Raw genomic sequence first — 112,618 nt, 5'->3', positions numbered from 1 at the left:
GCGTGTTGGCGGCTTGCGTTTCAATGGCGATGGGGCTCGCGCGCAGATCGTCGAGCAGACGGTTGAGCCGTTGCGCGCGCAACTCGCCGTTATTGGCCGCTTCGTCGCGCAGACGCTGACGCATCAGTTGACGCATGCCGAAGCGGATCACGCTGTCCGGCAGCCAGCCGCGTTCGCAGCCTTGAATGAGCCAGCCATCACTGGGCGCGGCAGGCGATGGCGGCAGCGTGTGGTCGGTAGTGGATACGTTCATGAGGCTGACTCCCTGTCGTTATTCTGGACTTTTTGAATGCGCGCGTGCGCCGTGCTCGCCTGTTCAACGCCGCGGCGGCCACGGAATCAGTGCGCTGGTGGTGCGCATGTAAGCGGCGTAACCAGGGCGCCGTTTTGCCATGCTTTCTTCAAGCAATGGAATACCGGAGAGCTTCAGCAACAGAAACGCCATCAGCACCGGCGGCAGCAGCGTGAACCAGACCCACGGCGTGCCGATCGACAACGCGATATAAGCGCCCCAATGCACGCATTCGAAGAAGTAATTCGGATGCCTCGAGTAACGCCACAAGCCGGCGCGGCACACCGCGTCGCGATTGGCCGGATCGGCCTTGAAGCTTTGCAACTGGCGGTCGGCCATGGCTTCACCAGCCACGGAAACGATCCACACCACGACGGCCAGCACGACCCATCCAATAGCCGGCGCCGTGCCGCGGTACGACGGCACCAGAAACGCGATCGAGAGCAGCATCGAAATCACAACTTGCAACTGGAAAAACCGGAACATCCTGCTCGCCGCCTTATCGCCCCATTCTTCGCGGAAGCGGTGATAGCGCGCGTCTTCGGGCTTGCCGGCGTTGCGTTTCCACAGATGCGTGCCGAGCCGCACGCCCCAGATCAAACCGCCGAGCGCGGTCAACGCGCGCGCGCCGGGGTCGCCGGTGCCGAGCACCGCGTAGAGCACCGCGACGAGGCCGAGCGAATACGCCCAGACGGGATCGACCATGCCGGCGTTTTCGCTTTTCAACTGCCATGCCCAGACCGCGCTGAAAATCGCGACGAGTCCGATCAGGGCAATTACGGCGGTGGCAAGGGGCGGCATGGTTTCCTCGTTCGATGGCGGTGCGGTTATACGCTGCGGCGGTCGTATCAGATGCGCGCGGCGGCCCCGCTAGTCCTCGTCGCCCGGTGAAGCGAAACCCGGCTTGCCCAACTGATCCGGCCGCTGCGGAACGCGCCTGAAACGCGACGTGTCGTAGCCCATCGCATCGAGCCGCGCAAGCAAGGCCCGGTACGTGTCGTCGCTCATGTCCGGCTCACGCGAAAAGATCCAGCCGAGGTTTTTGCCCGGATAACCGAGAATCGTGTAGCGATAGTCAGGGTCGACGTAAAGCGTCAGTTGCGTCACGTGAATGGGCCAGAACAACCGCACGCGCCACTCGCCGCCATCTTTGCCGGGCACGGGCGTGTCGAGAAACTGGTAGTGCTTTTCCTCGGCGTCGAAGCGCTTCTTGCGGGCGTAGTACGAATCGTCGATCTTGCCATCCTGGCGCAGTGTCCATTCAGCGCGGCTCGCCACCATGTCGCGCTCGGCGAAATACGGGATGTTCGCGATGATGTACCAGCGGCCCATGTAACGCGGCAAGTCGACGGGCACGGTGGAGAGCGGTTCGCCCGCACGCGGGTTGGGATTGGGCGGATCGTTGGAGCAAGCCGCGAGCGATAACAGCAGCACCGACGCAACAGCAGTTGCGGCAGCAGTGACAATGGCATAGACAACTCGGCGCATAGCGGCGGCCTCGAACGTGTGGCGGCAATAAACGTATTACGTTCGACAGGGCTGTCTGGATGCGCGCGGCGCCTGTGAATCGACACGGCTGATTCGCGTCAGGACACACGGCCACCCCGCAAAGCGTGCTCGACCACCACCTGGCGCACGCGCGACCTTTGCGCTGCTCTGGCCGTCCAGGCGACCACATTCGCCTAAACTGGACACTTTCATAGCTGCACTTGCCGACTTGCTGCGCAGCAACGCTTTACGCCGAGCTTACAAGCGGCGCGATCCGGTTCGCGTTATCGTGTCCGCAACGCCTGCCCCCACTCGAATTTCCGCATGTCGATCCGCTTCAGCGCCCCATTCACCGCCTTGCTTGCCGCCGCCCTGTTCGGCGCGACGACGCCGCTCGCCAAAGCGTTGCTCGGCTCGCTCTCGCCGTTCCTGCTCGCCGGACTGTTCTACCTCGGCAGCGGCTGCGGCCTTGCCGCGGTGATACTGGCACGCCGGCTAAAAGGCGGCGGCGGCCAGCCGGCCGGCCACAGCCGTTTCCCGTTACGCGAAATCCCTTGGCTGGCCGGCGCGATCGCGGCCGGCGGCGTCGCAGGGCCCGCTTTATTGATGCTAGGTCTGCAAACGACGCCGGCCGCCACCGGTTCGCTGCTGCTGAATCTGGAAGGCGCATTCACCGCATTGATCGCGTGGATCGTGTTCCGCGAGAACGTCGACGTACAGGTGTTCCTCGGCATGGCCGCGATCGTCGCGGGCGGCGTGGCGCTGGCCTGGCAACCGGGCGCGGCGGGACTGCCGCCGGGCACGCTGCTGCTGGCCGGCGCCTGCGCGTGCTGGGCCGTGGACAACAATCTCACGCGCAAGGTGTCGGCGCACGACGCGATGTTCATTGCCTGCGTAAAAGGACTCGTGGCCGGTTCGGTGAACGTGGCGCTCGCGCTCACCCTCGGCACCGCATGGCCGACGCTCTCGACCGTCGCGCTCACCATGCTCACCGGCTTTGCGGGCTACGGCGTGAGTCTGGTGCTGTTCGTGGTCGCGCTGCGCAATCTCGGCACCGCGCGAACCGGCGCTTATTTCTCGGTTGCGCCGCTATTCGGCGTGACCCTCTCATGGCTGCTATGGCCGGAACTGCCGCCGCCGCTCTTCTGGGTCGCCGCCGCGCTGATGACGCTGGGCGTGTGGCTGCACATTCGCGAACGTCATGAACACCCGCACACGCACCATCCGCTCGAGCACTCGCATCGTCACCGGCACGACGCGCATCACCAGCACGAGCATGACTTCGCGTGGGACGGCGACGAGCCGCACACCCATCCGCACCGCCATGCACCCATGACTCACGCGCATACGCATTTCCCGGACATCCATCACCGGCACACGCATTGATTTTTCGCTCGGCCACGCTGCGCGGGCACTTGCCGCGTCGCAAGACAAAAATCTCTGTGAAAAGAAATCAGGCGATAGACCGATTCAATTGGCATCGGCGCGCATCGCATCCTGTAATGAAACTCCTGTTATCCGCGTGTCACCTGTCCAACCCGCCTGCACCTTTGGAGAGATCTATGTCGCAACCCCAGCCTAACGTAGACGAATTAGTGAAAAGCATCGCCGAGGAAACCGACACGCCGGCGGAAACGGTCTCGAAGATGTACGCAGATACCTTGGCCAGCTATCGGCACGACGCGCGTGTATTCGACTACGTGCCGCTCTTCGCCGCGAAAAAAGTACGCAACCAGCTTCGCGACATTTCAAATCGCAAACATTGACACGGCGGCGCGCGGAGACCACCGCCCGTTGAATCACCTATTCGCCTCGACCGACTCGCGCGAAAATTCACGTAACGCGCACTGATTTTTTTCCCGCTGATAGACTCTGGCCCAGAACCATCCAGTCGGGGGAGTTGGCATGCGGGTAACAATCGTAGGCGCGGGCATCGCCGGTTTGAGCACGGCGTGGTCGCTCTCGAAACAGGGACATGACATCACACTAATCGAGCAGGGCTCGATTCCAAATCCACTCGCCGCATCGGGCGACCGGCATCGCATGATTCGCCGCGCATACGGCGATGCTGATGGTTATGCGCGGAACGTCGAAGAGGCGTTCGATAGCTGGGACCTGCTATGGAACGATCTCGGCGTGTCCCATTACGCAAATTGCGGCGTGCTCGGCATTTCCCAATTCGCAGGCGATGGCGCCGAACACTTCCGCTCCGGCCTCGACCGCATGGGATTCGAGTACGAACGGCTAGAACCGCTCGACGCAGCGGCGCGCTACCCGTTTCTCGATCCAGCCACGTTTCGTTACGCATACCTCGATCACGACGGCGGCGCACTTTTCAGCGAACGCATTGCACGCGATATGAAGGCGTGGCTCAAGATGCGCGGCGCCGACATTCGCATGCACACCAAGGTGCACGCGGTCGATCCGAAGACCGCTTCCGTGCAAATCGAAAACGACGAGATCGTGCGCGCCGACCGGCTCGTGGTCACTGCGGGCGCATGGACGGCGCAACTGTTTCCCGCGCTTGCCGAGAACCTGATGACATATCGCAACACCGTCGCCTATCTGGAGCCGCCTGTGGATCTGGAAGACGCGTGGTCGAAGGCGCCCGCGATCGTCGATATCGGCGGCGCGAGCGATGGCTATGTGCTGCCGCCGCTCGACGGCATTGGTCTGAAGTTTGGCGCCGGCATCAACAAAGCGCGCACGCCGGACCCCGAGGCGAATCGCATTGCGACGCCTGGCGAAGGTGACCGTTTGCGGCGGCTGTTTTCACCGCCGTTCAGCCGGATCGACGAATATACGGTATCCGAAGTAAAGACGTGCGCGTACACCTTCACCGCGGATAACCGCTTCTTTTCGAAGCGCATCGGCAACACGCTGGTGGTGTCGGCTTGCTCCGGACACGGCTACAAATTCGGCGCAGCGGTGGGACGGCGAATCGCGGAGACGCTGGAGACAAACGACGACGTTACCCTCGCGCGCTGGCTCAGAGCCGAGACGGTCTGAACAATCGCTTTTTCCCGTACGTAACGATGGCTGACGCCGACGCATTGTTCATCCCGCAGCAGGACGGCATCGACGAAACCGCGATGACGCTTGCCGCGCTCGCCTGCATCGACGGCTTTACCGCCTGCTTCAACGCGCGCGATCTCGACGGCATGGACGCGCATCTGCACTTTCCGCACGTCATTCTTTCGGGCGAACAACTGGTGATCTGGGAACGGCCGGGGCAATTGCCCGCCGGCTTCTTCGACGATCTGACGCGCGCTACCGGGTGGCATCACACTGCTTATCAGGAAAAGCACGTGGTGCTGGTGAGCCCGCGCAAAGTGCACCTGCGTGTGGTTTATTCGCGCAATCGCGCGGACGGTTCGATCATCACCCAGCATCGCAATGTCTGGATCGTGACGTGGCAGGACGGGCGCTGGGGTATCAAGCAGCGTTCGTACTGAGTGCGGTTTGCTATCCATTGGCATAGGCGCTGCTGCAGCACCGCGCTCCACATTCGACATCGACGGCCCATCGTCCATTCGTGGCTCCAAATTTCGGCCGTGTCGTGGAGCTAACAATGCTGCGTCGAATTTCTTATGCTGACGGATTGGCAGTCTTCACTCAACAAGGAACCGCACATGTCCGATTCGTTTCAGATCCGTCCCGTCGTCCCCGGCGACTTCGACGCATGGCTGCCGCTCTGGGACGCCTACAACGCGTTCTACGGCCGCTCGGGCGAAACCGCGTTGCCGCGCGAGATCACGCAGATCACGTGGGAACGTTTCTTCGATGGCTACGAGCCGATGCACGCGATGGTCGCCGAACGCAACGGCCGCCTGCTCGGCCTCGTGCATTTCCTGTATCACCGTCACACGACGATGAAAGGACCAATCTGCTATCTGCAAGACCTGTACACGCTCGACAGCGAGCGCGGCAAAGGCGTCGGCCGCGCGTTGATCGAAGGGGTATATGAGCGCGCCACAGCCGATGGTTCGCAGCGCGTTTACTGGCAGACGCACGAAACGAATCAGACGGCGATGAAGCTCTACGGCAAGGTCGCGGACCGCTCAGGCTTCGTGGTGTATCGCAAGGCGTTGTGATGGCGCGCGGCACGCTCGCATAGCACGCTGCCAGTTCGTCTCGCCGTGCCGCGCGCCCCACGCCGCACGTCGCACGTCGCCTATTTATGTTCGACCGATCGCGCGGCCACCATGCGCCGCGCATTGTCCAGTCCGATTCTCCCCACCTTCCAGGCCCGTGCCGCTCAAGTTTGCGTGCGGTCTGCCGTTATCGCCATTGGACGGAGCTACACCCGGCACCACGCGGTTCATCGGCGAAACCTTGGGCGATCTCCTCATGGAGGGGCGCAAACGAATCGGAAACTGTACATGCCTTCGATCATCGGCATCGATCTTGGAACCACGCATAGTCTCGCCGCAATCTGGCGCGACGACCGCGCCGTGCTCATCCCGAACGCGTTAGGCGAAACGCTCACACCTTCGTGCGTTTCCATCGACGGCGATGGCTCGATCCTTGTCGGCCGGCCCGCTCACGACCGCTTGCATACGCATCCCGAGCGCACCGCCGCCAACTTTAAACGCTACATGGGCACCAGCCGCGCCGTGTCGCTCGGCACGCAAACGCTGCGTCCCGAAGAGTTGTCCTCGCTGGTGCTCAAGTCGTTGAAGGCCGATGCCGAAGCCTTTCTCGGCGCAACGGTCAGCGACGCCGTAATCGCCGTACCCGCCTATTTCAGCGACGCTCAACGCAAAGCCACGCGCATCGCCGGCGAACTTGCCGGCCTGAATGTACTGCGCCTCGTCAACGAACCGACCGCGGCCTCGCTTGCGTATGGCGTGCACCAACGCGACAGCGAGCGCAAGTTTCTGATCTTCGATCTGGGCGGCGGCACTTTCGACGTCTCCGTGCTCGACTTCTTCGAAGGCGTAATGGAAGTGCGCGCCAGCACCGGCGATAATTTTCTGGGCGGTGAAGACTTCACCGACGCATTGGTCGAGTTGTTCTGCCAGCGCAACGGTCTGAAGCTCCAATCGCTTACGCCGGTTGCCGCGCAACGGCTGCATCAGCAGGCTGAACGCGCGAAACGTCAACTCACGCAGAACGGCGTCGACAGCGTCACGCTCGAACTCACGATCGGCGACAACCAGCACGCGCTCGAACTCGATGCAGCCGCCGCGGAGCGCGCCTGCGAGCATTTGCTGCAACGGCTGCGCAAACCGGTGGAACGCGCATTGCGCGATTCGAAGATCGCCGTCGCCGCGCTCGACGAGATCATCCTGGTGGGCGGTGCGTCACGCATGCCCATGGTCCGCAAGCTGGTCTCGAAGATGTTCGGCCGCCTGCCCGCCGGTCATCTGAATCCGGACGAAGTGGTCGCACTTGGCGCGGCGGTACAGGCCGGTCTCGTCGGACGCGATGCCGGACTCGACGAAATGGTGTTGACCGATGTCGCACCCTATAGCCTCGGCATCGACACGGCCATGCAGGTCGGCCCAGCGCAGTTCGTGCCCGGTCACTTCTTGCCGATCATCGAACGCAACACGATCGTTCCGGTGAGCCGCATGCAGCGCATTTTCACGGTGCGCGATCGTCAGCAGATGCTTAGCATCAAGGTGTTTCAGGGCGAAGCGCGTTTGACCGCGGATAACGTTGCGCTCGGAGAATTCACGCTCGAAGTGCCGCTCAAGGCAGCGGGCGAAGCTGGCGCGGATGTGCGTTTCACCTACGACATCAACGGCGTGCTGGAAGTCGAAGCCACGGCGTTTCCGGGCGGCGTAAAGCGCGCGATGGTGATCGAAGAAAACCCCGGCGTGATGACGCCCGAAGAAATCCGCCAGCGTCTCGCGGCGTTGAGCGCGTTGAAGATTCACCCACGCGATCAACTCGAGAACCGGACGCTGTTGACGCGCGCCGACCGTGTCTACGAAGAAACGCTCGGTGACCATCGGCAATATCTGGCGGCGCATATCGCTCGCTTCCAGGCACTGATCGAGCGTCAAGACGCCGACGAAATCGCGCAGGCGCGCGGCGAACTGGGCGCACTGCTGGACCGTTTCGACGTGCATGTAACTTACTGAGCGGCCATGGATACGATCTCCAACAATCATTGGCCATGGGATGTGCTCGGCATCGAATCGGATGCCGACGAGCGCGCGGTGCGTCGCGCTTATGCGCGGCTGTTAAAACAACAACGTCCGGATGAAGATGCCGAGGCATTTCAGCGTCTGCGGTACGCGTATGAATCCGCGTTGCAGATGGCGAGCGGCGCGGTCGCGAAGGCGGCAGCCGAGCAGCCGACCGCGAACCTTTCTGGCGCTCAACCTGCGGTTTTGATTGCAACCACGGCGGAATCTGCAACCGGGCCGGAGACGTCCCGCGTCTCGGTCAACACTTCGGAAGTCGAGGCCGCCACTCGCGAACCCGACGCCTTTGAAACCGCCGTCCAGCTCTGGCACAACTTCATCGCGCAAGCGGACGACCTCGAGTCGCGCCGCTCGCTGCAGGATCTATTCGCCGCCGTCGTCAACCTTGCGACGCGCGACGAACTCGAATGGCAGGCACTGTGTCATTGTCTGAACGAGGACACGCCCGCTACGCTGCGCATGAACCTGAGCGCGGTCCTCGGCTGGCGGGACAACTCCACGCATCTGCGGCGTCGCAACGCAGCCATCGCCACACTCGCCTTGAACCGCGTGTTCGCCGATGAAGACTACGACGCGCTGCGTCTGCGCTTCACGAACGCTATGGCATTGCTCGAAGGTCCGCTGCCGCAAATGACGGCCGGCGCGCGTGCATTGCTTCGTGCCGGCGTACGTGCCGAGATGGAGCAGTTGTTGACTGCTCTTGGCCGCTACCATCCGAATGTCGTACGGCTGCGGCTCGATGCCGAGAAGGTCGATTTCTGGGGACGTTGCCTCAAATTCCGCGTCGGTGTGGGCCGTCTGTTTGGTCCGGCGCTCGCATTGAACGCGTGGTGCGGTTTGCTGTTCGCCGACGCTTCGCTGAACCCCAACAGCAACAGATGGTTCGATCAGTGGTCGCCCGCTCAGTTGGGCATTTTTCTGTCGACGCTGATGCTCGCGTTGACGACGGTCGCCGCAACGACCGTGCTGTTGTCCGAGCCGCAGCAACAGCGGCTGCGGGCGTTGCGCTTGATCGGCTGGCTGCGTTATGGCTGGATTCCCGTGTGGCTTGGCGCGACCGCCTTTGCACTGTGCGATGACGGCAGCGGCCGTTCGACATCGATCGCGATGGCTACACTGGGCGTCTGTACGATCTGGGCCGCGTTGATTCACGGCTGGCCGCCCATCAAGGAGCTCGCGATACTGGCCGCATTCAGCGCGACGGCGTTGGGTTTTGCGGGCCACTGGATCGCCACGGATTCGCATGCGTGGCTGATGCCTTATGCGCACGGTGTGCTGTTCGCATTCTTCTTTTCGTTTTCGCAGGCGGAATGGCGCGGATGGATCGCGCGTCGGCCGCGGTTGTTTTGGGCTTGCGTGCCTTTTTGGTGGGCCGGGTTCGTAGCGTTGATCGTGTTGCTGTTGCAACAGGAAGTGCGTACGACGCAGTTCGCGTGGGCGTTGTTTGCGGTGATGTCGGCCGCGGGCGGCGTGCTGGCGACGACGCGTTGGAATGATCTGCGTAACGCGATACCGGCGTTTTTCCGCGGGTATGCGAACCTCGTGTGGATGGCGCTGGCGATTTATAAGCCGGATATCATCGCTTGTGTGAGTGCGGGGTTGATGAGTATCTGGGTTATTGAGGGGATCAAGCGGCGGCGGGAAACGCGACAGGCAACGCGGTAGACCGCGACCCCAAAAACGAAGGGGCACACCACCCAGTGCGCCCCTCGTCTCCCAGCTAATTGCGGTACTACAACATCAACCGCCCACCAAACTCGAACCGCGCGAAACGCTCAAGCCTCCAGTTGCTCCAGCACCTTCCCCTTGGTCTCAATCCCAAGAAAGTGCACCGCCACCGCCGCAAGAAACGGTACAGCCGCGAGAATATAAAACGCAACCTGCAAATTCCCGCCGATCATCGTCTTCGACACGATAGCCGGCGCGAAGATCGCCGCGACCTTCAGCCAAGCGCCGCCGACGCCGCAACCCATCGCGCGGATACTCGTCGGATACAGCTCCGGCGTGTACACGTAAGCCGTGATGAACCCGCACGCCAGGAAGCCCAGCGAAAACGCGCAGCACGTCGCCACCACATACACCGACGAATCGTGGAACACGCCCGCCAGCAGCAGCGAAATCGCACAGGCCACGAACGACAGGTTGATGATCGGCTTACGCCCCACCTTATCCACCAGCAACGCGCAAGTCAGCGAACCCACCACGCCGAGCACCGAAGCGGCCACCGCCAGATTCAACGCGAGTTGCAGCGGCGCGTGATAGATCGTGCGATAGATCGTCGGTAGCCACGTCGAGAGACCGTATTGAATGAAGCCGCACGTGATCCACAACATGGCCACAGCCAGCGTGCGCTTCAGATACGCCGGGCCAAACAGGTCGCCCATGCGACGCTTCGGATGACGATTCGCCATCACTTCAAATTCAGCCGAGTGCGTGACCGCCGGAAGCGGACCTTTGACCGCACGTTCGAACACATGCACCGCCGCATCCGCGTCAGCCATCTGTTCACGTTCAGCAAGCCAGCGCGGCGATTCCGGCACGAGTTTGCGCAGCACGAAGAACAGAATCAACGGCATACCGCCGATAAAGTACATGGCTTGCCAGCCGAAACGCGGCACGATCCACGCACCCAACGCATTCGACGCAAGCAGGCCGACCGGGAAAACGATTTCATATAGCAGCACGAAACGGCCACGGCCATGCGCGCGGCTGATCTCGTTGATGTAAGTCGCGGCCACCGGCAATTCGCCACCGAGCCCAAGCCCTTGAACCACACGCAAGACGACAAATGCCGCGAACGTCGGCGCAAAACCGCACGCAATGCTGGTGATGCCGATGATCCCCGAACTCAGCGCGATCGCCTTCACGCGGCCCTTGCGTTCCGCGTACCACGGGAAAACGAACGCGCCGATCAACTGGCCGACCGAACCGGAGCCGATCAGGAAGCCGATTTCCCACGGCGTCAAATGCCACTTCGCGATCAGGATCGGCAACGTCGCCGCGATGGCGATCACGTCGAAGCCGTCGAAGAACGTCGCGAGACCGATCAAGATACGCGCGCGCACCTGCATCGCGTTCTTGGGCAAACGCTCCAGACGCGCGATGATCGAGCCCCGCGTTACAGGGCCTGAGACACCGGCGCTGCTGCGGTCCCCCATGGTGTTGTCGATGGTTCTCATGCCGTTGTGCCGTCCGTAGGTGTGGTTAGGCAAGTGCCGTTGAGGCGTCGGTCAGGGTGGCAAGGTCGATGGTCCGGCCTTGGTTCATCCATTTGCGCGACAGTTTCAGTTCGCGCGGCGTATTGATGGCGATCACGCCGCGAATCGCGCTGTCTTCCAGATGGAACAGCGTGGCGCGTTTGCCCGGCAAATCGCCGCGCACAGCCAGTTGTGCATCGCCTGGAATGTCGCCGAGAATCTGCAGATTCACGTCGTACTGATCGGACCAGAACCACGGAATATCCGCATACGGTTCGAAGGTGCCGAGCAATGCTTTCGCGGCGGCAATCGCCTGATTCTGTGCATTGGCCCACGATTCGAGCCGCACGCGGCGCTTGAGCCACGCGCTCGGATGGTTAGCGACGTCGCCGCACGCGAAAATGCGCGGGTCGTCGGTGGCGCCGAAATGATCGACCACAATGCCGTCTTCCACTTTCACGCCCGCGGCTTCCGCCAGCGCCGTGTGCGGCGTAAGACCGATGCCGGCCACCGCGAAATCGGCGTCGAGCGTCGAGCCGTTTGCGAAGGTGGCGCGAATGCGATTGGCGTCGTTCGGATGATCCGCGAGCGACGCGAGCGAGGCGTTCAAACGCACGTCCACGCCGTTCGCGCGATGCAGGTCGAGCAGGAAGCCGGACACCATCGGCGGCAGCGAACGCGCGCACAAACGCGGGGCGCCTTCCACCACCGTGGCCTCGACGCCGAGCTTGCGCGCGGTTGCCGCGACTTCGAGCCCGATCCAGCCGCCGCCCACCACCAGCACGCGCTTGCTGGCGCGCAGCCGTTCACCCAAAGCGACGGCTTCGTCGAGCGTACGCAGGTAAGCAATGTGCGAGGTCTTCACGAGCGACTCCGGCAGCTTGCGCGCCGCGCCGCCGGTGGCGATCACCAGTCGGTCGTATTGCACTTCGCGGCCCGATTGCGTGCGCACGATGCGCTGTTCGCGATCGATCGACGTCGCGCGATCCGGCTGCCACGCTTCGACGTTCAGCGCTTCGAAGTCGTCGGGCTTCACGAGCCGCACGGTGTCGATATCCGCTTCGCCTGCCAGCACCGCTTTCGAAAGCGGCGGGCGTTCGTATGGCAGATGCACTTCGTCGGCGATCATCACGAGGCGGCCGTCGAAGCCTTCCTTGCGCAAGGTTTTCACGACCCACCCAGCCGCCTGGCCGCCGCCGATCACGACGATCGTGCGCGGTGCTTCCAGTCCGGCATGGGCGGCTTGCGCCTTTGCAGCAGCAGCGTCAGTCATTTTTCCGCTCCGTCATGAACTTGCCTTCCGGCGCCTTCGCGTTTTTCTGGCGCCGCGTATTGCCGTCGATGCCGCCGTCGATCGCCCATTCGGCGAACACGGTCGGACCCGGCTCGAAATCGCGCGGCTGCCAGTCGGGCGTGAGTTGGTCTTCGTCGGCGTAATACTCGATCAGGCCGCCCGCCGGATTCTGGAAGTACCAGAAGTAAGCCGACGACACCGGATGACGCCCCGGCCCAAGTTGCGTATCCCAACCGCAGCGGCTGATATGCATGCCGCCGCCGAACACTTCGTGGATATCGCGCACGGTGAACGCGACGTGATTCAGGCCGCGCTTACCGTTGGGCAAGGCCAGCAGGAAAATGTCGTGATGGCCGCCGTGCGGTGCGCAGCGCATGAACGCGCCACGGCCCGGATAACGGTCGGACATTTCAAAGCCGAGCAGTTCCTGATAGAACTTTTCCTGCTCGGCGAGTTTGCTCGTGAAGAACACCACGTGGCCCACTTCGACCGGTTCCGCACGCTCGTAAATCGGCGAAGGCTGATCGACCCGCAGCGTTTGGCCCCACACGTTCGACGGCGAACCGTGAATGTCGAGCGCGCGCTTCCGGGTCACTTCGACGCGAATCGCCATGCCGTTCGGGTCGATGCAGCCGACGGCGTCGTCGGTTTCGAAATGGCCCGGCTGACCGGCGAAGCGGCCGCGCAGTTCGTCGAGCTCGGCTTTCGTGGCCACGCCCCACGTCACTTCGCGCAGCGTCGGGCCTTCTTCAAATGCGGGCGGCAACGAGGGATCGTCCGAATTCACAACGAGAATCGTGCAACCGTTCAGCGTTTCGAAACGCGCCTGGGTTTCGTCGTGCGCGACTTCCTTCAAGCCCCAGTCCGCGAAAAAGCGGCGACAGGTGGCCAGATCCGTCACGCCGTAAATAATCTGTTCAATGCCGAGAATCGTCATAACGTGCCTCTTGCGTATCTTGCGTATTAATTCGCCCACGCCAGCGGCGCGTCGTTCAAGCCCCAGTAGAGGCTCTTCTGTTGCATGTATTCGCGGATGCCGAGCCGGCCTTTCTCGCGCCCCATGCCGCTCTCTTTCCAGCCGCTGAACGGTGTCGAGATGGAGAACAGCTTGTAGGTGTTGATCCAGATGGTGCCGGCTTCGAGTGCGCGGGCAATCCGGTACGCGCGCTTGTAGTCGCGCGTCCAGATGCCGGCGGCGAGGCCGAACACGCTGTCGTTCGCTTCTTTCAGCAGCGAGGCTTCCCCGTCGAACGGCATGGCCACCAGCACCGGGCCGAAGATTTCTTCCTGGCAGATGCGGGCGTTGTTCGTGAGGCCTTCGAGAATCGTCGGCTGGAAGTACGTGCCGGCTTCGCGGCCATCGCCGACCGGACGCTCGCCGCCGCATAGCAGGCGGCCGCCTTCTTCGAGGCCAAGCGCAACATAACGCTCGACGGTTTCGCGATGCGCCGCTGTAATCAGCGGACCCATTTGCGTTTCAGCACGCGTCGGATCGCCCACGCGCAACTTGCGCGCGCCTTCCGCGAGACGCTTCATGAACGCGTCGTAAATCGGGCGCTGTACGAACAGGCGCGAACCCGCAATGCACGCTTCGCCCGACGAACTGAAGATGCCGTACAGCACACCATTGACCGCGTGATCGAGATCAGCGTCGTCGAAGACAATGGTCGGCGATTTGCCGCCCAGTTCGAGTGAGACCGGCATCAGCTTGTCCGCCGCAATGCGCGCGATGCCGCGGCCCACTTCGGTGCCGCCCGTAAACGACACCTTCTTCACCAGCGGATGACGCACAAGCACGTCGCCGATCACTGAACCCTTGCCCGGCACCACGCTGATTACGCCCTTAGGCACACCGGCTTCCTCGCAGATGCGCGCCAATGCCAACGAGACCAAAGGCGTCACTTCAGCCGGCTTCAACACGACCGCGTTGCCACCCGCGAGTGCCGGAGCAAGTTTTTGCGCGTCGGAAGCAATCGGCGAATTCCACGGCGTAATCGCGGCGATCACGCCGATCGGCTCGTAGATGCTCATCGTCAGATAATCGCCGCGCGAGGGCGTGACTTCTTCGTCGAGCGTTTCGAGGCAGGCTGCGAAATAACGGAACGTGTTCGCCGCGCTCGCCACCAGTACGCGCGTTTCGCCGATCGGCTTGCCGTTGTCGCGGCGTTGCAATTGCGCGAGCGCTTCGTGACGCGCCATGATCAGATCGGCAATGCGGTACAGAATCAGCGCCCGTTGATGCGGCTTCAAACCCGACCAGTCCGCGCGGCGCCATGCGAGATCCGCGGCTTCCACGGCGTCGCGGGCGTCGTCGGCATTGGCCGTCGAGATTTCCATGTTGACCGACTGATCCGCCGGATACAGGCTTGTGTACGGGTTGCCACGCCCTTGCCGCCATTCGCCGCCGATGAAAATATCGCCGGTGGGCACGAGGCTGGTATCGAAGTGAGTCATGTCGGTCATTCCAGTTTGCTTCAGCTAATCAACTGATGGCTTAAATCACGCAGCGCGCCGCGCGATTGCGTAGCGCACGCATCGCGCTATACGCGGTTAGCGCGGACGTCTTGGGGTTATCCGGCAACGGCTTGCCGCACATTTCGAGCGACATCTCGCCGAAAGCGCCACGCGCCACGATGCGATGTACGTTGCGCGTCACGTTCGGATCGGCGATCAGCCTAACCGTGGTGTGGTCCAGACCGAGGCCGGCCAGCGCGATCGTCGCGGCCACGTTGGCGTTCTTCGGATACAGACGCGCTGCTTCGCGCGCGCTCCCCTCGAAAATCACCTTCTCTTCATTCAGCGTGTGCAGATCGCAGAGCTGTTCCGCCGGCGTGCCGAGCCAACCGGTGGGCGGCTTGCGGCCGGTGTACAGCACTTCGTCGAGACCGCCGAGCTTGGCCGCGGCCAGCGCATCCACGCCGCCGATGGCGCCGGAGAGCAGCGTCAACGTGGCGTCGCCTTCATCGGCGGCAGCGGACAGTGCGTCCAGCAGCAACATGTCGGACAGCGCACCGATCGACGCGACCGCGCAGTCCGTGCCGGCTTTCAGCAGCGGCACCACGTGATCGACCAGCGCGCTATGTCCCGCGCATTCCAGCGCGAAATGCGGCTGGCTGCTCAAGGCGGACACAGAGGCCACGACATCCACCGAGTCGCCCACTACTTCACGCACCGAAGCCATGTGACGCTCCGGCACGATCACGTGCGACACGCGCACGGTCGGATCGGCGGCGACCGAGCGATACACTGCCTGGCCGATCGCGCCGAAGCCGATCATGGCGACGTCGACGGGTGCGTGATGCCCCGCGTAGCCCGCATCACGCATGTTCGGGCTCCTGTTCCTTGACCGGCGGGCCGGCAAACGCGGTGGCGAACGAGCCGACCGACAGCATGTCCACTTCGACCAGCACCGGGCCGGTCTTCGCCATGCCTTCGCGAATGATCGCGTCGGCCTGATCGAGCGATTTGATGCGGTAGTGCGTGAGCTTGAGGCTCTCGCAGAACTGCGCGAAATCCGGCTGATGCAGATCGACGTAGCAGCGGCGGCCGCCGTATTGCGCGTCCTGAATGTTGCGGATCACGCCGTAGCATTGGTCGTTCATCAGCACGATCATCACGTTGGCGTTTTCCTGCACCGCCGTCGCGAGCTCGCCGACGTTGACCATCAAGCCACCGTCGCCGACGAGGCAAACGGTCTTCGCCGCGCTACCCGCGAGCGCCGCGCCGATGCCCATCTGCATGCCCTGGCCGATGCCGCCGCCGAGCGCATGAACGCCCGCACGCGGCGAGAAAATCTTCAGCATGCGGTTGCCCCACGTGCTGTTCGAGATCGTGACGTCGCGCACCCAGTTGTAGTCGCGGCCCACTGCGGCTTGCAATGCATCGACGAGACGCTTGTACGGGCCGAGGCCCTTGCCCACATCGGCGACGGCGCTTTCGCGTGCGGCAGCGAGGTCTTGGGCGAACGTCGGATCGACTTTGATGCGGCCTTCGAGCAGCGTCGCCAGTTCTTCGAGTACCGAAGATGCATCGCCGTGAATGAACATCTCGTTGCGATAGCCACGGTTATCGGCAAGCGCGTCGGCGTCGATGCGATACAGCGGTTGCGGCAACGCGAGTTTGTACTTCAGCGTTTCATTGCCACGCAGACGCGAACCGACCACCACCAGCGCGTCGCACGTCTTGTAGAAGCTCTCGACCGCTGTGTGCACGTTGAACGCGCCGAGCGTCGCCGGATGATCTTCCGGCAGCACGCCGCGGCCTTGCACGCTGGTCACGACGCCGAAACCCAGCTTGACCAGACGCTCGACTGCCTTCGTCGCGTGACGCGTACCGCCACCCAGCCACAGCAGCGGGCGCTTGGCCGTTGCCAGCGAATCGGCGAGTTGCGCGACACGCTGCTTGCAATGTGTAAGCGTCGTGATATGCGGCGCCGCGAGATCAGCGGGCCATTCCACTTCGGCGGCCTGAATGTCGATCGGGATCTCCACGCTCACCGGGCCGCTCGGCGCGGTCTGCGCGACGCGTACGGCTTCGCGGATGGTCGGCAGCGCGGTTTCGACCGAACGCACGCGGAACGCGGCTTTCGAAATCGACGACAGCATCGACAGTTGATCCGGTGCTTCGTGGATATACGCGAGGTCCTGATCAAGGTATTCGGTTTCGATCTGACCGGTGACGTGCAGCAGAGCGGTGCCGGCGGTCAAAGCTTCGACCATCGCGCCCGCCGCGTTGCCCGCCGCGGTGCCCGTGCTGGTGAACGCAACGCCGAGGCCGCCGGACACACGCGCGAGGCCATCGGCCATGTTCACCGCGCCAGCTTCACCGCGCGCGCCGACGTAGCGGATCTTGCCGCGATTGTGGATCGCGTCGAGGATCGGCATGTTGTGGATCGAGATCACGCCGAACGCGGTTTGAACGCCGCATTGCTCGAGAAAGGCGGCGATCAGTTCGCCAACGGTGGTTTTGTTAGACATGTCGTGCAACGCCTCCAGAAACATCGATATGACTGCCCGTCGTATAGGACGACAGCGTCGTAGCCAGATAAAAGAGCGCTTGAGCGGCTTCTTCGGGGCGACCGAAGCGGCCTAGCGGAATGTTTTTCTTGCGCGCCAGTTCCGCCGTCCAGTCTTCCCAGCTCTGGCCCGGCTGTGCTTCTTTCTCATAACGGCGGCGCCATTGACCCGATTCGACGATGCCGATCAGAATCGAATTGACGCGGATGCGCTGCGGCGCGAGTTCCACCGCGAGCGACTTGAGCAGGTTCTGCACGCCGGCGCGCGCTGATGAGGTCGCGACCATGTGCGGCTCGGGTTGCACGGCCAGCAGCGAGTTGACGCAAACCACAGCGGGGTTCGCGGCGTCGCGAAGCATCGGCAGAAACGCGCGGGTCGGGCGGATCACGCTGAAGTACTTCAAGTCGAGTTCTTCGCGCCAGGCCTCATCGCTGGTGTCGGCGAAAGTCGACACGCGGCCTTGGCCTGCGTTATTCACCAGCATGTCGGTGCGGCGGAAACGCGTCTGCACCGCTTCCGCGAACGCTTTCACGTCGTCGGCGTCGAGCACGTTGCAACGATGCGCGAGCAGTTGCGCTTGCGGGAACTGCCCTTTCAGCGCGGCTTCCGCTTGCGCGAGACGTTCGGTATCGCGGCCGCAGATCGCGACCGAGGCGCCCGCACGCAGAAACAGTTCGGCAGTCGCGAGGCCGATGCCGGACGAACCGCCCGTCACCACCGCTACCTGTCCGGTCAAGTCGATTTGGATCATCAGAGCCCCAATGCCTTCATGTAATTGCTGCCCGACTTCGCGCCCTTCGGCCGATAGTTGAGCCGCTGCGAAAGTTCGTCGGCGGCGCGGCGGACCTTGTCGATCAGGCCGCTGTCGAGCAGCGACGCGTCGATCTCGTGGCGCGGAATCGTGGTCGTGATTACGGCGACGATGCGGCCTGTGTCGTTGCGCACCGGCGCGCTCACCACCGAAATACCGCGTTCGAACGACGACTCGCTGATCGCGAAACCACGCCGCGCGTCGTCGCGAATCCGTTCGTACAAGTCGTCGACGGTGCCCGGCGTCTGCTTCGTGAAGCGTTCGAGTTCGGGCTCGGGGTAGAGCTTCTTAAGCTCGTCGAGCGTCAGGTCGCCCATCAGCACCTGGCCGTGCGTCGTGGCATAAGCCGGCAGACGCGTGCCCACGTTCACCTTCACCGAACTGAAAATCGGCGTGTGGCTTTGCGCTTTGGCGACGAACACGACATCGCGTCCATCGCGAATCACGATGTGGCTGGTCAAGCCGGTTTCGTTACGCAGCGCCTCGATGATCGGCAAACCGAGGTCGGTCAATTCGAGCGAACTCAGATATTCGAAACCGAGCCGCAGCACCGCGACGCCGAGGCGATAGTTGCGGTCCTTGTCGGCACGCTCCAGAAAGCCGAGCGATTCGAGCGTTTGCAACAGACGGAACACCGTCGTGCGAGGAATCTTCAGGCGCTTGGATAATTCCGGTGCGCCGAGAACCGGCTCGCGTGGCGAGAACTCCGTGAGAATCTTCAGGCCGCGTTCGAGACCGGGCACGCGGTACGCGGTGTCGCCGGTGCTGTCGTTGCGGTCTTCGTCCGCTTCGCGCTCAGCGTGAGCGGTGTCGGGCGTGTCGGGCGTCATTCATTGGCTCCGTTGTCCGTCGCTCGTGCGACAGAACGTGTCGATGATCGCGGTGTACGCGGCGGGTGCTTCGATATAGCCGGCGTGACCCGCGCGAGGCACGACCTGCAGTTTGGTGCCCGCGGCCAGTGCGAGTCGCTCGCAGGCTTCGGGTGTCGTAACGGTGTCTTCGGCGCCGACGGCCACGTTGATGCGGCCTTTAAAGCGCGCGAGGTCACTAGCGAGATCGGCGTTGGCGAGCAGATGCGTGGCCTGCGCGTAGCCGTGCGGGATCACGCGCGACATGTTCCAGCGCACCCATGCGCGCGCTTCGTCGCTCGCGTGAGCGGACAGCATGTTGGTGCTGCGTTTTTCAGCGAGGCCTTGCGGGCCCAGTTCGTTCAGCATGGCAAGACGCTGATCGCGCTTCGTATTACGCACTTCCGCCGATGCCGCGCCATATCCACCAGCCGGCGACAACAGCAGCAATCCGGCCACACGCTGCGGGTGCGCCACGGCAAACGCGCCGGCGATGATCGCGCCGAGCGAATGGCCGAGCAGCACGCAGCGTTCGATGCCGAGCGCGTCCAGCCACTCTTTCAACACACTCGCGTAATCGGCTGCGGCGGGCGATTCGGCCGCGACCGGCGTGGTTGCGCCATAACCCGGCGCATCCCACGCCAGCACGCGGCGCGTCGAGCCGAGTCCCTCGAACTGCTGCACCCACGACGCCGCGCCCGACCCGATACCGTGCAACAGCACGAGCGGCAACGCGCTGCTGTCGGCGCTATCGACTTCGCGATAGCTCACCGCGCGTTGCGAGGCCAGCCAGATCTGCTGCGCCGGAAAGCGCGCAAGGCGGGCTTCGAGCGTAGCGTGTTGATCAGCTGTAACGGACGGGACTGCGGACATGATTTCCTTCGTGGGTGTCGTAAAACTGCGGAACCGTTTGAGGGTTTAGCGCTTGAGCCTGGCCAGCGGCGAATCAGGCGGATACGTCGGCGTAATGGGCTTCGGCGAACCGAGCATCACGCACATCAACGCGTCTTCTTCACCGACGTTGATTTCCGTGCGATACACGCCCGGCGGCACCGAGATCAGATCGCGTTCGCCGAGCACCGCTTCCCACGTTTCGCCGTCTTTCTCGCAGATCACTTTCATCTTGCCGCGCAGCACGAAGAAAATTTCTTCGACATCCATATGAATGTGGCTCGGGCCGATGTTGCCCGCCGGAATCACCATCGTCGAAAACGTGAAGCCGCCGGCGGGCACCGTGTTCATGTCTTTCGCGACGCCCGTGCCGCCCGTGCCGACATAGCGCATTTGCGCGCGGCGATACTTCGGGTCGTAGTCGGCCTGAAACTTCAGCGCATCCCAGTCGTAGCGACGCGTTTCCAGGCGCGCGACGCGAGTGTCCAGCCATTGGGCAAAGCTCGCGTCCGCGGGTTGGTCCCACGATTTGCGTTCGATATCGGCGTCCGCCATCTCTTTCTCCTTTCGATTCGACAAGATCAGTTCATCACGAAGCCGCCGTTGACCGGCAGCAGTTGGCCGGTCACGAAGCGAGCGGCATCGGATAACAGGAACAGTACGGGCCCGGTGACGTCGTCGGGCACTTGTGCGCGCGTAAGCGCGCGGCCTTGCAGGTAATACTCGTGACGTTCGGCGGGCACGTAGGCGGTCGCCTCGACTTCGGTCAGCCCCGGCGCGACCGCGTTCACCGTCACCTGATGCGCGCCGAATTCGCGTGCCAGCGACCGGGTCATCGAAATCACCGCGCCTTTGCTGGCGACATAAGCCAGCAGCTTCGGTGCACCCCACATCGCCGTGTCCGACGCAATGTTGACGATGCTGCCGCGGCCCGAGTCGCGCAGATACGGCAGCGCGGCGGTGCTCATCAGCCAGGTACCGCGCACGTTGACGTTCATCACGGCGTCCCACGTATCGACAGACAACTCATCGGCGAACTTGCCGCCGGAGTTGGTGATGGCCGCGTTGTTGATCAGTGCATCGAGACCGCCGAGTTGCTCCGCGCCTTGCTCTGCGAATTGCTTGATGCTGGCGGGGTCGGCGAGATCGAGCGGCACGTAGGTGACTGCATGTCCTTGCTCGACGAGCGACGCCGCGAGCGCGCGACCTTCTTCGTGCAGCACGTCGCCGAACACGACTTGCGCACCGGCTTGCACCAGCGAGCGGACGAATGCCGCGCCGAGACCACGCGCGCCGCCCGTCACGAGGACGCGCCGGCCGTTGAGCGCTGAGGACGCGTCGTTATGCATGGCTGTGGCCTGTTTCCGCCGATTGCGCGGCGCCTGCCTTTGCAGCTTCAGCGCGATGCGCTTCGAGTGCGGCAAAGTCCTGCTGCGCGCGCTGACGCAACATGCGGCGCACACGCGTCATGCCGACGTCGTGCTGATACAGGAATTCATGAGCGCGCGCGTTCGGCGCCATGCTTTCCAGCACATAGCGGTCTTGCTCCAGCACGGCCCAATGCAGGCCTTCCAGGCGATTGCGGTACAGGAAGCGCCATGCGTCGCGTTGCCAGCCCGACACTTTGCGAGTGCGCCAGAAGTACACCTGGCAGTTGTCGCCATCGACCGGCGTTGCAAAACCGATGATCCCGAAGTTGCCGCCCGGGCCGAACTTCTTCCTGTACGGAATCGCGAGGCGCATCCACAGCGTGCCGGTTTCGCCGAGTTCCACCCAGTCGAAATTCACGTCGCGCTGGCCGACCTTTTCGAACATCAGTCCGGTTTCGGTCTTGCGTACGCGCATGTCGGCCTGCTTGTCGCCTTCAGCCATCGAGTGCGACGTCGCGTGCAGGTAGGCGCCGTGCATCGGATCCATCACGTTGTCGATCGCGTACTGGTAATTGCACTTCCAGTGCGACATGCACAGGAAGCTCGCGTATTCCTCGCCAACCAGTTCTTCCGGCAGCACGAGCGGCGTGGGTTCTTTATGCGCTTCGTCGCCGAACCACAGGAAGATCGCGCCGGCATGCTCTTCGACCGGATACGACTTCACGCACTTCTGGCCTTCCAGCGGACAGTTCGACACGGCGGGCACTTTGACGACTTCGCCGCTGCCGTCGATTTCAATGCCGTGATACCAGCACGCGACGCTGCCGCCGAGATTCCAGCCGAGCGACAGACGCGCGCCGCGGTGCGGGCAGCGGTCTTCCAGCGCGCGGACTTTGCCTTCCTTGTCGCGCCACAGCACGATCTGATCGCCGAGACGCGTGATGCCGACCGGCGCGTCGCCGACTTGCCAGCTCGGTGCAACGGGGTACCAGTAGTTACGCAGGCCCTTGTCCAGATAGGACTGGATCGGATCGGCCGCGCCTTGGTTTGTATTGGGGGACGTCATGAAGAGACTCCAGATACGAATGCGATGAACGTGTTCGGGAAAGCGCGCCTATTCGGCGAGCAGGCGGAATTCGGCGGCGAGGCGGTCGGCGTTCCACGTGCTGCCTTCCGGGGTGCGGAAGCCGACGCGGTTCAGACCGTCGACCACTTCCTGCAACTCCATCGCACCCGCTTCGAAGACTTTTTCGAGCGCGTCGCCGAAGTCGTTTTCGTACTGCGTCGGCTCGGCTTTGCGCGTTTGCCAGATGAAGTTCTCGGTCTCACCCGGCTTTTCGATCACGCCCTTGCCCGCGACGTTGTTCGGCTGCGGCGCGAGCCACGGCTTCAGGAAAGGATTGAAGTTCACGATTTGCTCTCGCATGTCATTCCACCTTGATCTGGATTTCTTCACCGGCGAGGCGCACCGAGTACACCTTCAGGTCGCGGCCACCGGGCTCTTTCAAGCATTTGCCGGTCGGGATATGGAACACGGCTTCGTGCAACGGGCACTCGACGGTGTCGCCATCGACAAAGCCTTGGGTCAGCAACGCGTACGCATGGGGGCAGACGTTTTCCAGCGCGTACAGCGCATCGCCCACCTTGTAGATGCCGATCTCGGTGCCGTCGAGCTTGAACTCGAGCGGCGCGTCATCGGACAGGTCGCCGGCATGGCCGGCGCAGCGCCATTGTTCAGTCATTTCTCGCCTTCTCCTGAAGCCTTATGTTCCATACAAGGAACATCAGTTCGTGTATGGATAATTATAGGAGCGGCTTTGGCCAGAGAAAATAAAAATCTCGACTGGTAGGGGAAAACACCGAGCGTGACGCTCGCAAGACGACGTCATGCGAACGCGCGCGAATACCTTTGGTCCCCGAAAAGCCTTATCAGGTAACGGTTCCAGCCATATTTCCAGACGAATTCAACAGCCCTTGTGCGGGTTTGTACGGGGTCCAAAATTTTATTTTGACCGCTTCCAGACTCACTATAATTTTCCATAGGCGACACAAACGCCCATAGGTGGAACATAAAGCGTAGCAGTTTTGGCGCATAAACCCCAGAGCTGCATTCAACCCAAAGCAAGGATCAGGGTCGACGAACCTGGCGAGAGCTACCCGTCGCGTGATCAGGAGAACCAACGGTGAAGCACATCATTGCGGCCGGCTTGACGGCAATCTGCGCAACGACAGGCGCATGGGCGCAGAGCAGTGTGACGCTATACGGCAGCCTGGATGCCGGTGTCGCGTATATCAGCAATGTAGGCGGCCATTCGAAGTGGATGGAAGAACAAGGCAACATGCAGCCTGACCGCTGGGGCCTGAAGGGCGTGGAAGATTTGGGCGGCGGCCTGAAGACGATTTTCCAGTTGGAAAACGGCTTTTATACGAACACGGGCGCATTCGCCAAAGCCGGCGTGCTGTTCAATCGCCAGGCGTTTGTCGGTCTGAGTTCAGACTCGATAGGAACGGTGACCCTCGGTCATCAGACTCCGTTCAGCTTCGACGTGTTGGGTCCGCTGAGCACGGCTTATCTGGCGGCGAGTTGGTATGCGTTCCACCCGGGCAATATCGACGAACTCGCCGACACGGGCGTGGTGCCGTTCGACAATTCGGTGAAATTCCGCTCGGCGAGTTTCAGCGGCTTTCAGGTCGGCGCGATGATGGGTCTCGGCAACACGACCAACTTCTCGACCGGCAAGACACTGAGTTTTGCGCTTAGCTATGCGAACGGTCCGTTCAAGGCCGGTGCCACGTACGCGAACGAGCACAACCGTACGCCGTCGATCGTCACGACGGGCATCACCAACTTCCAGGGCGTGGCCGCTGCCACCTATACCGCGGACAAGGTCGAGAACATGGGCGCGGGCGCCTCATATCAGTTCGGCAAGCTGCTGGTGCACGGTTTGTACACGCGCGTGAAGCTCGAGTCGGGTTCTCACTCGGACACCTATCAGAGCTACGACGTCGGCGCGAATTACCAGTTCACGCCGTTTAACACCGTGGCCGGTGGCGCCGCGACGACGACGCTGGCGGGGCATCGCTGGACGCAGTTCGAAATCGGCGATATCTACGCGCTGTCGAAGTCGACGCAGTTGTATGTGAACGCGCTGTATGAACGCGCCGGTTCAAACACGGATGCGGCGTTCTTTACCGCGGGTGTGTCGAGTGGACGGAACCAGACGATCATTCTGACCGGCATCCATCACTCGTTTTAATGCGCTGACGAGACTGTGATCTGACGCGGCTAGTCCGGCGGCGAACGCAACCGGACTAGCGCTCAAGTGAATGCTGAAATAGAAGCGGAATCAGCCCGCCGCCACGGGCTTGCGGCGCGCCTGGACCGCAGTCGGATCGTCCGGACGCGGCCGGTAGCTGAGTCGTTCGGACAGTTCGAGCGCCGCCTGGCAAACCGCGATGATGAGCGGCTCGCGCTCTTCGGCTTCGCCAATATCCGAACGTGGAATCGTCACGGTCAACGCCGCCGCGATCTTGCCGCTCTGGTCGCGCACCGGCGCGCTGACCACCGAAATGCCGCGCTCGAACGAAGCCTCGCTCAGCGCATAACCGAGCGCCGCGCTTTCGCGCACTCTTTCGTACAGTTCTTCGACGGTGGCCGGCGTGCGCTCGGTGAAACGTTCGAGCTGCGGCTCCGGATACAACTGCCGCAATTCCTCGAAGCTCAGATCGCCCATCAACACCTGGCCGTGCACCGTCGCATGCGCCGGCAAACGCGTACCGACATGCACCTTCACCGAGCTGAACATCGGCGCATGAGTTTGCGCCTTGGCGACGAACACCACGTCGCGCTGATCGCGGATCAACAGATGCGTGCTCAGGCCCGTGGCATCACGCAGGCGTTCGAGAATCGGCGTGCCGACGTCGGTCAATTCGAGCGAACTCAGATATTCGAAGCCGAGCCTCAACACCGCTACGCTCAAGCGGAAATAGCGGTCGCCGTTGACGCGCTCGAGAAAGCGGAGCGCTTCGAGCGTCTGCAACAAACGGAACGTGGTGGTGCGCGGAATGCCGATGCGCTTCGACAATTCGGGCGCGCCGAGCACCGGCTCACGCGCGCTGAATTCCGCCAGAATGCGTAGGCCTCGCTCAAGGCCCGGCACGAGATAAGTCGATCCGCCGGCGCTCTCTTCGTCGGTGGAATCCTGGGACTCGGCGTGGTTTGCCGGGGCCGGCGGCAACGTGTCGTCCTGCGAAATCGACGCTGCCGCACCGCGTGGCTTCGCGTGCTTGCGTCCCGCTCCTGTCTGCTCTTCTTTTGCCATCTTGGCTGCCGTTTCTGCTGTTCATCAAGGTCAGATCAGCATGATAGCGCGTGGCGCGCCGCCCTCACCGCCTTCGCCATTTCTTACGCGTGACGCAATCGCCACGAATCGCGCAATCGTCGACCGTCACCAAGCGCGCGCCGAATGCCGCGTCGTGGTTAACCATGTCAATTGCTGCACCGCCACCATTTCACGCGGTGCTATGCTTTGAAGCGGTCCATTGCGCGATGCCTCGCTGCCGCGCTTTCGCTCCGCTCAAGCGTCCGGAGGCCACGCTCATGTCCGATTCCATTCAGATTCAGGTTGCCGACTCGCACCTTTATCCGGGCTGCGCGGTGCGCATCGCGCACTTGCCCGAGCCGGCCCGAGGGGCGGCTGCCGTCATCGAATTCGCGGATGGTTCCGGCGCCAATGCGACCTGCCATCGCCGGGCGCTCGACGAACTCGAATTGATGGTCGACCGCTATGCCACGCAAAAGCGTCACCCAGTCGACACGCGGCATTGGCTTCTGCTTGCCGTCGACGCCACGCATAACAGTTGGCGCGTGAAGCGCCGGCTTCCTTAATCTGCATCTCCAGCTGCTTCGAATCCGCAACCGGTGCCGCGCGCGCGCCGCTCCGAGCGGCGCTGTAGTGCCCGTCACAGCCACTTCGGAACCCACTGATGAACGATCACGACTCCACCCTGCCGCCGAACGCCGACAACGCCAACGAGGCCAATAACGCCCCCGACGACCCCGAACGCCGCCGAGTCCTTACCGGCCTGGCAGCAGTCGGTATCGGACTGGCGCTGACGGGCTGCAAAACCGACCAAAGCATGTCGAGCACCGGCGCGCCGCGCAGCGCCGCCGACCTGCGTCTCGATGCCGCGCTTCACGATCAGGTGAAGCACATCGTCGTGATCTACGCGGAGAATCGCAGCTTCGCGAACCTGTACGGCAATTTCCCCGGCGTCCAGCATCCGCTCGATGCCGTGAGCGCAGAGCGTTATCTGCAACTCGACCGCGACGGCAAGACGCCGCTGCCGCGCTTGCCGGCAATCTGGGGCGGCCTCGTGCCGCAAGCGCAGGAAGTCGACGGCAAGCGCTACATGATCGGGCAGAAGGATATCGTCAACCTGCACAACCGCCCGTTCCATATCGCCGACGCGCAGGGCGCGCCGCTGCCGACCGGCGTGATCACGCGCGACCTCGTGCATCGCTTCTATCAGAACCAGATGCAGATCAACGCCGGCCGCAACAATCAGTTCGCCGCGTGGGGCGATTCCGGCGGCCTGGTGATGGGCCATTACCGTAATTCCGCCGACACGCTGCGTCTGTGGAATCTTGCGCAGCAGTACACGCTCTGCGACAACTTCTTCATGGCGGCTTTCGGCGGCTCGTGGCTGAACCACATCTTTCTGATCTCGGCGCAGGCGCCGTTCTATCCCGACATTCAGAACAGCCCGGCGAAGAAGATGGTGTCCGTGGTGGACGGCGACGATCCGACCGGCGCGCGGCTGAAGCAGTCGGAAGACTCGCCCGCGTCCGCGCTCGACGGTCCGCCGAAATTCGTCAACGACGGCGCGTTCACCGCCGACGGCTACGCCGTCAACACAATGGCGCCGCCGTATCAGCCGAGCAACGTGCGGCCCGCTGAAGGCGGCAATCCGGCCTTCGCGGACCTGTCGAATCCGCGCGTGCTGCCGCCGCAGAATTACGCGACGATCGGCGATCGGCTGACCGACAAGGGTGTCGACTGGGCGTGGTACAGCGGCGCGTGGCAATACGCGTTGGAGCATCAGGATACGGGCGCGGTGCCTGACTTCCAGTATCACCATCAGCCGTTCAACTACTTCACGAATTACGCGCCGGGCACTTCGGCGCGGCGCAAGTATCTGCGCGACGGCGGTCTCGGCAACGACGCGTCGACCAACCACCTGATCGCGGATATCGATGCAGGACGCCTACCGACGGTCACTTTCTACAAGCCGCAAGGCGATCTCAACATGCACGCGGGTTACGCGGATGTCGCATCGGGCGACCGCCACATCGCGACAGTGATCGAGCATATTCAACGCGGGCCGCAGTGGGCGAACACGGTCGTGGTCGTCACCGTCGACGAGAACGGCGGCTGGTGGGACCACGTCTCGCCGCCGAAGGGTGATCGCTGGGGTCCGGGTTCGCGGATTCCCGCGCTGGTAATTTCGCCGCTGGCGAAGAAGGGTTACGTCGATCACACGGTGTACGACACCAATTCGATTCTGCGGCTGATCAGCCGCGTGCATGGCCTCGCGCCACTCGATGGCGTGGTGGCGCGCGATCGGGCGTTCGCGAGCAACGGACTCGCGCCGTTGGGGGATTTGACAGGCACGTTGGATCTGGCTTGAGCGCTTGAACGTTCGAAAGTTGAAACGCCTGCGGCGCGCGTGGCCCCAGGCATTTCAGCTCGAACTACTGCGGCTTCGACTGCGCAGCGCCGTGCAGTTTTGCAACCACCGCATCTGCAATCTGCTGAGCCGTCTTTTTGATCGTCTTCTTCTCGTCGCCGCTCGCCATCACGAACTTGGCGGCGATCACGTACGGATTCAGTTTGATGGCCGCGCCCGGCATGCCCTTGCTGTCGGCTTCGTCGACGGCCTGATAGAGCGGCGGCAAATCAGGCGCGCCGAGGCTGTCGCACGACACCGCCACCTGGATGTCATTTTGGCCCGCGCCGAAACCGACCATCGCGCGCCTGAGGCGATTGCCGTCGTCGACACTTAAAAACACGCCGCGCACTTGCCAACCGACGGTCGGCAGCGGCTGACCCGGCGCATTGCGGCGCGCATCGACGCCCGCCTTTTTCAGATCGTCCGTTAGCGCGTCCGCCATTTCGTCCACGATATGTTTGGCATGCTCCTGCGGATTTTTGTCCTGGCCCATCGGTCCCGGGCCGCTCGGCAGCAAGCCGCGCAGGCGGCGCACCCGTTGGCCCGGTCCGCTGTCCGGCGTCACGTTCGCGACGTCCAGATCGAAGTCGGCGACATAGACGACGGGCGCGGGCTCCGCGAACGGCGCACTGTCCGCCGCGGCATCAACGGCGGCCACCACGCTCAGGCATCCCGCCATCACCGTGCACTGCAGAAATCGATGCAGCATGGCGTGCCTCCGCGAACGTAACAGGACGCGGCTATCGTACAACCGTCCGCAGCGTGCATCCGTTTTTTCGTGCCCGATCGTCACACGGTTTGCCTTGCATAACGCCCGTTGCAGCATAGACTGTTAAAGCACAACTTCGCAATTTGTACGGAACCCGCCATGCGACTGACCATCCTGATCAACGGTTCCGATCCCACCGTCAGCCACGACTACGCTGTGTTATGGCTCGACACCGACGAGCACCGGTGGTCGAGAGAAGCACATCAAGGGATCGATTTGCCCCCTTGGGGCGAACTACGCGACGAAAACGGCGTGACAACTCTCTGTGCGCCTAGCACGGATGCGCCGCTGTGCACGTTGCGCGGATTGCACGTGGACCGCAAGCAGCGCGTGAGCGCCGCGCAAGGCGCCGCGGCATGGACCGCCCTGCCGACGCGCGCGCCGACCAGCGGTTTCTGGCGTCTGCAAGCAGTGGACCGCCAACAGGTGCGCGCCGAACACAGCGTGTTCGGCAATTAGGTTTCTGCACTTATTTTTATCGGTCGAAATGACGCATGTGCGAGCGGGCGTTCCGCTCGCGCATGCGTCATTTCGTACGTGCGTTCGTGCGCCGTCTTTTTGATTCTTTGACTGCTATTTCGCCGCTCGCGCATTTAAGCCCGCCTTAAGTTTGCGTGAGTAGAGTTGGAAATCCACGCATTAGGGTCGCTGCAAAGCGGCCCGTTTTTTTTTGGTGCGGCGAGGTGTGGACGTCTCCGCGCGCGCCACGCGGCGGCATCGTTTTCATGACAGCGCTCGACGCGCGAATCCCGTTTCTCTTCCGGTGGTTCCCTGCATTTCACGTCGCGCGAGATGGGCTCGCAACGCTATACTTGCGCCCCCATCCCTCGACTGATTGACACATGAAGAAGTGGTTTGCCTGTCTGTTGTTCGCCGTTGCCGCTCACGCCAGCGCAGCGCCTTCCTGCACTCAATTCACACCGAATTCGCAATGGCCGGTTCTGAGCAATCAGAAGATGGCTCCGAAAACGCGCATGCTCTGTTATAGCGATTTCGCGGTTTTGCATTCGGGCATCACGCACGGTCCGCTGTGGTCCGCCGAGCATCTGACGCGCGATCATATCGAGGCCGCCAAAGACATGGTGCGCACCAACAAGTTCTTCGAAGACGCGCGCCTGCCGGACGGCGAAGGCGCCACGCTCGCGGACTACAAGCGCAGCGGATTCGACCGCGGGCACATGAGCCCGGCGGGCAATCGCTGGAATCAGGAGGCGATGGCACAATCGTTCACGCTGGCCAACGTCGTGCCGCAAAACCGCGAGAACAACCAGCGTCTGTGGGCGCGCATCGAGACCTCCGTGCGCAAGATCGCGGTCTCGTACGACGATACCTATGTGGTTACCGGCCCGATCTTTAACGGCCAGCAATTGCAGACTATCGGACCGACGCGCGTGTTCGTGCCGACGCAGTTGTTCAAGGTGATCTACGTGCCGTCGCGGAAGATGGCGTTCGCCGTGGTGGTGGACAATGTGTCGACGAACCGTTACGACATCAAGACGATTCACGAACTCGAAGCAGCATCGGGCATCCGTTTTCCGGGCATTCCGGAGAACCTCAAAGACCAGCGACCGGGAGGACTGAAAGGTGTTTAAACCCTATTCGAACGACGACGAAGTGCTCAACATTCAGGGCGATGCGTTGACGGTGAGTAACGGCACGACGCGCATCGTGCTGAACGGCACGCTGGAGCTGACGCAGGATCAGCGTGGATTGAAGGCGGCGTTGGCACTGAAAGAAGCGGTGGATGCGATCGTGGCCAACTTGCAGGCGCAGAGCAATTTGCCCGCGAAGGTCAAGGACGAACCGGATGCGAAGCCGGGCGTCGTGAAGAACCCCTTCAACTAGTCACTCAGAGCGCCGGCAACTGGCGTGAGGCATTTTTTTATGCGAGCGGCCGGCCCTCATCCTGTGTTGCGCAGTTCGATCAAAGCCGAACGAATCCGCTCTACGACCTCGGGCCACCCAGCCAGTTTCCCACTTGCCGCCACGGCGCAAGCCGGACCACCGAAACTGCTTCGGGATCCCCAATATGTTTCAGCGGTTACGTTTTGTCACCAGAGCGACGTCAACTCCTGTCTTCCCGTCAACGTTAAACCGGCAGCGCTGAAAAATTTCAGCCGCGATACAAGAATCAACCGGTTAAACCAGGAGTTAAACCATGAAGACGCTTTTCGCCGCTCTCGCTTCCGCTCTGCTCGTGTCGACCGCTTTCGCTCAAACGGCCGCACCGTCCGCCGCGCAGCCCGCGCAAACGCAACCCGCTGGCCAGGCGAACCTGAAGGCGAGTACCGCCGTGCAAACGGGCGCCACGGACGACGGCGCCGCAGCAACGAAGGCGCCGGCCAAAGCCGCGACCAAAGCGCACGTAAAGAAGACTTCCGCCCATCACACGGCGAAAGCGCACAAGACCACCAAGAAGGCCGCGGCAGAAACGAGCGCCGCCACGACTAAAACGGAGGGCGCGAAAGAGGCCAGCAATGCCCCGGCAAAAGCCGACGGCGCAAAGACCGACACGACAAAAACGCAATAACACGTGATCGGTTTCGGCACGCACCGGCCAGGCATGTGTAGGTAATCGAAGCCGAACTGTGCCGTTCAGGGAGGGCGAGTCATATGACTCGCCTTTTTTATGCGCGGTTCGTATCGCGTCGAGTGTTTCCGCTTCAGGCAACCCCGTATGATTTTTCCAACGCACACCCCAATTTTTGCACCGCGTTTACCCGCAGACGTCTAATCTCGAACTGTCTTGATCAACCATGGCGTCGACGAACGCCGCATCACATGGCTCTCACACAATCAATCGACAGTTTCGCCACTCAGCCGGTCAACGAGTCTCACGTTCAACGCAGCAACGTCATTCCCTTCCCCGCAGCACGCGTCCGCTTGCAGATAATGCTGCCTCATCGGCCGTACGAATTCCCCGGCACCCAGCTTCGCGCCTTGCTTCATTCTCCTCTCGGTGTTTATGTCGTCGCCACCCAAACGGTTCGCCAGGAAATCCGCGTGCAACTCGACATCGCTCCCGACGACCTCGACTTCACCCTGCACACGCTGATTTCGACACTTCCCGCCGCGATGATCGGACCGTTGAAGCGCCGCAGCGCGGCTGCAAACGCAAAGGCGCGGTAATCATGTTCTCAGGCATCTGGTTGCCCATCGTTACACCGCTACGTAACGGCGAAGTCGATATCGATTCATTGCAGCGCCTCGCGGACTACTATTTGCGCACGGAGATCAGCGGCATTGTCGCGTTGAGCACGACGGGCGAGGCCGCTTTGCTACAGGAAGCCGAGCGCATTACCGTCTTGCAGGCGCTGACCGAAGTGACCGGCTCCCGTCTGCCGATGCTGATCGGTGTCGGCGGATCGAATACACGCGACGTGCTGCGCGATATCCAGCGCTATGAGCGCTGGGCGTGCGCGGGATATCTGGTCTCCGCGCCGTCATATGTGTGTCCGGATCAGGCCGGTGTGCAGTGGCACTTCGAGCAGGCCGCGCTCGCGACCGAGCGTCCTATCGTCTTGTATGACGTGCCGCACCGAACCGGTGTGACGATCGCGCCGGATACCGTCGCGCGACTCGTCGAGTGCGGCAACATCGTCGCGATCAAGGAGTGCGTGAAAGAGCATTTCGACAAGTTGAGCGACCTGCCGATCAACGTCCTGTGCGGCACGGATGAAGCCTTGGACGATTGTCTGCGTCATGGCGGAACAGGCGGCATTCTCGCCAGCGCGCATGTCTGCGCGGATCTGCTCGTCGCGTATCAGGACCTGCTGGGTGCTGGACGCGACGTGGACGCGCGCAATCTGTTCGCCAGCTTGCTGCCGGTGTTGCGACTCCTGTTCGCCGCGCCGAATCCGTCCGCAATCAAAGCCATGCTGGCGTTCGATCGTTCGCTCAGCGACGAAACACGCATGCCGATCTCGCGTGCCTCGGCGCAACTCGTCGAGCGTCTAAGTACCGCGCGCGACCGGTTGCAGGATCTACGCGCCGAGTTTGCCGGCGTGATGAACTAGCCCATCCTGTTCGGTCTCTTCTTACTGCGCCGCGAATGATGACTTCATTCGCGGCGCAACCTTTCGTCAAAACGCTGCATATTCAACACGACACGTCGCGCATAGCCGTGTCCGCCGCCGCTTGTGAGCAGGCGAAAGGTAAATAGCAAACGCACCGCAATCAATCCGCAACGGGATTCAACTCAGCCAATGCAGCCAGCTTCTGCAGATCGGTAATTTCGATTTCCGCATAACCGAGCTTCAGCGCGCCTTGCGTTTCAAACTGCTTCAGCACCTGGTTGATGGTTTGCCGGGACAGCGCCAGCATCATCGCGAGATCTTCCTGCGGGACTTTGAGCACGCGCCGCAATGCACCGGGCTCGCCGTAGCCACCTGCCATCAGTAACAAGCGGCGCGCCACGCGCTGCGCGGCGGGCAGCAAAGCGGCTTCTTCGATCGCGTCGAAAGCCAGACGCAGCTTTTGCGTCAACAGCAATCCGAACAGATGCCAATAAGCGGGTGTGCGTTCGAGTAGCGCGGCGAGTGCGCCGCGCGGCACATGAAACAGCTCGGAATCGCGTTCGGCATACGCGTCGTGAGTCCGCGGCCGGTTGTCGAACAGCGCGATCTCGCCAAACCAGTTCACCGGCTCGATGACGGCAAGCAAAGCCTCCTTGCCCGCCGGACTGGCCGCGCCGATTCTCATCAGGCCATCGAGCAGGCAATAGAGGCCGTCGTCGGAATCGCCGCGCGTGAAGAGCCGCTGACCGGCAGCGAGCCGTTCGACACGCCCCACTTCGATCAACTGCGCCTGCATGGCGGCCGGCGCCGAGCGAAACCACGCGCTGCGTCCGAGCAGCGCGGCAAGCTCATTCGATGGAAAACTTGCAGTCATAGAACGGCACTCGTGCCCGATTGTCGGCTACCCGATGGTTTCAAATTCCGCTGCCCGCGATTATGCTGACTTTGAAAGAGGAGCGGCATCCATGAGAACGCTGACGCAAAAACTTACGCAATATGCGGCCTACCATCGTGACCGGCGCAATATCGCCACGCATTTCTTCGGCATTCCGATGATCGTGCTGGCCCTGGCGGTGTTGTTGAGCAGGCCCGCTTTTGCTGTCGGCGTTTGGCCGCTGACGCTGTCTCCCGCGTGGGTGTTATTCGTCGTGGCCACGCTGTATTACCTCGTGCTCGACGTGCCGCTCGGCGTGATGATGGCATTCGTGTCCGCGCTCTGCGTCGCGTTCGGCCAATGGACAGCCACGCAATCGCCGTTCGCGTGGCTCTTGATCGGTGTCGGGCTCTTTCTGGCCGGCTGGGTGTTTCAGTTCGTGGGACACGTTGCCTACGAACATCGCAAGCCGGCCTTTGTGGATGATGTGATCGGCCTGCTGATCGGACCGCTGTTCGTGCTGGCCGAAGCGTTGTTCGGCTTCGGCTGGCGGCCCGCGCTGCGCGCAGCGATCGAGGCGCAGGTCGGTCCGACGCGTATCAATGCGGCCCATACGGCGGCACATCGCTAAAGCGCGCCGCCGCTTAAGCGAGTGCCTGTTCGATGCGACTCAGTTCGGTGCGAGTCGAACGAGGCGCACACTATGCAATGCCGTCAGCGCGACCGCGATCCAGATGGGAACGTAGGTCGCCAACTGTGCGACGCTCAGCGTTTCACCGAGCAACGTGATCGAGATCAGCACCAGCAACACCGGCTCGGCATAGCCGAGAATGCCGAACAACGCGACCGGCAACAACCGGCTCGCCTTGAGATACGACGCGAGCGCAATGGTGCTCAGCGCGCCGAGACCCGGCAACAGCAGCCACCACCGACCTGGATGGCCGGCGATCATCGCCAGCGAGCCGCCGTTGAAAACCAGTACGATTGCCGGCGGCAACAGCAGCGCCATTTCCACGGTGAACATCGCGAGCGAGTCGTGATTGATCTTGCGACGCAAAACGAAATACGGCGGATAGCCGAGCGAGACCAGCAAGGTCGGCCACGAAAATGCGCCCGTCACCCACAATTCATGGCCGACGCCCAGCGCCGCGCACGCAACAGCCAGCCACTGCAAACCGTCAAGACGCTCGTGATAATAAAAGCGCCCGACAAGCACCATCATCAGCGGCATCAGGAAATAGCCGAGCGAGACTTCGAGCATCCGGCCGTGCAGAGGCGCCCACAGAAACACCCACAGTTGCGCGCCAAGCAACGCCGCGCTCACGATCATCGCCATGCCGAGTTTCGGCGCGGTCACCATGCGGTAAAGAAGTTGCCGCAGAATGGGCAGGCGCTGTCTTAACGCCACCAGCAACAACGCTCCCGGCACAGTCCAGATGACGCGCCACGCGAAAATGTCGAGGCCGCTTAGCGGCGCGAGCAGGGTTGCGTAAGCGGACAGTAATGCAAACGTCGTGGTCGCGCATACCGACAACGTGATCCCGCGCCTTAGGTCATACTGGTTCATCGAGCGGCCTGTTGGGTAGGCGCTTCGAGAAACAATACCGGCGCACGCGCGGGCAGTGTTGTTTGCAGCGCAGCATTCAGCCGGCCGGCATTCGTTGTTGTCATTGGAAGTGGAATCTCACAAGCGGGCAGCGCGTATCCAGCCCTGCGTTTCTTGCTTTGATAAAGGATACGAAGGCGGCATTCTAGACGTGTTATCCGCTCGCGGCTCCCGCGTGGGTCCGCGCGCTGTCATCAATCAGCCGAAATTATTCCGTGCGCATCGCACGTCGATGGACTAGAACATAACTTCATGTGCGCAAACGACGCATATCATCTCGCGCCAAGCGGCTCAAGCGCGAATCTTGCTACCTAGTCTTGCGACGCAGCTTGCATCACCGTTCGCAACGCCCTCAGGAAGTCTCCTCGGGGACAGCATGTGCAGCATCCATGAGCCGGGCCGGCTATGGCAGTCCAACGGACCGAGCCCGCCTTCTTCTCCACGGCACGCCTCACTGCGTTTCATCGCGCGTGCCGCCGCCCGGCAGCAATCCCGCTCATCGAATGTGACTACTGGAGCCAGCATGACCCAGCCAGCCCTATCGCACGACGCATCGCCCGACCTACGCTCCGCCTTTGCCGCCGACGTTCGCGCCGGCCTCACCCATACGCCGCAAAAAGAACTGCCGTCGAAGTATCTGTATGACGAAGTGGGCTCGGCGCTGTTCGAAGTGATCACCGTGTTGCCGGAATACGGCGTGACGCGCGCCGAAGAACGTCTGCTGACCAAACATGCCGCGGACATCGTCGCGCACTTGCCACACGACGTGACGGTCGCCGAACTCGGCAGCGGCAGCGGCCGTAAAACACGGCGCATTCTGGAAGCGCTGTGTAAAAAGCGCCCCACCTCTTACTGCCCGATTGAAATTTCGCGCAGCGCGCTGCAGTTGTGCAGGCGCGAACTCGGCGACATCGAGCGCATTTCGATTGTCGGTTATGAACGGGATTACCTGGCCGGCCTCGCTGAAGTGAGCAAGCAGCGCGCGGCCGACGAGCGGTTACTCGTACTGTTTCTTGGCAGTACGATCGGTAACTTCGGCAGACTCGCGGCAACGCGTTTTCTGCGCGACATCCGCAACATGCTCGCTCCCGGCGACGCGTTGCTGCTCGGCACGGACCTGATCAAGCCGACGCCTGTGTTGGTAGCCGCCTATGACGACTCGATCGGCGTCACTGCGTCGTTCAATCTGAACCTGCTGGCGCGCATCAATCGCGAACTCGACGGCGACTTTCCGCTCGAGGCGTTCGAGCACGTCGCGCGCTTCAACCCGGACGCTCGCAGCATCGAAATGCATCTGCGAGCAAAGCGCGACGTCACCGCGCGCGTGGGCGCGGCGCAATTGACGGTGTCGCTCAAGGCGGGCGAAACGATCTGGACCGAGAGCAGCCACAAATATCGCGCGGAAGAGATGCCCGCGATTGCCGACGACGCCGGCTTCGTGTGCAGCCATCAATGGATCGAAGACGAATGGGGCTTTGCGGAGAGCCTGCTCGTGGCGCGATGAGTGCGCTGGGCCGCTGACTGAAACACGGGCCGCGCAAACACGGCAACGCGGCGCGCCATCGCGCATGATGGCGCGCCGCCTTCTGTTTTTGCGTGATTTGCGTTCTACGTGCAGCCGCTCAGTGCTGCTCGAAACGTTCGTAGCGCTTTTCCGTGGCGCGCTCTTCGCCGGCCACCTCGGTCACGCGCGCCGCCGGCGGCCCGTGACGAAGCCACGACAGCATGCGGTCAACCTGGTTGGCCGAGCCCTGCAACATCGCTTCGACGGAACCGTCGTCGAGATTCGCCACCCATCCCTTGATACCGAGCGCGTGAGCCTGCCGCACGGTCGCGTGGCGAAAGCCGACGCCCTGCACGGTGCCGCGCACGCGCACGTAATACGTTTCGATCCGCTGATCCAGATCCGGGGCCATGCCGTCCTCTCCCTTCTGTCGACCGGAGTTGGCGCTTTAGCGCTTACTCCGGTGCCATGCAACGCACAATCTTTCAAGCGGGCATTCTAGCCGCGTCGCGGCGAGCTTGCTCGGCAAAGCGTACATCTGATTGTCCGCGTGGGATCGCCAGCGCGACACACGGCGCGCGCGCCACGTACAATCCGTCGACTGTCATGCAGGGAATGGAAACAGAATGACCGAACAGAATCGCGATCTCGTGCTCGTGACCGGCGCCTCCGGCTTCGTCGGCTCGTCGGTGGCGCGCATCGCGCAGCAGAAGGGTTTCAAGGTGCGCGTGCTGGTGCGCGCCACGAGTCCGCGTCAGAACGTCGACTCGCTGGACGCGGAAATCGTGGTCGGCGATATGCGCGACGAAGCGTCGATGCGCAACGCACTTCGCGGCGTGCGCTATCTGCTGCACGTGGCCGCCGACTATCGGCTGTGGGCGCCTCACCCGAGCGAGATCGAGCGTTCGAACCTCGAGGGCACCGAGGCGACCATGCGCGCGGCGCTCAAGGAAGGCGTCGAGCGCATTGTCTACACGAGCAGTGTGGCCACGCTGAAAGTGACCAGTTCCGGCCAGTCCGCCGACGAAACCTCGCCGCTCAAAGCCGATCAGGCGATCGGCGTGTACAAGCGCAGCAAGGTGCTGGCCGAGCGCGCGGTGGAGCGGATGATCGCCGAAGACGGCCTGCCGGCGGTAATCGTCAATCCGTCCACGCCGATCGGACCGCGCGATGTCAAGCCGACACCAACGGGACGCATCATCGTGGAAGCGGCGCTCGGCAAGATTCCGGCGTTCGTCGATACCGGCCTGAATCTCGTGCACGTGGATGACGTCGCGGCCGGCCATTTCCTCGCGCTCGAACGCGGCAAAATCGGCGAGCGCTATATTCTTGGCGGCGAAAATCTGCCGCTTCAGCAGATGCTCGCTGATATCGCGGCGCTGACCGGCCGCAAGGCGCCGACGCTGAGCCTGCCGCGCTGGCCGCTGTATCCGCTGGCCATGGGCGCCGAAGCCGTCGCCAAGATCACGAAACGCGAACCGTTCGTCACCGTCGACGGCTTGAAAATGTCGAAGAACAAGATGTATTTCACGTCGGCGAAAGCGGAACGCGAACTCGGCTATCGCTCGCGGCCCTATCGCGAGGGCTTGAGCGACGCACTCGACTGGTTCAGGCAAGCGGGCTATCTGAAGCCGTAATCTTTGCCTGAAACAGGCGGCCTGTGTCCGGCGATCCGGCTCGGCTGCAAGCATTTTGTTACAACGTCACTGTGTTAGCGACAGGTAAAAGCCTACGCGCAGCAGTTAAAATCGTGGGTCTTACCAGAGAAACCTCGCATGAATCTTCACGAACAGCTCGGCGCACTGGAAATGGGCGTCGATCAGCTCATTCAGGCTGTCGTGGCCCCGCAGGCCGAAAACATCCCCGAGACACCCGCACAGCACGTCGCGCCGCAAGCGTCGGCGGATCAGGTCGCGTCCGAATCCCACGCGGAACGGGCTGAGACCGAGGCGGCCGTTGTCGAAGGCGAGGCTCCGGCTCCGCAGCGTCAGCCCACGCTCGAAATCAATCGCCCTGCGCAGAACGAGATCACCATGACGATCGGCGGCCAGACCGTCGCGCTGCGCGCGGAGCAGATCGGCCAATTGATCGAGGAACTGTCGAACGCGCGCGCGTCGATGACGCCGGAACCGCCGCCGGGCATTCCGCCGGGCTGGCGCTTCGTGTCCACGAAGAATCCGGTGATGGCGGTGCAGAAACAGTCGAATGGCGACCGTTTGCTGGTCATGCGCCACACCGGTCACGGCTGGGTGCCGTTCACGTTCTCGCCGGACATGGTGATCCAGCTTTACATGATGCTCACCAAGTAAAAAAGCGGCGCCCGAGCGCCGCTTTTGCATTCCACCGCGATTTCTGACTACTGCCTGCTTCAGCGTTCCTGCACCGGCGCCTGAACCCGCGCCTTCCACTGTCCGCCCTTGCCGCGCCAGTAGCGCACCGCCGACGCGAACGTCGCGCCGACATAGAACAACGCGATCAGCGGCAGAAACGGCGCCCACAACGGCGAGCGACGGTAATAGCTAAGCATCGGCGCATAAGCGCAGCACATGGCCGCCCACGCGAGCCATGCCGGCCAGCCCGTCGGACCGAGCACCAGCGCGGCGACCGGCGGCATCAGGTAAATGATCGTCATGCCGGCCAGCGTGCCCGCCAGCAGCAACGGCGAGTAGCGCAATTGCGTGAAGGCCGTGCGCGCGATCATGTTCCAGATCTCACGCCAGCTGTCGTACGGACGCAGCGACACACTGCGCGCCGCCACATCCAGCCGGATCGGATGACGCCCCGTGCCGCGATGCTTGATGCGCGCGGCGAGGCTGCAATCGTCGATCAGCTCGGCGCGGATCGACTCGATGCCGCCCGCCTCTTCCAGCGCACTACGGCGCACCAGCATGCAGCCGCCCGCGGCCGCCGCCGTGCGATTGCGCGGGTTGTTGACCCACGAGAACGGGTACAGCTTGGCGAAGAAGAACACAAAGGCGGGAATCAGCGCCTTTTCCCAGAACGAATCGCAGCGCAAACGCACCATCAGCGAGACGAGATCGCGCTGCTCTGCGTCCGCGCGCGCGACGAGTTGCGCGACCGCGTCGGCGGGATGGCCGATGTCGGCGTCGGTCAGCAGAAGGAAATCCGCGGACAAGCCGAGCGTGCGCACGGCCTCGATACCTTGCGACTGTGCCCACACCTTGCCGGACCAGCCCGGCGGCAGCGGCTTCGCGCTCAACACGGTCAGACGGTCCGGGCATTGCAACTGCAAGGCGGCCGCGCGAGCGGCGTCGGCAGTGCCGTCGGTGCTGTGGTCGTCGACGACGATCACGTGGAATTCGCCTGCATAGTCCTGCTGAAGCAGCGTGGTGACCGCCTCGGCGATCACATCGACTTCATTGCGGGCCGGCACCACGGCGGCCACGGCTGGCCACGTTGCGCGCGACGCGATGGTCAGCGGCGCGGCAGGACGCGCGCGCCAGAAACCGCCGCGCGCGAACAGCAGCACACACCAGATCAGCAAGGAGAGACACGACAGAAGAAACAGGACCACCGCCATTAAGCATTACCCTCGATTGAACGCGCTTCTACGCCGACGCGACGCGACAGCCACATCACCACCGTGCGCGCCGCGACCACGCACCAGTCAAACGTATTGAGCACCGGCCGCTCGTGAAACACGTCATAGCCCACTTTCTCGATGCGTTCGAGAAAGCGCAGGCCGCCGTGAATAGCGCCGCATAACTCGATGCCCAGCCGCCCCGGAATTCGCAGCGCGAGCGGCGCGCCGCGCACCAGCATCTCACGCACGAACGACACTTCGTGCGCCATGAGCGCCCGCCAGTCGTCATCGGCGACGCCGTTGGCGATGTGCGCCTCGGTCACGTTGAAGCGCCGCATATCGGCGAGCGGCAAATACACGCGGTCCTTTTTCCAGTCGGCGGAGACGTCCAGCCAGAAGCTGATCAACTGCGACGCCGTGCAGATCGCGTCGGCGTCGGCAAGATTCTCCGGCGTAGCCGCGCCGATCAGATGCAGCATCAGATGCCCCAGCGGATTGGCCGAGTGGCGGCAATAGTCGAGCAACGCGGCGCGGTCGGCGTAACGATTGATGTCGATGTCCTGGCCGCATGCGTGAAGCAGATCGTAGAACGGCGCGAGCGGCAGTTTATACTGGGCGACCACGCCGGCGAGCTTGCCGAACAGAAGCGGATGCACTGGCGCCGCGCGCCGCGCCGCTACGGCGTCGAGGCCGGCGCGGAAATCGGCGAGACGGGCGTGCCGCTCGGTTGCGCTCCAGTCGCCTTCGTCGGCAATGTCGCCCGCCGTGCGGACAACCTGATAGATAATGCCGATGGGCGCGCGCAACGCCTTGGGCAGCAACACGCTCGCGACCGGAAAGTTTTCGTATTGATCGACGTCCATCCAGCGAGCCTCGAAACCCTTTTGTAATGCGGGCGCCAGGCGCCGCAGGACTACGTAGTTTAAGGGTTCCGTCAAACCGTTGCAGCGTGCAATCATTACCGCATCCGCATTGCCGTATCCGTTGCTTGCCGCGCCGGGGCATCGTTCCGTTACTGCTGCGCCTGACCAACACCCGCCGGGCGTCGCCGAAGCAAAGCCCGGCTGATAGCGTTAGAATGCGCGTTTGGTTTTGCTGTACCGGCACGTCGCCGGGGCTCAAGACGTCAACTAATTAGATGATCGCGGCGATAAAGTCAGAGTTACCGACTTCTTCGAAACCCGCGTCAGTCGGAGTTCGCCAACTTATGCGAGTCATCCTTGCTCAACCCCGCGGCTTTTGTGCGGGTGTTGTTCGCGCAATCGAGATCGTCGATCGCGCGTTACAGCAACACGGCGCTCCCGTGTATGTCCGCCACGAGATTGTTCACAATCGGCACGTGGTCGACAACCTGCGCCAGAAAGGCGCGCGCTTCGTCGAGGAACTCGATGAAGTGCCGCAAGGCGCCGTGGCGATTTTCAGCGCGCACGGTGTCGCTCAGACAGTTGAGCGCGACGCCGAAGCGCGGGGTCTCGACGTGCTTGACGCGACCTGCCCGCTTGTCACCAAAGTGCACGTGCAGGGGCGCCAGTACGTCGGCGCCGGCCGCACGCTGATTCTGATCGGTCACGCCGGGCACCCGGAGGTGGAAGGCACGATCGGCCAGATTCCAGGCAAAGTGCTGCTGGTGCAGAGCGAGGCCGAGGTCGCGCACCTCGATCTGCCGGTCGACACGCCGCTCGCCTATGTCACGCAGACCACGCTGTCGGTGGACGACACGCGCGGCATCATCGACGCGCTGCTGCGCCGCTTCACCGACATCGTCGGACCGGATACGCGCGACATCTGCTATGCCACGCAAAACCGCCAGGCGGCCGTGCGCGAGTTGAGCAAGCAGGTCGACGTGCTGCTGGTGGTGGGCGCAACCAATAGTTCGAACTCGAACCGGCTGCGGGAGATCGGCAGCGAAAGCGGCGTGGCGAGCTATCTCGTCGCCGACGGTTCGGAAGTGAAGCCGGAATGGTTTGCAAACGTGCAGACCGTCGGCATCACGGCCGGTGCTTCGGCGCCGGAAGAGATGGTCAAGAACGTAATCGATGCGCTGAGCGCATTGGGGCCCGTCGATGTCACGACGATGGCGGGCCGTGAAGAAAAGGTCGAATTCAAGTTGCCATCGAAGCTGATGCAACCACTCGCTGCACGCGAAGTTTAAGGAGGACGTCTTGTCTATTCCGCTGCTACAGAAAGTCCGGGTCGGCGCATACATCATGCGTCAGCATCTGTCCGGTAACAAACGCTACCCGCTCGCCCTGATGCTGGAGCCGCTGTTCCGCTGCAACCTCGCCTGCAATGGCTGCGGCAAGATCGATTATCCGGATCCCATCTTGAATCAGCGTCTGTCGCTGCAAGAATGCCTTGAAGCCGTCGACGAATGCAATGCGCCGGTGGTCTCGATCGCAGGCGGCGAACCGCTGCTGCACAAGGAAATGCCGCAGATCGTGAAGGGCATCATGGCGCGCAAGAAGTTCGTGTACCTGTGCACGAACGCGCTGCTGATGGAAAAGAAGATGGACGACTACGAGCCGAATCCGTACTTCGTCTGGTCGGTTCACCTGGACGGCGATCAGCAGGCGCACGATCACTCGGTGTCGCAGGAAGGCGTGTACGATAAGGCTGTCGCCGCCATCAAGGAAGCGAAGCGCCGCGGTTTCCGTGTGAACATCAACTGCACGTTGTTCAACGACGCCGTGCCGGAACGCGTCGCCGCGTTCTTCGACACGCTGGGCCCGATGGGCGTGGACGGCATCACCGTCTCGCCGGGTTACGCGTACGAACGCGCGCCGGATCAGCAGCACTTCCTGAACCGCGACAAGACCAAGCACCTGTTCCGCGAAATTTTCAAGCGCGGCAACAACGGCAAGAACTGGTCGTTCAGCCAGTCGAGCATGTTCCTCGACTTCCTGGCCGGCAATCAGACGTACGAATGCACGCCGTGGGGCAACCCCGCGCGTACCGTGTTCGGCTGGCAAAAGCCGTGCTATCTGGTCGGCGAAGGTTACGTGAAGACCTTCAAGGAACTGATGGAAACCACGCAGTGGGAAAAATACGGCACGGGTAACTACGAAAAGTGCGCGGACTGCATGGTGCACTGCGGTTTCGAAGCGACCGCCGTGATGGATACGGTCACGCATCCGCTTAAGGCGCTGAAGGTCAGCCTGCGCGGTCCGAAGACGTCGGGCGCTTTCACGAAGGACATTCCTTTGGATAAGCAACGCCCCGCCGAGTATGTCTTCTCGCGTCACGTCGAGATCAAGCTGGAAGAGATCAAGGTGTCGGGCAAGGGCAAGAAAGTGCAGACGGCGACGGCCGCAACTTAAACGGTCGAACGGGCGGCCTCGCGGCGCTCTTTGTCCTGCATGTCCAGTATGCAAAAAAGCGCGGTGGCCATTCAGCCACCGCGCTTTTTTTATACCTCATGCCTCACTCGTTGCGAAGTGAGGGAATCAACCGTTACCCACCGTTACCCAGCGCTACGCGCATTGTGAGCGGTCAAAAACTTGATCAGCCCGTCGATGCCGCCTTTGGAAATCTGATCGGCGAATTGCGTCTGATACACCTGGATCAGCCACGCGCCCATCATGTTAATGTCGTAGACCTTCCAGCCGGCGCCATCTTTGGTCATGCGATAGTCGATCGCGTCGTCGCCGCCATTGCTCAGCACGTGCGATTGCACGACCACGTCTTTGGCTCCAGCAGGCACGTTGACCGGCGCGAACTTGAACTTCACGTCCTGGTCACGCAGTTGCGACAGCGAGGCCGCATAAGTGCGCGTGAGCAGCAGCGTAAACTGCTCGTACAGTTGCTTTTGCTGGTCGGGCGTCGCGGTGGACCAGGCCTTGCCGACCGCGATGCGCGTGGTGCGCTGAAAGTCCGTGGCCGGCAGGAAGCGTGACTCGACCAGTTGGGTGATCCTGGCCATGTCACCGCCGCGCGCCTGCGGGTCAGCCTTCATCGCGGCCACCGTGCCCTCGACAGCACTTTTTACCACCGCGTCGGGTGCGCTTTGCGCATATGCCGCAGTGGACACCAAGGCCGCAGCCAGAAAAGCAGACAGATAACGTTTCATACGCTCGACAGAACCTGAAAGAAGTAAGCGCCACCGGGCTTGCAAGCACGCGGCGAGAGCAGGATAGACCAGTATACCGAGATTGCGTTCCCGCCCGCAGAGCGTGTGCGGGAGCCGCACTTGCTACCGAACCGGAGACTGAGCCCTCCGGCTCTGTATACTTGTGCACTTTCGTCAAAAACAACAACCGTGATAAGGCCACGTTCGCCTACATGCTGAAGTCATCTATTGTCCGTCTCGTCGCCTATTCAGTGCGTCATCCGATAAAGGTCGTCGCGCTGTCGCTCGTGCTCGCCGTTCTGAGCGGTTTCTACGTTGCCTATAACTTCAAGATCAACACGGACATCAGCCGTCTCATCGAGAACGACAAGCAATGGTCGGCGCTCGAACACGCTGTGGACGAGGCCTTTCCCGATCGCGGTCAAACCGTGCTGGTGGTCGTCGAAGCACGCGCGCCGGAATTCGCCGATGCCGCCGCGCAAGCCCTGACCACCGCTCTCAAGGCCGATCCCAAGGAGTTCGTCGCAGTTTCGCAACCGGCTGGCGGCCCGTTCTTCGAACACAATGGCCTGCTGTTCCCGTCCCTCGACGAGGTCATGTCGACCACCTCGCAGCTCGTCCAGTCGCGCCCGCTCGTCAATGCCCTTGCCCACGATCCCAGCCTGACCGGCCTTGCCGGCACGCTGACCACGAGTCTGTTGCTGCCGCTTCAGCTCGGTCAAGTGAAGCTCGGCGACATGAGCCATCTGCTGTCGCAAAGCGCGAGCACGCTCGACCGCGTGCTGGCCGGCCAGCCGGCCGCCTTCTCGTGGCGCGCGCTGGTCGACAAGAGCGCAGCTGCCGAGCCCGCGCGCGCCTTCGTCATCGTGCAGCCGGTCGTAAACTACGACGCGCTGGAGCCGGGCGCGTCGGCGTCGAAGTCGATCCGCGACACCGCCGCCGCGCTGCACCTCGATTCGCGCTACGGCGCCACCGTCCGTCTGACCGGCGAACAGCCGCTCGCCGACGAAGAGTTCGCTTCGGTCAAGGACGGCGCGGCGCTCAACGGTATCGGCACCTTCATCGTCGTGCTGATCATTTTGTGGCTGGCGCTGCGCTCGGGCCGCATGATCGCCGCCGTGTTCATCACGCTGTTCGTCGGGCTCGCGATCACCGCGGCGCTCGGCTTGATGCTGGTGGGCGCGCTCAACATGATTTCGGTCGCCTTCATGGTTCTGTTCGTCGGGCTCGGGGTCGATTTCGGCGTGCAGTTCGGCGTCAAGTATCGTGAGGAGCGCAATCGCGACAACCGGCTTTCCGCTGCGCTGATGCACACGTCGCACAGTATCGGCGTGCCGCTCACGCTCGCGGCGATTGCGGTCGCATTGAGCTTCTTTTCGTTCCTGCCGACGGCTTACCGCGGCGTGTCCGAGTTGGGCGAGATCGCGGGCGTCGGCATGTTCGTCGCGTACTTCACCAACATGACTTTGCTGCCGGCCCTGCTGAAGATTTTCAGGCCACCAGGCGAAGCCGGTTCGCCCGGCTTCAAGCAACTCGCGCCGGTCGACGATTTTCTCGATCATCATCGCAAGCCGGTGCTGATCGGCACGCTGATCGTCGTGATCGGGGCCACGCCGTTGCTCACGCATCTGCGCTTCGACTTCAACCCGCTGCATTTGAAGGACCCGCATACGGAGTCGATGGAGACGCTGTTGTCGCTGAAGGATTCGCCGGAGGCCGCGGTCAACAACGTGCATGTGCTCGCGCCCTCGCTCGCCGACGCCGACCGCATGGCCGCCCATCTGCGCACGTTGCCGGAAGTGGGCCGCGTCAACACGCTCGACACCTTCGTTCCCGCCGACCAGCAGCAAAAGCTGATGCTGATCGCGAGCGCCGCGCAGCAGCTATTGCCCGCTCTGCAGCAACAGCCCGCGCAACAGGCGACGGACGCCGTGCGCGTCGCCGCGCTCAAGCGCGCGTCGAACCAACTTTCGCTCGCCGCCGACGATCACCCGGGCCCCGGCGCCGCCGAAGCCAAGCATCTGTCCGCCACTTTGCAGAAGTTAGCCGCCGCCGACGCCGCCACGCGCGATCGCGCCGAAACCGCGATGTCCGAGACGCTGCGCATCGCGTTGAAGCAGCTGGCCAACCTGCTGCAACCCACCGAGATCACCCGCGAGAATCTGCCCAAGGAAATCTCGAAAGCCTGGGTCTCGAAGGACGGCCGCGCGCTCGTCGACATCTCGCCGAAGGTAAAACCCGGCACCGATCCGAACGACGACGTCATGCTCGCCCACTTCGCGCATGCGGTGAAGAAGGCGGAGCCGGGCGCGATCGGCGGGCCGATCTCGATCCTGCATTCGGCCGATACCATCATCAAGGCGTTCCTGCAGGCCGCCGGCTACGCGCTCGTATCGATTGCGATCCTGCTGTGGATCGCGCTGCGGCGCGTCGGCGACATGCTGCGCACGCTGGTTCCGCTGCTCGTGTCGGCGCTCGTGACGCTCGAGTTGTGCGTGGTATTCGGCATGCCGCTGAACTTTGCGAATATCATCGCTTTGCCGCTGATGCTCGGCGTCGGCGTAGCGTTCAAGATCTACTTCGTGATGGCGTGGCGCCACGGTCAGACTGGTCTACTGCAGTCGAGCCTGACCCACGCTGTGCTGTTCAGCGCGGCGACCACGGCAACAGCGTTCGGCAGCCTCTGGCTGTCGCACCATCCGGGGACGTCGAGCATGGGGCGCTTGCTGGCGCTCTCGCTGTTCTGCACACTGATCGGCGCAGTGGTGTTTCAACCCGTGTTGATGGGCAAGCCGCGCTCACGTCGCGCAAAGCAAAAAGGAATATAAGCATGAAGCTGCGTAACGCCGCGCTGGCGGTCGTCGCGACCGGTTTGATCTCTGGCTGCGCCACCGGCCCCGACCGCAAACCCGGCGACCCGTTCGAACCGATGAACCGGGCCGTGTTCAATTTCAACGACGGCGTGGACCGCTACGTCGCCGTTCCGGTGGCGAAGGGTTACCAGAAGGTGACGCCGCAACCGTTGCGCACCGCCGTGAGCAACTTCTTCTCGAATCTGGGCGATCTGACCAACGCCGCGAACGCGCTGCTGCAGTTGAAGATCACCGACGCGACCGAGGACTTCGTCCGTTTCGCGTTCAATTCGACCTTCGGTCTGGGTGGCCTGCTCGATTGGGCGACGCCGGCTGGCCTGCCCAAGCATCATCAGGATTTTGGCCTGACGCTGGGTCACTGGGGCATTCCGTCGGGCCCGTACCTCGTGCTGCCGCTGTTCGGGCCGAGCACGGTGCGTGACAGCATGGGGCTGATCGTCGACGTGAAGTTCAACCCGCTGAACTACATGGAGCCGGCGGTGCGCAATCCGCTGTACGTGCTGCAGTTCGTGAGCGTGCGTTCAGACTTGCTGGGTGCGTCGGACCTGCTGCAGCAGGCTGCGCTCGACAAGTATTCGTTCGTGCGCGATGCCTATACGCAGCAACGCCGTGCGCGTCTGCGCGGCACCGGCGACAACGCAGCGCCGCTGCCGAACTATGACGATCAGGGCGATTCCGGCGCCTCGGCGGCACCCGCGGCAGGCGCGCCGGCGGCCGGCGCGCTGCCGAACTACGCGGATCCGGGCGACGCCGCGGAGGCCCCGAATGCCGCCTCCGGCGCTGCCACGGGCGCGCCGGCCGGCGTGCCCAACTATAGCGATCCAGGCGAAACGCCCGCGAGCGGCGCGGCAGGGTCGACGCCGGCCGCGCCGGCTGCCGCGCCCAATGGCGCTTCAGGCACGGCCGCACCGACACCGCCCGCCGCGCCGGCCGACAGCACGCAACCGGCTTCAGCGCCGGTGACGCAATAAGTATTGGGATTTAGACGGGGCGCCCAGAACGGGCGCCCCGTAAAGCCGGACTCGACGCCGGCACAGAGCCGGACGAGTTACCGATTACCGCTTACCGCTTCGGCGCGCAACGCACCGCCACCTGTTAGAACCAATCGACCGGCTCAATGCAGGCTATCCACCTCGGCACGCGACACAACCCGCTCCTCTTCAACGGCAACCGCGCCTTGCGGCACCGGCCGCGAATTCTCGCGATAGCGGGCAAACGCTTCATCCGCATAACGGATCTGCGTACGCCCGTGAGGCGCCGGTTCACCGTTCTCGTCAAGATTGACGAACACCATCTTCTCGACGGTCAAGATACTCTTGCGCGTGATCTTGTTGCGCACTTCGCAGCGCAGCGTGATCGACGTGCGGCCGAAATGCGTGGCCGTCATACCGAGTTCGATGATGTCGCCCTGCCGCGCCGAACTGACGAAATTGATCTCGGACATGAACTTGGTCACGACGCGCTGATTGTCCAACTGGCAGATTGCGTAGATCGCGGCTTCTTCGTCGATCCAGCGCAGGAGGCTGCCGCCGAACAACGTGCCGTTCGGGTTGAGGTCTTCGGGCTTGACCCACTTTCTGGTGTGAAAATTCATTTGGTACTCCGTGTTCAAGGCGCCTAGGCGCGCAAGCTTGCGTCACGACCTAGGGTTAACACTGACATTGTACCAAACGTAAGGGTTTTCCCTAATATTTCAATACCTGCTGAATAAGAAGGAAAGTCCCGCAGTTACGCGCGTTTCAGGCGATGGCCAAGCGAAAAGCGCCCGCGTCGCCGATCGCACGCCGTGCCTGGACCAGCGACAGTCGCGCCGCCCGGGCGTCGACGGCTACCTGGATCAGCGCGCCGAGTTGCGACGGCTGGCGGATCAATTCCCGCAGAATCGGGCCCAGCGCCGTGCTGCCGTCGTCGCGCAGGCCGGCGGTCGCCGCCGAAGGCAGCGTGCGCCACGCCGGATCGACGATCGCGCGGCACACGGCAAACGGCACTCCATGCGCGGCGGCCTTCGCCCCGGCGATGTGCGACTCCATGTCCACCGCCAACGCGCCGTTCGAGCGATGCAGCACGTCCTTGTCGCCTGCGCTCACCAAAGGCGCGGTGACGGCCGCCATGAGACCGCGCCGCAAACGCGTTGAGAGCGGCCCGGCCGCCAGCGCGGCCGCAAGCCTGTCCGACCATGGCCGATCGGTCTGGAGGCGCCCAAACGGCCCCTCCACTGCATCCGCGACGATCAGCGAGCCCGGCAACAGGTCCGGCGCCAAACCGCCCGCCGTGCCAAAACTGACGATGCCCGAACAGCCGCGTTCGACCGCCGCGCTCAACGCGCGCTCGAGCAGATCGGCGCGCGCCGCGTAAACGACCTCGACGCCTTCGCCGCGGGCGATGCGCGCTTCGAACGCCATGCCCGTCACCACGATCACTGGCAAGGGACTGCGGCCGTCATCGGCTGACAGGCTTGTGGAAAACGGCATCCCTTACATCCCGACCGCGACGCGCGTGAGGCCGTTACGCTTCAGATGCCGGAAGCGCGCCAGCGCCCACAGCGGGAAGAACTTGCGATAGCCGTGATAACGCAGATAGAACACACGCGGGAAACCGGTCGCGGTGAAACGTGTTTCGTCCCAGAGACCGTGCTCACGCTGTTCACGCTCCAGGTACGCGACGCCACGCGCCACCGCTTCGTGATTGACCTCGCCGGCCGCCATCAGGCCCATGAGAGCCCACGCGGTTTGCGAAGCCGTGCTCGGCGCGCGCTCGTAGCCGTGGTAGTCGAGCTTGTAGCTCTCGCCGCCCTCGCCCCAGCCGCCGTCTTCGTTCTGGATCGACAGGAGCCACTGCGCTGCGCGCTTCATACGTGGGTCGTCGTGTGGCAGGCCGGCAGCGTTCAGCGAACACAGCGCGGTCCACGTGCCATAGATGTAGTTCAAGCCCCAGCGGCCGTACCAGCTGCCATCCGATTCCTGCTCCTTCAGCATATAGTCGAACGCGCGTTGCGCCGGCTCGCTGTTCTGCGGCAGTTCGCCGAGTTGCGCGAGCATCGACAGGCAACGGCCCGAGACGTCCGCGGTCGGCGGATCGAGCAGGGCGCCGTGATCGGAGAACGGAATGTTGTTCAGGTAGTACTGCGTGTTTTCCGGCTCGAACGCGCCCCAGCCGCCGTCGCTGCTCTGCATGCCGACCACCCATTCACGCGCACGCGCAATGGCGTCGCGATCCACATCGGATTGCGTCACCGTTGCCGAGCGCTGCATCGCCATGGCGACCACCGCCGTATCGTCGACGTCCGGATAATGCGCGTTGTTGTACTGGAACGCCCAGCCGCCAGGCCGCACATTCGGACGGCGCGAAATCCAGTCGCCGCGCACGTCGAGAATCTGCAGCGGACGCAGCCACGCGAGCCCGCGTTCGGCGGCCTGTTCGGCATGCGCCTCGCCGGTTTCGAGCAGCGCATGAGCCGCGAGCGACGTATCCCACACCGGCGACAGACACGGCTGGCAATATGCTTCGTCATCCTTGATGACGAGCAGCTTGTCGATCGACTGGCGAGCAATCGCGCGATTCGGATGATCGGCCGGATAACCGAGCACGTCGTACATCATCACCGAGTTCGCCATCGCGGGGAAAATCGCACCGAGGCCGTCTTCGCCATTCAACCGTTCATCGACGAAAGCCACCGCCTGCCGCACCGCGCGCTCGCGCGTGGCCTTGGGGAACAATCCATCGACAGCGCGCAGCAACACGTCCACGCCGCTGAAAAACCGGAACCAGCCGGCGTGCTGATGCGGCGCCCGATCGCGCGGGCCGGTGTTGACCGGCGCGCCGCGGAACAGCTCGTCGATGCGCACGCGGCGCGGGTTGCGCGCCACCGGCCGCTTTGCATTGAGCACGAGCAGCGGCACGATGACGGTACGCGCCCAGTACGACACCTTCGACAGATGAAACGGGAACCACACGGGCAACAGCATGATCTCGACGGGCATCATCGGCACCGCGCGCCACGACACCACGCCGAACAGCGCGAGCAGAATCCGCGTGAAGACGTTCACGGTTTCGGCGCCGCCGTGGGCGAGAATCGCCTCGCGCGCGCGGACCATATGCTCGGCGTCGACCGGGTCGCCGATCATCTTCAGTGCGAAATACGCTTTCACACTGGCGCTGATGTCGAGCGCGCCGTCGGTGAACAGCGGCCAACCGCCGTCGGGCAACTGGATGCGCCGCAGATAGCGCGCGATCTTCTGTTCCAGTTCCAGGTTCGGCGTTTCGCCGAGATAGTGAACCAGCAGCACGTATTCGGCGGGAATCGTCGCGTCGGCTTCGAGTTCGTAGACCCAGTGGCCGTCGGGCTTCTGCGCGGCGAGAATCGCATCGGTCGCGCGCGTGATCGCGGCGTCGAGCGACGCCGTGGGCGCCTCGCCCGTAACAGCCGGCGCGGGCGCGCTCGGCGCTGCGTCGGCGAAATCGGGCAGGACGGCGTCCAGCGGCTGGGCGTGAGATAAATCGTTCATCGGCGTTCCATCGGTTCATTCAGCAACGTATCCGCGGCCTTCTGGCCGGAGCGGATCGCGCCTTCTATCGTCGCGGGCAGGCCGGTAGCCGTCCAGTCGCCCGCGAGCATGAGGTTATTCCAGCGAGTGCGCGTGCCGGGCCGCCGCGTTTCCTGATCCGGCAGCGCGGCAAACGTCGCACGTTTTTCCACGACGACTTGCCAGGCCGGCATCGGCGCGATCGGCAAGCTGGCCGCCTGCGCCACTTCGGCCCAGACGGTAGCCGCGAGGGCTTCATGCGGCGTGTCGAGCAAGCGCTCAGCGCCGTTGACGGTCACCGACAAGCGGCCTTCAAAGGCGAACAGCCACTCGGCCGTGCCGTTGAGCAGCCCCGTGACCTGCGGCAAGCCAAACGGCGGCTCGACCGCGAAATGCACGTTGACGGTGGCCGCGAAGCGCGTCGGTGCGCGCAAACCTTGCACGAGCGTCTGCGCGATGTCTGGCGGCACCGCGAGAATCACGGCATGGTTCGCGTCGAGCGTGATGCTCTCGTCGGCGAAATGCAGCGCTTGCACGCGGCGGTTGTCGGCGGCAAAGACGATTCCGTCCAGGCGCGAACCCAGCCTGATCGCCGCGCCGCCATGTTGCAGCAGGCGCAAGGCCGGATCGACAAACGCGCTGCCAAGTCCGTTGCGCGCCACCAGCGGCCGGCACGCGAGGCCGCCGGCAAGCAGCGCTTCGCGCACCATGGCGCCCGTCAGTTCCGCCGACGCATCGCGCGGCTCGACGTTCAGCATCGCGTGAAACAGCGGCCGCAGCAGACGGTCCCACAACGGGCCGTTGCAACGCATGGTCTGCGCGACGCTGCGTCCCGGTCGGGCGAACAGAAGCGGCGCGAGCGCCAGATAATCGCCCGGTCCGGTATTCGGCACGCGCGCGTTCGGGTCGAAGACCCACCACGGCAAATGTCCCGGCGACAGCCGCACGGTCCAGCGAGCCCGCGTGGCCAGATCCACAAACGGATATTCGGGCTGGGCGGGACCAACCAGTTCGTCGGCGGCGCCGATCGCCCGCGCGTAGTTGAGCGTCGCGGCATTGCCCGACACCACCATGTGATTGCCGGTGTCCAGCGTCGCGCCTAGCTTGGGGTCGTAGTACGAGCGGCAACGGCCGCCCGCCTGGGCAGCCGCTTCATGCAGCACGACGTGCGCGCCGCGCCGCTGCAGCTGCACTGCGGCGGCCAGCCCGGCAAGGCCTGCGCCGACCACATGTACGAGCTTTTGCATCAGCTCAGAAGAGCGCGTAACGCGCGACGATCCACAGCATGCGGAGCTTCGGCTTGCTGACCTTCGTGCGCGGAATGTCGAAGCCGCGCTCCAGCGTCCGTTCGAGCAGCAAGCGATACACGCCCGACATGATGCGCGGCGCGCGCACGTGGTTGCGCGGCTCGCGATCCATGATCGCGTCGGAGGCGGCGAAGTGCTCCTTGGCCCGCTCGGCGAGCGTGGCGCACACGCGCGGCAGTGACGGGTCGTCGGCGATCTGCGTGGGATTCGTCACCGCAATGCCTTCGCGCGCCAGCAGTTCGTGCGGCAGATAACAGCGGTTGATGCCGGCGTCTTCGTCGATATCGCGCAGGATGTTGGTGAGCTGCAGCGCGCGGCCCAGATGATGCGCGAGCAAACGGCCGGGCTCTTCCTGCATCCCGAATATCCTCACCGATAGACGGCCCGCCGCGCTGGCGACGCGGTCGCAATAGAGGTCGAGCGTGGCTTCGTCGGGTGCGCAGATGTCTTCGGCGGCGTCCATCGCCATGCCGTCGATCATCGCGTGAAAATCTTCGCGTTGCAGGTGAAACGTGTGAATGTGCCGCGTCAGCGCGCGCAGCGAAGCGCGCGGCGCGCCGGCGTAGCACGCGTCGATATCGGCACGCCAGCGCTCGAGCGCGGCGGCGCGTTCGGCGCGCGGCAGGTCGCTGTCGGCGATGTCGTCGACGGCGCGGCAGAAGGCGTAGACCTGATACATCGCATCGCGCTGCGCGGCCGGCAGGATGCGCATGGCGAGATAGAACGAGCTGCCGGACGTGGCGGCAGCGGCGTCGATTTCTGTATCGTCCACGACAAGATTGGAAACAGCCAAGACGATCTCCGCTGGAGGCGCCCGCTGAAAGGCGTTCAAGAAGTTTGATGGCCACCCGCAGGGCTGGCGGCACGCGCGCGCGGACACGCGCGAAACACCCGGCTGGGAGGCCGGAAACGGCGAAAAGTATATCAACGTTTGTGAGATGCCGCAGTTTCGTCGGCGGATGTGGGGCCGGAAGAAAGTCTGGCGGCGGCGGGGCGGTGCGTCAGGCGGCTTGCTGCAGGCTTGAAACGCGTCTCGTGCGAGGTGCGGCGCCGCTGCCGTGTGATGTCCTCAGACGAACGCGACCGAGCGGTTGCGTCCTTGCCGCTTCGCGCTGTAAAGCGCGGCGTCGGCCTCGTTGATGAGCACGTCATACGAAGGCACGCCGACCCGCGCCGACGCGCCGCCAACGCTCGCCGTCACCGGCACGCCGGTGCCGTGCACTTCGACCGGCGTGTCGGCAATCGTGCAGCGGATCTTTTCCGCGACGCGCATCGCGTCCTCGAGCGGTGTGCACGGCAGCAGCAACGCGAACTCCTCGCCACCGAAGCGCCCAAAGGTGTCCTGCGCCCGCACCACATCGGCGACGCGCTGCGCCATCACGCGCAACACCGTATCGCCGACACCGTGGCCGAACTGGTCGTTGATTTTCTTGAAGTGATCGAGATCGAACAGCAGCACCGACATATCGCCGCCGTAGCGCTGCCAGCGCGTGTATTCGTCGCGCAGGCGCGCTTCGAAGAAACGGCGGTTGGCGATGCCCGTCAGGCCGTCGCGATCGGCATATTCCTGCAGCTTTGCGACCGCTTCCTCGCGTTCGCGCTGCACGATGCTCACGTGCGTGACGTCGGAAATGGTGACGCACACGGCCACCACTTCGCGCTCGCGCATGAGCGGCATGAAGGTGCAGTCCTGCTGCATGAAGTCGACGCCGCCGGTAATCGGCCGGTCGTGATCGAACTTGAAGAGATACGGGCGCTGTTCCCACGAACTGAACGCAAAGCTGCCAAGCTGGAATACGCTTTCGATCTTGCGCGACAGCCACACGCGCGGCAATTCCGGAAAATGCGTGTACAGCGACTTGCCGACCACCTGGTCCGGTGTCAATCCGCTGTGATCCTGCATGAAGCGATTCCACATGAGCACGTTCATGTCGCGGTCCAGCACGAAGATGCCGAAACCGACGCGTTCGACCACCAGATCGCTCAGTGAGTCCACGGGCGCATTCATAGGCTCGACAGCAGCGCGTCGAGCGCCCCGTTCATGTGGCGAATCGATTCCTCGGCCATCAGCATGACGAGGTGCGCGCGGAAACTTTGGTCTTCGAGCGCGAAATTCACTTCGACCAGCAAGGCCACTTCCCACTGCAGCACGCCGGGCTGGAAGACTTCGTCGAGCGTCATGGCTTCGCCGAGCAAACCCGGCGCGGAGAAGACCGGCGTGCGGCCGAGCTGGTCCAGGATGCACGACACGCAGGCGCCGGTCAGCACGTTGGCCACGTCGAACATCAGCTCTGTCTGGCTCACCGCCTCGTAGGCCGAGCGCGAATACGGATCGCTGACGAGCGCACACAGTTGCTCGATGCTGTCGCTGCGGCAGATCACCAGCGCCTCGCCCTTGATATCGGAGCGGAAGCCCTGGCGCACCGCGCTCACCGTGTCCTCGATCCCGGTCATCTCCCGCAGCGCCTGCGCCGCCTCGCTGACCTCCACCACCTTCACGCGCGGCACTGACAATTCGATGAACGCATCGAGCAGCCGCGCAAGACGCGTCGCGGCTTGGCCCATCGCCAGATTGGCGACCTCCTGCAGCGCGTCGCGCTGATCTTCGTTGAGGACTGGCTCAGACATACAACCCGTACTCCTTGAGGATGGGTAGTACCGCCTCGGGCGTCACGGGCTTCGCGATGAACGCCACGGCGCCGAGCGCACGCACGCGCGACTGGGCCATCGGCTGAACATCGGCGGAGACGACGATGACGAAGGTGTTCAGATCCTCGTGCTGCAGCGCTTCCAGCACCTGATAGCCGGTCATGTCCGGCATGGTCAGGTCGAGGAACATCACCGACGCTTTGCCTTCACGATACAAAGCAAGCGCTTCGCGCCCGTTCGATGCGTAAGACACGTCGACGTCCCAGTCCGGCGGCAATGCCTTGGTGAGCACTTTGCGGGCAAGCAACGAATCATCGGCGATCACAATAGGCAAAGACATGGGCGGGTCGGAAAGCGGAATTAGCTCATTCGCGTTAACGGCGGATCAAGGTGGATTCTTTAGCGCGAAGTCTGTCGACCAGCGGCGAAGCGCGCTGAAAGTTGCTGAAATCCGGATTGAGGCCGAGGGGGAAGCTCGCGCGGCGAGGCGCGATGGACGGAACCGGTGGGCACGCCTGAAAGCGTACGCGCACGGTGGACGACGGCGATGACCGGCATATTCGAAGCCTACCCCGTAGATGAATCTGCGCGGCTTCGTGGATCGGGCTGGTCCCTTGCCGCGCACGTGATTCCGCGAACGCCTTCCGCCACGCGTTGTACGCGTGGTTTGGCTGGGTGCCCTCGCGGCAGATGCATCCGAACATGGCGGACGCATTTTTATCATGACGCTGATTCTCGAAGCAAAACAGCGGAAAGGCAACTCGCCAATTTCACTTTCATTAAAGAGATTTTCTCATTAAATTCTATTTATGAAAATATTTTGGTAGATTCGGAACGAATTTATTGCTTCCATACTTTTGTGTACGTTTGCGCTTCTCGATTCGTCGCTGTTTTAAAAGCAGACAAATGAGTCGCCGCTTGCGGCAGCGCTGCAAGCGGTCTCACTGCGGCCCGTTTGCTGCGGTGTACTTCTACCGCCGCTCCGTGTCTATGCTTCTCGTATGATGCTGACTCCCGGCCTCCGCGTCCCGAACGACCTTTGCTTTATCGACAATGACACCAGACCGGTTCGAACCGCCGCCCGCGAGCCGCCTTGCCGCTAGCCGGCAAGATGAGGCGTTGTTTCCCGCCGTGCCGGAACAGAACTTCCATGTGCGGCGCATCACGCTGATCGCGCTGCTGATCGTGGCGATCGTGCTGCCATGCGTCTATGTCGCGGCCATGGCCATCAGCGATTTGCGCGCGCGAGATGCTGACGCCACCGACATGACGCTGCGTACCGTGCGGATCGCCGAAGAGCACGCGCTGAAAGTGTTCGACATGAACGAGACGCTCGACGCGCGCATCGTCGATCTGACCGAGGGACTGGACGACGACGGCATTCGCGCCCGCGAAGCCGCCATTCACGAGAAACTGCGCGTCATGGGCGGCGGCTATCCGCAAGTGGCCGCGGTGTCGATCTTCGGGCGCGACGGCGCCCTGCTCGCCAGCAGCCGCTACCTGCCGGCGCCGGCCATCTCGGTCGGCGAGCGTGAAGATTTCATCGGCATTCGCGACGGCAAGGATCTGGAGCATGTGTCGAAGGTCATGACGGGGCACGTCGCCGGCGAACAGGTGTTCAATATGGGCGTCGAACGGCTTGGCGCCGACGGCTCGTTCGCCGGCGTGGTTTCCGTCGCGCTGCGGCCGAGCTATTTCGACGCGTTCTACCGCGAACTGCTCGGCGGCAGCGGCAGCAGCAACGGCACGCCGATGACCATGAGCCTCGTACGCGCAGACGGCTCGATCCTCGCACACTATCCCCGCACGCCGCGCGAGCCCAACGCCATGGCCCCGCGAACACCGTTCGCCGAAGCCCTCGCGCAAGGACGGCGGGCCGGCGTGGTGCGCATGCATTCGAACGTCGACGGCGAAGATCTGATTCTCGCGTTCCGCCATGTCGGTTCGTATCCGGTGTATGTGGTGTGCGGCTATCGTGCCTCGGCGATCTGGGCCGCGTGGTACCGGCACCTCGGCGTGCTGATCCTGTCGATGTTCACGCCGTCCATTGCCTTGTGGTGCGTGATCTGGTTGTCGCTGCGCCGCCTCGGGGCCGAACAGGAGGCGTGGGAGCGCTGGCAGGCCGAGGCGTCCATGCGCCGTTCGATCGAATCGGCGTATCGTCAGTCGCGCAAGATGGAAGCGCTGGGCACGCTGGTCGGCAGCGTCGCGCACGACTTCAACAATCTGCTGATGATCCTCTCGGCCAACGTGCAGATCGCACGGCGGCGCGGCGTAACGGGCCTGGACCGCGAATTGTCGGCGATGGAGCGGGCGCTCAAGAGCGGCGAGTCGCTTACGCGGCAATTGCTCGGCGTGGCGCGCAAGCAGCCGCTGCGCAACGAGACGCTGTCGCTCGAACGCTGGCTGCCGGCGTGCCGCGAGTTGCTGCGCGCCTCGCTCGGCGCGAAGGTGTCGCTGGTGATCGATATCGGCGTCGAGATCTGGCCGATGCGCGTCGACGTCGCCGAACTGGAGTTGGCGCTCATCAACGTCGCGGTGAACGCACGCGACGCCATGCCCAACGGCGGGCGCTTCACGGTGCGCGCCACCAACATCCATTTCCGGCACGAAGAAGGCTTCCCGCTGACGGGCGACTTCGTGCAACTCTCGCTCGAAGATACCGGCGCGGGCATGGCACCCGAGGTGCTCGCGCGCGCCTTCGAACCGCTGTTCACGACCAAGCCGAAGGGCATGGGCACGGGACTCGGCTTGCCGCAGGTTTTCGCGTTCTGCGAGCGCTCCGGCGGCCTCGCCGCGATCGACAGCGCAGTTGGTGCGGGTACGTCCGTGCGTCTCTATTTGCCGCGCGCCACGGCTGAGCCTGAAGTCGACGGGCCGCCGGACTCCGGCGCTGAGGAGAGCGGCGCGCCGCCGGGCTTGCGCATTCTGCTGGTCGAGGACAACGAGGAAGTGGCCGCCGGCACCGAAGCCTTGCTGCAGATGATGGGCCATCAGGTCACGTGCGTCTTCAACGCCGACACGGCGCTGCGCCTGTTCGACGACGCCCACGCGCGGCAAGCGCGCACCGGCGAACCGCTGCCGTTCGATCTGGTGCTGTCCGATATCCACATGCCCGGCACCCTGAACGGCATCGATCTGGCCGAGGCGGTGCTTGCATTCCACACCAAACTGCCGGTCATTCTGGTCACCGGCTACGCCGAAGAACTCGACCGGGCGCGCCACGTCGACGTGCGCGTGCTGTCCAAGCCTTTCGATATCGGCTTGCTGGAAGAACTTCTGCAAACAATCCAGCGCGAGCTGGCGCAGACGGGCGCCGACCCGGCGGCGCATACGGCGGAGTAAGGCGGCGTCGGCAGACGTTGGTCCAGGTCTGGCATTTACCGGCGGTTGTAAAAGCGCGGCAGCGTCACGCCGCGCTTTTTTTGTGCACGTCGCGCGCGGGTGCGCGCCAGCAGGCCCGTATGTCCGCCAGACGGGGGCCCGGCATGATCGTTGCGGCGAATACAGCGGGAGGGGCGGCGCGTTGGCGCGTCGTCCGTTGTGCCTAAATTACGTCGGGAGACAGCCATGCGACACACCGTGATTGGTTTATTCGACACCTATGCGCAAGCGGAAGCCGCGCGCGATTCGCTCGTCCAGGCTGGTTTCGGCCGCGACACGATTGAATTGCAGGCGAATCCGGAACCGTCGGTCGGCTCGGCAACCGACGAAGTTGCCAGTTCGGGCGTGCTGGCGAATATCGAACGCTTCCTGTCGAGCCTGTTTGCCAGCGGTCCACGTGCCACGGAAACCGCACGCTACACCGAGGCTGTGCGCCGCGGCGCCGTGCTGGTGTGCGTCAACGCGGTGAGTGAAGCGCATGCAGACCTCGCTCGCAATACCTTGACCAGGCTAGGCGCCACCGACATCGGTGAACGCGCGCCCGATTGGGACACACCAATCGATGAAACCGGCCGCGAGCACTCCGTCCTTGACGAACTCGGCATCGGCGCCGCGACGCCTGGTACGCCGCGTACATCGAGTGTGTCGAAGCAGGCTGCGACCGCCGCCGCTGCGGACGCTGCAGCATATGAACGGCCTGCCACGATGACTGAGCCACGGTACACGGTGCCGCCGGGCAGCACCGACGCCGAGCCGTTCGTGCCGCCGCCGCTCAGCGAGCGGCCCGTGGTGGATCCGATCAACGAACCGGTGACGGACCCGCTGGTCGGCGACGTGGGCCGTAGCGCGATCGCCGCGGGGTCAGTGCCGGGCTCGGGTGCGGTCATGCAGCCGTCCGAAGTTGTTTCCGAGGCAGGTCAGCCGAACGCCGGTCTAGGCGGGCAGATGCCGAACGAATATCTCGAGTACGAGGAAGATTTCCGCGCGCACTACGACGAGCAGTACGCCGCCGAAAACGCACGTTACGAAGACTACGTGCCGGCCTACCGCTATGGCGCGGAGATCGGCAAGGACATGCGCTATCGCGACCAGCCGTGGGACGACGTCGAACCGGAAGCACGACGCCATTGGGAAAGCACCTCGCCGGACAGCACATGGGAGCGTTTCAAGCTAGCCGTGCGTCACGGCTGGGAGCGGGTGACCGGGCACCATCACGTCTGAACGTGAAAGCGTTCGCGGCGGCAGGCCGTGCGGTTACGGCATGCCGCCGCCTTCCGTCTTGCGATCGGCTTGTTCCTGTCTCGCGCTGTTACCGCGCCGGCCGCATTAAGCTGCGCCCAGACGTTTGACCCATGCAACGTAGCGATCGACGAAAGTCTGTAGAAACTTGCGCGTACCGTCGTTCAGGATCTCGCCTTTTTCGTTGATGACCGTCGCATCGTGCTTGATGAACACTTCGGGTTGCCCGAGCACCGGGACATCGAGATACGCCAGCACATTGCGCAGATGCTGTTGCGCCAACGCCGTGCCGGTCGCGCCCAGCGACGTGCCGATCACGGCACCGGGCTTGCCGCCCCAGGAATTGGTGCCCCACGGGCGCGAACCCCAATCGAGCGCATTTTTTAGCACGCCGGGTATGGAGCGGTTGTATTCGGGGGTGACGAACAGCAGGCCGTCGGTCGCTTCGATGCGCTGCTTCAAGTGCTTGCCGGCTTCCGGGTAGTCGGCGTCGTAGTCTTGGCTGTAGAGCGGCAATGAGCCTATATCGATGAATTCGAAGGTGAAGTCTGACGGCGCCAGCGAAATGACCGCCTGGGCCAACTGCCGGTTGAACGACTCTCGACGCAAGCTGCCAACGACGACTGCAATGTGATAGGCCATGATTCGCTTCCTTATGTGAGGCGCTCGAGGCGCAAAGGGTTACGAACTGTCCATCATAGGCAAAAGCCAGGGCGGGCGGGGACGGCGGGCGCCGAAATAACGGCACCATGACTATTGGGGCATGTACGACGGAGAAAGGTGCTGTGGATAAGTTTGCATCGCACAAAGTTATCCACAGATTCGCTGAATAACCTTGTGGATAACTGGTACTTTTGCCTTGTCAATCAAGCATGCTTTCGGCCTAGGACGTTTTTAGGCAAACGGATGTTTGCTACCGTCCCGTTCGGGCCGAAATTGACGCGTCAGGCATAAACGACCGTGACGTGCGCCGCACAAGCACGTCCAATTGATGGAGGAACGAGCCATGAATTCGAATTACGCAGGTAAATCCCACGACGAAGCCGTCGCTGCTCGGAAGAAGGAAAAGCAGCGGGCACAGGAACAAGCCGGAGGCGAGATGGCGGTCGATGGTACGGAGGCGGACGCCGCGCATAGCAGCGGCGAATTGTCAGAACGCGGCAAGGAAGTGTGGCGCCGCGGTAGCGGCATGGATGGTGGCGGGAAGATTTAGTCGCCGGTAGCGCGGCGGGCCTGTCGTCATGCGCCGCTACGCAGCCCTTCGCGTTGGGTGATTTGCGGTGGCGAGGTGGCGGCTTGCCCGGCCACGCAGGCGTGGCGTTGTGTCTTGCCGCTCGATTGCCGTTGCATCGCGAGATTGCTTGGCTCTGCATTCAGCGCGTCATTCCGGCACTGCGATGTCGCCATCCACCAATTGCCAGCCATAGGTTTCGGCGAACGACTGCGCGGCTTCGGCGCGTTCGAAAAAAGGCATGTCGGCGTGCCCCTGGAACGGGTAGATCACCCGTTCGTCGCTCAAGCGGATCACTTTCAGCGTCGGCACGGTGCCGCTCGAAGTACGGCGCGACGACGCCATCACCTGATAGTTCTCGCGGCCCGTGAGAGCAGGCAGATTCGCGCTCTGTGCGCGCCTGGAAGCTTGACTTGCCATTGTCGCGCGCATCAGAGTCCAGCGATCGACTGGCCGGCAACCATGCCGTCGATGACCTGCTCTGCATAGCTGGTTGAAGCAATGCGCGCGTCGCCGGCGGCGCCGAACGGCGAACGACTCGGCACGCGAAACACGCGGCTGGCGGTCATGGTGTCGTCGGTGCCGCGCCGGCAGATTCGCACGGCGGCATCGAAGCCCGAATCGTAGTGGCGGATGCCGTCGAGACCGCTCGGCTGGTGCGGATACACCAACGGATAGATCTCAAGACCTCGATAGCTTCTGATCGTATTGCCCATGATGCTCGTCTCCGGTGATGGTTTTCGTGGAACGTGGCTTGGTTGTCGGGCGCAATGCCCGCCAGATCGCGGCGTACCAGCGAAACGTGGTGTTGATCAACGATGTGCCCAAAGAACGGCCGATTCAATCAGGCCATATTGACGACACCGAGGAACTGCTTGGGAGGAAGGGACCCTGTTCGGTTCAGGGCGCTGTGATGCGAGGCGTTTGCGTCAGGGACTGCGCGCGGTGCGCAGGACAACTGCAAGCTGTTGACCCACTGTAACACGTTAGTAGGGTGAGCGTTGACCGCATTTGTGTGCCGGGCGCGAGTGTTGCTTCGGAGTGCCGGGTATTGTTTTCCGCTCGTCTAATGTGTTGCTTCCTGTGGACCATGTGTTTTCCGGATTTTTATTGGCCGACGGCGCTTGCCGTGTTGATCCAAGCGTTCGCCTCGCTACGCGGAAGACCTCACGCCGGCATCACGCTGCCGGTCTGATGTTCTTGCCCAAAAACAAAGGGCGCCGAATTGGCGCCCTTCCTTTGACTTTGAAAGCTTCCTCGTCGACGGGTCCGCGCCCGTCAGCCGATCAGTTGCCGAAAAACACGTTGCAGTAGGATGCCGGGCCATTGCATTGCGACGGAGTGGCAGCGTGAGCGGCGCCGGAAGCGGCTGCAAACAGGGCGACGGAAGCGATCAGGGCGGAAAGAATGCGTTTCATGGTGCTGCTCCTCAGCGTTTGGTTCGCGATCTGGTGCGATCGATGGCTGAAGAATATCGATTGAGCGTCCGCCGAAAAACAACGAAGACGATAAGACTTTATTTCAAATCCTGAAATAAACGGGTCGACTATCCGGTGCAATTTCGAGCCCGGATAGGCTGTGGGCGTTCCTTGTACGGCAATGCACTGCCCACACTACATGTCGGCGATTTCAATTTTCGCAATAATTTATTGCCGTTGTCATAACTGCTCGCGCGGCGCGACTACATTCATCTAGTCATCGTTTATGGTCGAGCCTATGTTCAATACCCATTCGATTGCACAGGCGCTCGGGGGAGAATGGCGCACAAGCTTAGCCACAGTGCGAGGAAAATCACCGGCTCATGAATCGCCACGATCCAACAAAAGACATGCGCAAGCCAGCGTTGCGTCAACGGGGCCGTCCATGGCGCAAGTAGGCGGCCCGGCGCTCGACGATCCCGTTTATCTGACGCAACTGCGGCGCGACCTGGTGCGTTTTGCCCGTTTGCAACTGCGCGATGCCGCCGCCGCGGAAGATGCCGTCCAGGAAGCGCTCGCCGCGGCATGGACGCAAGCCGATCGCTTCGCCGCGCAATCGGAACACAAGACCTGGGTGTTCGGCATCCTGCGGCACAAACTCGTCGACACCCTGCGCGCGCGGAGACGCACGATCAATCTGTCGGCGCTCGAGTCCGAGCTCGACGGTGAAGGCTTGCTCGATCGCGAGCTATTCAAGGACAACGGCCACTGGTCGCGCGAAAGCAAGCCGCGCCCGTGGCCGACACCTGAAACCGTGCTGCGTCAGCAACAGTTCTGGACCTTGTTCGAGATGTGCCTGGAACGCTTGCCCGAGCACATCGGACGCGTGTTCATGATGCGCGAATTCCTCGATCTCGAGACCGAGGCAATTTGCGCCGAACTGCAGATGACCGCCAATCATTGCAGCGTGCTGATCTATCGCGCGCGGCTACGCTTGCGCACTTGCCTGAGCGAAAAGGGCCTATCCAGCGAGGACGCCAATGGGGAAATGTAAGCACATCACGCGCTTGTTATCAGACGCCCTCGACCGCTCCTTGACGACCGGCGAGTGGGTCGCGATCCGCCTGCATCTGCCGACCTGCAGTGGCTGCCGCAACTATCGAAAGCAGATCCGTCTGCTGCGCGTGGCGGCGCATACCGTCGGCGGCATCGCGGCGCCGGGCGCGGCGAATAGCGACGATTGAAGCACGCGGCGCGTACGGCACGCACGGTGCGTCATGCTTTCGTGCCACGGGCGCGTGTGAGCGCGCCATCTGATCTAGCGCTCGCCGGGCGGCGTGTCCCGATAGCGCTCGAAGAAACGCGCGTGCGACGCTTCGTCGATCGAAACGGGATGCGGCGCGGTGCCGGCCGGATGTTTCTCAAGCTGCGCGCGCGTACGAACCGGTCGATGCTGGAAATTGCCGCCGCAATTCGGACACACGTTGCGCAGCGTAGTGAGCGCACACATTTCGCAGAAGGTGCACTCGTACGTGCAGATCATGGCGTCCGACGCGTTCGGCGGAAGTGACTTGCCGCATCCTTCACAGGACGGTCTCAGTTCTAGCATGGTGGCTCCGCGTTTTCAGGGAAGCGCGCTGCGGGACCGCAGTTCGCCTGCCGGGCAGTGTAAGCGGCGCGGGCCGCCCGGAATGGACAGCCGCGCATCAATTCCTGCCAACGTCGCGAGAGCCTGGTTCGGCGTCAAGTCAGCACGGTCCACAACACCAGCGTGAGCGCGAGGCCGACGACGGACACGATCGTCTGCAACACCGACCAGACCAGCACGGTCTGTTTCAATTGCAGCCCGAAATACTCGCGGACCATCCAGAAGCCGGCATCGTTCACGTGGCAGAAGAACAGCGACCCCGCGCCGATGGCGAGCGCCATCGGCGAATTGTGCGTCGTACTCAGACCGGCGACGACCGGCGCGACGATGCCGGCCGTGGTCGTCGTGGCAACCGTTGCCGAGCCCGTCGCCTGGCGCAGCGCGACGGCGATCAGCCATGCCAGCAAAATCAGCGGCATGTGAGCGCCGACCGCGATCTTGGCGATGGTCGAGAACTGATGCCCGCCACTACGAGCGCCTGCTTAACACCGCCGCCGGCGCCGATGGTCAGCAGCAGCGCGGCGATCGGCGGCAAGCTTTTGCGCAGAATCCCGCCAACGCGCTCGCGCGCCATGCCCCGCGCGACCATCCCAGCGCCACGACGGCGAACAGCACGGTGAGACCGAGCGCGATCAGCGGCTCACCCAGGAAATTCAGCGTGTTGAATAGGAACGTTTCGGGCTGGAGCAGCAACTTGGCGACCGCGTGATTTGCTTATGCGAATTTATCGGTTCGTCCAGGCTTGCAGACGAATTATTGTCGGAGCCAATCGGTCCGTTTTGCGTCCGTCCTTTTTACGAGCCCTCTCATGTCACGTCATCCGCTGCTCACACGCCGCGCATTCATTGCCGGCGTGGGCGCAACGCTCGCCGCCGCCACGCTGCCCGTCGTTTCCACGTCCGCCTTTGCCGCCGACGCGCACGCCAAGGAATTCCGCATCGGTTATCAGAAAGCCGCCAATACGCTTGTGTTGCTCAAGGCGCACGGTACGCTCGAAAAACGGCTCGCGCCGCTCGGCATCACCGTCAAATGGATCGAGTTTGCTGCCGGACCGCAGTTGCTGGAAGGACTGAATGTCGGCGCCATCGACTTCGGCTATGTCGGCGAGGCGCCGCCCGTGTTCGCGCAGGCCGCCGGCGCGAACTTCGTCTACGTCGCCTATGAAGTCCCGACGCCGCATGCCGAAGGCATTCTCGTGCATCGGGATGCGCCGATCAAAGCGCTGGCCGATCTGAAGGGCAAGAAAATAGCCCTCAACAAAGGTTCGGATGTTCACTGGTTTCTGGTCGCCGCGCTACAGAAAGCCGGCGTGAAGTACAGCGAGATTCAGCCGGTCTATCTGGCGCCAGCGGATGCGCGCGCCGCCTTCGAACGCGGGGCGATCGATGCATGGGCGATCTGGGACCCGTTCCTCGAAGCGGCGAAGCGGCAGTCGAACGCGCGCTTGCTCGCGGATGCCGACGGCATTGTGAGCCATCACCAGTTCTTCCTGAGCGCGCGGTCGTTCGCGGAACAGAACGCCGAAGTGCTCGCGATCACGATGGACGACGTGGGCAAAGAAGGCGCATGGGTGCGCGGGCATTACAGCGAGGCTGCCGCGCAACTCGCGCCGATTCAAGGGCTCGACGCGGGCGTGATCGAAGCGGGTTTGCGGCACTACGCGCACGTGTACAAACCCGTCGATGCGACGGTGCTTGCGGAACAGCAACGTATCGCCGATACCTTCAGCGAGTTGCGCATCATTCCGACGAAGATCGTTACCAGGGATGCGGCGTTGCCGGGGAGCAAAGTCTAATTTGCTGGCTTGATACTCTGCTTCGATTTGAGCGCTTCGTTACGCCATTCATGCGAATAACGCGGCGACGTTTTCCGGCGGGCGGCCGATTACGGCTCGCCCGTTTCGCACGACGATCGGCCGTTGCAGAAGGATCGGATGATTTGCCAATGCTTCGTATAACTGAGTGTCAGTCAGTGCGAGGTCGGAAAGCTGGAGTTCCTTGTATTCGGCTTCGGTGTCGCGAATCATTTCATGGACGGTGCAGCCTAGTTGCGCGTTGAGTTGCTTGAGTTGTTCGACCGTGAGCGGATGCTTCAGATATTCGACGATTTCTGTGGCTTCGTTTGTGCTGTTGTAGGTGGTGGTGATCAGCTCGCATGCGGCGCGCGATTTTGAGCAACGGGGGTTGTGGTAGATCGTGATCATGGGTTTTTGGGGTGGTCTGAGCGGTTTGGGAGGAGTGTGCGCGGCGGCAGTTGGGTGGGATTTTAGCGGGTGCGGAGTCGGCCGGTTGGTGCGTTTGCTGGGGAGCTTTGTGTATTTGACGGGTTGCTCGGTACGCAGTGGATTTGGGTCTGTTCGGAGACGGCGACGCTTGTGTAATCGTGCGGCGCGCTTGGTGCCACACCCGGCTGTCTTCCGTGGCGATGAGGCATTTTTTTGCTCGCTTCGTTTCTGAATTTATTGCTCGTCAGCGGAACGGTATTGAGCGCGGCGGCTCATGCTGGTGCTCTATCAATCGCGCCCCCTGCATGAACAGGACTTGGCGAGCGTCCGAAAAGATGGGGCGCCGAGGCGAGGATCCATGAACTGCCGGCGAGTGCGACCGGTGATGGGTTGACCAAGCGGCTGAGTGTTGAACGGCGCCTGTCCTCGGTGGCTCGATTTTTCGGTTTATGCGCATAAACCGTGCGGCCGACTTTTAGCCGCAGCCATCTTTTCAAGCGCCGCGCTCTCCAATTTACGCACGCCGTCTACGCGGGTCGTCCGCGCTCGTGGGTGCGTGCCTATTGCCTGGTGCCCGGGCTCCCGGTTTCCGGCGCGAAGCTTGCCCACTGCTTCGATGCACTAAGCTACTAGCCAGCTCGCTCCGGCAGCGCCATTACAACCAGCCCTGCTGCGACTACTTTATGCGCATAAATCTCGCGGTCTGTTTCATCGAACGATCGCGCGTCCAGCGCCAACGCACCTCAAGTAGCCAACGACGTCAGCGCTGATAAATACAGCTATCCGGACACGGCAAATCCCACTCGGGTTGATGCCGCACTGACCAAACCTCTGGGGTCCTCTGCGCGCAGGAAGCAGTTTTCAATCTGCCGCCACTCTGAGCCACTGGACCACGCACGTCATCGACCTAACCGGTCAGCTGATACATCGCCCTCACTGCCTTTCCTAACCGCGCCAGCGCCCGCAGCAGCGTCCGCATCCTTTATGCGCATAAACCTATCCCGAACGGCTAATCCGTCTTTTGTTTACACAAAAACGATTGAAATAGAAATTCATCCAGGTAAAATCCATCTGCGTCTAAAAAGAGGAGGTGAAGATTGGCAGCAGAAATCATCGCGGTAACTCAGCAAAAGGGCGGGGTCGGCAAGAGCACAATCGCGATGCACCTCGGCGCTGCGTTTCATGAGAAAGGCAAACGCGTCCTCGTCGTGGACGCAGACGGTCAAAACACGTTGATCCACTGGGCCAGCGCATCATCAGACGGCGACACGGGTATCCCTTTTCCCGTCGTCAATCTTTCCGAAGCAGGCAGCCAGATCCATCGCGAGATCAAGAAGTTCGTGTCCGACTACGACATCATCGTCGTCGACTGCCCGCCTTCTATCACCGAGAAAGTCTCCGGCGTCGTCCTTCTCGCTGCAAGCGTCGCGGTGATCCCGACATCGTCATCGCCCGCCGACTATTGGTCGAGCATTGGATTGGTGAAGCTCGTCCAGCAGGCTCAGGTGATGAACGAGGATCTGCGTGCGGTCTTCCTGCTCAATAAGACCGAAGAAAAGCGGATGCTGACGCGTGAACTGAAGCGCGCGTTGGAAGAGCTCGGGTTCCCGCTGCTCAAGACACAGATCCCAACACGCGAGGCCTACAAGCAGGCCATGGCGTTGGGACAAACAGTGCTTCAGATGAATGATCGCGGCGCCAAGCTGGCCGCCATCGAAGTACGGGCGTGCGCGAATGAGATCGCCGCCTTGCTCCCGTGAAATTTATGCGCATAAAGGACCCTGAATGAAACCCTCCCAATTCGCCAAAGGCTTTCAAGCACGTCCTGACTCAACCAGCAGCGAAAAGCGAACCGCGCTCGATCGACTGAACGCTATCGACGGCCTGGTCAAGAATGATCCGACGAGTAGCGAGGCGGCGAGACGCACCATCGCGCCCGTCCTGCCGTCGCCGAGCGTTATCGAAGTCGACGCCGCTGACGCAGCCAATGAATCGGCGGCCTACCGCACGTGGCGGAACGAGCACGGCTACCGGCCGGGCCAGGTCATCGAGTTGGCGCTCAAGACGATCAAGCCGAGCCCGTTCAATCCGCGACATTTCTATCTGAAGTCGTCGATTGCCGAGCTCGCTGTCAACCTGGCCAAGCAGGGGCAGCAGCAGGCGATTCACGTTATTCCGGATTACGACAATCCCGGCACCTACTACGTCAGCGATGGCGGGCGGCGGGTGCGGGCGCTGAAAGAGGCGAACAAGGAAACGGTGAAGGCGATCGTCATTGATCTGCCGATCGGTATCCAGAGCTACAAGCTCGGCTACGACCTCAACGTCCAGCGCGATTCGCAGACGGTGTTCGACAACGCGGTCGTATGGAAACGCTTTCTCGACGACCGGCATTTCCAGAGTCAGAAGGAACTTGCCGAACACCTCGGGCTAGACGAGTCGACGGTTGCGGTCGCCTTGTCGATCGCCAAATTGCCTGAGGTCGTTATGCACGAGATGGTCGCGCGACCGGACCGCTTCGGCTCGAACATGGCGTATCAGGTGGGTCGCTATCACACTGCCCGCGGCGCCGACGCAACGCTACGCCTGATCAACAAGATCCTCTCGGATGATCTGAGTACGCGGCAAGTCGCGGACATCGTCAAAGGAAGAGCGACCGCCCAGGAAAGCACCAAACCTGCGGGCCGGCAACGCTACGCTCAGCGTCTGGAAATCAAACTCGACGGCGTGTCAGTCGGCGATCTCAAATCGTATGGGGATGATCGAATCGAACTGCGCTTGAAGGGGCTCACGCGTGAAAAGCGCGACGACATCCTTCGGCAGATTGAAAAGATGTTGAAGTAGGACCGACTGTAGAGCGATGGGGTGGCGCGGCAGCAGATAGCCGCACCCCATCAGTAATTACGCCGCGCGCGATTGGCTCAGCGTGAAGGCAAGCAAATCACCGTCGGTAGGCTCACCCCAGGTCTTGCGAGCCAGCCAATCGAAGAATGCCGTTTCGACGATCTTCGAATCCAGCCCGCGACGACGCCAGTCGTCGCGCATGTGCGTGCCGAGTCCCGGCAATTCATCTTCCTCAAACGACTGCCGCGCGATCTCCCGCTCGGACTCACCTTGTTCGTCGTACAACTCACGCGCTTCCTTGCGGCGAAACGCCGAGTACTCGCCAAGCAGGCGCGCCTTGAGGTCGTCGGCCGGCGCGGCAACCGCGGCCTTGCCGCCACTACCCGACGGCAGCGCTTCGACCGGCGGCGCGTAACCTTTCTTCAACGCGTCCTTGAACAGCGCCGGCGCGCTGCGCACCGGCGGCAACGACGTGCTGCGCATGCGTTGCTCGGTCATCTGGAGTGCGGCGCGAATGCGATTTTCTTCGCTGTCGGCGTAGAGCGTTTGCGCTTCTTTCAACGGGATGCCGATCTTCACCATCCGGTCGACCAGCGTACTGTCGAACACGTTCGGATGTTCGTCGAGCGCGAGCATCGGCTGCTTGCGTTCGGTCACGCGGAACTGGATCTCGGCGACCCGTCGCCCCTCGCGATGTTCGATCAGTTCGACAAAGATATTGGTGACGGCGTTGACCTCGGCAATGGCCGGGCGCAAGTAATCACGCTTGAAGTATTTATATTCGCGCTTTGCTTCGTCGCCCGCCTCTGTGTCCGGCGTGCCGGAGAGGATAGGGCGCCACCATTCCCACGTCTCGCGCATCGTCAGATGGCTCGGGTTGGTCAGATAGCGCACACAAATCTCGTACAGCGCGAGGCCAGCGCTACTGCGCAGCTGGCTCTGGAACTGGAGACTCAGGCGTGCGTACTGGACCGGATCGAGCAGCTTCTTCTTGATCTTCGGCGCAAATGAGAATTCCACCCAGACACGCCGAGTGGTCGGGTCTTCGAGAATTTCCGCGTCGGCAATCAGCGTGGAAATACCCCATTTCCGACCCGGCTTCTGGCTGGACGTGCCGGTGCTCCATTCAACCTGCACCGACACCATGCGCCGCAAGTGCTCCTTGACGAGCGCGGTGTCGTTGGAATCAAACGCGGAGTTTGCGACGATGTCGGACAGCAAGGCCCGATACGTGTCGCCAGATTCATCTGCTTGCTGAGCGACGGCCAGGAGCACGTTGAACAGCTTACGGGTAAGGAGCGTGATTTTGCCGCTTTTGGGCTGAATCGCGATCGCCTCGACGGCTTTGCGCAATTCGGCCGAGCTCGGGCTGACTACGTCGGTCTTCTTCGCGCGCTTCGTGGCCATGCGTCTGGTCGAGGAGGGATTTGGCGAGAGCATACCGGCTGCGGTGATACGCGTCTATAGCGTGGATCTCACCGTTGCGGGTGAAGCGAGTTTACGAGGCGCAACTCACCTCGAACAACTCCCGAAAACCCTCACCTCAGCCGTTTCGCCCCAAGTTCGGGCCGTCCTTGCAGGTCGCGGGCTTGGCAAATTCGGAGCATTTCTGCCGCGAGCGCGAAGGCAGGCCATCCAATCCCGAATCTTCTCACCTCAAAAAAACTGGTGAATTTTGACGGGTGTGCGGCTGCGGACTGGACGCTCAAATGGTCGATCAAATCGATGAACAAGTTTTAAGCATTATTTGGCAGGAGGGCAGTAGTGTGCCGGTGCAATCGTGAGAAACCGACATGCGAACCATCGAATCGATGTCACCTTGACGAGCAACGCCCCGTATATGTGCGACGCCATGCGAAGAGCCCGCTGAGCCCAGCTACAAGCGCCGGCCTGCGTTCATCGGCCCGCACCGCGCAAGCCCCCCCCCGCGAAATCGCCATGCAGCCCCGCGAGCGTTCTCTCTACAGACGTCGCAAGCTTTCCAACCACGTACCGGCCCAGATCCACAACGCCCGAGTTCGTGCATCGATGCAACTACCACTTGTGCTACGGCGACGGTTGGTGCCGACCAAGACGTCTTGAGCCGATGGGCTCGGCTCTTCCATCTCACGGCCCCCGAAAAACCTCACCTTAATCCAGCCGGAGCGCTCGAAACGACGCGGCCTTCAGCCGTGTTGTGCTCCAAAAGCACCAAAAACCAGTCCCGAAAAACCTCACCATAGAGGCTTCTGACGGTCTCCAATCACCTCAATCATGAGCCCCGAAAAACCTCACCTTGACAAAAACATGAAAAAATATCCAATGATTTCAATGTTTTATAGCTTCCATCATGCGACTCCAACTGCAACCTCTCCCGAAAAATCTCACCTCAACGCCCATCTATGTGAAATCCGGCCATTTCTCATCCCAGCCGCCACGGTCCTGAAAAATCTCACCGTTCGATCTTTGCGCCCCTGAACCGCGAATGGATTCAGCAGCGTCAGCAGGGCTTTTCCGGCCGGTGGAAGCCGTTTTGGTCCTGTATTTCCTCACCTTCATGATCGTCAAGCGCCCTGACGTCTCCCGCAAAACCTCACCTTTGATCCAAACCGGGTGCATTTCAAGGACGGCAGACGACACAAAACCCGACCTCCCGAATTCCCTCACCTTTGACCGCCGGCGATCCACCACATCATCTGCGTCGACCACGGCTTTCCAGCTGAAACCAAGGCCCACTCCCGAAAACGCTCACCTTAGGCATCGAAATGCACAGAAATAAGGCAAAAACGCCACCTCTGCCCCGTAAAGCCTCACCTTCGGTTCCCGTTTTCTCCTGACTTGGCTCACCAAAGGGGTTAACGAGCTCAAAATAAAGTCGAAAATGGGCTGACGAACACATCCCGAAAGCGCTCACCTTCGCCCTAATCCAGCCTTGAGCTGACTTTCGAGCGCTGCCGGGCGATCCGCGGCATTCAGGTCCCGCAAAATCTCACCTTTGGCCGAGTCGCACTTTTGGAGTCGTTCCTGAACCCGCTCACGTTCTGTCCCGGACCCGCTCACCGAGGCCCCCGAACCTCATCACTCGACATTCCCGCAAGACCTCACCACCTCTCCCGCAAAGCTTCACCTTACCAGGCTGGAACCCTTGCCAGATAAGGCTTTGCCGTGGCGTTAACGTTTTTAACATGGGTTCAAAGGTGTTTACTTTTATTACTCTCTAGAATTTCCCCCCGCGCGTCCTTCGGACAAAGCCTCCAACCCAAGGAGGCAAACATGACGCGTTCGTGAAACAGTGCGCGATCGTTGGAAAGGCTCTAAAAACTCTTTCTTTACAAGACCTTATTGGCTATTCTTCGTTTTGTTTCACGGAAAAAACCAACTAGCACGAATCCACCGCCCCACGGGTGATAGCAAAACAGCCCTGTTTTCCACTTCGTACCCTAACCCATAAATACGTAGCAAACAGTACGTAAATTGTTATGATTCATCCAATTCGAGCGACATCGAGGTATACATGAATCTGGATCAGGAACGGCAGGCCATTCGAGACGAGCTCGAAACGCTGCGAGCTAACGGCGCACGGCGACAAGAACTTTCGCTGCACGCATGCAAACGGCTGTTTTTTGATCTGGGAATTCGCCCGTCCATGGCTGCGGTTCGTGATCTGACTCAGACCGGCAGCGCGAGCGACATTCCAAAGGACATCGACCACTTTTGGGAGCGCATCCGGAATGTATCGCGTGTGAAAGTCGGCGCAGGCGCTATTCCGAAAGCGCTTGAAGACCGAGCGGGCGAATTGCTGGGCGCACTTTTTGAAGAAGCCGTTTCACATGCGCGCACCACTCTTAACGACGAGCGCCAGGAAATTCGTGCGCAAATCACCGCCGCTGACCAGCGCGCTAGGGAAGCGGAGATTCGCCGTCAAGCGTCGGAAGACGCGATCAAACGCAGCGAGTTGCGAGCAGAGGCGGCTTGGGAACGCGTTCGCGTACTGGAAAGCGAGTTGTCTAGCGCGGCCACACACGGAAATGCTCACCAGGAAGGTTTACAGGCAACGGTGCGCCGGCTCGAGCACGAAAACGAAGCGCTTCGTCAACGGCTCGACAACGAATTCGCGAACAACGCGACCCTACGGGACCGGATCGATGCATTGCACGTCGAATTGCGCCAAAGCACCGAACACTATGCGCAACAGATCAAGGACGCCGTCGCCGAAGCCGAGCGGCGCGTCAAGCCGATGCTGGTCGAACTCGATTCGTTGCGCAGCATGGCGGCCACTTATCAGTCCGGGGTGCGCGACGCGAGCCGCAAGGAATTTGAGTTTATTCAGCAAATCGCCGCGGCCAAGGCGCGCGGCGACCGGCTCGACGCCCAATTGCGCGAGCAATCGGATGAAGTAGACGCGCTCACGAAAGAAGTCGCCGTTCTGCGTGGTCAGCAAGGGATCGATCCGGCGATTGCGAATCTGCTCTGCTCGCTAGTCGAAGCGGGCCGCTTGACGGGCGACGAATTAAAAGCGATTGGCACGGCGGTGGATGGTCACGTCGCCCTTCCTCTACGGTGCCCAAAATGTGAGGAAGGTGAGCCTGAACTGTCGCAAGTGGATCACCGCTTCGAACTGCAATGTCCGGAGTGCGATCACTCGTCGGGCCTCGGCGGATCAAGGCTGGAGGCGGTTAGCCGGTTTCTGTCCAGCGACCCGATTGCGGCGTCGGCGTAACGTTTGACGCGGTGCAATAGCGGTTAAATCGGCAAAGGTGAGGAAATTCGGGACCCGAAAGGTGAGGAATTTCAGGACTCGACGGCTCCCCTTTTCCTCGTCAAACGCCCGTCGCGTCTAGGTGCGGCTAAAGGCGGAACCGCCGGATCCGGAACGTCGGTGGCGGGAGAATCCTGCTGATCCATCCAGTTTTGCCACGCTCGATACAGACGGTTCGCCGACACCGCCTGCACAAATCCCAGCCATTGTCCGACCAGTTCCGCCTCGACTCCACTTTCGAACAGATCCGCCGCGAACGTATTCCGCAATGTTTGCGGACTGGCGCGCGACGCCCGCGACTCTGCGATTCCGGCTCCGTCGATCAAAGCGTCGACCGCGCGCAGCATGGTCGCTTTATGCATGGGCCTTCCGGAAGGCGATGCGGGAAACACCAGGTTGCCCGCCAGTTCCGACAACCGCCGTTCCGCAAGCCACGCGTCGAGAATGGCCGCGGCGAAAGGCGCGAGCCGGGTGCGCCGTGTGAGCATCGGGTTAGCTGACTCGATCGTCACCCAAGGCGTTCCGGCATTCACGCAACTAACCGTAAGCGCTGCGGCCTCGCCCGTCTTCAGCCCGCCACCTAAAAACACAGCGATCAAAGCGCGGTCGCGCCGCTCCCTCCAACGTTGCGCCGTGGACAAATCCGGCAATGGCGAAAACAGATGCGCGATCAGCGCCGTTCGTTCGGCGTGGTTGAGAAAGCCGGTCGGCTCGTTATCGCGTGCGTTCCGCCACGCTGCTTCGCCATCCTGAGCAATGAAGCGTGCCGGATTAGTCGACGCGGATTCGATTTCGCGTACATGATCGAGCACCCGCTCGATCAGCCGTAAATACCGCACTCTTTGGGTCTTTTTTACGTCGAGTCCAGCGACGAACTCGGCAATCGCGTGGGCATCGACCGTGACGAGACTTTTCTGGCGCACGCTCAGCCATTCGAGAAAAAGCCCCCATTGCGCCTGGTAGACTTCGGCGGAGGAACGGCGGAAATTCTGTTTGGCAAGCCAAGCGTCGAAAGCAATTTGCGGGTCGCGACGCCAGTCTTCACGTTGCTGATCGAAGAGATCCGTGGACGGCGCAGGTCGAGGGACCGGGGCGGTCAGATGGGGAGGTGACATAGGCTATATTTCTGTTAGTTGCACACATTGTAGGTGGCAGCCGATGGAAATGCAGCCCTCGGTCAGTCGCCCCAAGCGCGTGCACGTTTGAGAGGCGCGTTCTCCGACGGTTGCGCAACGCGATGTGCCGCCTCTTCATAGGCAGTCACCGCGAACGCGAACACCGCCGGCAGCGCCGTGGACGTGCCGAAGTCCACAGCCTCGTCCGTCTCCGGATATGGCAGGCCGGACGGCCGTTGAAAAAGGCCCAGCATCACCGCGTCGTGCCGGCTGGCAAAGCCGAGATCAGCCAGCGCTTCGGCTTCGATCGCATGCAGCAAACGCCAGGTGAGCGGTACCTGCTGAACGATGTAGCGCGCAGCAATATTGCGCACAATGCGTTCGAGATCGCGCGCCGCGGTTTGATAGCGCAGCGCGGCCAGAGCATGGTCGGTCGAGTCGGTTGTCAGGTTGTTCATGATCGGCTCCAGTCGATACCCTGTACTGTACAAATATACAGTGTCGGATGCAACCTCGGCCGAAGTGTCGATTCCGCCAACTGCTAGCCACGTCGCGCCGAAAAATCAGCCGTGAATCACCACTAGCAGCGCCTTCGCCTCGCCCTTTCCGGCGTTGCGGACTGCGTGCGGTTCGTCGGCGACATAGCGCGCGGTGTCCGCTGCCTTCAGCCGTTTCGTCGTGCCGGCCGCCTCGATTTCGATCGACCCTTGCAGCACGGTCAGATGCTCGCGCGTGCCGGGTTCGTGCGCGTTCGACACCAGCGCCCCGCCCGGCTGCAGCGTCAACTCGTACCATTCGAATTTGCCGGCCAGCTCGATCGGCCCCCACACGCGCAACTGATACTTGGCGTCGTGCCCACTCAACGTGGGAATCTCGTGCGGACCGGAGACGGCGATCGCTTCCGGCGTCTTTTGCGGCGCGAACAGCGAATCCAGGCTGACGCCGAGCGCGTTGGTCAGACGCCAAGCGACCGCGATGGTCGGATTGGCCTTGTCGCGCTCGATCTCCGAGAGCATCGATTTCGACACGCCAGCCGCGCGCGACAGATCGTCGAGCGTCATGCGCCGTTCGGCGCGCAAACGCTGAATCTGTTCGCCGACGCGCGGCGGCGCCGCGACTGCCGGCACCGATGTTGCGCCTGAAGTGGGCGCCGCGTTGGCTGCGGCGCGGCGAATACCCGAACTTGCCATTTCTTGACCCATCGTTTAGAGTTGTTCGACATACCGGATTTTAGTTCGGAAAAACGAAAATATCCGATAAAACTGACAGCCGACTATAACAGGCCGCCTCGTGGTCGCACATGCCGAACACGCTGACACAGGCGCCATCACCCATCTCAGGAGTCTGGTTCATGCGTGACCTTTATCTCGCCCATCTGCGCGGCACACTCGAGCAGATTCGCGCTGACGGCTTTTACAAGAGCGAGCGCGTGATCGCCAGCCCGCAATCGGCTGACATTCGTCTGGCTAACGGCACGGACGTGCTGAACTTCTGCGCGAACAATTATCTCGGCCTCGCCGACGACGCGCGGCTGATCGACGCCGCCAAGCAAGGACTCGACAACGACGGCTTCGGCATGGCGTCGGTGCGTTTCATCTGCGGCACGCAAACCGTGCATAAAGATCTTGAGCACGCGCTCGCCGCGTTCCTGCAAACCGACGATTGCATCCTCTACTCCAGCTGCTTCGATGCAAACGGCGGCCTGTTCGAAACTTTGCTCGACGAAAACGACGCGATCATCAGTGACGAACTGAACCACGCGAGCATCATTGACGGCGTGCGGCTTTCGAAGGCGAAGCGCTTTCGCTACAAGAACAACGACCTCGCCGACCTCGAAGCGAAGCTGATCGAAGCGAAGGCAGCCGGTGCGCGCTTCACACTGATCGCGACCGACGGCGTGTTCTCCATGGACGGCATCATCGCCAATCTCGCCGGCATCTGCGATCTGGCCGACCGTTACGGCGCGCTCGTGATGGTCGACGATTCGCACGCGGTGGGTTTTGTCGGCGAACATGGGCGCGGCACGCCGGAACATTGTGGCGTGCTGTCGCGCGTCGACATCATTACCGGCACGCTGGGTAAAGCGTTGGGCGGCGCATCGGGCGGCTACGTGGCCGCGCGCAAGGAGATCGTGGAGTTGCTGCGTCAACGCTCGCGTCCCTATCTGTTCTCGAACACGCTGACGCCGAGCATTGCCGCCGCTTCGCTGAAAGTGCTCGAACTGCTGGCAAGCGATGAAGGCGAGCAACTGCGCGCACGTGTGCGCGAAAACGGCGCGCACTTCCGCAGCAAGATGAGCGCGCTCGGCTTCACGCTCGTGCCCGGCGAACATCCGATCATTCCGGTCATGCTCGGCGACGCGCAACTCGCCTCAAAAATGGCCGACGCCCTGTTGAAAGAAGGCGTGTACGTGATCGGCTTCTCGTTCCCGGTGGTGCCGAAAGGCCGCGCACGGATTCGCACGCAGATGAGCGCCGCCCATACGCCCGAACAGATCGACCGCGCGGTGGATGCATTCGCGCGCGTCGGCCGCGAACTCGGCGTTATTTAATACGGAGGCGCACATGAAAGCATTGGCAAAACTCGAACGCGCTCCCGGGCTCACGCTTACGGACGTCAAGAAACCTGAAGTCGGCCACAACGACGTGATGATCCGCATCACGCGTACCGCGATTTGCGGCACCGATATTCACATCTGGAAGTGGGACGACTGGGCGCAAAAAACGATTCCTGTGCCGATGCACGTCGGTCACGAATACGTGGGCGAAATCGTCGAAATGGGCCAGGAAGTGCGCGGCTTTGCGATCGGCGATCGCGTGTCGGGCGAAGGACACATCACCTGCGGTTTCTGCCGCAACTGCCGCGCGGGCCGTCGGCATTTGTGCCGCAATACGGTGGGCGTCGGCGTGAATCGCGAAGGCGCGTTTGCCGAGTATCTGGTGATTCCGGCCTTCAACGCCTTCAAGATTCCCCCCGAGATTTCCGACGACCTCGCTGCAATTTTCGATCCGTTCGGCAACGCCACGCACACTGCGCTGTCGTTCAATCTGGTCGGCGAGGACGTATTGATTACCGGCGCTGGACCCATCGGCATCATGGCGGTGGCGATCGCGAAACACGTCGGCGCGCGCAATGTCGTGATCACCGACGTCAACGACTATCGCCTCGAACTCGCGCGCAAAATGGGCGCGACACGCGCGGTCAATGTCTCGCGCGAATCGTTGCGCGACGTCATGGCGGAATTGCACATGACCGAAGGTTTCGACGTCGGGCTGGAAATGTCCGGCGTGCCGAGCGCGTTCACCAGCATGCTCGAAGCGATGAACCACGGCGGCAAGATTGCGCTGCTCGGCATTCCGCCCGCGCAGACAGCGATCGACTGGACGCAGGTGATCTTCAAAGGCCTCGAAATCAAGGGCATTTATGGGCGCGAGATGTTCGAGACCTGGTACAAGATGGTTGCGATGCTGCAAAGCGGCCTGGATCTCTCGCCGATCCTCACGCACCATTTCAAGGTCGACGATTATCAGGAAGCGTTCGCCACGATGCTCTCAGGCGAGAGCGGCAAGGTGATTCTCGACTGGACGGCCGCGTGAGTTAGCACGTGTGAACGTGCTTGAAGTGCGCGATCGTAGCAGCGCGCACACAGCGCCAACGCCTGGTTCCAAACGCCCGCACCGCGCTCACCCGCCTGCGGGCGTTTTAACGAACTCGGCCTGAATGCGCACATGAATATCGTCACCGACGGCCGGATACCACGTCGCCAAACCGAATTTCGCTCGACTGAAACGGCCTTCGGCGGAAAAGCCGAGCGTGTCTTTTTTAGTGAGCGGATCGGGGGCAAAACCGTTGAAGGTGACGTCGAGCGCGACCGGCTGCGTGACGCCGCGAATGGTCAGATCGCCAGTCAACGTGCCGCGCGATTCACCGGTGCGCTCAAAACGCGTGCTGACGAAGCGAATCTCCGGATAGCGCTCCACGTCGAGCATGTTGCCGCTCTTCACCATCTTGTCCAGCAACGGCACATTCGTATCGATGCTCGCTGCGTCGATCGTCACCGACGTCGTGCTCTTGTCCAGCCCGCCTTCGTTCCAGTCGAGCTCTCCCTTCTTGCGATCGAAGCGCGCCGTGAAGCGTGAATACTTGAAGTGATCGATGTCGAAGGTAATGCTGCAGTGATCCGGATCGATTTCGTAGCGGCCAGGCGGCACGCGCGTCTCGTTCTGGCTGACCGTATGCGTAAGCACTTGCACAGGCGTGCAGGCCATCGCCGTCAGTAGCGTTGCGCTGAGCAAGGCACGCGCGATCGTGGCGCGGAGAGTCAGTGTGCTCATGAAGTTCGTTCCCGTTGACCGATCGTGCACAAGATAGCAGTTCGCACCCTCCAGCTGCAAAAACGCAAAAGACTTGACGAAGGAGAATGATCGTTCTACCCTTCGTCCATGGCTTCCGAAATTCACACTGAATCAGTCACACCCGGCAGCGCGCGTGAGCGGCTGCTGGACGCGGCTGAGGCGCTGATCTACGCCGGCGGCATTCACGCAACGGGCGTGGACGCGATCGTCAAGCAGTCCGGCACGGCGCGCAAAAGCTTTTACACGCATTTCGAATCGAAAGATGCGCTCGTTGCGGCCGCACTCGACCGGCGCGATGAGCGCTGGATGAACTGGTTTATCGCAGGCACGCAACGGCAGGGCAAGACGGCGAAGAAACGCCTGCTCGGCATGTTCGAAGTGTTGCGCGAATGGTTTGCATCGGAGGATTTTCACGGTTGCGCGTTTCTGAATGCGTCCGGTGAGATTGCCTCCGCGGACGACCCAATCCGGATCGTCGCGCGCCATCACAAGGAACGCCTGCTGGCGTTCGTGCGAACCGAATGCGATGCATTCGCGGCGGAGTCGGAACTCGACACCCGCCGCGCGGCGCGTCTGTCGCGTCAATGGCTAATCCTGCTCGACGGCGCCATTGCCGTGGCGCTGGTGAGCGGCGAGCCCGATGCCGCTCTAGACGCGCAAGCTGCAGCCCAAGTCCTGCTCGACGCGGAGTGCGCGGGCGAGCCAGGCATATCGCCAAGCAAACGACCGCCATCCCGGCGAACCGCAACCTGACTGAGGAACTATCATGGCCGACACAATCGAAACTCGCCCGCCGCTGCCGCCCTTCACACGCGAAACCGCGATCCAGAAAGTGCGTGCCGCCGAAGACGGCTGGAATACCCGCGACCCCGAGCGCGTATCGCTCGCCTACACCGTGGATAGCGTATGGCGCAATCGCGCCGAATTCACGAATGGTCGCGCGGAGATTGTCGGCCTGTTGCGCCGTAAATGGGCGAGAGAACTCGATTACCGTTTGATCAAGGAACTGTGGGCGTTCACCGATAACCGCATCGCCGTGCGTTTTGCCTATGAATGGCACGACGATTCGAACAACTGGTTCCGCTCGTATGGCAACGAGAATTGGGAGTTCGACGAGCACGGGCTGATGGCGCGCCGTCACGCGAGCATTAACGATCTGCCGATCCGCGAAGCCGACCGTCTTTATCATTGGCCGCTCGGTCGCCGGCCCGACGACCATCCGAGTCTGTCCGAACTCGGTCTTTGACCCTCCGTGGGCGAACGCGCGATGCGCGTTCACCGCTCTGCCATCGGTTCTCCGTTACTGTTGTGTCTGCGCTACCGGGCACGTCTTGTGCCCGCGCGCCCGAGCGTGTCCTCAACATCGCGTGTGCGGCTTGAGGTACAGTGCGCGACGGACGGCAAGCAAGCATACCCAGAACATAGATGACGCCGGCGCTCGACCGGTGGCGGAGAGGACATGCATTTTCGGCAGATCAACAAGAATATCCGGCGGACCGCAGCGGCGCTCGTTGCAAGCTTCGCCGCTGCGTCCGCCGCGCATGCCGGCAACTGGTGCGAGGGCGGCGTATGGGTCGACGCCATGCTGGGTTCGTATCACATCAACCCCGACCCGGACACGCATTTCGAGCAGTTCAACCCGGGCCTCGGCGTCGAATGCTGGCTCAATAACCAATGGGCGTTGACTGCCGGCGGCTTTCGCAACTCGTTGCGCCGGCCTTCCTATTACGGTGGCGGGGTATGGGCGCCGGAATTCGCACACTGGGGTATTGTGCGGATCGCGGCCATCGGTGGGATTATCTCGGGCTATAACTACGGCAACTGGGGCTTGGGCCGCGACCACACGATCGGCCCGGTGGTCGCGCCGATTGTCATGCTCGAGTACAAGCGTGTGGGCGCGAACTTTATCGTGATTCCGCCAATTCCATCCGATAATCTTCCGTTCACCATTGGCTTTCAGTTGAAGGTGAAGTTCTAAACGAACTGTCGATACCCCGGTAGCTTGCGGTCATCCGAAAACGCCAGGATTAGCAGCCGAGCTAAATTTTCCGCCGACTACTGCTCGCAGCAATGCGTGCAACGATCGGCACCACACGCGGATTTAACGCTGGGATCGAACTACCACGACACTCAGCCCGAGTAACGATTGAGTCGATAGTGACTCGCGCCACCGCGCGCTGCGCCCGCTTGGCGAAATGCTTCAGACGACGATCGGTCACAGGGTGCCGCGCCCAGATCAGCGCAGCGAACCAACCGATCACCGTCCATCCGAGCAGGATGTTCACCATGGTCACCGCAAAGGCGTCTTTCCGTTCTCTGGCGTCCGCAATCATTGCGGGCGCCAGATACAGCATCAGCGCACTCAGAACCGCTGCACCTTCGATAATCTTCAACATTTCAACACCTCGCTACCGCCTTGCTACGCACACGAGCCTTCAGATTAGTGACCTGCGTACACGCGACCAAAAGACTGGTCCGGTTGACGGCTGCCGGATTCCGAGGACAACGTTACGACACCACCGTACGAACTATTGACTGAACCGACTGCGTCGTTGCGTTCTGCTGCGACGGTTTGCGCGCTTTGGCCGCGCTGCGAAGCCGGGGCGCCAACCGACGGACGATACGAAGGCGCCGGGCCGTAGCCGCTGGCGAATGCGGGAGCAGCGAAAGCGGTGGTAGCTGCGACGAGCAAGGCTGCAAGAAGTTTGCTTTTCATGATGAACCTCCAATGCGATTTTTTAGGAGCACCGCGAATCGGGGTGAGACGCGCGCTGCTGACAAGACGCAGTTTAGATGGCGCCTATCTTTTTTCTATGCCGATAGTGTGAAATCACAGTTGCTACAAACCGAACAATGGGACGGAGCGCGGCCCATGGCCGGTCTCCGGTCATGCCGGCACTGAGAAAGGCCGATTACGAATGGTCTACGGGTGGCCAAAAACCGCGCTTGCAACTCCAGCTAGACGGTGAGAACAGGAAGTCGCCTGCGGTGATAGCATCCCGATGGGTAAGTCACGACAACGACGAAACGTGGCCCCGGTCTACGCGTGGAGATTCGAAATGTCATCACGTATCGATAAGTCTTCGCTGGTGTTCGACAGCATCGAAAACGATGAGCACAACCGATGCGTGGATCTGTTCCTGCGTTCGGACAGCACCTACGGATTTGAAGAGTTTCGCCGTGATGTTGAAGACGGCGGAGCCTGGACGCCAGTCCAATACTATTCGGGTGCTGTGTTTGCTTCGAAGAAAGAAGCACTCGACGCCGCAGTCAGAGCAGTCGTCTGGCTTGCCGATAGGGTCGCTCGTTGAGGTGAGCCGTTCCAGGATGGTGAGGAATTCCAGGAGATCGTGCTGCACGGTGAATGGTGAGGAATTCCAGGAGACGGCACCACCACGGTCAAAGGTGAGGAATTCCAGGAGATCACTTCATTACGTTCAACGGTGAAGCTTTCCAGGAGACAGACAGCTCAAACTTGCTGAGAGGTGAGCAGTCCCAAGAGCGGGAGCCGCACCTTAATCACAAACAAAAGATGTCAAGGTGAGCCGTTTCAGGAGAGGACGCGGCAAAAGGTGAGCGATTCCAGGAGGTGAGTCATCGCCGCGCAGAATTCGCACCGAAGATAAGGTGAGGATTTCCAGGGAGTTCTATTCATAGCGCTAACGGTGAAGCATCAAGCGCCCAGGCACCTCACCTCGAAGGGCATCGACGCATTGCCGATGCCGCCCATCTGCTTACATCATCTTCCATATACAAACAAAGCGTGAACGCATCGGCGCGCCCGCGCAACGCCGCAAAAAGCCACGTCGCTCGCGCCGTCGGGCGACACGCCCGCTCACACGTTTCGCGACAAGCGCCATTCATCATCGTGCTTGTAACGGCTTCGTAAAACATGATCTTTCGCGGGTTGATAAGTTGTGCATGACACGCAACGTCGCCACTCCAGACACGGACGACGACGTGACGTGACCATAGACTCATCGAAGGGAGAAAGCATGAAGAAGTTATTGGCAATCGCGACGCTGGCCGCTTTGAGCGCAACCTTGAGCGGATGCTGGTGGGGACCGCCTCCGGGTTGGGGCGGCGGCGGTCCGGGTCACGGTGGTCCCGGTGGCGGCGGCCCCGGTGGGGGAGATGGGCCTCATGGCGCGATCGTCGTTCCCGGCAACGTCGCTCGAGCCTGACCCGTACACGCCGCGCGTGAGTTCACGCGCGGCAATCGTGCGAACAGCTCATCTACGCGATTGCGCGAGCTAGTACGCCGGAAACGTCATCGACACCCGGAACCCGCCGTCGACCGCATTATCCGCATGAAAAGCGCCGCTGTTATAGCGCACCAGACGACGAACGATCGCGAGGCCCAAGCCACAATGCGCATCGCCGCTGCGTGCTTCGTCGAGCCGCACGAAGGGCTGCAGCGCGCGGTCGAGCTGACCGCCGGGAATGCCGCCGCCGTGATCGCGCACCTCGAGCGTAAAGCGGCCGTTATGCCGTGACGTCGAGATTTCCACCGGCGGTTCGCCATAGGTGAGCGCGTTCTCGATCAGGTTCGTCAGAATCCGGTCGAGATCGACGAGCGGCAGCTCGAAGCCGTCGCCGGCGTGCAGATTCAGACGCACGAGTGCATCGTCGGCGAGACTGTCGCCGTAATGCCGGCGGCAATGCGCATCGACATTTGTGCGCGGCGAGGAGTCCGCGGTCTCGCGCGCAAAATCCAGAAACTGCGTGACGATGCGCGACAACGACTCCGCATCGCGCAAAAAGCCGCGACGGTTCGCTTCGTCGGGCAGAAGATCCGCGCGCACCTGCATGCGCGTGATCGGCGCGCGCAGATCGTGCGCCACGCCAGCGAGCATCACCGCGCGTTCCTGGTCGGCCTGCGCGAGCTCATGCACCATCTGATTGAAGTCGCCGATCAATTCCTTCAACTCGCGCGGACCGCTCGCCTCGACGACCGGCGCGCGATGGCCGATGCGGAATTCGCGCGCCGCGAGCGCGAGCCGATGCAATGGCCGCTGCAAATGCCAGGCGCCAACCAACGCGCTGATCACGGCGAGCACCAGCATCGTTGCCGATGCGCCGAGAAAGCGCCGTGCCGGCAGCATCGAATTCTGCAGTTTGAGCCAGTCCGAGTAGCCCGCGTAGTGCACCCACACCGTACCGTCATCGGCGTCGGCCACCACCTGGCTGCCCGGCGGCAACTTCGCGCGCAGGTCCCGTTCGAACGGACCCGACGTGTTCTCACATGGCGCGGGGCAGCCTGCCGCGATTACGTCGCTCGCCTTGACGTACGACACGCCGAGTATCGCCGAGACGTGCGACGCGGCCAGTGCGCCGTCGTGTTCGGCCTGGACCGCCAGAAGCAGCGCCTGCCGCGCGTGCCCCGTATCGATCTGCCCGCGCTCACGGTCCACGAGCAGCAGCGCGGTGATGTGCACCAGCACGATCAGGCTCACCGTCATCAACGAGAGCCGGCCAAACAGTGTGTTAAAGGGATTGGTCATCGTCACTGCCGCCAGGCACGAACATGTAGCCGGTGCCGCGTATGGTCTGAATCAGACGCGGATTGGCCGGGTCTTCTTCGAGCAGACGGCGCAGACGCCACACCGGCACGTCGATACCGCGCTCGGTCACTTCCGAATACGGGCCGTGCAGCAGATCGACGAGCTTCGAGCGCGACAGTGTTTCCATTGGATGCAAGGCGAGCACTTCAAGTAACGCATATTCACTACCGGTCAGCTTGAGCGGCTCGTCGTCGCGAAACAGCGTACGGCTCGCGAAATCGAGCCGGAAGCGGCCGAAGCGCAGCGCCTCGCGCTTCTCGACCGGCGTCGCCGCGGCAGGCGCCGGTTGCGCATGCCGGCGCAGCACGGCATGAATGCGTGCGAGCAATTCCTGCGGCATGAACGGCTTGCCGAGATAGTCGTCGGCGCCCAGTTCGAGACCGACCACGCGATCCACGCCGTCGGCGCGCGCGGTCAGCATGATCACGGGAATCGTGTCGCCGTTGGCGCGCAATTGCTTGAGCGCGCTGAGTCCGTCGATGCCCGGCATCATCAGATCGAGCACGATGATGGACGGCCGCTCGCGCTCCAGCCGGCGAGCCAGATGATTGGCGTCGTGCAGTACCGACATCTCGATGCCGCGTTGCTGAAAGAAGGTTCGGAGCAGGTCGCGAAGGTCGGCGTCGTCGTCGACCAGTAAAACCTGGATGGGCGTGTCTGACATGGCTGGGCCCTGATCGATGAGGACATTTGACTGACGGCATTTGCGCGCGCCTGTCGCTCGTCGAAATATATCGAATCGCGCCGCGCCGACGGTTTCAGGTTCTTAACCGTGCTTACAGTTTATTACGGCAGCGGCGCCAGTTCGAGTGGCCTGCGCGAACTGGCGCGTCCCTTCACACCCCTTCACGCGATTACTCCTCACTGCGTTACACGCCGTAATCCCTGTCTAAGCCACCGTAAGACGCTGCTCTCTATGCTGGGCCCCATCTTGCCGCCGGCGCGGTGCTGCGTGGGCTCTTCACGAGCGAACGGCGCATGCCGGACGGCCCTTGGTCGAATCCAGTCGAAGGATGCTCACAGCATGCCCACTCTCTCCATCGCGGTCGAACCGTCGCGGCGCGCGCCGGCGCTCACGCTTCTTGCCGCAGCCGTTGCCGCAGCCACGTTCATGTTATCGGGTTGCGGCGAACAGGCGTCTCACGGGCCGATGCAGTCGGTTCCCGAAGTCAGCGTAGAAACGATCACGCCGCATACCGTCGTGTCGAGCACTGAATTGTCCGGGCGGCTCTCGGCGATTCGCGTCGCGGAAGTCAGGCCGCAGGTTGAGGGCATCGTCAGAAAGCGTTTGTTCACCGAAGGCTCGCAAGTCGCGGCCGGCGCCGTGCTGTATCAGATCGACGCGTCCAGTTATCAAGCCGCCTACGACCAGGCGGTCGGCACGCTGGCCAAAGCAGTGGCCACGGCCAGCGCCGCGCAGACCAAGGCCGCGCGCTACGCCGAGCTCTCGAAGATCCAGGGCGTAAGTCGCCAGGATTACGACGACGCCGTCGCCGCATTGGACGAAGCAAAAGCCGACGTGGTCGCCGATCGTGCCGCGTTGAAGACCGCGGCGATCAACCTCGGCTACACGAAGGTGGTAGCGCCGATTGCGGGCCGCATCGGCAAATCGAGCGTGACCGAAGGCGCGCTCGTTACCGCCGAACAGACCACCGCGCTCGCAACCGTGCAAGCAACCACGGAAATGTATCTCGACGTCACGCGCTCTTCCGCGGACTGGCTGCGCTTGCAGAAGGAATTCGCAAGCGGGCAATTGCAGCAGTCGGGTACCGACGGCGCCGTCGTTCATCTGGTGATGGAAGACGGCAGCACTTATGCGCCATCCGGCAAGCTGCTGTTCTCCGATATCACCGTCGACGCCACCACCGGTTCGGTGACCTTGCGCTGCGTGTTTCCCAATCCGGACGGCGTGTTGTTGCCCGGCATGTTCGTGCGCGCGCGACTCGAAGAAGGCGTGAATCAGCAAGCGATCACGGTGCCGCAACTCGCGGTCTCGCGCGCGTCGGACGGCTCGGCCAGCGTGCTCACTGTCGGCGCAGACAACAAGGTCACGCAAACCGCCGTGACCGCTGATACCGCATCAGGCAGCGACTGGCTCGTCACGAGCGGCCTCAAGGCGGGTGATCGCGTGATCGTCGCGGGCTCGCAGAATGCGCGCGCCGGTGCGGTCGTCAAGCCGGTCGAAAGTCCCGCTACGGCGGACACATCGGGCACATCGGGCGCGCCCGCCACCGCGGACAACACGTCGGCAGCACATAGTTAAAGCGAGATTCTCATGGCAGGATTTTTTATCAACCGACCGATTCTCGCGTGGGTCATCGCCATCGTCATCATGATGATTGGCGGCGCTTCCATCGGGACGCTTCCGGTCGAACAGTATCCGAGCGTGGCGCCGGTCTCCGTGCAGATCACCGCGACGTATCCCGGCGCTTCGGCGGAAACGATCGCGACTACCGTCACGCAGGTGATCGAGCAGAAACTGAGCGGCATCGACCATCTGCTCTACATGTCGTCCACCAGCAGCTCGTCGGGACAAGCGCGTATCACGCTGACATTTCAGCAGGGCACCAACGCGGACATCGCTCAGGTGCAGGTGCAGAACAAGGTCGAGCAGGCTAGTTCGTCGCTGCCGGAGACGGTTCAGGAGCAAGGCGTGCAGGTCGCGAAAGCGGCCAACGCCTTCCTGATGATCGTGTCGTTGTCGTCGGCGGACGGCAGCATGAATTCCATCGATCTCGGCAATATCATCGCGACGCAAATCGAGGACCCGCTCACGCAGATCGACGGCGTGGGCGACATCACGCTGTTCGGTGCGCAACACGCCATGCGCATCTGGCTCGACCCTGTCAAGTTGCAGGCGGTCGGACTGACCACCGCCGACGTGACCACCGCGATCACGAATCAGAACGTGCAACTCTCGGTGGGCCAGATTGGCGGTTCGCCGTCCACGAAAACGCAAGCCATCAACGCGACGATTTCCGCGTCCAGCCTGCTCACCACGCCCGCGCAGTTCGGCGCGATTCTGTTGCGTGTGAATAGCGACGGCTCGAAGGTCACGCTCAAGGACGTCGGGCGCGTTGAGGTGGGCGGCGACGACTACAGCACGGACTCGCGCCTGAACGGCAAGCCCGCCGCATCGCTCGCGGTCAAGCTCGCGAGCGGCGCGAATGCCATGAGCGTGGCCAAGGCCGTGCGTGCGAAGCTCGACGAAATGAGTGGGCAGTTGCCGCGCAACGTGGTGGTCGATTATCCGTACGACACCACGCCGTTCGTGAAGATCTCGATCGAAGAGGTGGTGAAGACACTGGTCGAAGCGGTGATGCTGGTGTTCGTCGTGATGTACGTGTTTTTGCAAAACCTGCGCGCGACGCTGATTCCGACCATTGTCGTGCCGGTCGCTTTGCTCGGCACGTTCGCGGTGATGTCGGCGGGTGGATTTTCGATCAACGTGCTGTCGATGTTCGGGCTCGTGCTGGCGATCGGCCTCCTGGTGGACGACGCCATCGTGGTCGTCGAAAACGTCGAGCGGTTGATCGCCGAAGAAGGACTGTCGCCCGTCGAAGCCACGCGCAAGGCGATGAAGCAGATCACCGGCGCGCTGGTCGGCATCACGACGGTGCTGATCGCCGTGTTCATTCCGATGGCGTTCTTCTCGGGCTCGACCGGCGCGATCTACCGGCAGTTCTCGGTGACGATCGTCGCGGCGATGCTTCTCTCGGTGTTCCTCGCGCTGACACTCACACCGGCGCTGTGCGCGACCTTGCTGCGGCGCGCGGACGTCGAGCATCAAGCGAAGCGTGGCGTGTTCGGCTGGTTCAACCGCGTGCTTGCGCGCGGCACCGATCGCTACGACTCGGCGGTCTCGCGCGTGATCGGCAAGCCGATGCGCTACATGGTGATCTACGTATTGATCGCGGGCGTGGTGGCGTTGCTCTTCATGAAGCTGCCGTCGTCGTACCTGCCGGACGAGGATCAAGGGATCATCATCACGTCGATTTCCGCGCCCGTCGGCACGCCGGCCGCGCAGACGCTGGAGACCGTGAAAAAAGTCGAAGCTTATTATCTCGGGCTTCCGCAGGTCGACAAGATCATTGCGCTGACCGGTTTCAGCTTCAACGGCTCCGGACAGAACAATGCGTTGGCCTTCGTCAAGCTCAAGGACTGGAGCACCCGGCGCGGCAAAGACGGCTCGGCGGCAGCGCTGATCCAGCACGCCAACATGCACTTCGCGGCCACGCGCGATGCACAGATTTTCGCGCTCAATCCGCCGGCCATTCAGGAACTCGGCACACAGAGCGGCCTTGACTTCGAACTGGAGGATCGCGCGGGCCAGGGCCACGACAAGCTGATGGCCGCGCGCCAGCAACTGCTCGCGCTCGCAGCCAAAGACAGCGCGCTGTCCGGCATGCGTCCCGGCGGTCTCGACGACACGCCGCAGTTCCATGTCGACATCGACCGTGAAAAGGCGAGCGCGCTCGGGCTTTCCATTGCCGATGTGAACGACACGTTGCAGACCGCGTTCGGCTCGTCGTATGTGAACAACTATGTCGATACGGGGCGGATTCAAAAGGTCTATGTGCAAGCCGACGCGCCGTACCGGATGATGCCGTCCGATATCGGCCGATGGTATGTGCGGTCGAGCACCACTTCGACGAGCACAAGTACGGCTACTACGGCGAGCAGCACGAGCAGCACGACCACCAGTGGCTACGACGGCGAGATGGTGCCCTTCTCCGCCTTCGCCAGCGGCAAATGGACCTTTGGGCCGCCACAGATCGAGCGCTTCAACCGCACGCTGGCGATGGAAATCACCGCGCAAACCGGTGCGAATACCAGCACGGGCCAGGCAATGGACGCCGTCGACGCACTCGTCAAGAAACTGCCCGCGGGCTACGGCATCGACTGGACTGGGCAATCGTACCAGGAGCGCATCGCCGGCTCTCAGGCGATCTATCTGTACGCGATCTCGTTGATCGTCGTGTTCCTCTGTCTCGCCGGACTGTACGAAAGCTGGTCCATTCCGATCGCGGTGATTCTGGTGGTGCCGCTCGGCGTGCTCGGCGCGGTGCTGGGCGCGCATATCCGCGGGCTCTCCGACGACATCTACTTCAAGGTCGGCCTGCTCGCGACCATTGGTCTGTCTACCAAGAACGCGATCCTGATTGTCGAATTCGCCAAGGATCTGCAAGCGCAGGGCCGTGGACTGATCGAGGCCACCGTCGAGGCCGCCAGGCTGCGGCTGCGGCCGATTCTGATGACTTCGCTCGCATTCATATTCGGCGTCTTGCCGCTCGTGATCAGCAGCGGCGCCGGTTCGGCGAGCCGTCATGCGATCGGCACCGGTGTGATGGGCGGCATGATCGCCGCCACGTTCCTCGCGATTTTCTTCGTGCCGGTGTTCTTCGTCGTCGTGCGACGCCTGTTCGGCGAACACGGCGATCCCAAGCAACAGGAAGGTGTTGAATGATGAGACTCAAACTCGGTGCCGGTGCAGTGGCGTTTGCGCTCGCCGTGCTCGCGGGCTGCACGCTCGATCCGCACTATGAACGCCCGGCGGCGCCGGTGGCGGTGGCGTATCCGCAAGGCGATGCGTACGAAAGCACGAGCTTGGCCGCGGCCACGGTCGCAAAGAGCGCGAGCGCTACCGTCGCTGCACCGCCGCTTGCCGTCGATACCGCATGGCGAAGTTTCTTTCGCGACGAACGCCTGCAACGATTGATCGAAATCGCGCTGGCGAACAACCGCGACTTGCGAGTGGCGGCGTTGAACGTCGCCGAATATGAAGCGCAATACCGCATCACACGTGCCGCGCTTGCGCCGTCGATCAGCGCGAGCGGCAGCGTGACTCGTGAGCGGACCCAAGGCGTGACCAGCAGTGTCAGCGACCTCAACTTCGGCACGACGTCGTGGGAAATCGATTTCTTTGGACGCCTGCGGAGCCTGAAGCGTCAGGCGCTGGAAAACTATCTTGCAACAGATGCATCCCGGCAAAGCACGCAGATCAGTCTGATCGCGACGGTGGCGACCGATTATCTGACCTTGCTGTCCGATGAACGCCTGTTGCAGTTGACCGAAGATACGGTCAAGGCGGATCAGTCGACCTACGACGTGACGAAGCGCGTCCAGGAGTTGGGCAATTCTTCTCTGCTCGACGTGCAACAGGCCGAGAACTCGTTGGCAAGCGCGAAGGCGAGTCTCGCGTCTTACCGTCGCGCCGTCGCGCAGGATCGCAACAACCTGGTCGCTGTGCTCGGCGCGCCGATTCCCGATGACCTGCCGCCTGCCCGCTCATTCGACGACGAGTCGATGTTCGCCGACATCGGTGCGGGCGTGCCGTCGCTGCTGCTCACCCGTCGTCCGGACATCGTGCAGGCGGAGCACGCGTTGAAAGCGGCGAATGCGAACATCGGCGCCGCGCGCGCCGCGTTTTTTCCGAAGATCGAACTGACCGCGACGGCCGGCACGTCGAGTTCGACGCTCTCAAGCCTGTTCAAGGCCGGCACGGGAGCGTGGGCATTTGCGCCGAGCGTATCGGTGCCGATCTTCGATTACGGCAGCAACAAGGCATCGCTTGATGTCGCGAAGATCGAGAAGCAGATCGAGGTCGCCGACTATGAAAGCGCGATCCAGACGGCGTTCAAGGAGGTTTCGAATGCCCTGACGGCGCGCGCCACTTATGTCGATCAGGTGCAGGCGGATCGCGAATACGTGGCGTCCTCGCAGAGGTACTACACGTTGGCCGAAGCCCGTTACAAGGCGGGCACCGATAGCTTTCTCACGTTCCTCGATGCGCAGCGCACGCTCTACACCGCGCAGCAGCAGCTTGCGACGGATACGCTGTCGCGGCAAGCGAATCTCGTGACTTTGTACAAGGTGTTGGGCGGAGGATGGGAGCAGGGCTGAAAGCGTACAGGTGAGAAGATTCGGGAGCCGGCGAGGTGAGAATATCGCTACCTGTGTGCGCACTTTACGTACAAAGGTGAGGGAATTCGGGAGTTGAGCGCCGGGATCATTGAAGGGTTTTTTCCTTGACCTTGACGCTCATTTCCCAGGAAATTACGATTCAATTAACGTCTAGTCCACGCTTCCGTTTTAATGGACGTCCAACCCTGCTGGAGATCACCATGCGCGCGAAGCATGAGCACGACGTCAGCCGGCACGTCGAGCACTTTCCGCAATGACGCCCCACGCCTTCGCTAGGGACATCAAGGCGGCGCTCGCCCCGCACGTCGATGCAGAACGCGCGCTCGCCATGCGCGCCTATATGCGTCATCAGTTCGACTTTATCGGTGTGCCGACGCCGCTGCGGCGGCAAGCCGTCGCGCCGCTTTTCAAGCAGCTGCCGGTGCAGAACGCCGAACACTTGCTGGCATGCGCCAATCGCTTATGGACGATGCCGGCGCGCGAATACCAGTACGTCGCGACCGATCTGCTGGCGCGCAACTGGAAGACACTTGCCGTGACCGACATCGCGCATTTGCTGACAATCGCTCAGCACGCTTCGTGGTGGGATTCGATCGACCCGCTCGCGGCCGTGGTCGGCGACGTGCTAAAAGCGGCGCGAGTCCAGACGCCGCAGGCGCGAGCGCAGGCCGCAATGGATGCAGCGCTTCTGCACGAATCCATGTGGGTGCGGCGCATCGCGATGATTCATCAACTCGGCTGGCGCGCGCACACGGACGAAGATCGCCTGTTCGGCTACGCGCGTTCGCTGGCCGCGGAAAGTGACTTCTTCATCCGTAAGGCGATCGGCCGGGCACTGCGAGACTACGCGCGACACGCGCCAGAGGCGGTGAGCGATTTTCTATCGGCTTCCCGAGACCTCATCTCACCGCTCACCTTGCGCGAGGCGTCGAAGCATCTTCCGCCGATTCGCTGACGCGTGCTTCGACCGCCTGGCGTTCGCCCGAACGCGGTTCAATCGCCGCCGTGCGCGAGCGCAACCCGCGCTTTGTCTTCCGGACTGCCCGCAACGAAATACTTCTTTGCCCACGATCCATCCGGCGCCAGCATCAAACGTTGATGCGTGCCGTCGTTCTTCTGCCGTATCGCCAACGCGCGCGCCCGGTAGTGCTCATAGAGCCGCAAAAATTCCGCGAGATACGTGCCGGCGATGCGGCGGTCGCGGATCTCCAGCAAGTTCTCGTCGTTGAAATGTTCCGAGTTGTTGCTCATATTTGCTGAGCCTGTGTAGACGATCGGATTCGGACCTTCTGCGTCGATGACGAGAAACTTGTGGTGAATGATGACCGGCGCATAGCTCGGCGCATGTTCGCCCGGAAAAAGCCGCAACTCAGTTTCGAAGCCTGCCGGCACTGTCGCCGGTGAAAAATACTCTGCGTCGATCACGTCGTGCTTGTCGCGGCCGCGGTGATACAGCTCCATGTTAGCGAGCGCGGTGGTCGAGACGATTTGCCCGTTTTTCTCCGCCTCTTCCGCTGCTTCCGCCGACTTCGGGCTGATGTGATTGACCAGGCCGAACATCATCCGGCCTTTGTCGCCGGCCGCGAAACAGGCATCGCGCAGCGGCGCGTCGGTCGGCATGAAGAGGCAGAACACTACGGAGTGTTTCGCGTTGTTGATGGCGTCGACGATGGTGTCTATTTGCAAACGCGAGTCCTTCGCTTCTGGCGAAAAGCAGACCCGCACTTTCGCGCTACCGATCTGAATCGGCTCGGACCAGCCCAGCGTGAGCTTCGCTGTGGCGGCAATGGTCGGGTTGCCGGCGAGCGCCTTGGCGCGTTCGCTGTACAGCGCGGCCAATTCCGGCGAATCGAACAGATGCAGCACGTTGGCCTGCTCCGTGATGCCTTCGGTGGTGAAGTTGGCCGAACCCGTCAATACCCGCGCCGGCGACGCCTCGCCGTTGCCGTTGTCCACCACGATGAACTTGTCGTGCATGATGTGCGTCTTGTCGCGCGGAGCGAACGTGGCGACGTCGGCGAGCTGATCGACGGCGGGTTGATTTGGCGACGGTGCCGGCGGCTTGCCCTTCTGCGAGACTTCGTGCGAGTCGTAAACAATGGCGAGCGACGCTTTGCCCTGCTTCTTGCCGAACGCCTCGAAGGCGGGAATCGCCCACAGCGGATCGGTCAGGTGGTACACCGCCGACGCCGCGCGATGCGCATGATCGACCGTCAGCGCGAAGACTTCCTGCAAGTCGTTCGCAAGCCATGTACGCAGGCGCAATGCCTGCTCCGGCGACGGCGCCGCGTTCGGCGCCAGATGCAGCGCCGCGACTTTACGCGCGAACGCCTGCGAGCTGACCACGGCGCGGTTGAACCACGAGCCGATGTTCGCTTCCATATGCGCGGGCAAAGTCAGCTTGCATTCGCCTTTTTGCGCGTCGAGCAATTGCGGCGCCTCCGGCGTGCCGACCACGGGATAGACGAGATAAGTGAACGACTTCTCCCGATCCGCTTCGTCGATCCGCGCATCCCACCACATGAATTTTTGAATGGGCGCTTCGTTCGTCGGCGCGTCTTTCTGCGTGTCCGGCACCGCGCCTTTGAAGGTCAACCGGTTCGGCAGCCAACTGCTGGCTTCACGTTCTTTTCCATCGGCGGAGAGAAAACCCGGCGTCCGTTTGATGGCGAAACCAAGGAAGTCTTCGTGCGTGCCGCCTTCGGGCCAATCGAAAGCAAGCAGGACGAGTGTCGGGGACAAATAGCTGCGAACGCTGACATTCATCATTGGGCTCCACGATGTCGATGGAGCTTCAGTCTGGTCGCGCAGTTTGTTGAAATGGTGACAAGACGAAAAAACAATAGAGCGTTAAATAACGGCGTTTTTTCCGGAAACTTTAGCCATTAATTTAGAGCGCAGAATCTGCTTCGAAAAAGTCTTCAGTCATCGCTTAGTAACATGCTTGCGCAATACTCCGCAGGGCTGCAAGTCAGACCAAATTTCGCATAAAACGCGCCGCTCCCAATGAGGGCTGACGCGAAGGCCAGACCCCGGGGGGTTCACATGACTATTCGTCATCGCATCACGCTATTGGTTGTTTTGATGTTCGTCGCCTTATCGGCGATCGGCGGCTACGCCGTCTACCAGACACGCGGCAGCGCTGCCGAGGTGCGCAAGGTAACGGAAGGCGTCGTGCCCAGCGCGCTCGCTTCCGCCGACCTCGTCTCGCAAGTCAAGGATGTGCAACTCGCCACGATGACGCTGGTCTACGCGCCCGACGCCAACATGGTGGCCCAGGCGCAGGACGAACTGAAGAAGAAGCGCGCCTCGCTTCAACAGGCGCTCGCCCTGCAGGCGAAAGATGCCGCGAGCCACGCCCAGAAAGGTCTCGTCGCGCAGGCCAACGACAGCCTCGAGAACTATTTCTCCGCGATCGCCGAGACGGCCAAAATGAAGGCCGACGGTAAGAACGAACTCGCGCAGGCTTATTTGTTCGCCAACGTCGCGCAGTATCGCGACGAACTCGAAGGGATCGTCGAGACTTTGCGAGTCGAGAAGAATCGCGAGAAAGACGAGGCGATTGCCACGCTGAACACTACGCTCTCGACTACGACCACGGCAATCGCCGCCGTCACGGGTATCGCGATCATTCTGCTGACATTCATCGGCTCGCTGCTCTATCGTCAGATCACACGCCCGCTGAGCCGCATGCAAGCCATGATGAGCGAGATCGCTTCGAGCCAGGACTTTACACGGCGCGTGCCGGTGGGGCGGCTGGATGAGATTGGCCACTCGATCGTCGCCTTCAACGGCATGATCGAGAAGATTCAGGAAAGCTCGGCGCAACTCAAGCAGAAAACCGCCGATATTCAGGCGATGCTGCAGAACATGCAGCAAGGCATTCTCACAGTGATCGATGGCGCCGTGATCCACGCCGAGTACTCGGCGTATCTGGAAGACATCTTCGAAACGAAGGATATCGCCGGGCGCGGTTTGATGGATCTGGTGTTCGCGGATACCGATCTCGGTTCGGACGCGCTCTCACAAGTCGATGCCGCCGCGCATGCGTGTCTGGGTGAAGACTGCATCAACTTCGCGTTCAATCAGCATCTGCTGGTCGGCGAAATTTCCAAACGCATGCCCGATGGTCGCGTGAAGATTCTCGACTTGAGCTGGTCGGCCATTACCGATGAAAACGACGTGATCCAACGCCTGATGCTGTGCGTGCGCGACGTCACCGAATTGCGCAAGCTCGCGGCGGAAGCCAGCGAACAGCGTCGCCGCCTCGACATGATCGGCGAGATTCTCGCGGTCAGTGAGGAGAAGTTCCACCATTTCATCGAAAGCTCGGCGGGCTTTATCAGTGAGAACGAGCGGATCATCCGCAAGCATTCGGAGGCCGATCACGCGGCGATTGCCGAGCTGTTTCGCAACATGCACACCATCAAGGGCAATGCGCGGACCTACAACCTCCAGCATTTGACCAACGTCGTGCACGAAACCGAGCAGAGCTATCACGAGTTGCGCCAACCGGACGCGGATCGTTCGTGGGATCAGGAGCATCTGATGAGCGAACTGACGCGTGTGCGCGAAGCCATCGAGAGCTACGCGAAGATCAACGAACAGAGCCTTGGCCGCAAGAACAAGAATCAGACAAACGACGCCGCCAACTCCGCTCACTACGTGATGGTCGCGAAGGAACATATCCAGCACACCCTGAGCATGCTGGAGCAAACCAACGCCGGCGAATTGCGCGAACTTCAGTCGATGCGCGATGCGCTGCGCCGCACGCTGCGCGCACTGGGCAGCGAAAGTGTGCGCGACGCGCTCTCCGGCGTGCTGGACTCGCTGCCGTCGCTCGCGAGCGAGTTGGGCAAGCCCGCACCCAACGTGCGTATCGACGACAACGGTTACCGCCTGCGTGGTCAGGCGGGCGGCACGCTGAACAACGTGTTCATGCATTTGTTGCGCAATTCGATGGATCACGGGATTGAAACCGCCGAGGCGCGCAGCGCCCACGGCAAGGCGCCGGCCGGCACGATCGATATCGAAGTCGGCGTGGACAACGGCGCATTGCAGATCACGCTCAGCGACGACGGCCGCGGCCTTGCGCTCGAACGCATTCGCGGCATCGCTATGGAGCGCGGCTGGATCGGCCACGACGACACGCTGAGCGACGAAGCTATCGCCGATTTCATTTTTCGGCCGGGCTTTTCGACTGCGGAAACGGTCACGGAGTTGTCGGGCCGTGGAGTCGGCATGGACGCCGTGCGCGATTTCCTCAAGCGCGCGAACGGAAGCATAGAACTGCGCTTCACCGACGATCGCAAAGGCGCGGCGTTCCGTCAGTTTCAGACGATTGTCTGCCTGCCGGACAGCGTCGCCATCGATACGCTCGGCGTGGAAGCGCGTGGCGAAGCAGGCACATTGCAACTCGACGCGATGGCGGACTGAGCGCCGCATCGGCGTACGTCGCGACGCAATTCGAAGGGAACGGTTGTGATTCAACAGTATGTATTGGCGGTGGCAGCAAGCAGCGCGGTGACCGCGCTGCTTGCATTTGCCGCGCACAGGCTGCACAGCGCGAAGCTGACGGCACGGCTGCGTGCCGAAGCGCAAGCCAGCATCTCCAGGTTTGAAGCTGAGCGGGCCGGTCACCGCGCAGCCATCCGCGAGCGAGAGCAGGCGGAGCAGGAACTGCACGCTTTGACCACGCAGTTGCGCGAGGAACTCGCGCGGCAACAAAGCGATGCCGACGAACTGCGCTCCGCACTGAAAGCGGCCAGCGAAGATAAAGACCAATTGGCGCATCACGCCCGGCAGATCGCCGGCGAAGCCGAGCGTCTGAAGAGCCTCGGTGCAACGTTCGAACGCTGGCACGAACAGATGATTTCGCTGATGACGCAAAACCACGACATGCACGCGAAGAATCAGGAGCTGTCGTCGATCGTGCGGCACGTGGTGATCGTGTCGCTGAACGCGTCGATCGAAGCTGCGCGCGCGGGACCGGCCGGCCGTGGCTTCGCGGTGGTGGCCAGCGAAGTGCGCGCCCTCGCCGCACGTTCCGAAGAATTGTCGAAGAGCTATCGCGACAGCCTGCATCGCAACGACCTGACCACGACGTCCACGTTTCAGGACATTCAGGCGGGCGGCAAGATGATCGCGGCATCGCTTGCCAGCGTCGAATCACTGGCCCACCAGTTTCACTCGAAGCTGCACGAGGTGGCGGTGTGATCTCGGCCCACGCCAAGGACAGCTTCGACCGCATTTTTCGCAAGGCGGCGCAGGCGCGCTTGCCGCTGGATTCTGGCGATCTGTGCGAGATCGTGCCGATAGCCGACGCCAGTGTCGGCGTATCCAAAGACACGCAAGTGGTCGTGCTGACCATTTCGTCGATCGTGTTCAGATTGCTGCTGATCCTTCATTTCGACGAAGACGACAGCACGCGCAACTACTACTTGAAAGACTCTACGGAAGAACGCAATTTTCAGGAAGCTTTTCTGGAAATCTGCAATCTGTGTTGCGGAGCGATGAATCAGGAGTTGCTGCGCTATTTCCCCGACCTGGGCATGTCGACGCCTTATGTGTTGAACGCGCGTTGCCTGCCACATCTGCATGAATTGAAGCCGGCTTTGCTGTCGTCGTATTCGATCAGGCTCGACGGTAGCGTGCGGCTGGCCGCGACCGTGTGCGTGTGCGCAGATGCGCCGCTCGACTTTCTTGCCGATACCAGTGCTCTCGAAGAAACCAGCGGCGAGCTGGAGTTGTTCTGACCGTGAAATGATTAACCGTTGTGAGCAGGAACGCGACATGAACATGAACAAGCCGGTCAGCAAAGTGCTGGTGCTGGACGACTGCCCGGCGCACAAAGAAGCGCTGAAGCGCTTTTGCGACGAGAACAATCTGGTCGGCGTGAAAGTCGGTAAGAACCGCCTGCAGTCGGTGCTGCGCTCGAACATCGATCTGGGCGCGGTGCTGTTTGCCGAAAGTTATGGCGGCTCGCCGGAAGCGAGCGCCGAGATCGCGATCAGGATCAACGCGGTGCGCCCCGAACTGCCGATCATCATGCGCCGCGATAACGATCCCGGCACGGACGGCTTGCCGGAAAGTTTGCGGCGCGTGGTCTGCGCCGCGTACGTCGCGCACGATATGGCGCCGCTGCGCCAGGTGATCGACGACTACATCTTCAGCCTGGATTATCCGAACGCACTGGTGCGCGGCATCGCCGACATGACGCAGGCGATTCTCGGCGATGTGTTCAAGGACCTGACCATCACGTGCGACACGCCGTACATCGTGCGCGACCGCATCATCTTCGGCGAGGTGTTCAGTCTGATTCCGCTGGAAAGCGCATGGTGCCGTGGCTACATGATGATGCAGGCCGAAGAGACGCCGATCCTCGAACTGCTCGATCGTTATCAGATGATCGGCAGCGCGCGGCATGGCGAAGCGGATTTCCGCGACCTGAACAGCGTGCTCGGCGAAGTGACGAATCTGATCTGGGGTTCCTTCAAGAACCGCTATGTCGGCGACGCGGACGCCTGGGCGCGCAGCCAGGTGCAGGTGCCGCTGCTGGTGAGTCACAAGCACAAGTACATCTCGTTCGGCAGCGGCAATCCGCAACTGTGCTTCACGTACTGGTTGAAAGACCCGGAGTCGAACCGTGCGGTCAAGTTGCATCAACGTTTTGTGTTCAGCCTGAGCTGGTCGCCGGAGGACTTCAAAGAAGTCACGGACGACGTCGGCGCAATGGTCGAGGCAGGCGAACTGGATCTGTTCTGAGTGTTGTCATAGGAAAAAACATGTCTAAAATTCTAGTGGTGGATGATTCGAGCACGGTGCGCGACGAAGTGGCCGGCTTTCTGAAGAAGAACGGTCTGGACGTCGACACGGCCGTGGACGGCAAGGACGGCCTCGCCAAGCTGAAGGCCAGCCCGGGCATCAAGCTGGTGATCAGCGACGTCAACATGCCGAACATGGACGGCCTGACGATGGTCGAGAAGATTCGCGGCGAGCTCGCGAACAAGACCGTCAACGTCATCATGCTGACGACCGAGAGCAGCCCGGCGATGAAGGAGCGCGGCAAAGCGGCCGGCGTGAAAGGCTGGATCGTCAAGCCGTTCAAGGGCGACGCGGTGCTGGAAACGTTCCGCAAACTGGCGGGCTGAGCGCCTCTTTCGCTTCAAGCGAGCGCAAAGGTGAGAGTTTTCGGGAGCCTCGCGTCGAGATGGTGTTTAAGCCTGGTTCGCGGTCACCGTGGCTGTCGAAACACGTGAAAAACGCCAATTAACCGGCCGGCGCAGCGATCGAGGCGATGCTTCCGGATGCCTCTGCTTGCTCAAAGGTGAGGATATTCGGGACCTTTCTCGCATTCGTGCGACGCTCGCCGCAGCGCCTTGTTTTCCGAGTTTCGCGCGTCAGAATCAAAACAGTGAGCGGCGAAATCGATCCGCCCTCACCAGGCGCATGCTGTGCGCGACACGATGGTGTCGCAATCGCCGGCATTGATCGATCACACCGCGCATCTCTTGCATCAATCTCGCATCTCCATCACGTGCAAACGCTCGCGCGCACAGATGCTTACCTGGGTATGCAAATTACTCCACAGGTTCTAAAGGTGAGGGTTTGCGGGAGTGGCCCGTTTTGGAGTAGTCGAACCACGCCCAGCATGCCTTTGCGGCCTGCCCCCAAGCTCGAAAGGTGAGGGTTTTCGGGAGCAATCCGACGCGCACCTCGCCTCGAACCCAAAGCGCTCCGTGTCAAAGGTGAGGTTTTTCAGGAGCCGACCTGAAAGATCGTACGGTGCGCCACACGCGCCGGCTCATATCACGTTTCGCGTTGAAAGAGTTGGGAAGAAATTGGCAACCTTGGGGGCTGTTCCGCGTTTTGAGAACACCCGCATGCAGGGAAGATGGCGACGCGGACGACAGGGTGCGCGGGTTGGCTATATCCGCCTGCCAGATGCCTGTCTCTGAAAAACGATCGTCTCCTGGAATCAGTTGGATGAGTCAGCATATTCTTTTCGTGGGTGCCGACGCCGGCTTGACTGCCGTGGTGGGCGAATCATTGCGCGGGCAAGGCTGCGGCGTGTCGGCACGTCCGCCTGCCGCCGGGCTCAAGCACGTGATCGAGAGGGAGCGGCCTTCGTTGCTGGTGCTCGACATCTCGGCGCCGCACGGCGACGGCCTCGCTGTCCTGCGAGACTTGCGCATGAGCGGCAACGACGTGCCCGTGATTCTGCTATCGGCAAGCAGCAAGGCGATTGATCGCGTGATCGGTCTCGAACTCGGCGCCGACGACTTCATGAGCAAGCCCGCCGACCCGGCCGAACTGCTCGCGCGCATTCGCGTCCTGCTGCGACGGCGCGGCACGCTCGCGCCAGGCGCGCCCGAGACGCGGCCGCCTTATCGCTTCGGCCGCTGCGAACTGAACTTCTCCGCGCGCGAATTGCGCCGCGACAACGAGCACTTCGCGTTGCGCAGTTCCGAATTCGCGTTGCTAAAGATCTTCGTGAATCACGCGATGACCGTGCTCACGCGTGTGCAGCTCAACGAGAAACTGCGCGGCAATAGCGTGATGCATCAAGGGCGCAGTCTGGACGTGTCGATCTGGCGGTTGCGTCGGCTGATCGAGATCGATCCTTCCGAGCCGCGCTATGTGCAAACGGTGTGGGGACGCGGCTATGTGTTCGTGCCGCACGGCGAACTCGGTGCGGCCGAGCGCGGTGTGATGGTCGCGCCCGGCGTGTAGATCCGCGGGGAATCTGGCTAAAGGTGAGAGTTTTCGGGAGCGCTCGCTGCGCCCTGCTACTGCTCCGCTATCGGCGCATCACGCCGGCTTTGCGATCTCGCGAATGTCCGCGACCGGCGTTTGGCCGAATGCATCGCTCAAGGCGTAATCGAGCAACTGGGTCGCACATTGTTCAGGCGTCGACAGTTGGCCGTTGCGCTTGAGTTCTTCGAATCGCTCGCGCATGGGGAACTGTTCGACGCCGCTGCCGCGAATCTCCGCCTGCATATTCGTATCGATCACACCCGGCGCCAGACTGCAGATGCGCAACGCACGATTCGCATCGAGCGCAACGGCGCGCGCGTGATGGTCGAGCGCAGCCTTCGTCGCGCAATAGATGCTCCAGCCGGGATACGCGTTGCGCGCCGCGCCGCTGGAAATGTGCACGATGCACCGGTCGGTTGCGTCGACGGCGGCTGCGGCCAGCGCGCTGGCCAGCATCAAGGGCGTGGCGACATTGAGGCTCACGGCGGTCGCGATAGATGCCGCGTCTTGTCCTTCAATCGGTCCGATGGGCTGCACCATGCCCGCGTTGTTGATCAGCAGAACCGTTTGCGCGCCGCTGACGAATTCACGCAGCGCATCGCTCGCGATCCATTGGGCGACGCGTGTGGTGTCGGCCAGTTCCAGTTCGATTTCTTCGAGCAGCGCCGGGAAGCGCGCTTTGAGCGTAGCATGACGCGAGCGCGACAATCCCAGCACAGCGATATCGCGAGCCAGAAGTTGTTCGGCGAGCGCCGCGCCCAGACCGCGTGTGTGGCCGGTGACGATCGCACGGATCGGAGAAGATGTGGTCATGTCGGTCCTTGGGATTGTTGGCTTGGAAAGGCGGCTATTTTCTCACGCGACATTTTTCCGCGTGCGGCGGCTCTCACCGCGAGTGCGTGAGCTTCACGTCAGGCCGAGCGAAAGCGCTCGCGATACTGCATCGGCGTCGCACCAATTCGTTTAGCGAAGACAATGCGCATGCGGTCCGCCGTGCCGAAGCCGCAGTCGTACGCAATCGCCTTGAGCGCCGCACCGCTGCTTTCGAGCAGCTTGCGCGCCGCGTCGACACGGGCGCGCTCGACGAATTCATGCGGCGTCACGCCGGTCTCCTGCACGAACACGCGCGCGAAGTTGCGGGCGCTCATGCCCGCGACATCCGCGAGTTGCTTCACCGAAAAGCTCTCGCGAATCCGTTCCATGACGTGCGCCTGGACTTTGGCGACGGGCGAGGTGTCGTCGGCGGGCGCTGTCAGGTAGGGGCTGAATTGCGACTGGCCGCCTTGCCGCTGTGCGAACACCACCAGACGTTTGGCGACGGCGAGCGCCGTGTGCGGACCGTGATCCTCGGCGACTAACGCGAGCGACAGATCGATGCCCGCGGTCACGCCGGCCGATGTGACGAGTTGCCCATCGCGCAGATAGATGCGGTCGAAGTCGACGCGCGCCTTGGGAAATTGCGCCGCCAGTTGCGCTGCGTGCTGCCAATGCGTCGTCACGTTGCGATCATCGAGCAGGCCCGCGTGACCAAGCGCGAACGCGCCGGTGCAGATCGAACCGTAGCGGCCGCACTTAGCGGCGACGTTCGCCAGCCACTCCAATAGTGGCGCCTCAGGTGTGGTGTCCGGCAGCGCCGGGCCGCCCGCGACCAGCGCAAGATCGAACGCTCCGCGTGCCTGGTCGAAGGTAGCGTCGGCGACCAGCATCATGCCGTTGGACGCGCGCAGCGGTGCGGCTTCCGCGCTGAGCAACTTCACCTCGTAGGCATCCGCGGGCGCGATGAAGCGATTGGCTTCGGAAAACACGTCGACGGGACCGGCAACGTCGAGCGCCTGCACGCCGGAAAAGATCGCGATCGCGACGGTGGGCATCGGAAGACTTCCTTTGACGAAGGACGGAATCCGCGAGGGCTCGGCACCTATTTTTTGCATCTGGCGTCAGAATAGGCGGATCGCACAACAACGCGGCGCCCCGCCATGGTAATCAAAAACCTTCTCCGAAGGCTCGACCTCACCACGCTGCAACTCTTTCTCGCGGTCTACGAGGAAGGCACGCTCACGCGTGCCGCCGAGCGCGAGGCGATCGCCATCTCCGCCGCGAGCAAGCGTCTGCTCGAACTCGAACAGGCGGTCGGCGCCACGCTGTTCCAGCGCAACGCGCGTGGCATGACGCTCACGCCGGCGGGCGAAACGCTGCTGCACCACGCGCGCCGCGTGATGCGCGACATCGAGAACATCGGCATCGAATTGGCCGGTCATGCGAGCGGCGTGCGCGGCTATGTGCGCATGATGGCCAACCTGTCGGCGATCGTCGAATTCCTGCCGGAGGATTTGCGCGCTTTCCAGTTGCAGCATGAGCGCGTCAAGCTCGATCTGGAAGAGCGGCCGAGCGGCGGCGTGGTCGAAGCGGTCGACGACAGCCTCGTCGACGTCGGCATCTGTTCCGGCGATGCCGACACGCGCGATCTGCACGTTGAACACTACCGGCACGATTCGCTGGTGCTCGTGATGCGCGACGATCATCCGCTGGCGGCGCGCGAAAGCGTTGCCTTCGTCGAAACGCTGGACGGCGATCACGTCGGTCTGCACGCCGCGAGTTCGATCAATGCTCGCACGCATCTCGCCGCGCGTCAGGCGGGCAAGCCGCTGCGCCTGCGCATTCACGTGCCCGGCTTCGATGCGGTCTGCCGGATGGTGCAGGCCGGCATGGGCGTCGGTGTTTTGCCGCTGAAGGTGTATCAACTCATGGGCCGGCCGCTGGGTCTCGTCGGTGCACCGCTCGAAGACGACTGGTCGGCGCGCAGCCTCGTGCTGGTGGTGCGCGATGTCGATGCATTGTCGCCGGTGAGCCGCCTGTTGTTCGACCATCTGCGCTCGATCGAAGCCTCGGAAGCCCCGCCCACCGTCGCTTGATGGAAAGCGTTCGCCGTTCGCGAACGGTCGTTGGCGAATTGCGGTTGGACGCCACGTCCGTGCCGCTCATAAGCTGTCTCTCAACACGAAACCAGCTTCGGAGACAGCATTATGGGTGGACCCCTTCAGGGTATCCGCGTCATCGAGATCGGAACCCTCATCGCCGCGCCGTTTGCCGCGCGCCTCATGGCCGAGTTCGGCGCCGACGTCATCAAGATCGAAGCGCCTGAGACTGGCGATCCGCTTCGCAAATGGCGCAAGCTGCATGAAGGCACCTCGCTCTGGTGGTATCTGCAGTCGCGCAACAAGAAGTCCATCTGCGTGAATCTGAAGTCGGCGGACGGTGTCGAGATCGTTAAACGGCTCGCGGCCGACGCCGACGTCGTGATCGAAAACCTCCGCCCCGGCGCGCTCGAAAAGCTCGGCCTCGGCTGGGACGTGCTGCACGCCGTCAATCCGAAACTGACGATGGTCCGCATTTCCGGCTACGGCCAGAGCGGTCCGTATCGCGACCGGCCGGGCTTCGGCGCGATCGGCGAAGCAATGGGCGGCATCCGCTACACGACCGGCGACGTGGACGGCGCGCCGGCGCGCGTCGGCGTGAGTCTCGGCGATTCGCTCGCCTCGTTGCATGGCGTGATCGGCGCGCTGATGTCGCTGCTGCGCGTGAAGACGGGGCAGGGCGAAGGCCAGGTGGTCGATGTCTCGCTGGTCGAGAGCGTGTTCAATCTGATGGAAAGCCTTGTGCCGGAATACGATCTGCTCGGCCATGTACGCGAGAGGAGCGGCGGCGCGTTGCCAGGCATCGCGCCATCGAATACGTATCGCACGGAAGACGAAGGCTTCGTCGTGATCGCCGGCAACAGCGATCCGATTTTCAAACGCCTGATGCAGGTGATCGGCCGTCCCGATCTCGCCGACGATCCCGCATTGGCGCGCAACGACGGCCGCGTTCAGCACTGCGCGATGCTCGATCAGGCGATCACCGAATGGACCTCGCATCACTCCACCGACGACGTGCTGGCAGCGCTCGAACGCGCCGAAGTGCCCTCGGGGCGCATCTATTCGGTGGCCGATATCGTCGCCGATCCGCACTACCTGGCACGCGACATGTTGTTGGAAGCGCAACTGCCGGGCGGCGCGTCGGTGAAGATGCCGGGGATCGTACCGAAGCTCTCGGACACACCGGGCGAAGTGCGCTGGCAAGGGCCGACGCTCGGCGAGCATACCGGCAGCGTGCTCAGCGAACTCGGATTCGCCAACGACGATATCGAGCGGCTGCGCCGCGAAGGAGCCGTGCAATGAATCGCGTTTTGAACACCCCGCAATTCGACAAACTGATCGTGCAGGAAGTGGCGCCGCGCGATGGTTTGCAGATCAAACCCACCTGGGTCGAAACCGCGGACAAGATCGCGCTGATCAACGCGCTATCTACTGCGGGCTTCACCCGCATCGAGGGCGGCTCGTTCGTTTCGCCGAAAGCGATTCCTGCGTTGCGTGACGGCGAGGCCGTGTTCCAGCAGATCGAGCGGCCACCGGGCGTGATCTACGTCGCGTTGATCCCGAACCTGAAGGGCGCCGAACGCGCGTTGGCTTCGCGTGCCGACGAACTGAATCTCGTGATGTCCGCGAGTCAGACCCATAATCGCGCCAACATGAGGATGAGCTGTGAGTCGTCGCTGGTGGCGTTCGGCGATATCGTGCGGCACGTGAAGGGCTCGGGCGTGCTGTTGAACGGATCGGTGGCGACTACATTCGGCTGTCCGTTCGAAGGAAAGATCGATGAAGACCGCGTGATCAGCATTGTCGATACATATCGCGAGATGGGGATCGAGGGCATCACGCTCGCCGACACGACCGGCATGGCGAACCCGCGCCAGGTGACGCGTCTCGTCACACGCGTGCTCGAACGGCTGCCGGCCGCCGCGCTCACGCTGCACTTTCACAACACGCGCGGGCTGGGTCTTGCGAATGTGCTGGCGGCATACGAAGCCGGTGCGCGCCGCTTCGACGCCGCGTTGGGTGGTCTTGGTGGATGTCCGTTCGCGCCGGGCGCGTCCGGCAACATCTGCACGGAAGACCTCGTCAACATGTGCGACGAAATGGGCATTCCCACTGGAATCGATCTGGAAAAACTGATCGCGTTATCGCGCGGCTTGCCCGCGTTGCTCGGCCACGACGTGCCCGGACAACTGGCAAAGGCAGGCCGTAACTGCGACCTGCATCCCGTACCTGAATACGTTCTACAAATCTGATAACCCTTAACGATTAAACGACCGGATGGCTTCGCCGAATCCGGCATTGGAGACGAACATGAGTGACCTGGGCGCAGTCGCAACCGGCAACCGCGAGCACAGCGCGAACAACGCCGCGGCCATCATCCGCAAAGTAGCGTGGCGGTTGATGCCGTTGATCATGATCTGCTATCTGTTTGCATTCTTCGACCGCATCAACATCAGTTTCGCGAAGTTTCAGTTGCAGAGTGACCTCGGCTTGTCCGACACCGCTTATGGCCTCGGTGCGAGCCTGTTCGTGATCGGCTACGTGCTGTTCGAGGTTCCAAGCAATCTGTTTCTGTACAAGGTCGGCGCGCGGCGCTGGATCGCGCGGATCATGATCTCGTGGGGACTGGCGACGGCCGCAATGGTGTTCGTCAGCAACGAATGGCAGTTCTATGGGTTGCGTTTCGTGATCGGCGCGATGGAAGCGGGCTTCGCGCCGGGCGTGCTGTACTACTTGACGCTGTGGTTTCCGCCGAGCTATCGCGGACGTATCACGTCGATGCTGTTTCTGGCGTCCGCGTTTTCCGGCCTGGTCGGCGCGCCGCTTGCGGGACTCGTGATTGGACACATGAACGGCGTGCTTGGCATGCCGGGTTGGCACTGGCTGTTTCTGCTCGGTGGGTTGCCGTGCATCGTGCTCGGCTATCTGGTGCTGAAAGTGCTGAAGGATCGTATCGAAGACGCAGGTTGGCTGTCGCCCGCGGAAAAGTCCCTTCTGTCGGGACAGATTGCGCAGCAAAGCCGTCATCCAGATACCGGGCATTCGTTGATGGGCGCCATCAGGACGCCGGGCTTTCTCACGTTGGGGTTGGTGTATTTTCTGATTCAAGTGGCGTCGTACGGTTTGAACTTCTGGGCGCCGCATCTGATTCACGTGGCGGGTACGAGCAATCCGACGGTGATCGGTTTGCTGACGGCGGTGCCTTATATTGCCGGCGCAATCTGCATGGTGGTGGTCGGGCGCTTGTCCGATGCGAGCGGCGAACGGCGCAAGTTCGTGTTCGGCTTGCTGGTGATGTCGGCGATCGGTTTCTTTGCCGCGGGCTTCTTCGACAAGCAGACGGCGTTGCTGGTCGCCGCGCTGGCTGTGATGGGCGCGGGCGTGGTTGCTTCGATTCCGGCGTTCTGGGCGCTGCCACCTAAGCTCGTCACGGGAGCCGGCGCAGCGGGTGGGATCGCGTTGATCAACACACTCGGGCAACTCGGCGGCATTGTGAGCCCGATCATGGTCGGACGCGTGAGAGACCTGACCGGCAGTACGACACCGGCCTTGTATGTGATCGGTACGATGAGCCTGGTGTGCGCGCTGATCGTGCTGTACGGCTTGCCTGATTCGTTGCGACGCAGGGAAGCCGCGCGGTAGAGATCGTTCGGTTCAGCCTCTGCCGTGCACCGCCGCGATTTCCTGCAGATCGAGATCGTGTTCGAGCACGGTCAGCAGTTCATCGTGAAGCAAGCCCGTTCGATGCAGATGCAATAGCTCGACGCGTGCCGCCGAAACGGCGGCCAGCACCACGTCGTAGTGTGCGGCGCGTTCCTTCGCAGGAAAGGCGGCTTCGTCCTGATGGGCCTCGGTAATGCGCGCACGATAGCTGTACTGTTCCAGCAAGCGTGGATGAATCACGCTGCCATCCGGTGCGTGCACGAGCGGCTGAATCGCGGCGAGCTGCGCGGCTTCGAGCCGCGCCCACGCCTGCGGCTCAGTCAGATGCCGTTTGTTTCGTTCGGATGCGTGGTCCGGATTGATCCATCGAATCAGCAGTCCGATCGTTGTGCCTTGACCGAGCACCGTGACCAGAATCACGGCGAATGACGCGACAAGGATCAGATCGCGGCCCGGCATCGCCTCCGGCAAGGAGAGCGCGATGGCCAGCGTGACCACGCCACGCATGCCGGCCCAACTCGTGACAGTCGCGGAGCGCCAGTCGGGCGTGCCGCCCGCGCGGCCTGTCACTTTGCACACCAGCGCCTTCAACCATTCCACCGCGAAGACCCACACGAAGCGCGACAGCACGACTGCCGCGAGTACCGCGCCGACGGCCGGGGCGAACGCGGTCAACGCGTCGCCGAAGCCGCCTAGCCGCACCATCACACCGCGCAGCGACAGTCCGATCAAAATGAACACGAGCGCTTCCATCAGGAAAATCACGACTTGCCAGAAGGCCGTGCCGCGCATGCGTACCGCCGCCGAAAAGACTTCATGCTGATGCCAGCCAAGCACCATCCCGCAGCTCACGGTCCCGATCACGCCCGACACGTCCAGCGTGTCGCCGGCGATGTAGCTGATCCACGCGGACAGGGTCGCTGCGGTGATGATGAGGTACCCGTCGTGGAGATAACGCAGCAGCTTGACGACCACGAAGCCGATCGCCACGCCCACTGCCACGCCACCCAAGGCGAGCACGGCGAAGCGTCCGGCCGCATGCTGTGCGCTGAAGGTGCCGGTCAGTGCGGCTGCCACTGCAAAGCGGAACAGCACGAGTCCGGCTGCGTCGTTGAGGAGGCTCTCGCCTTCGAGCAGCACCGTCAGGCGGCGCGGCAGCGCGACACGTTCGAGCACCGCCTTCGCGGCGACGGCGTCGGGCGGCGAGACGATCGCACCCAACGCAAAGCAGGCGCCCCATGGCAGGGCGGGCACGACCCAATGCACGACCAGCCCGACCGTGAGCGTGGTGAACGCGACGGCGCCGATCGCAAGCAGCAGGATGCCGCCGAGATTGTTCTTGAACTCGTCCCACACGGAGAAGTACGCGCCGTCCATGAGGAGCGGCGGCAGAAACACGATCAGGACCAGTTCGGGATCGAGATTGAAACGTGGCAGACCGGGCACGAAAGCCATCGCAGCGCCGCCGACCAGCAGCGCGGCGGCTGGCGGCAGACGCAACCGCTTGGCGAGCAGTTCGAGACCGATGATCGCGACGAGCGACAGCAGGACGACTTTGAAGCCCATGACGGACGACATGTTCGGCCTCGGTAAGTGGCGGGGAACTACTTTTTATCACACCGCTGCGAGGGTGCCCGCGGTTGCGTCCGGAAGGGATAGGACTGTGGGATCAAACACTTGGCCGGGCTGTGCGCAGGTTATCCACAGGCTTGCGAACAATTTGTGGGGATAACTGGAGGTTCGGGATGCCGTGCATCATCCCGCTCGGCGGCATTGTGAGCCCGATGATGGTGGGGCGTGTGAGAGACCTGACCGGCAGTACGACACCGGCCTTATATGTGACGGGTACGATGAGCCTGGTGTGCGCGTTGAACCGACCTCGCGGCTATTGAACGGCTTGCCCGTTCCGCGTGATCTGCACGGCCTTCGCGGATGCATAGTCGGCACGGATGCTGTCGCCAACTTTAAATTTTTCCAATTGCACGTCTGACGACGCCTGTAAGGTCACCGTGCGGGAAGGTCCACGAAGCGTCACCTGCCGCTTCTTTCGATCGATATTCTGGACCGTGGCGATGATTTCGACGCGTCGCAACTGCACCGATACACCGCCCGACGCAGGGTTCGTCGCCTGGTCTTCGACGCGCGTGCGAATGCCCTTGGTATCTACCTTGTCCGCCGACAACAGCAACTCGCCTTCATAGGCGATGTGAACCTCATCGCCGACTTTTAGTTTGCTCACGTCGCCGATCGCCGGGTCGACTTTTACAACGTTGGTATTTCCTCGCGGCCCCCGAAGCGTGACAGCATGGTTTTGCGTATCGATATGAACGACGCGCGCGGTCGCTTCGACGAGCGCAGCAGCGCCGACCGTTTGCGGCGCGCCCGCAGACAGGCTGTCCTGCGCGCGAGCGCAGAACACGGGACTAGCGAGGGCTGAAGCCAGAAGGACCGAGCGGAGCATGTGCGAACGATGATGTTGACGGTTCTTCATAGACGTTCCTGTGTCAGGTTGGAGAAGTGACTACTTGGCGGATCAGGATTGATGGCGCGATTCAGGCTGCGCCCTTGTTGCCTGCTGGCGCAACTCAGTGGTTCGTCATACCGTCTCCTTCTCTACAGAGCCTTGCCGCTGCTTGGCATCGTCGAAAACGCGGGCGCGCTCTGCTTCAACGAGACACCTCTTTTTCTTTAGCGAATGTTCATGCATCTGACTGCCCATGACAGCCAGATAGTCGTCGAATCTGTTGCGCCTGAAGCGCAAATAAAATTCCTTTCCCGCAAGTCCATTAGCCAAACTGAGTAGCGCACCGTAGTCGACGCCGCTCTTCCCAGCCAGCAGAGCAACAGCTTTCTCGAGCGCGGCATACCGGCTGGACAGCGGATCCATCGGGTCGAAGAGCGCGTGGAACTGCTGGTAGGGAACCAGCCGTCTGTGTTCGGCCGCGCGTCGCAGGGTCGATGCAACTTGCTCAACGATATTGAGTTCCATGAATTCTTCCTGTTCGTACGTCGTTGGCGAATGGCGCTGCCGACCTGAGCGTAAAAGGCGTTCTGTCGGAGTCCATACGTCACGTCGATTCCCATGGGCATGTCGGGTTTGCGCGCACGTGGCTAGCAAAATGCCCAGCGAATCCAAACGCCATCGGTCGTAATCGACGACAAAGCCTTCCTTGTCGATTTCCACCTGGCGTCACATCAGAACGCGAGCATCGCTGTCGCCATGACGCTCGCCGTGCTCTTGATGCGGTTGGTACCGGTCACTGTCGGAACCCATCGCAGGCTGGCCGACAATGGATGCTTGCCGTTGATCTTCGTGTCGTAGGTGATGACGGGCCCCAGTGCGAAGTCGTGTCCGCGAAAACCGTGCAGACGCTCGGCGGCGGGGCCTGAGTCGTTGCCGAGCTGTTGCACGGTTCCGGCCACGATGCCTATACCGAGACCGTTCACAAATTTCTTCAATGCCATGATATCGAGCGTGAAAAGAGGTGCATTGTGGTAATCGGTCGCAGTGTTGGTCGTGTAGAACTGCAGGCCCGCGACAACGTTGAACTCAACGTCGTATTTGGGTACGAGTTGCGTATAGGCGACCTGCGGCACGAACGTCCAGTTGTTCAGACTCGGGTTCGCCAATGTATTCGCGTCGTAGTGACCGGTAGGCGCCCAGAAGTTGAAGCTGACGGCAATATGCGAGGTGTTTGAAAAGTGATAACCGGCAATGATTGGCGTGAAATAGAGGTCGAATAGATTCGATGCGCGGTCGCTCGTCGAGGCGC

Annotated in this window: 110 protein-coding genes and 1 pseudogene (2 of these 111 cut by a window edge); 55 read left to right on the top strand and 56 right to left on the bottom strand. The window is 62.2% G+C overall.

What is annotated here, in order from left to right; all coding sequences use genetic code 11:
- From B0G75_RS01035 to B0G75_RS01025, 3 genes are all read right to left on the bottom strand, one after another.
- A protein-coding gene (locus B0G75_RS01035) for a cyclopropane-fatty-acyl-phospholipid synthase family protein (RefSeq protein WP_106299805.1) crosses the window boundary here: on the bottom strand, positions 1-253 show its 5' portion. It extends 848 nt beyond the left edge of the window; the window shows 253 of its 1,101 coding nt (coding positions 1-253); the start codon lies at positions 251-253; its stop codon lies off the left edge, out of view.
- Between the two features lie 63 nt (positions 254-316).
- Entirely contained in the window at positions 317-1,093 is a 777-nt protein-coding gene (locus tag B0G75_RS01030) for a DUF1295 domain-containing protein (RefSeq protein WP_106299803.1), read from the bottom strand.
- Positions 1,094-1,162: 69 nt separating this feature from the next.
- Positions 1,163-1,780, bottom strand: coding sequence for a lipocalin family protein (locus tag B0G75_RS01025; protein ID WP_106299801.1), 618 nt, complete (start codon positions 1,778-1,780; stop codon positions 1,163-1,165).
- Positions 1,781-2,104: 324 nt separating this feature from the next.
- Here B0G75_RS01025 and B0G75_RS01020 point away from each other — a divergent pair, with 324 nt between their 5' ends.
- The 7 genes from B0G75_RS01020 to B0G75_RS00990 all read left to right on the top strand — a co-directional run bounded on the left by B0G75_RS01020 (position 2,105) and on the right by B0G75_RS00990 (position 9,603).
- On the top strand, positions 2,105-3,166 hold the full coding sequence (locus B0G75_RS01020) for a DMT family transporter (protein ID WP_106299799.1): 1,062 nt from the start codon (positions 2,105-2,107) through the stop codon (positions 3,164-3,166).
- A gap of 176 nt (positions 3,167-3,342) precedes the next feature.
- Positions 3,343-3,546, top strand: a complete 204-nt coding sequence (locus tag B0G75_RS01015) for a DUF3562 domain-containing protein (RefSeq protein WP_106299797.1) — start codon at positions 3,343-3,345, stop codon at positions 3,544-3,546.
- A 139-nt stretch (positions 3,547-3,685) separates the two neighbouring features.
- Complete coding sequence (locus B0G75_RS01010) at positions 3,686-4,789, top strand: FAD-binding oxidoreductase (RefSeq protein WP_106299795.1); 1,104 nt, start codon at positions 3,686-3,688, stop codon at positions 4,787-4,789.
- Positions 4,790-4,815: 26 nt separating this feature from the next.
- Positions 4,816-5,235 carry a hypothetical protein gene (locus B0G75_RS01005; RefSeq protein ID WP_106299793.1) on the top strand — a complete coding sequence of 140 codons (420 nt, stop codon included), beginning with the start codon at positions 4,816-4,818 and terminating at the stop codon, positions 5,233-5,235.
- Between the two features lie 177 nt (positions 5,236-5,412).
- Entirely contained in the window at positions 5,413-5,874 is a 462-nt protein-coding gene (locus B0G75_RS01000) for a GNAT family N-acetyltransferase (RefSeq protein WP_106301738.1), read from the top strand.
- 288 nt (positions 5,875-6,162) lie between these two features.
- Positions 6,163-7,872, top strand: a complete 1,710-nt coding sequence (locus B0G75_RS00995) for a molecular chaperone HscC (protein WP_106299791.1) — start codon at positions 6,163-6,165, stop codon at positions 7,870-7,872.
- 6 nt (positions 7,873-7,878) lie between these two features.
- Positions 7,879-9,603 (top strand): J domain-containing protein, encoded by a 1,725-nt coding sequence (locus B0G75_RS00990; RefSeq protein ID WP_106299789.1) that lies wholly within the window; start codon positions 7,879-7,881, stop codon positions 9,601-9,603.
- 110 nt (positions 9,604-9,713) lie between these two features.
- On the opposite strand, the gene B0G75_RS00985 is transcribed toward B0G75_RS00990, so the two are convergent.
- The 14 genes from B0G75_RS00985 to B0G75_RS00920 are packed head-to-tail and all read right to left on the bottom strand — an operon-like array spanning position 9,714 to position 23,106.
- The gene (locus tag B0G75_RS00985) at positions 9,714-11,117 is read right to left on the bottom strand and encodes an MFS transporter (protein ID WP_106299787.1); all 1,404 of its coding nucleotides are present in this window, start codon (positions 11,115-11,117) and stop codon (positions 9,714-9,716) included.
- Between the two features lie 25 nt (positions 11,118-11,142).
- On the bottom strand, positions 11,143-12,408 hold the full coding sequence (locus B0G75_RS00980; protein ID WP_106299785.1) for an NAD(P)/FAD-dependent oxidoreductase: 1,266 nt from the start codon (positions 12,406-12,408) through the stop codon (positions 11,143-11,145).
- Positions 12,401-13,366 (bottom strand): VOC family protein, encoded by a 966-nt coding sequence (locus tag B0G75_RS00975; RefSeq protein ID WP_106299783.1) that lies wholly within the window; start codon positions 13,364-13,366, stop codon positions 12,401-12,403. Before B0G75_RS00975 ends, B0G75_RS00980 begins: the two co-directional genes overlap by 8 nt.
- Before the next feature lie 26 nt (positions 13,367-13,392).
- Positions 13,393-14,883 carry an aldehyde dehydrogenase gene (locus B0G75_RS00970; RefSeq protein WP_106299781.1) on the bottom strand — a complete coding sequence of 497 codons (1,491 nt, stop codon included), beginning with the start codon at positions 14,881-14,883 and terminating at the stop codon, positions 13,393-13,395.
- Between the two features lie 40 nt (positions 14,884-14,923).
- Positions 14,924-15,754, bottom strand: coding sequence for an aspartate dehydrogenase (locus tag B0G75_RS00965; protein WP_106299779.1), 831 nt, complete (start codon positions 15,752-15,754; stop codon positions 14,924-14,926).
- Positions 15,747-17,405, bottom strand: a complete 1,659-nt coding sequence (locus B0G75_RS00960) for a thiamine pyrophosphate-binding protein (protein ID WP_106299777.1) — start codon at positions 17,403-17,405, stop codon at positions 15,747-15,749. The genes B0G75_RS00965 and B0G75_RS00960 overlap by 8 nt, the downstream gene beginning before the upstream one ends.
- Positions 17,398-18,195 (bottom strand): SDR family oxidoreductase, encoded by a 798-nt coding sequence (locus B0G75_RS00955; RefSeq protein WP_106299775.1) that lies wholly within the window; start codon positions 18,193-18,195, stop codon positions 17,398-17,400. Before B0G75_RS00955 ends, B0G75_RS00960 begins: the two co-directional genes overlap by 8 nt.
- Positions 18,195-19,085 carry an IclR family transcriptional regulator gene (locus B0G75_RS00950; protein WP_106299773.1) on the bottom strand — a complete coding sequence of 297 codons (891 nt, stop codon included), beginning with the start codon at positions 19,083-19,085 and terminating at the stop codon, positions 18,195-18,197. Before B0G75_RS00950 ends, B0G75_RS00955 begins: the two co-directional genes overlap by 1 nt.
- Positions 19,086-19,976 (bottom strand): alpha/beta fold hydrolase, encoded by an 891-nt coding sequence (locus B0G75_RS00945; RefSeq protein WP_106299771.1) that lies wholly within the window; start codon positions 19,974-19,976, stop codon positions 19,086-19,088.
- A 45-nt stretch (positions 19,977-20,021) separates the two neighbouring features.
- Positions 20,022-20,549, bottom strand: coding sequence for a cupin domain-containing protein (locus B0G75_RS00940; RefSeq protein WP_106299769.1), 528 nt, complete (start codon positions 20,547-20,549; stop codon positions 20,022-20,024).
- Positions 20,550-20,575: 26 nt separating this feature from the next.
- Positions 20,576-21,343, bottom strand: coding sequence for an SDR family oxidoreductase (locus B0G75_RS00935; RefSeq protein WP_106299767.1), 768 nt, complete (start codon positions 21,341-21,343; stop codon positions 20,576-20,578).
- Positions 21,336-22,430, bottom strand: a complete 1,095-nt coding sequence (locus B0G75_RS00930; RefSeq protein ID WP_106299765.1) for an aromatic ring-hydroxylating dioxygenase subunit alpha — start codon at positions 22,428-22,430, stop codon at positions 21,336-21,338. The genes B0G75_RS00935 and B0G75_RS00930 overlap by 8 nt, the downstream gene beginning before the upstream one ends.
- A 48-nt stretch (positions 22,431-22,478) precedes the next feature.
- Positions 22,479-22,790, bottom strand: a complete 312-nt coding sequence (locus B0G75_RS00925; RefSeq protein ID WP_012428842.1) for a recombinase-like helix-turn-helix domain-containing protein — start codon at positions 22,788-22,790, stop codon at positions 22,479-22,481.
- A 1-nt stretch (position 22,791) separates the two neighbouring features.
- Positions 22,792-23,106: a non-heme iron oxygenase ferredoxin subunit gene (locus B0G75_RS00920; RefSeq protein ID WP_012428841.1), complete on the bottom strand. Its 315-nt coding sequence runs from the start codon at positions 23,104-23,106 to the stop codon at positions 22,792-22,794.
- 441 nt (positions 23,107-23,547) lie between these two features.
- Here B0G75_RS00920 and B0G75_RS00915 point away from each other — a divergent pair, with 441 nt between their 5' ends.
- Complete coding sequence (locus B0G75_RS00915) at positions 23,548-24,621, top strand: porin (protein WP_106299763.1); 1,074 nt, start codon at positions 23,548-23,550, stop codon at positions 24,619-24,621.
- 90 nt (positions 24,622-24,711) lie between these two features.
- Here the strand turns inward: B0G75_RS00915 and B0G75_RS00910 are convergent, their stop codons facing one another.
- On the bottom strand, positions 24,712-25,686 hold the full coding sequence (locus B0G75_RS00910) for an IclR family transcriptional regulator (RefSeq protein WP_106299761.1): 975 nt from the start codon (positions 25,684-25,686) through the stop codon (positions 24,712-24,714).
- Positions 25,687-25,964: 278 nt separating this feature from the next.
- Here B0G75_RS00910 and B0G75_RS00905 point away from each other — a divergent pair, with 278 nt between their 5' ends.
- Both B0G75_RS00905 and B0G75_RS00900 read left to right on the top strand, forming a co-directional pair.
- The gene (locus tag B0G75_RS00905) at positions 25,965-26,252 is read left to right on the top strand and encodes a hypothetical protein (RefSeq protein ID WP_106301735.1); all 288 of its coding nucleotides are present in this window, start codon (positions 25,965-25,967) and stop codon (positions 26,250-26,252) included.
- Positions 26,253-26,350: 98 nt separating this feature from the next.
- A complete protein-coding gene (locus B0G75_RS00900; RefSeq protein ID WP_106299759.1) occupies positions 26,351-28,054 on the top strand; it encodes an acid phosphatase in 1,704 nt (567 codons plus the stop codon).
- 64 nt (positions 28,055-28,118) lie between these two features.
- On the opposite strand, the gene B0G75_RS00895 is transcribed toward B0G75_RS00900, so the two are convergent.
- Entirely contained in the window at positions 28,119-28,805 is a 687-nt protein-coding gene (locus B0G75_RS00895; RefSeq protein WP_106299757.1) for a DUF4410 domain-containing protein, read from the bottom strand.
- Positions 28,806-28,964: 159 nt separating this feature from the next.
- Here B0G75_RS00895 and B0G75_RS00890 point away from each other — a divergent pair, with 159 nt between their 5' ends.
- From B0G75_RS00890 to B0G75_RS00865, 6 genes are all read left to right on the top strand, one after another.
- Positions 28,965-29,324 carry a DUF3564 domain-containing protein gene (locus tag B0G75_RS00890; RefSeq protein ID WP_106299755.1) on the top strand — a complete coding sequence of 120 codons (360 nt, stop codon included), beginning with the start codon at positions 28,965-28,967 and terminating at the stop codon, positions 29,322-29,324.
- A 383-nt stretch (positions 29,325-29,707) separates the two neighbouring features.
- Complete coding sequence (locus B0G75_RS00885) at positions 29,708-30,457, top strand: DNA/RNA non-specific endonuclease (protein WP_106299753.1); 750 nt, start codon at positions 29,708-29,710, stop codon at positions 30,455-30,457.
- Positions 30,450-30,710: a hypothetical protein gene (locus tag B0G75_RS00880; protein ID WP_106299751.1), complete on the top strand. Its 261-nt coding sequence runs from the start codon at positions 30,450-30,452 to the stop codon at positions 30,708-30,710. The genes B0G75_RS00885 and B0G75_RS00880 overlap by 8 nt, the downstream gene beginning before the upstream one ends.
- A 313-nt stretch (positions 30,711-31,023) precedes the next feature.
- Positions 31,024-31,395 (top strand): hypothetical protein, encoded by a 372-nt coding sequence (locus B0G75_RS00875; RefSeq protein WP_106299749.1) that lies wholly within the window; start codon positions 31,024-31,026, stop codon positions 31,393-31,395.
- Between the two features lie 83 nt (positions 31,396-31,478).
- Positions 31,479-31,994, top strand: a complete 516-nt coding sequence (locus B0G75_RS00870; RefSeq protein WP_374956866.1) for a hypothetical protein — start codon at positions 31,479-31,481, stop codon at positions 31,992-31,994.
- 2 nt (positions 31,995-31,996) lie between these two features.
- Complete coding sequence (locus B0G75_RS00865) at positions 31,997-32,881, top strand: 4-hydroxy-tetrahydrodipicolinate synthase (protein WP_106299745.1); 885 nt, start codon at positions 31,997-31,999, stop codon at positions 32,879-32,881.
- Positions 32,882-33,041: 160 nt separating this feature from the next.
- Here B0G75_RS00865 and B0G75_RS00855 read toward each other — a convergent pair whose 3' ends face one another.
- On the bottom strand, positions 33,042-33,755 hold the full coding sequence (locus B0G75_RS00855; RefSeq protein WP_106299743.1) for a Crp/Fnr family transcriptional regulator: 714 nt from the start codon (positions 33,753-33,755) through the stop codon (positions 33,042-33,044).
- A 91-nt stretch (positions 33,756-33,846) separates the two neighbouring features.
- Here B0G75_RS00855 and B0G75_RS00850 point away from each other — a divergent pair, with 91 nt between their 5' ends.
- A complete protein-coding gene (locus B0G75_RS00850; RefSeq protein WP_106299741.1) occupies positions 33,847-34,386 on the top strand; it encodes a DUF962 domain-containing protein in 540 nt (179 codons plus the stop codon).
- A gap of 39 nt (positions 34,387-34,425) precedes the next feature.
- Here B0G75_RS00850 and rarD read toward each other — a convergent pair whose 3' ends face one another.
- Positions 34,426-35,322 (bottom strand): EamA family transporter RarD, encoded by an 897-nt coding sequence (gene rarD, locus B0G75_RS00845; protein WP_106299739.1) that lies wholly within the window; start codon positions 35,320-35,322, stop codon positions 34,426-34,428.
- A 562-nt stretch (positions 35,323-35,884) separates the two neighbouring features.
- Here rarD and egtD point away from each other — a divergent pair.
- Positions 35,885-36,865 carry an L-histidine N(alpha)-methyltransferase gene (gene egtD, locus B0G75_RS00840; RefSeq protein ID WP_106299737.1) on the top strand — a complete coding sequence of 327 codons (981 nt, stop codon included), beginning with the start codon at positions 35,885-35,887 and terminating at the stop codon, positions 36,863-36,865.
- 118 nt (positions 36,866-36,983) lie between these two features.
- Here the strand turns inward: egtD and B0G75_RS00835 are convergent, their stop codons facing one another.
- On the bottom strand, positions 36,984-37,277 hold the full coding sequence (locus B0G75_RS00835; protein WP_012428825.1) for an acylphosphatase: 294 nt from the start codon (positions 37,275-37,277) through the stop codon (positions 36,984-36,986).
- Positions 37,278-37,491: 214 nt separating this feature from the next.
- On the opposite strand from B0G75_RS00835, the gene hpnA reads away from it, so the two are divergent.
- Positions 37,492-38,502: a hopanoid-associated sugar epimerase gene (hpnA, locus tag B0G75_RS00830; protein ID WP_106299735.1), complete on the top strand. Its 1,011-nt coding sequence runs from the start codon at positions 37,492-37,494 to the stop codon at positions 38,500-38,502.
- A 138-nt stretch (positions 38,503-38,640) separates the two neighbouring features.
- The gene (locus tag B0G75_RS00825; RefSeq protein WP_106299733.1) at positions 38,641-39,174 is read left to right on the top strand and encodes a hypothetical protein; all 534 of its coding nucleotides are present in this window, start codon (positions 38,641-38,643) and stop codon (positions 39,172-39,174) included.
- A 59-nt stretch (positions 39,175-39,233) separates the two neighbouring features.
- Here B0G75_RS00825 and B0G75_RS00820 read toward each other — a convergent pair whose 3' ends face one another.
- Entirely contained in the window at positions 39,234-40,406 is a 1,173-nt protein-coding gene (locus tag B0G75_RS00820) for a glycosyltransferase (protein ID WP_106299731.1), read from the bottom strand.
- Positions 40,406-41,272 carry a squalene synthase HpnC gene (gene hpnC / locus B0G75_RS00815; protein WP_106299729.1) on the bottom strand — a complete coding sequence of 289 codons (867 nt, stop codon included), beginning with the start codon at positions 41,270-41,272 and terminating at the stop codon, positions 40,406-40,408. The genes B0G75_RS00820 and hpnC overlap by 1 nt, the downstream gene beginning before the upstream one ends.
- A 344-nt stretch (positions 41,273-41,616) precedes the next feature.
- Here hpnC and ispH point away from each other — a divergent pair, with 344 nt between their 5' ends.
- Both ispH and hpnH read left to right on the top strand, forming a co-directional pair.
- Positions 41,617-42,561: a 4-hydroxy-3-methylbut-2-enyl diphosphate reductase gene (ispH, locus tag B0G75_RS00810; RefSeq protein WP_012428820.1), complete on the top strand. Its 945-nt coding sequence runs from the start codon at positions 41,617-41,619 to the stop codon at positions 42,559-42,561.
- A gap of 10 nt (positions 42,562-42,571) precedes the next feature.
- A complete protein-coding gene (hpnH, locus tag B0G75_RS00805; RefSeq protein WP_012428819.1) occupies positions 42,572-43,726 on the top strand; it encodes an adenosyl-hopene transferase HpnH in 1,155 nt (384 codons plus the stop codon).
- A 143-nt stretch (positions 43,727-43,869) separates the two neighbouring features.
- Here the strand turns inward: hpnH and B0G75_RS00800 are convergent, their stop codons facing one another.
- Positions 43,870-44,475 (bottom strand): phospholipid-binding protein MlaC, encoded by a 606-nt coding sequence (locus B0G75_RS00800; protein ID WP_106299727.1) that lies wholly within the window; start codon positions 44,473-44,475, stop codon positions 43,870-43,872.
- Between the two features lie 212 nt (positions 44,476-44,687).
- Here B0G75_RS00800 and B0G75_RS00795 point away from each other — a divergent pair, with 212 nt between their 5' ends.
- Together B0G75_RS00795 and B0G75_RS00790 are read left to right on the top strand one after the other, a co-directional pair.
- The gene (locus B0G75_RS00795; protein ID WP_106301733.1) at positions 44,688-47,303 is read left to right on the top strand and encodes an MMPL family transporter; all 2,616 of its coding nucleotides are present in this window, start codon (positions 44,688-44,690) and stop codon (positions 47,301-47,303) included.
- 2 nt (positions 47,304-47,305) lie between these two features.
- Positions 47,306-48,319: a VacJ family lipoprotein gene (locus B0G75_RS00790; RefSeq protein WP_106299725.1), complete on the top strand. Its 1,014-nt coding sequence runs from the start codon at positions 47,306-47,308 to the stop codon at positions 48,317-48,319.
- Between the two features lie 143 nt (positions 48,320-48,462).
- On the opposite strand, the gene B0G75_RS00785 is transcribed toward B0G75_RS00790, so the two are convergent.
- The 8 genes from B0G75_RS00785 to B0G75_RS00750 all read right to left on the bottom strand — a co-directional run bounded on the left by B0G75_RS00785 (position 48,463) and on the right by B0G75_RS00750 (position 56,167).
- Entirely contained in the window at positions 48,463-48,942 is a 480-nt protein-coding gene (locus B0G75_RS00785; RefSeq protein WP_106299723.1) for an acyl-CoA thioesterase, read from the bottom strand.
- Positions 48,943-49,087: 145 nt separating this feature from the next.
- Positions 49,088-49,819 (bottom strand): phosphorylase, encoded by a 732-nt coding sequence (locus tag B0G75_RS00780; protein ID WP_106299721.1) that lies wholly within the window; start codon positions 49,817-49,819, stop codon positions 49,088-49,090.
- 3 nt (positions 49,820-49,822) lie between these two features.
- Positions 49,823-51,853, bottom strand: a complete 2,031-nt coding sequence (gene shc, locus B0G75_RS00775; RefSeq protein WP_106299719.1) for a squalene--hopene cyclase — start codon at positions 51,851-51,853, stop codon at positions 49,823-49,825.
- Complete coding sequence (hpnE, locus tag B0G75_RS00770) at positions 51,850-53,118, bottom strand: hydroxysqualene dehydroxylase HpnE (RefSeq protein WP_106299717.1); 1,269 nt, start codon at positions 53,116-53,118, stop codon at positions 51,850-51,852. The genes shc and hpnE overlap by 4 nt, the downstream gene beginning before the upstream one ends.
- Before the next feature lie 4 nt (positions 53,119-53,122).
- Positions 53,123-53,971 carry a presqualene diphosphate synthase HpnD gene (hpnD, locus tag B0G75_RS00765; RefSeq protein ID WP_106281481.1) on the bottom strand — a complete coding sequence of 283 codons (849 nt, stop codon included), beginning with the start codon at positions 53,969-53,971 and terminating at the stop codon, positions 53,123-53,125.
- A gap of 276 nt (positions 53,972-54,247) precedes the next feature.
- A complete protein-coding gene (locus B0G75_RS00760; RefSeq protein ID WP_106299715.1) occupies positions 54,248-55,186 on the bottom strand; it encodes a diguanylate cyclase in 939 nt (312 codons plus the stop codon).
- Entirely contained in the window at positions 55,183-55,806 is a 624-nt protein-coding gene (locus B0G75_RS00755; protein WP_106299713.1) for a chemotaxis protein CheC, read from the bottom strand. The genes B0G75_RS00760 and B0G75_RS00755 overlap by 4 nt, the downstream gene beginning before the upstream one ends.
- On the bottom strand, positions 55,799-56,167 hold the full coding sequence (locus B0G75_RS00750) for a response regulator (protein WP_106299711.1): 369 nt from the start codon (positions 56,165-56,167) through the stop codon (positions 55,799-55,801). Before B0G75_RS00750 ends, B0G75_RS00755 begins: the two co-directional genes overlap by 8 nt.
- Positions 56,168-56,880: 713 nt before the next feature.
- Here B0G75_RS00750 and B0G75_RS00745 point away from each other — a divergent pair.
- Positions 56,881-59,172, top strand: a complete 2,292-nt coding sequence (locus B0G75_RS00745) for a hybrid sensor histidine kinase/response regulator (RefSeq protein ID WP_106299709.1) — start codon at positions 56,881-56,883, stop codon at positions 59,170-59,172.
- 225 nt (positions 59,173-59,397) lie between these two features.
- Positions 59,398-60,432, top strand: coding sequence for a hypothetical protein (locus tag B0G75_RS00740; protein WP_106299707.1), 1,035 nt, complete (start codon positions 59,398-59,400; stop codon positions 60,430-60,432).
- 105 nt (positions 60,433-60,537) lie between these two features.
- On the opposite strand, the gene B0G75_RS00735 is transcribed toward B0G75_RS00740, so the two are convergent.
- The gene (locus B0G75_RS00735) at positions 60,538-61,092 is read right to left on the bottom strand and encodes an NADPH-dependent FMN reductase (protein WP_106299705.1); all 555 of its coding nucleotides are present in this window, start codon (positions 61,090-61,092) and stop codon (positions 60,538-60,540) included.
- 364 nt (positions 61,093-61,456) lie between these two features.
- Here B0G75_RS00735 and B0G75_RS00730 point away from each other — a divergent pair, with 364 nt between their 5' ends.
- Positions 61,457-61,663 (top strand): hypothetical protein, encoded by a 207-nt coding sequence (locus B0G75_RS00730; RefSeq protein ID WP_106299703.1) that lies wholly within the window; start codon positions 61,457-61,459, stop codon positions 61,661-61,663.
- 168 nt (positions 61,664-61,831) lie between these two features.
- Here the strand turns inward: B0G75_RS00730 and B0G75_RS00725 are convergent, their stop codons facing one another.
- From B0G75_RS00725 to B0G75_RS41115, 3 genes are all read right to left on the bottom strand, one after another.
- Complete coding sequence (locus tag B0G75_RS00725; protein WP_258194198.1) at positions 61,832-62,101, bottom strand: DUF6723 family protein; 270 nt, start codon at positions 62,099-62,101, stop codon at positions 61,832-61,834.
- Positions 62,102-62,112: 11 nt separating this feature from the next.
- Positions 62,113-62,397, bottom strand: a complete 285-nt coding sequence (locus B0G75_RS00720) for a hypothetical protein (RefSeq protein ID WP_106299699.1) — start codon at positions 62,395-62,397, stop codon at positions 62,113-62,115.
- A 570-nt stretch (positions 62,398-62,967) separates the two neighbouring features.
- Positions 62,968-63,099 (bottom strand): hypothetical protein, encoded by a 132-nt coding sequence (locus tag B0G75_RS41115; protein ID WP_258194197.1) that lies wholly within the window; start codon positions 63,097-63,099, stop codon positions 62,968-62,970.
- Between the two features lie 445 nt (positions 63,100-63,544).
- Here B0G75_RS41115 and B0G75_RS00710 point away from each other — a divergent pair, with 445 nt between their 5' ends.
- Both B0G75_RS00710 and B0G75_RS00705 read left to right on the top strand, forming a co-directional pair.
- Positions 63,545-64,153: an RNA polymerase factor sigma-70 gene (locus B0G75_RS00710; protein ID WP_012428801.1), complete on the top strand. Its 609-nt coding sequence runs from the start codon at positions 63,545-63,547 to the stop codon at positions 64,151-64,153.
- The gene (locus tag B0G75_RS00705) at positions 64,140-64,343 is read left to right on the top strand and encodes a zf-HC2 domain-containing protein (RefSeq protein WP_106299695.1); all 204 of its coding nucleotides are present in this window, start codon (positions 64,140-64,142) and stop codon (positions 64,341-64,343) included. Before B0G75_RS00710 ends, B0G75_RS00705 begins: the two co-directional genes overlap by 14 nt.
- Before the next feature lie 74 nt (positions 64,344-64,417).
- Here the strand turns inward: B0G75_RS00705 and B0G75_RS00700 are convergent, their stop codons facing one another.
- Together B0G75_RS00700 and B0G75_RS00695 are read right to left on the bottom strand one after the other, a co-directional pair.
- Entirely contained in the window at positions 64,418-64,708 is a 291-nt protein-coding gene (locus B0G75_RS00700) for a DUF1272 domain-containing protein (protein ID WP_106299693.1), read from the bottom strand.
- Positions 64,709-64,842: 134 nt separating this feature from the next.
- Positions 64,843-65,449: pseudogene (locus tag B0G75_RS00695) on the bottom strand (gluconate transporter); the annotation flags it as partial.
- Between the two features lie 106 nt (positions 65,450-65,555).
- On the opposite strand from B0G75_RS00695, the gene B0G75_RS00690 reads away from it, so the two are divergent.
- Complete coding sequence (locus B0G75_RS00690; protein WP_106299691.1) at positions 65,556-66,542, top strand: sulfonate ABC transporter substrate-binding protein; 987 nt, start codon at positions 65,556-65,558, stop codon at positions 66,540-66,542.
- A 48-nt stretch (positions 66,543-66,590) separates the two neighbouring features.
- On the opposite strand, the gene arsC is transcribed toward B0G75_RS00690, so the two are convergent.
- Positions 66,591-66,950, bottom strand: a complete 360-nt coding sequence (gene arsC, locus B0G75_RS00685; protein WP_106299689.1) for an arsenate reductase (glutaredoxin) — start codon at positions 66,948-66,950, stop codon at positions 66,591-66,593.
- 1,118 nt (positions 66,951-68,068) lie between these two features.
- Here arsC and parA point away from each other — a divergent pair.
- A complete protein-coding gene (gene parA, locus B0G75_RS00680) occupies positions 68,069-68,731 on the top strand; it encodes a ParA family partition ATPase (protein ID WP_012428795.1) in 663 nt (220 codons plus the stop codon).
- Between the two features lie 25 nt (positions 68,732-68,756).
- Positions 68,757-69,815 carry a ParB/RepB/Spo0J family partition protein gene (locus B0G75_RS00675; protein ID WP_106299687.1) on the top strand — a complete coding sequence of 353 codons (1,059 nt, stop codon included), beginning with the start codon at positions 68,757-68,759 and terminating at the stop codon, positions 69,813-69,815.
- Between the two features lie 57 nt (positions 69,816-69,872).
- Here the strand turns inward: B0G75_RS00675 and B0G75_RS00670 are convergent, their stop codons facing one another.
- Positions 69,873-71,222, bottom strand: coding sequence for a replication initiation protein (locus B0G75_RS00670; RefSeq protein ID WP_106299685.1), 1,350 nt, complete (start codon positions 71,220-71,222; stop codon positions 69,873-69,875).
- 2,086 nt (positions 71,223-73,308) lie between these two features.
- Between B0G75_RS00670 and B0G75_RS00660 the strand changes: the two genes are divergently transcribed.
- Positions 73,309-74,514: a DNA-binding protein gene (locus tag B0G75_RS00660; protein ID WP_106299681.1), complete on the top strand. Its 1,206-nt coding sequence runs from the start codon at positions 73,309-73,311 to the stop codon at positions 74,512-74,514.
- A 71-nt stretch (positions 74,515-74,585) separates the two neighbouring features.
- Here B0G75_RS00660 and B0G75_RS00655 read toward each other — a convergent pair whose 3' ends face one another.
- The 3 genes from B0G75_RS00655 to B0G75_RS00645 all read right to left on the bottom strand — a co-directional run bounded on the left by B0G75_RS00655 (position 74,586) and on the right by B0G75_RS00645 (position 76,870).
- Positions 74,586-75,668: a tyrosine-type recombinase/integrase gene (locus tag B0G75_RS00655; protein WP_106299679.1), complete on the bottom strand. Its 1,083-nt coding sequence runs from the start codon at positions 75,666-75,668 to the stop codon at positions 74,586-74,588.
- 62 nt (positions 75,669-75,730) lie between these two features.
- Positions 75,731-76,126 (bottom strand): DUF2471 domain-containing protein, encoded by a 396-nt coding sequence (locus tag B0G75_RS00650; protein WP_106299677.1) that lies wholly within the window; start codon positions 76,124-76,126, stop codon positions 75,731-75,733.
- 105 nt (positions 76,127-76,231) lie between these two features.
- Positions 76,232-76,870 carry a helix-turn-helix domain-containing protein gene (locus tag B0G75_RS00645; RefSeq protein ID WP_106299675.1) on the bottom strand — a complete coding sequence of 213 codons (639 nt, stop codon included), beginning with the start codon at positions 76,868-76,870 and terminating at the stop codon, positions 76,232-76,234.
- A gap of 149 nt (positions 76,871-77,019) precedes the next feature.
- On the opposite strand from B0G75_RS00645, the gene B0G75_RS00640 reads away from it, so the two are divergent.
- Entirely contained in the window at positions 77,020-78,219 is a 1,200-nt protein-coding gene (locus B0G75_RS00640; protein ID WP_106299673.1) for a glycine C-acetyltransferase, read from the top strand.
- A gap of 13 nt (positions 78,220-78,232) precedes the next feature.
- The gene (gene tdh / locus B0G75_RS00635; RefSeq protein WP_106301730.1) at positions 78,233-79,264 is read left to right on the top strand and encodes an L-threonine 3-dehydrogenase; all 1,032 of its coding nucleotides are present in this window, start codon (positions 78,233-78,235) and stop codon (positions 79,262-79,264) included.
- Between the two features lie 87 nt (positions 79,265-79,351).
- Here the strand turns inward: tdh and B0G75_RS00630 are convergent, their stop codons facing one another.
- Entirely contained in the window at positions 79,352-80,002 is a 651-nt protein-coding gene (locus tag B0G75_RS00630; RefSeq protein ID WP_106299671.1) for a YceI family protein, read from the bottom strand.
- Between the two features lie 108 nt (positions 80,003-80,110).
- Between B0G75_RS00630 and B0G75_RS00625 the strand changes: the two genes are divergently transcribed.
- The 3 genes from B0G75_RS00625 (at position 80,111) to B0G75_RS00615 (ending at position 82,001) form a co-directional block, all read left to right on the top strand.
- Positions 80,111-80,776, top strand: a complete 666-nt coding sequence (locus B0G75_RS00625; protein WP_106299669.1) for a TetR/AcrR family transcriptional regulator — start codon at positions 80,111-80,113, stop codon at positions 80,774-80,776.
- 13 nt (positions 80,777-80,789) lie between these two features.
- On the top strand, positions 80,790-81,269 hold the full coding sequence (locus B0G75_RS00620; RefSeq protein WP_106299667.1) for a nuclear transport factor 2 family protein: 480 nt from the start codon (positions 80,790-80,792) through the stop codon (positions 81,267-81,269).
- A 213-nt stretch (positions 81,270-81,482) separates the two neighbouring features.
- On the top strand, positions 81,483-82,001 hold the full coding sequence (locus B0G75_RS00615) for a hypothetical protein (protein ID WP_106299665.1): 519 nt from the start codon (positions 81,483-81,485) through the stop codon (positions 81,999-82,001).
- 61 nt (positions 82,002-82,062) lie between these two features.
- On the opposite strand, the gene B0G75_RS00610 is transcribed toward B0G75_RS00615, so the two are convergent.
- Positions 82,063-82,419 (bottom strand): superinfection immunity protein, encoded by a 357-nt coding sequence (locus tag B0G75_RS00610; protein ID WP_012428782.1) that lies wholly within the window; start codon positions 82,417-82,419, stop codon positions 82,063-82,065.
- 44 nt (positions 82,420-82,463) lie between these two features.
- Entirely contained in the window at positions 82,464-82,739 is a 276-nt protein-coding gene (locus B0G75_RS00605) for a hypothetical protein (RefSeq protein ID WP_106299663.1), read from the bottom strand.
- 343 nt (positions 82,740-83,082) lie between these two features.
- Between B0G75_RS00605 and B0G75_RS00600 the strand changes: the two genes are divergently transcribed.
- Positions 83,083-83,334: a hypothetical protein gene (locus B0G75_RS00600; protein WP_106299661.1), complete on the top strand. Its 252-nt coding sequence runs from the start codon at positions 83,083-83,085 to the stop codon at positions 83,332-83,334.
- A 684-nt stretch (positions 83,335-84,018) separates the two neighbouring features.
- Positions 84,019-84,207 (top strand): hypothetical protein, encoded by a 189-nt coding sequence (locus B0G75_RS00595; RefSeq protein ID WP_106299659.1) that lies wholly within the window; start codon positions 84,019-84,021, stop codon positions 84,205-84,207.
- 69 nt (positions 84,208-84,276) lie between these two features.
- Here B0G75_RS00595 and B0G75_RS00590 read toward each other — a convergent pair whose 3' ends face one another.
- Both B0G75_RS00590 and B0G75_RS00585 read right to left on the bottom strand, forming a co-directional pair.
- Positions 84,277-85,527, bottom strand: a complete 1,251-nt coding sequence (locus tag B0G75_RS00590) for an ATP-binding protein (RefSeq protein WP_106299657.1) — start codon at positions 85,525-85,527, stop codon at positions 84,277-84,279.
- The gene (locus B0G75_RS00585; protein ID WP_106299655.1) at positions 85,511-86,251 is read right to left on the bottom strand and encodes a response regulator; all 741 of its coding nucleotides are present in this window, start codon (positions 86,249-86,251) and stop codon (positions 85,511-85,513) included. Before B0G75_RS00585 ends, B0G75_RS00590 begins: the two co-directional genes overlap by 17 nt.
- Before the next feature lie 360 nt (positions 86,252-86,611).
- Here B0G75_RS00585 and B0G75_RS00580 point away from each other — a divergent pair, with 360 nt between their 5' ends.
- From B0G75_RS00580 to B0G75_RS00565, 4 genes are all read left to right on the top strand, one after another.
- On the top strand, positions 86,612-87,850 hold the full coding sequence (locus B0G75_RS00580; protein ID WP_106299653.1) for an efflux RND transporter periplasmic adaptor subunit: 1,239 nt from the start codon (positions 86,612-86,614) through the stop codon (positions 87,848-87,850).
- A 12-nt stretch (positions 87,851-87,862) separates the two neighbouring features.
- Positions 87,863-91,054 carry an efflux RND transporter permease subunit gene (locus B0G75_RS00575; protein WP_106299651.1) on the top strand — a complete coding sequence of 1,064 codons (3,192 nt, stop codon included), beginning with the start codon at positions 87,863-87,865 and terminating at the stop codon, positions 91,052-91,054.
- Positions 91,051-92,490 (top strand): efflux transporter outer membrane subunit, encoded by a 1,440-nt coding sequence (locus B0G75_RS00570; protein ID WP_106299649.1) that lies wholly within the window; start codon positions 91,051-91,053, stop codon positions 92,488-92,490. Before B0G75_RS00575 ends, B0G75_RS00570 begins: the two co-directional genes overlap by 4 nt.
- Before the next feature lie 274 nt (positions 92,491-92,764).
- Entirely contained in the window at positions 92,765-93,466 is a 702-nt protein-coding gene (locus B0G75_RS00565; protein WP_106299647.1) for a DNA alkylation repair protein, read from the top strand.
- A gap of 38 nt (positions 93,467-93,504) precedes the next feature.
- Here B0G75_RS00565 and B0G75_RS00560 read toward each other — a convergent pair whose 3' ends face one another.
- Positions 93,505-95,277 carry a phospholipase D-like domain-containing protein gene (locus B0G75_RS00560; protein WP_106301727.1) on the bottom strand — a complete coding sequence of 591 codons (1,773 nt, stop codon included), beginning with the start codon at positions 95,275-95,277 and terminating at the stop codon, positions 93,505-93,507.
- Between the two features lie 279 nt (positions 95,278-95,556).
- Here B0G75_RS00560 and B0G75_RS00555 point away from each other — a divergent pair, with 279 nt between their 5' ends.
- The 6 genes from B0G75_RS00555 to B0G75_RS00530 all read left to right on the top strand — a co-directional run bounded on the left by B0G75_RS00555 (position 95,557) and on the right by B0G75_RS00530 (position 102,243).
- Complete coding sequence (locus B0G75_RS00555; protein ID WP_106299645.1) at positions 95,557-97,947, top strand: ATP-binding protein; 2,391 nt, start codon at positions 95,557-95,559, stop codon at positions 97,945-97,947.
- Positions 97,948-97,992: 45 nt separating this feature from the next.
- Positions 97,993-98,727 carry a methyl-accepting chemotaxis protein gene (locus B0G75_RS41835; protein WP_106299643.1) on the top strand — a complete coding sequence of 245 codons (735 nt, stop codon included), beginning with the start codon at positions 97,993-97,995 and terminating at the stop codon, positions 98,725-98,727.
- Entirely contained in the window at positions 98,724-99,266 is a 543-nt protein-coding gene (locus tag B0G75_RS00545) for a hypothetical protein (RefSeq protein ID WP_106299641.1), read from the top strand. The genes B0G75_RS41835 and B0G75_RS00545 overlap by 4 nt, the downstream gene beginning before the upstream one ends.
- Positions 99,267-99,303: 37 nt before the next feature.
- Positions 99,304-100,275 carry a chemotaxis protein CheX gene (locus tag B0G75_RS00540; RefSeq protein ID WP_106299639.1) on the top strand — a complete coding sequence of 324 codons (972 nt, stop codon included), beginning with the start codon at positions 99,304-99,306 and terminating at the stop codon, positions 100,273-100,275.
- Positions 100,276-100,295: 20 nt separating this feature from the next.
- Positions 100,296-100,661 carry a response regulator gene (locus B0G75_RS00535; protein ID WP_011490379.1) on the top strand — a complete coding sequence of 122 codons (366 nt, stop codon included), beginning with the start codon at positions 100,296-100,298 and terminating at the stop codon, positions 100,659-100,661.
- 835 nt (positions 100,662-101,496) lie between these two features.
- Positions 101,497-102,243: a winged helix-turn-helix domain-containing protein gene (locus B0G75_RS00530; protein WP_106299637.1), complete on the top strand. Its 747-nt coding sequence runs from the start codon at positions 101,497-101,499 to the stop codon at positions 102,241-102,243.
- A gap of 78 nt (positions 102,244-102,321) precedes the next feature.
- Here the strand turns inward: B0G75_RS00530 and B0G75_RS00525 are convergent, their stop codons facing one another.
- Positions 102,322-103,080, bottom strand: a complete 759-nt coding sequence (locus B0G75_RS00525) for an SDR family oxidoreductase (RefSeq protein WP_106299635.1) — start codon at positions 103,078-103,080, stop codon at positions 102,322-102,324.
- A 98-nt stretch (positions 103,081-103,178) separates the two neighbouring features.
- Positions 103,179-104,138 carry a GlxA family transcriptional regulator gene (locus tag B0G75_RS00520; protein WP_106299633.1) on the bottom strand — a complete coding sequence of 320 codons (960 nt, stop codon included), beginning with the start codon at positions 104,136-104,138 and terminating at the stop codon, positions 103,179-103,181.
- A 105-nt stretch (positions 104,139-104,243) separates the two neighbouring features.
- Here B0G75_RS00520 and B0G75_RS00515 point away from each other — a divergent pair, with 105 nt between their 5' ends.
- From B0G75_RS00515 to B0G75_RS00500, 4 genes are all read left to right on the top strand, one after another.
- Positions 104,244-105,179, top strand: coding sequence for a LysR family transcriptional regulator (locus tag B0G75_RS00515; protein ID WP_106299631.1), 936 nt, complete (start codon positions 104,244-104,246; stop codon positions 105,177-105,179).
- Between the two features lie 111 nt (positions 105,180-105,290).
- Positions 105,291-106,484 (top strand): CaiB/BaiF CoA-transferase family protein, encoded by a 1,194-nt coding sequence (locus tag B0G75_RS00510; RefSeq protein ID WP_106299629.1) that lies wholly within the window; start codon positions 105,291-105,293, stop codon positions 106,482-106,484.
- Entirely contained in the window at positions 106,481-107,434 is a 954-nt protein-coding gene (locus B0G75_RS00505; protein ID WP_106299627.1) for a hydroxymethylglutaryl-CoA lyase, read from the top strand. The genes B0G75_RS00510 and B0G75_RS00505 overlap by 4 nt, the downstream gene beginning before the upstream one ends.
- Before the next feature lie 58 nt (positions 107,435-107,492).
- Positions 107,493-108,824 (top strand): MFS transporter, encoded by a 1,332-nt coding sequence (locus tag B0G75_RS00500; protein WP_106301724.1) that lies wholly within the window; start codon positions 107,493-107,495, stop codon positions 108,822-108,824.
- A 12-nt stretch (positions 108,825-108,836) separates the two neighbouring features.
- Here B0G75_RS00500 and B0G75_RS00495 read toward each other — a convergent pair whose 3' ends face one another.
- The gene (locus B0G75_RS00495) at positions 108,837-110,423 is read right to left on the bottom strand and encodes a Na+/H+ antiporter (RefSeq protein WP_106299625.1); all 1,587 of its coding nucleotides are present in this window, start codon (positions 110,421-110,423) and stop codon (positions 108,837-108,839) included.
- A gap of 167 nt (positions 110,424-110,590) precedes the next feature.
- On the opposite strand from B0G75_RS00495, the gene B0G75_RS40060 reads away from it, so the two are divergent.
- A complete protein-coding gene (locus tag B0G75_RS40060) occupies positions 110,591-110,737 on the top strand; it encodes a hypothetical protein (protein ID WP_181309138.1) in 147 nt (48 codons plus the stop codon).
- Here B0G75_RS40060 and B0G75_RS00490 read toward each other — a convergent pair.
- The 3 genes from B0G75_RS00490 to B0G75_RS00480 all read right to left on the bottom strand — a co-directional run.
- On the bottom strand, positions 110,731-111,336 hold the full coding sequence (locus B0G75_RS00490; RefSeq protein WP_106299623.1) for a hypothetical protein: 606 nt from the start codon (positions 111,334-111,336) through the stop codon (positions 110,731-110,733). The two genes, B0G75_RS40060 and B0G75_RS00490, sit on opposite strands and share 7 nt — an antisense overlap.
- Before the next feature lie 105 nt (positions 111,337-111,441).
- The gene (locus tag B0G75_RS00485; protein ID WP_106299621.1) at positions 111,442-111,834 is read right to left on the bottom strand and encodes a hypothetical protein; all 393 of its coding nucleotides are present in this window, start codon (positions 111,832-111,834) and stop codon (positions 111,442-111,444) included.
- A gap of 206 nt (positions 111,835-112,040) precedes the next feature.
- A protein-coding gene (locus B0G75_RS00480; RefSeq protein ID WP_258194196.1) for a transporter crosses the window boundary here: on the bottom strand, positions 112,041-112,618 show its 3' portion. The gene runs 337 nt beyond the window's last position; the window shows 578 of its 915 coding nt (coding positions 338-915); the start codon falls outside the window, past its right edge; it ends in the stop codon at positions 112,041-112,043.

It is taken from the genome of Paraburkholderia sp. BL18I3N2 (genome assembly GCF_003001875.1).
GTDB lineage: Bacteria > Pseudomonadota > Gammaproteobacteria > Burkholderiales > Burkholderiaceae > Paraburkholderia > Paraburkholderia phytofirmans.
Note: the sequence above shows the minus strand (reverse complement) of the source record. Positions and strands in the feature narration are given on the sequence as shown.

Bases quoted from the DNA above. Each gene is read 5' to 3' on its own strand.
- B0G75_RS01030 (WP_106299803.1), bottom strand. From the start codon at position 1,093: ATGCCGCCCCTTGCCACCGCCGTAATTGCCCTGATCGGACTCGTCGCG.
- B0G75_RS01025 (WP_106299801.1), bottom strand. From the start codon at position 1,780: ATGCGCCGAGTTGTCTATGCCATTGTCACTGCTGCCGCAACTGCTGTT.
- B0G75_RS01020 (WP_106299799.1), top strand. From the start codon at position 2,105: ATGTCGATCCGCTTCAGCGCCCCATTCACCGCCTTGCTTGCCGCCGCC.
- B0G75_RS01015 (WP_106299797.1), top strand. From the start codon at position 3,343: ATGTCGCAACCCCAGCCTAACGTAGACGAATTAGTGAAAAGCATCGCC.
- B0G75_RS01010 (WP_106299795.1), top strand. From the start codon at position 3,686: ATGCGGGTAACAATCGTAGGCGCGGGCATCGCCGGTTTGAGCACGGCG.
- B0G75_RS01005 (WP_106299793.1), top strand. From the start codon at position 4,816: ATGGCTGACGCCGACGCATTGTTCATCCCGCAGCAGGACGGCATCGAC.
- B0G75_RS01000 (WP_106301738.1), top strand. From the start codon at position 5,413: ATGTCCGATTCGTTTCAGATCCGTCCCGTCGTCCCCGGCGACTTCGAC.
- B0G75_RS00995 (WP_106299791.1), top strand. From the start codon at position 6,163: ATGCCTTCGATCATCGGCATCGATCTTGGAACCACGCATAGTCTCGCC.
- B0G75_RS00990 (WP_106299789.1), top strand. From the start codon at position 7,879: ATGGATACGATCTCCAACAATCATTGGCCATGGGATGTGCTCGGCATC.
- B0G75_RS00985 (WP_106299787.1), bottom strand. From the start codon at position 11,117: ATGAGAACCATCGACAACACCATGGGGGACCGCAGCAGCGCCGGTGTC.
- B0G75_RS00980 (WP_106299785.1), bottom strand. From the start codon at position 12,408: ATGACTGACGCTGCTGCTGCAAAGGCGCAAGCCGCCCATGCCGGACTG.
- B0G75_RS00975 (WP_106299783.1), bottom strand. From the start codon at position 13,366: ATGACGATTCTCGGCATTGAACAGATTATTTACGGCGTGACGGATCTG.
- B0G75_RS00970 (WP_106299781.1), bottom strand. From the start codon at position 14,883: ATGACTCACTTCGATACCAGCCTCGTGCCCACCGGCGATATTTTCATC.
- B0G75_RS00965 (WP_106299779.1), bottom strand. From the start codon at position 15,754: ATGCGTGATGCGGGCTACGCGGGGCATCACGCACCCGTCGACGTCGCC.
- B0G75_RS00960 (WP_106299777.1), bottom strand. From the start codon at position 17,405: ATGTCTAACAAAACCACCGTTGGCGAACTGATCGCCGCCTTTCTCGAG.
- B0G75_RS00955 (WP_106299775.1), bottom strand. From the start codon at position 18,195: ATGATCCAAATCGACTTGACCGGACAGGTAGCGGTGGTGACGGGCGGT.
- B0G75_RS00950 (WP_106299773.1), bottom strand. From the start codon at position 19,085: ATGACGCCCGACACGCCCGACACCGCTCACGCTGAGCGCGAAGCGGAC.
- B0G75_RS00945 (WP_106299771.1), bottom strand. From the start codon at position 19,976: ATGTCCGCAGTCCCGTCCGTTACAGCTGATCAACACGCTACGCTCGAA.
- B0G75_RS00940 (WP_106299769.1), bottom strand. From the start codon at position 20,549: ATGGCGGACGCCGATATCGAACGCAAATCGTGGGACCAACCCGCGGAC.
- B0G75_RS00935 (WP_106299767.1), bottom strand. From the start codon at position 21,343: ATGCATAACGACGCGTCCTCAGCGCTCAACGGCCGGCGCGTCCTCGTG.
- B0G75_RS00930 (WP_106299765.1), bottom strand. From the start codon at position 22,430: ATGACGTCCCCCAATACAAACCAAGGCGCGGCCGATCCGATCCAGTCC.
- B0G75_RS00925 (WP_012428842.1), bottom strand. From the start codon at position 22,790: ATGCGAGAGCAAATCGTGAACTTCAATCCTTTCCTGAAGCCGTGGCTC.
- B0G75_RS00920 (WP_012428841.1), bottom strand. From the start codon at position 23,106: ATGACTGAACAATGGCGCTGCGCCGGCCATGCCGGCGACCTGTCCGAT.
- B0G75_RS00910 (WP_106299761.1), bottom strand. From the start codon at position 25,686: ATGGCAAAAGAAGAGCAGACAGGAGCGGGACGCAAGCACGCGAAGCCA.
- B0G75_RS00905 (WP_106301735.1), top strand. From the start codon at position 25,965: ATGTCCGATTCCATTCAGATTCAGGTTGCCGACTCGCACCTTTATCCG.
- B0G75_RS00900 (WP_106299759.1), top strand. From the start codon at position 26,351: ATGAACGATCACGACTCCACCCTGCCGCCGAACGCCGACAACGCCAAC.
- B0G75_RS00895 (WP_106299757.1), bottom strand. From the start codon at position 28,805: ATGCTGCATCGATTTCTGCAGTGCACGGTGATGGCGGGATGCCTGAGC.
- B0G75_RS00890 (WP_106299755.1), top strand. From the start codon at position 28,965: ATGCGACTGACCATCCTGATCAACGGTTCCGATCCCACCGTCAGCCAC.
- B0G75_RS00885 (WP_106299753.1), top strand. From the start codon at position 29,708: ATGAAGAAGTGGTTTGCCTGTCTGTTGTTCGCCGTTGCCGCTCACGCC.
- B0G75_RS00875 (WP_106299749.1), top strand. From the start codon at position 31,024: ATGAAGACGCTTTTCGCCGCTCTCGCTTCCGCTCTGCTCGTGTCGACC.
- B0G75_RS00870 (WP_374956866.1), top strand. From the start codon at position 31,479: ATGACTCGCCTTTTTTATGCGCGGTTCGTATCGCGTCGAGTGTTTCCG.
- B0G75_RS00865 (WP_106299745.1), top strand. From the start codon at position 31,997: ATGTTCTCAGGCATCTGGTTGCCCATCGTTACACCGCTACGTAACGGC.
- B0G75_RS00855 (WP_106299743.1), bottom strand. From the start codon at position 33,755: ATGACTGCAAGTTTTCCATCGAATGAGCTTGCCGCGCTGCTCGGACGC.
- B0G75_RS00850 (WP_106299741.1), top strand. From the start codon at position 33,847: ATGAGAACGCTGACGCAAAAACTTACGCAATATGCGGCCTACCATCGT.
- rarD (WP_106299739.1), bottom strand. From the start codon at position 35,322: ATGAACCAGTATGACCTAAGGCGCGGGATCACGTTGTCGGTATGCGCG.
- egtD (WP_106299737.1), top strand. From the start codon at position 35,885: ATGACCCAGCCAGCCCTATCGCACGACGCATCGCCCGACCTACGCTCC.
- B0G75_RS00835 (WP_012428825.1), bottom strand. From the start codon at position 37,277: ATGGCCCCGGATCTGGATCAGCGGATCGAAACGTATTACGTGCGCGTG.
- hpnA (WP_106299735.1), top strand. From the start codon at position 37,492: ATGACCGAACAGAATCGCGATCTCGTGCTCGTGACCGGCGCCTCCGGC.
- B0G75_RS00825 (WP_106299733.1), top strand. From the start codon at position 38,641: ATGAATCTTCACGAACAGCTCGGCGCACTGGAAATGGGCGTCGATCAG.
- B0G75_RS00820 (WP_106299731.1), bottom strand. From the start codon at position 40,406: ATGGCGGTGGTCCTGTTTCTTCTGTCGTGTCTCTCCTTGCTGATCTGG.
- hpnC (WP_106299729.1), bottom strand. From the start codon at position 41,272: ATGGACGTCGATCAATACGAAAACTTTCCGGTCGCGAGCGTGTTGCTG.
- ispH (WP_012428820.1), top strand. From the start codon at position 41,617: ATGCGAGTCATCCTTGCTCAACCCCGCGGCTTTTGTGCGGGTGTTGTT.
- B0G75_RS00800 (WP_106299727.1), bottom strand. From the start codon at position 44,475: ATGAAACGTTATCTGTCTGCTTTTCTGGCTGCGGCCTTGGTGTCCACT.
- B0G75_RS00795 (WP_106301733.1), top strand. From the start codon at position 44,688: ATGCTGAAGTCATCTATTGTCCGTCTCGTCGCCTATTCAGTGCGTCAT.
- B0G75_RS00790 (WP_106299725.1), top strand. From the start codon at position 47,306: ATGAAGCTGCGTAACGCCGCGCTGGCGGTCGTCGCGACCGGTTTGATC.
- B0G75_RS00785 (WP_106299723.1), bottom strand. From the start codon at position 48,942: ATGAATTTTCACACCAGAAAGTGGGTCAAGCCCGAAGACCTCAACCCG.
- B0G75_RS00780 (WP_106299721.1), bottom strand. From the start codon at position 49,819: ATGCCGTTTTCCACAAGCCTGTCAGCCGATGACGGCCGCAGTCCCTTG.
- shc (WP_106299719.1), bottom strand. From the start codon at position 51,853: ATGAACGATTTATCTCACGCCCAGCCGCTGGACGCCGTCCTGCCCGAT.
- hpnE (WP_106299717.1), bottom strand. From the start codon at position 53,118: ATGCAAAAGCTCGTACATGTGGTCGGCGCAGGCCTTGCCGGGCTGGCC.
- B0G75_RS00760 (WP_106299715.1), bottom strand. From the start codon at position 55,186: ATGAATGCGCCCGTGGACTCACTGAGCGATCTGGTGGTCGAACGCGTC.
- B0G75_RS00755 (WP_106299713.1), bottom strand. From the start codon at position 55,806: ATGTCTGAGCCAGTCCTCAACGAAGATCAGCGCGACGCGCTGCAGGAG.
- B0G75_RS00750 (WP_106299711.1), bottom strand. From the start codon at position 56,167: ATGTCTTTGCCTATTGTGATCGCCGATGATTCGTTGCTTGCCCGCAAA.
- B0G75_RS00745 (WP_106299709.1), top strand. From the start codon at position 56,881: ATGACACCAGACCGGTTCGAACCGCCGCCCGCGAGCCGCCTTGCCGCT.
- B0G75_RS00740 (WP_106299707.1), top strand. From the start codon at position 59,398: ATGCGACACACCGTGATTGGTTTATTCGACACCTATGCGCAAGCGGAA.
- B0G75_RS00735 (WP_106299705.1), bottom strand. From the start codon at position 61,092: ATGGCCTATCACATTGCAGTCGTCGTTGGCAGCTTGCGTCGAGAGTCG.
- B0G75_RS00730 (WP_106299703.1), top strand. From the start codon at position 61,457: ATGAATTCGAATTACGCAGGTAAATCCCACGACGAAGCCGTCGCTGCT.
- B0G75_RS00725 (WP_258194198.1), bottom strand. From the start codon at position 62,101: ATGGCAAGTCAAGCTTCCAGGCGCGCACAGAGCGCGAATCTGCCTGCT.
- B0G75_RS00720 (WP_106299699.1), bottom strand. From the start codon at position 62,397: ATGGGCAATACGATCAGAAGCTATCGAGGTCTTGAGATCTATCCGTTG.
- B0G75_RS41115 (WP_258194197.1), bottom strand. From the start codon at position 63,099: ATGAAACGCATTCTTTCCGCCCTGATCGCTTCCGTCGCCCTGTTTGCA.
- B0G75_RS00710 (WP_012428801.1), top strand. From the start codon at position 63,545: ATGGCGCAAGTAGGCGGCCCGGCGCTCGACGATCCCGTTTATCTGACG.
- B0G75_RS00705 (WP_106299695.1), top strand. From the start codon at position 64,140: ATGGGGAAATGTAAGCACATCACGCGCTTGTTATCAGACGCCCTCGAC.
- B0G75_RS00700 (WP_106299693.1), bottom strand. From the start codon at position 64,708: ATGCTAGAACTGAGACCGTCCTGTGAAGGATGCGGCAAGTCACTTCCG.
- B0G75_RS00690 (WP_106299691.1), top strand. From the start codon at position 65,556: ATGTCACGTCATCCGCTGCTCACACGCCGCGCATTCATTGCCGGCGTG.
- arsC (WP_106299689.1), bottom strand. From the start codon at position 66,950: ATGATCACGATCTACCACAACCCCCGTTGCTCAAAATCGCGCGCCGCA.
- B0G75_RS00675 (WP_106299687.1), top strand. From the start codon at position 68,757: ATGAAACCCTCCCAATTCGCCAAAGGCTTTCAAGCACGTCCTGACTCA.
- B0G75_RS00670 (WP_106299685.1), bottom strand. From the start codon at position 71,222: ATGGCCACGAAGCGCGCGAAGAAGACCGACGTAGTCAGCCCGAGCTCG.
- B0G75_RS00660 (WP_106299681.1), top strand. From the start codon at position 73,309: ATGAATCTGGATCAGGAACGGCAGGCCATTCGAGACGAGCTCGAAACG.
- B0G75_RS00655 (WP_106299679.1), bottom strand. From the start codon at position 75,668: ATGTCACCTCCCCATCTGACCGCCCCGGTCCCTCGACCTGCGCCGTCC.
- B0G75_RS00650 (WP_106299677.1), bottom strand. From the start codon at position 76,126: ATGAACAACCTGACAACCGACTCGACCGACCATGCTCTGGCCGCGCTG.
- B0G75_RS00645 (WP_106299675.1), bottom strand. From the start codon at position 76,870: ATGGGTCAAGAAATGGCAAGTTCGGGTATTCGCCGCGCCGCAGCCAAC.
- B0G75_RS00640 (WP_106299673.1), top strand. From the start codon at position 77,020: ATGCGTGACCTTTATCTCGCCCATCTGCGCGGCACACTCGAGCAGATT.
- tdh (WP_106301730.1), top strand. From the start codon at position 78,233: ATGAAAGCATTGGCAAAACTCGAACGCGCTCCCGGGCTCACGCTTACG.
- B0G75_RS00630 (WP_106299671.1), bottom strand. From the start codon at position 80,002: ATGAGCACACTGACTCTCCGCGCCACGATCGCGCGTGCCTTGCTCAGC.
- B0G75_RS00625 (WP_106299669.1), top strand. From the start codon at position 80,111: ATGGCTTCCGAAATTCACACTGAATCAGTCACACCCGGCAGCGCGCGT.
- B0G75_RS00620 (WP_106299667.1), top strand. From the start codon at position 80,790: ATGGCCGACACAATCGAAACTCGCCCGCCGCTGCCGCCCTTCACACGC.
- B0G75_RS00615 (WP_106299665.1), top strand. From the start codon at position 81,483: ATGCATTTTCGGCAGATCAACAAGAATATCCGGCGGACCGCAGCGGCG.
- B0G75_RS00610 (WP_012428782.1), bottom strand. From the start codon at position 82,419: ATGTTGAAGATTATCGAAGGTGCAGCGGTTCTGAGTGCGCTGATGCTG.
- B0G75_RS00605 (WP_106299663.1), bottom strand. From the start codon at position 82,739: ATGAAAAGCAAACTTCTTGCAGCCTTGCTCGTCGCAGCTACCACCGCT.
- B0G75_RS00600 (WP_106299661.1), top strand. From the start codon at position 83,083: ATGTCATCACGTATCGATAAGTCTTCGCTGGTGTTCGACAGCATCGAA.
- B0G75_RS00595 (WP_106299659.1), top strand. From the start codon at position 84,019: ATGAAGAAGTTATTGGCAATCGCGACGCTGGCCGCTTTGAGCGCAACC.
- B0G75_RS00590 (WP_106299657.1), bottom strand. From the start codon at position 85,527: ATGACCAATCCCTTTAACACACTGTTTGGCCGGCTCTCGTTGATGACG.
- B0G75_RS00585 (WP_106299655.1), bottom strand. From the start codon at position 86,251: ATGTCAGACACGCCCATCCAGGTTTTACTGGTCGACGACGACGCCGAC.
- B0G75_RS00580 (WP_106299653.1), top strand. From the start codon at position 86,612: ATGCCCACTCTCTCCATCGCGGTCGAACCGTCGCGGCGCGCGCCGGCG.
- B0G75_RS00575 (WP_106299651.1), top strand. From the start codon at position 87,863: ATGGCAGGATTTTTTATCAACCGACCGATTCTCGCGTGGGTCATCGCC.
- B0G75_RS00570 (WP_106299649.1), top strand. From the start codon at position 91,051: ATGATGAGACTCAAACTCGGTGCCGGTGCAGTGGCGTTTGCGCTCGCC.
- B0G75_RS00565 (WP_106299647.1), top strand. From the start codon at position 92,765: ATGACGCCCCACGCCTTCGCTAGGGACATCAAGGCGGCGCTCGCCCCG.
- B0G75_RS00560 (WP_106301727.1), bottom strand. From the start codon at position 95,277: ATGAATGTCAGCGTTCGCAGCTATTTGTCCCCGACACTCGTCCTGCTT.
- B0G75_RS00555 (WP_106299645.1), top strand. From the start codon at position 95,557: ATGACTATTCGTCATCGCATCACGCTATTGGTTGTTTTGATGTTCGTC.
- B0G75_RS00540 (WP_106299639.1), top strand. From the start codon at position 99,304: ATGAACATGAACAAGCCGGTCAGCAAAGTGCTGGTGCTGGACGACTGC.
- B0G75_RS00535 (WP_011490379.1), top strand. From the start codon at position 100,296: ATGTCTAAAATTCTAGTGGTGGATGATTCGAGCACGGTGCGCGACGAA.
- B0G75_RS00530 (WP_106299637.1), top strand. From the start codon at position 101,497: ATGAGTCAGCATATTCTTTTCGTGGGTGCCGACGCCGGCTTGACTGCC.
- B0G75_RS00525 (WP_106299635.1), bottom strand. From the start codon at position 103,080: ATGACCACATCTTCTCCGATCCGTGCGATCGTCACCGGCCACACACGC.
- B0G75_RS00520 (WP_106299633.1), bottom strand. From the start codon at position 104,138: ATGCCCACCGTCGCGATCGCGATCTTTTCCGGCGTGCAGGCGCTCGAC.
- B0G75_RS00515 (WP_106299631.1), top strand. From the start codon at position 104,244: ATGGTAATCAAAAACCTTCTCCGAAGGCTCGACCTCACCACGCTGCAA.
- B0G75_RS00510 (WP_106299629.1), top strand. From the start codon at position 105,291: ATGGGTGGACCCCTTCAGGGTATCCGCGTCATCGAGATCGGAACCCTC.
- B0G75_RS00505 (WP_106299627.1), top strand. From the start codon at position 106,481: ATGAATCGCGTTTTGAACACCCCGCAATTCGACAAACTGATCGTGCAG.
- B0G75_RS00500 (WP_106301724.1), top strand. From the start codon at position 107,493: ATGAGTGACCTGGGCGCAGTCGCAACCGGCAACCGCGAGCACAGCGCG.
- B0G75_RS00495 (WP_106299625.1), bottom strand. From the start codon at position 110,423: ATGTCGTCCGTCATGGGCTTCAAAGTCGTCCTGCTGTCGCTCGTCGCG.
- B0G75_RS40060 (WP_181309138.1), top strand. From the start codon at position 110,591: ATGCCGTGCATCATCCCGCTCGGCGGCATTGTGAGCCCGATGATGGTG.
- B0G75_RS00490 (WP_106299623.1), bottom strand. From the start codon at position 111,336: ATGAAGAACCGTCAACATCATCGTTCGCACATGCTCCGCTCGGTCCTT.
- B0G75_RS00485 (WP_106299621.1), bottom strand. From the start codon at position 111,834: ATGGAACTCAATATCGTTGAGCAAGTTGCATCGACCCTGCGACGCGCG.